We start from the raw sequence: 82,127 nt of genomic DNA, 5'->3' as shown, positions 1-82,127 counted from the left end.
GCGGCGTAGCCGCAGCGCTGCGCGGCTATGCCCGCGCAGCAGGCGCTGGCGCTGACGCGCCAAGCGCGGCGTTGACGCGGGCGCGGTACGTCGCCGCGTCGGACGCGCTATGGCGGCGCGTCGAGCGCCGGTTCGGCGCGCGCGCAGCGGCGCAGAGCGCGCGTGCCTATGGCGCGAGCTTGCCGCTCGCAAGCGAGGCGCGGGCGGCGCTGGAGCGCTGCCTGCGCTGGGACGAAGCGGCGCGCTATGGCGGCGCCGATGCGTTCGAGCCGCCGCCTGCTGAAGCGGTGGCGGAGGCGTTCCGAACGCTGGCGCGCGCGCGTCGCCCCGGCGGCTCGCCAGCTCGCGGCAACACATTAGCGCCGTAGAGCGGATATCGCATATGTTTCACCGAACCGCGCCACCGGCGCACAGGCACGAATAGGGAACAAAACCCTTCCCTATCGCCGCGCTACCGGCGCGCAAACACCAATAGGGAACAAAACCCTTCCCTATTCCCGCACCACCGGCGCGCAAGCCACAATAGGGAAGAAAACCCTTCCCTATCGCCGCGCAACAGGCGCGCAAGTACGAATAGGGAACAAAAACCTTCCCTATCCCAGCGGCACCGGCGCGCCTATTCCAACGCCATCGGCGCCCGACGGCGCAGCCGAAGCGCATCCGCCGTAGGCGGCTTTCTGCATAGCTATTGCACCGGCATCCAGCTCCAAAAAACAGGTCAACGGCTTAGCCGTTGGCCTGTTTCAATGCGAGATCCGCGAGTATTTTTTGGCGACGCTCTTCCCGATCCTTCGGCTTTAGCCGAGGGCAAGTGTAGCAGTAATAGCCTTCTTCTGTGCGATAGAACATGCAGCAGGTTGGCTTCATTTTGTAAGGTTCATCCGGGTTGTAAGGATTGTCGAGCAGCGTGTACTTATGTTTATATGGGTTGCGCTTCATGCCGAAGGCATCAGCAGGCATCTCCTCTTTGATGTAGCTATAGTCGTCTTCAAGACGTTTGCGCGATACCTCATCCTGCTCTTGAGCGATCAAATGCTCATACGTGTACGTAATGCGGGGGAACGAACCCCACATTTGAACGAGCGGCGTGCCCGTGACGCGGTGAAGCGACTCGATCATCGGACGAATCGTTTTGGCATAAAGGCTGGCGAGCAATTCGTTGCGCTGTTCGATCCGATGCTCCTCTTGCTGGTGAATATCGACCGAAACGGCTTCGTCCACTCGGAACCGAACGGTGTAGTACGAATACTGGCCGTCAATGAATACGACCTCTGCACTGAAGCGCTCCGGCGCAAAATCAATCGCCTGCGGATGCTTCGCCACCATATAATGCAGCGCTGCACTGAACATAATAATGGAAGAGGTGAAGTACATGGCGCCTACGGAAGGCTCCAGCCCTTTGATCAGCGGGTTGTAGACGTCGATCAGCTGCTGCATGGGCGCGTCCTCGAACAGGTCAGTCAGCTTGAACGTTGCGATGGGCGACGAGTGAGGCTCGAAGCTTAAGCCGAATTGATGGTTCATCAGCTGGCGTTCTTCGGGTGAGAACAAAGCGTTCAGCTCCTTTTATAAGAAGAGGCATTCGAAACGGAATCGATTAAAATCCAGCTTCATGAACACGCTCTATTGCGATTGATATGTATTGAGAAATATTATCATTATCGTTTATAAAGATGATAACGGTTCTCATTGATCATGTCAATACGAGAGAAGCGGCTGCTTTCCTTGACTGCTCCAAAGGCGGTTATATATAATGACTACAATTGTGCAATCTCTACGATCTCAACGGCTTAGGCGTTGATATATTTTTTTGGCTAACATAACTAGGAGGATCTCATGAACAAACCGAACGAAATTATCGTTGTCCTGGACTTCGGGGGACAGTACAACCAGCTGATTGCGCGCCGTATTCGCGACTTGGGCGTTTACAGCGAGCTGCTGCCTTACAACACGACTGCAGAGCGTCTTCGCGAAATCAATCCGAAGGGTATCGTCTTCTCTGGCGGTCCGGCAAGCGTATATGAAGAAAATTCGCCGTTGGTCGATCCAGCCGTGTATGATCTGAACGTTCCGATCTTCGGCATTTGCTACGGCATGCAGCTGATGTCGCATCAGCTCGAAGGTAAAGTACAACGTGCGGGCAAACGCGAGTACGGTAAAGCGGAAGTTGATTTCGTATCGGAATTCGCGTTGACGAGCGGTCTGGATGCGAAGCAAACGGTATGGATGAGCCACAGCGACCTCGTCGTTGAGCCGCCAGCCGGCTTCCAGGTAACGGGCAGCACGGAGCATGCGCCAATCGCTGCGATGAGCGACGCAACTCGCAACTTCCACGCGGTGCAATTCCACCCGGAGGTGCGCCACTCGGAGTACGGCAACGAAATGATTCGCAACTTCCTTTATAATGTGTGCGGCTGCGAAGGCAACTGGAGCATGACTACGTTCATCGAGGATACGATCAAGGACATCCGCGAGCAGGTCGGAGACAAAAATGTGCTCTGCGCGCTGTCCGGCGGCGTTGACTCCTCGGTAGTAGCTATGCTGATTCACAAAGCGATCGGCGATCAACTGACGTGTATGTTCATCGATCATGGCATGCTCCGCAAAGGCGAAGCTGAGAGCGTAATGGAGACGTTCGTGGGCAAATTCGATATGAAAGTAATCAAGATCGATGCTAGCGAGCGCTTCCTGGGCAAGCTGAAGGGCGTATCCGATCCGGAGCAAAAACGTAAAATCATCGGCAACGAGTTCATCTACGTGTTCGATGAAGAATCGGCTAAGCTGGGTGACTTCGCCTTCTTGGCGCAAGGCACGCTTTACACCGATATCGTTGAGAGCGGCACGGCTACGGCGCAAACGATCAAATCGCATCACAATGTTGGCGGCTTGCCTGAAGATATGAAATTCGAGCTCGTTGAACCGCTCAAAGCGTTGTTCAAGGACGAGGTTCGTAAAGTAGGCTCCGAGTGCGGTCTTCCGGACGCTATCGTGCAACGTCAACCGTTCCCAGGTCCGGGTCTTGCGATTCGCGTACTGGGCGAAGTAACGGAGGACAAGCTGCATATCGTACGCGAATCCGATGCGATTCTGCGCGACGAGATCGCGAAGGCTGGCCTGGATCGCGAGATCTGGCAGTACTTCACGGCTTTGCCGAACATGAAGAGCGTTGGCGTAATGGGCGACGCGCGTACGTATTCGTACACCGTCGGCATCCGCGCTGTAACGTCCATCGACGGCATGACGGCAGACTGGGCGCGCATCCCTTGGGACGTGCTGGAGAAGATCTCCGTTCGTATCGTTAACGAAGTCGAGAACGTGAACCGGATCGTCTACGACGTAACGTCGAAGCCGCCGGCAACGATCGAGTGGGAATAACAGCTCGCATATATTAAAGTAAAATCCTTCGCAGACCTTCAAGTCTGCGGGGGATTTTTTTTATTTTCAGCCTACTTTCAGTTGGGACTAATGTCCATTTCAGATAGCATGGCTATAGTGATAGCAGGAGGGGACGAGACCTTCCAATCGGACGAAAGCTCAAAGACAACATATTGAGAGGCGGAATGAATATGGGTAGCAAGAAGGCGAGATGGATGGCAGTAAGCGCGCTTGCGTTGGCATTAACCGTAAGCGCAGGCGCTTGGCTCACTGATGGCGTGGCAAACGCAGCAGAAACGAAGGCTGACTCCTCGAACGTAACATCCGACTCCACGAAGGATACGGCAACAGAGGATCGGGGCGGAAGAAGAGGCGGCGACCATAAAGATTTCCGTGCAGCATTCGCTGATGAGTCGGTAGCGAAGGCGCTTGGGCTGACGGCGGACGAGCTGAAGGCAGAACTGCAGGGCGGCAAGTCGCTCGCGGATATCGCGAAGGCGAAAAGTGTAGACGTTTCGCTCGTTACGAAGGCGGTAGAAGCGATGATGAAAGAGAAGCTTGACGCACGGCTGGCGGATGGCAAGCTGACGAAGGCGCAGTATGATGAGCAGTCCGCGAAGCTGGCGGAGCATGCAACAGCGATCGTCAACGGCGAGAAGGGCGCAGGCTTTGGCGGCGACCGCGGCGGGAAGGGCGGACATGGCGGCTTCCGTGCAGCATTTGCTAATGAAACGGTAGCGAAGGCGCTTGGCTTGACAACTGACGAGCTGAAAACGGAGCTGAAGGACGGCAAGTCGCTCGCTGATATTGCGAAGGCGAAGAATGTCGACGTCTCGGCCGTTACGAAGGCGGTTGAAGCAGCGCTGAAGGAGAAGCTCGATGCACGGCTGGCGGACGGCAAGCTGACGCAAGCGCAGTATGATGAGCAGTCCGCGAAGCTGGCGGAGCATGCAACGGCGATCGTTAATGGCGAGAAGGGAGCCGGCTTTGGCGGTGACCACGGTGACCGTGGCGACCACGCCGGCGGTATGGGCGGCCTAGGACGCGGCAAGAACAAGGCGGACTCCACAACGGCGACGAGCGAGAGCTAACCGGCTAATAATAGAGTCACAAGAAAAGGCAGGGCGGATAACATCCCTCTGCCTATTTTTGTTGCGAGGGAATTGACGGAAATAAATAGCCGTTGACAACCCGCAGGGTCACTCCTTAGAATGAAAAAGGACAATTTTCGACAAACAAATAACCAATTTCGTATAATCTCAAGAATTGGCTTGAGAGTCTCTACAAGATCACCGTAATGATCTGGCTACGAAAAGACAGGGATAATTTGCGCGCACCGGTCCTGCGTGTATGTTTTTCCTGTTTTTGCGGAACCTAGGAGAGATGCGTGGCGTAAAGCCGCATTTTTCGTAGGTTTTTTGTTTGTTCCAACACATTTTTTGGGGAGGCTTATTACAAAAATGGATCGTTTCTTTCGATTAAAGGAACAGGGAACAAATGTGCGGACAGAGATCATGGCGGGCTTGACGACTTTCATGACCATGGCGTATATTCTGGCGCTTAACCCGAATATCCTGTCTGCGACGGGATTGGACTGGACCGCTGTATTTCTAGCAACGGCGCTAGCAGGAGGCATTTTCACGATCGCAATGGGCTTGTTCGTTAATTTCCCGGTCGCGCTTGCGCCAGGCATGGGGCTTAACGCATATTTTGCAACAACGGTATTGACCTCGAATGGTAAAATATCGCCGGAAATCGCGCTGACTGCGGTATTTATTTCCGGTTTGATCTTCATTGTACTGACCGTTACAAAGGTTCGCCAAATGCTGATTACGGCTGTGCCGGACAGCTTGAAGCATGCGATTACAGCGGGCATCGGTTTGTTTATTACGATTATCGGTTTGAAAAACAGCGGCCTGCTGACGGTTGCTGTTGAGAATACGGTAACGGAAGTGCCGAAGGGCATTTTCACAGATGTATTCGGCTTTGAGACGGTATTCCACATGGGCAGTCTGGAGAACAACGGCGTTGTCCTGACGATCATCGGAATCTTCTTAATTGCCATCCTGATGGTGCTGCGCGTACCGGGCGCGATCCTGTGGGGGATTATCGGCACGACGATTATTGCCATCCTGATGGGCGAAGTAAACGTGTCGGACACGCTTTCGGGTAAAACATGGGCGCCGGACTTCGGCACGATGAACTTCTGGCATTTTGATTTTGAAGGCGTACTGGAAGCGGGTCTCATCTCGGTTGTACTGACGTTCACGTTCGTTGAATTGTTCGATACGTTCGGTACGCTTGTTGGTACGGCTAACCGTGCTGGTTTTATGAAAAACCCTGAAGAAGGCAAAAAACGCGTCGGCAAAGCGATGCTCGTAGATGCAGTCGCAGTTGGCGGCGGCGCGGTGCTCGGCACGAGTACGGTAACGGCATTCGTCGAGAGCTCGGCGGGTATCGCGCAGGGCGGACGTACGGGTCTCACGTCGGTTACGACTGGCGTTTGCTTCCTCCTCGCGCTGTTCCTCTCGCCGCTCGTAGCGCTTGTTCCGGGGTCGGCAACGGCAGCAGCTCTCGTTATCGTCGGCGTGCTGATGATGTCGTCGGTCAAGGAAATTGACTTCTCCGACATGGTGTACGCGATTCCGTCGTTCCTGACGCTGGCGCTTATGCCGTTCACGTACAACATCGCTAACGGCATTTCGTTCGGTATCGTATCGTACGTACTGCTGGCGACAATCGCGAATGTAGCGAAAAAAGGCGACAAAAACGGCGGCTACAAAGTCCACGCGCTCATGTGGATTCTCGCCATTTTGGTCATAGTCCGCTACGTCTATATTGGCAGCCAAGGCTAATTGACGCTGGCCTGCTTGATCGGCTCAACCTAAGGAACACCCCTGCGCGGACCGGCGCAGGGGTGTTTTTCTGTATGTCCGCTCTAACGGACTCAGGAGCCCTTATTGAGGCGTTTTTGGGGCAATCTGATTTCTAACGGACTCAGAAGCCCTTATTGGAGCGAAATGTGCCCAAAACACTTGTGAATTCGCGAAATAACGTCTCGGGAGTCCGTTAGGTTTCCAAAAGGGCTGTCTCGACTCGAATAACGTCTCTGGAGTCCGTCCCTCGTATTTAAGGGTTTATCTTACGAATGCTCTGCCATTCACAGGATTTCAACAACTTAGATGGCAGATACAGTGCAGAGTTGTAGGGGCGAGACTAGTCGATGGCACTTTCGGGTATGCGGGAACAGAAGTTACGCGTTTACGCACTTTCCATTGACGTTCTGCTGCACAACTCCACTAGTCCCTTGGAGGTTCACCCTCCCATGTCTCGACGGGTCATTGCCCTTACATTCCTTCGTTGTACCTGGCCAAGGCGTGGAGGCCGATCGCGTTTAGATGACGGGTCATATGCCCTAACGGACCACCATACTCGGTTTCTCTGCGCGTTCTTTGTCATTGAGTCCCGTGAACGGGACAGCATTCGTAAAGATATTCGATGTGTCAGATGCTGTTCGTTACTAAGCTGCTACGGCCTGAGGCATTTGGCTCTGGTACGTTTCTCCTCGCTGAATCATGCCAATTATGATGCGTGCTAACTTCCCCATAAGCTTGAAGATGGAGTACATCCTCGACATCCCCTTCGCTTGGTTTCTCGTATGCCAATACTTGAAATCCGGATGCTGTCGCACGAGGCCCAGCACCCCCAAATATAAATACTTGCGTAGCATACTGCTTCCTCGCTTAGAGAGTTTTATCTGCCCCTTGTGTTTCCCCGATGTTCGTTCCGCCAAATTCAGACCGGCTCGTCGCAGCAGCTGCCTGCCGTGGGCGTAATGGCGCAGATCGCCTGCGCAGCCGAGCAATGAGGCAATCGTGATGGTACCCAAACCACGCAAACTATAGAGTTGCTGAACAAAAGGAACCTGTTCCAAGAGCGTTTCAAGTTCTTGCTTCATCTTCGTGAGTATAAGCTGCGTTTCTTCATAGACGTGCAGAAGACGCAAGATATCTTGTCGTGCTGCATCGTTTGTATTGGATTTTCCAATACTGCGTGCGGCAGCGGCTAGCAGCTCGACAGCCTTTGCCTTGCCGCTGACTCCGGCTACGCGTCGCATTCCTTGGCTGCGCCATCCTTCCACTACTTCCTCCGCATTCAACTTTCGCAGTTCGGCAGGCAAGGCAAAAGCCTTCAGCGTAGCTAATGCGCGGACACCATCCCATTCCGGGAACACATGCCGGAACTCGGGAAAGTACAAGTCGATCCAGCGTACGATACGATTGCCCAGACTAGTAGATTGTCCCGACCAATATTCGCGTGCGCTCATCACGGCTTTGATTTGGTCAAACACAGGCTCTTGGGGTGAATAATCGGTGTAGTACCCTCGGCTGACCACATCGGCGATAACAAGTGCATCCTTGGGATCGTTTTTGGAGGGGCTGTTGTCGCGGTTTTCCTTATTACGATGGGTCGTAACGGGATTGACGAGTACGACTTCTAGACCCTGCTCCAGCAGCCAGTCGGCGAGATTGTGCCAGTAGTGACCCGTGGGTTCCATGCCAACAAGGAAAGAGGTTTTGCCGTGTTTGTCACCAACCGCCTGGATCCAAGTGAGTAGCTTTTCAAATCCTGTCTTTGTATTGGTAAAGGAGACGTGACGTGGTGTGAGCGTCCGCCCACGGAAATCTGTGATTTGTGCGGCATGTATATCTTTGGCGATGTCGATTCCTACAATGGCATGGTGATTGGTAATTCGTTCAATGCGTTGATTTGCAGCATCGTTTCGAGTAAACTTCATGTTAAGCGCCTCCTGATGGGTTTTTGGGTATCCGACCCCGTAACACCCCCATCATACGAGGCGCTCCTTTGTTTTGTCCAAGCTCAAATCATAGACTCTACAGGAATGTTTACAGAGCAGTGGCGGTGTTGCTGTTGGCGTTCGAGCATAGGTGCGAGTGCTGGCATCAGTACTTGCACGTATGCTCGAACGCACGAAAGTAAAGCATAGGCACTAGACTGTTCGCGCACCAACCTGGCAGCAACCCCGCATCAGAATCGGCATCATCCGCACAAGTGCCAGCCCCAGCAGTACAAATGCCCACATCAGAGTTAGTAAGCATCATCCGCACAAGCACCAGCCCCTGCCTGTGCCCGCCAGCGTGTTACACGCCCCACTTTAATGTCATAGTCAAATTGCAGCAGGAGGACGCCGGGTCAGATGGCTCGATTGTCAGCACGAGGCCGCTCGGCGTGTATTTGGTTTGAATGCGCGAATTGGTAGCTACCGACCGGATCATTCGATCGACTTCCTGTTGGTGCCCAGCTTGGGCGGCAGCCATCAGCGGCGTTGCAAAAGAACGCTCGGATAGCCGGTTAATGAGCCTGGATGCATCTTGAACCATCGGCTGAAAGGTGCGCGCGGAGCGTTCCAGCATCGCGGGATCAACGGGCGGAAATTCGCGAGATAACATAGGACGGCGTGGGAATTTGCGTTGCGTCATGAATGGTCAAGCCTCCATTAAAGGGGAATCCTTGATCCTCTATCCTATGCGCATCAAGCTATGATGGTGCTTGCTATTTAGTTTATTATCTAACTAAATATAGGGGGTGTATAGCAATTAATCGCCAAAAAATCCCCGTATAATTTGGGATTGACGAGTCCTGTTTAGTTAGATATCATAATAACTAACTTGAAACATGGAGGGATTTGTCAATGAAGGATGCGCTATACAAACGTTCGAATCTTGCCCGCCTGCCTGAGCTGCAAAAGCTCGTGCCTGAAGCAGCCAAAACCTATTATCGGTTCATGGATCAGGCCTTCGAGCCCCGAGTGCTGTCGGCACGGGTGAAGGAGCTGATTGCCGTAGCAGTTGCGCATGTGACGGGATGTCCTTACTGCATTGAAGTGCATGTTGGCAAGTTGAAAGCGGAGCAAGGGACCTCGAAGGAAATTGCGGAAGCGATTGTTGCGGCGAGCGTTATTCAGGCAGAGGCGGTCATGCTGCATGGCACGAATGCGTTGGCAGCTTTTCAAGGCTCGGGAGAGGACGCGTTGTATCCGCCTTTAACTGCTAAGGCCGTTAACGAGCTGAGGGGATTATCGGAGGAAGCGTTCGAGTCTTTTGATCGGTTTGCCGAGCAGGCATTGGCGAGCGGGGCGGTCGATGCAAGGACGAAAGCGTTAATCGCCGTTATCATTGCACATGTGGCAGGCTGTGCTTACAGCATCGGACAGCACACGCGCAGATTTGTATCGCTTGGAGGGACACGCGAAGAGCTTGCAGAAGGAGTTGCAGTCGGCGGAGCTGTTAATGCGGGCTATGTGTTAGTTCATGGTGTTCATGCCCTGCAGGCGTTCGATGATGCGGCAGGCCCGGTGGCGTCGACGCCATCTGCTTAGCAGCAAGCGATCCCTTTGCTTGTTCCCCTCACAGCGCTCCTTGGCACTGCCCTTTTCGTTGATCGGTTTCTGATGTACGATAAAGGAAACGATTTTGGCGAAAAGAGTGAGGCGGATGGACCAGCTGTTAGTATCCAAGCTCGGTTATTGGTTGAAACGCAACTATCGAAACGTCTGCAATTTCCTCGATCAGCGGCTGGATAAGCTCGGCATTACGAATTCGCAGCTCGGCGTGCTGATGATGTTATGGGAAGAGCAGGGCGTTACGCAGAAGCAGATCGTCCGCGTGCTCGGCATTCAGCCGGCCTCCACTACGTTTCTTCTGAAAGGGTTGGAGGAGAAGGGCTTAGTCCGGCGAGTGACGGATACGGTCGACACGCGCGTGAATCGAATCTATTTGACCGAGAGCGGAGAAGCGCTGCAAACGGAGGCGCTTGCCATAGTCGAAGAGGGCGAGCAGCGAATTCGGCAGCAGTTCTCGGAAGAAGAGGTTGCGCTCATGCTGCTATGGATGAAGCGGATCGACCATAATTTCGAGTCCTAATACGGGGAGGAACGAGTCATGTTATTAGAAGAAGCAATCCGAACGCGCCGGAGCATCGGCAAAGTGAAGCCTGATCCGGTTGACCGGGCGCTAATTGAGCAACTGATTGAGGCGGCGACTTGGGCGCCGAACCACCATGGAACAGAGCCTTGGAAGTTTATTGTCATGACTGGCGAAGGCAGGCGGACGCTTGGCGAAGGCTATGCCCGCGTGACGGCGGAGTCCCTGCATGATTTGGACGGAAAGGCGCTGGAGGAGCGGCTGGAGAAGGAGCGCGCCAAAGCACTGCGGGCACCGGTCGTTATCGCGGTTGTCTGTACGCCTTCCGATAGCCCGCGCGTTACGCCGATTGAGGAACTGGCAGCGGCGCATACCGCGGTTCAAAATCTGCTGCTAACTGCGCATGCTTTAGGGCTTGGGGCTGTATGGCGCAGCGGGGATCCGATGTATCATCCGCTCATGCATGAAGCATTCGGGCTAGGCGAGAATGAAAAACTCGTAGCACTCGTATACCTTGGTTACCCTGATCTAACGGCGCCGATCGGCAAACGCCAGCCGGCCGCTTCGAAGACGGTATGGCTGGAAGGGTAACATAGACTTTGTCCATCTAATAAAAAAGCTGCTGGAGCATAACGCTCCAGCAGCTTTTTTGCGTGAGCAGGCCTTGGACGAATTATATCTGGAGTCATGGAGGCTCAGGAGAATGTTCCTGCACAATGTGTCGATATTTCGCTATTTGCCTCCGAATAACGTCGCTTCTGGACCCTCTTGCCTAAGCACATAGGTAAGTTCCGAAATATTGAGACCTTTTACGAAATTCGAAGCCTGTTTCTGAGGGGGCCCGACCTATACAATCAGGTAAGAAGTTATTAAGCGCTTACAATAATGATAAAGCGAAAGCGGAGGTTAGCATGGTGAAAACCCCAATCAACAATGTGAGTCCGGCAAGCTCCGCTGTCGTCCAGGTTGGACGAGGGCGCAAGCTGATGCGCAAGCTAATGGCACAGCGGACACTGCAAATTATGGTGCTGCTCGGCGTCGCATGGATGATTATCTTTAATTACATTCCGATGTACGGGATTATCATCGCATTTAAGGACTATGTCATCACACAATCCATTACGGAAGCGCCATGGGCGGGACTGGAGCATTTTAAAGCATTCTTTGAGGATGATGAGCTAGGCAATGTCATTCGCAACACGCTCGGCATCAGCTTGATCAAGCTGTTCATCGGATTTCCGCTCCCTGTCCTATTCGCGCTATTCCTTAATGAGATACGGTCAATTCGATTCAAGAAAGCGGTTCAGACGATTTCTTACCTGCCGCACTTCTTGTCATGGGTTATCCTCGGCGGCATTATGGCGACTTGGCTGGCGGATGTCGGCATCGTCAACGATGTGTTAAAGGGGCTTCACCTCATTGATCAGCCAATTACCTATTTGGCAGAGCCGAAGTACTTCTGGTCCATCGTCATTGCATCGGATATTTGGAAAGAGCTTGGTTGGTCGGCCATCATTTACTTAGCTGCTATTGCCAGCGTATCCCCTGACCTCTATGAGGCGGCGACGATTGACGGCGCGGGCCGGCTGCAAAAAATGTGGTATGTAACGCTTCCTTCTATTAAAGGTACGATTGCGATTCTGTTTGTTCTCGCAGTAAGCGGCGTGCTCAATTCCAACTTCGACCAAATTCTCGTTCTGCGCAACCAGTTAAACGATAGCGCGAGTAACGTAATTGACATTTATGTGTACCAAATGGGTATCCAGCAAGGCCGTTATTCGTACTCGACGGCAATCGGATTGATCAAATCGATTATTGCGCTGATCCTGCTTCTGCTTGCTAACGGCGTATCGAAAAAGCTGACAAAAACTTCGTTGTTCTAGTACGACAAGAGACAATAGAGAAGGTGGATGGTTAACCGTGTGGAGACGAAACCGTATGACGGCCGGGGAGACGACGTTCGATGTGTTGAACGGATTGGGCATGCTGCTCATCTGCTTCGTAACGCTGTATCCCATCTGGTACGTCCTCGTAAATGCATTTAACGAAGGCCAAGACGCGATGCGCGGCGGCATCTACTGGTGGCCGCGGGTGTTCAGCATCGAAAGCTTCGAGGCGGTGTTCAAAAACTCGGGCATTATGACCGCGATGGGCGTGACGGTTGCGAAGACGCTGATCGGTACGGTCGTGCACGTGCTGTTCACGGCGATGGTTGCTTATGCGCTATCTCGCAGGGAATTGATAGGACGGAAGTTCTATATGTACGTGGGAACGATCACGATGTTTTTCTCAGGCGGACTTATCCCGACCTTCTTGCTTATTCGGGATCTTCATATGCTGGATAGCTTCCTTGTCTATATCATTCCAGCAATGTTTAGTTTCTTCGATCTTATCATCTTCTTGGCGTTCTTCCGGGACATTCCGGATGCGCTCGATGAAGCGGCGCGCATTGACGGCGCTGGCGATTTATCGATTTTCGTTAAAATTGTGCTGCCGGTATCGCTGCCTGTGCTTGCAACAATCGCATTATTCCACGGGGTTTATCAATGGAATGACTTCTTTACCGGCATCATCTACATCAATAATGTGGATCTGCAGCCGATTCAGACGTACTTATTCCGGGTTGTAGCCCAATCCAGTTCAAGCCAGATGATTGCATCGATGCCGGGCGGCATTGGCAAGAGCGTAACATCGCAATCCGTAAAGCTTGCAACGATGGTCGTTACGACGCTGCCAATCGTAGTGGCGTATCCTTTCCTCCAGAAATATTTTGTGAAGGGACTTATGATTGGCGCAGTTAAAGGCTAAGCCAGAGCAGTCTTGATCAGGCCTTTAGCGTTAGGTTTGAAACTCGTCATGCTCAGACAGGGGAATCGAGGACTTGTATCTGGCGCGACTTGTTCATACAATACAAAGAAGAAGCGGGGTAGATGGAATGGTCAAAGTACGTAAGTGGACTAGCATCGCAATCGTTGGCGCACTCGTTGCACTGACCCTCTCGGGATGTTCGGGCGGCGATAAAAAAGACGATCCAGCGAAAAGCACGAAAGAACCAACAACAGCATCGACGACAGACAACACGGCAAAAGTAAACCCGGATGAGCCGGGCTGGAAATTAGATACGTCCCCAATCACGTTTGATTGGTACTTGAACTTCTCATGGTTCCCGAACAAATGGGGCGTCGATAAAACGTCGCAATATATTACGAAGAAAACAGGCGTTAACGTCAACTTCATCGTTCCGGCGGGTAACGAGAACGAGAAGCTGAACACGATGATTGCATCCGGCCAAATGCCAGATTTCATCACGCTCGGCTGGTCTGAGGACGGCGTAAAGCAAATGATCGAGGGCGGACTCGTAGAGCCGCTGAACAAACTTGCTGAAGAGTATGATCCGTACTTCATGAAAGTAGCTGACCCAGCTAAACTTTCATGGTATACGCAGCCTGACGGCAACGTGTACGGCTATCCGAATGCATCCTCATCACCTAAAGACTTTGAGAAATACCAGCGCGAATATACGTCGAACCAAACGTTCGTCGTTCGCAAAGATATGTATGAAGCAATCGGCAGCCCAGACATGCGTACGCCAGAAGGCTTCCTGAACGCATTGAAGATGGCGAAAGAGAAGTTCCCTGACGTGAACGGCCAGCCGTTGATTCCGTTCGGCTTGCATGAATTCACGGATACGGGCAATATGTCCCTCGAGGGTTACATTCAAAACTTCTTAGCTGTACCAATGGAGAAAGACGGCAAGCTGTATGACCGTACGACGGACCCAGAATACGTTTCTTGGCTCAAAACGCTTCGTCAGGCATCGCAAGATGGATTGCTGGCGAAAGACATTTTCGTAGACAAACGTCCGCAAATGGAAGAGAAAATCGCGCAAGGCCGTTACTTCGCAATGCTGTACCAACGTACAGACTTTGCTGCTCAGCAAAACGCACTGTTCGCGAAAGATCCTAACTCGATCTATATCGCTGTAGACGGCCCGGCTAACAGCAAGCTGGAAGCTCCGACGCTCGCAGGCCCTGCTATCTCGGGTTGGACGGTAACGCTCATCTCCAAAAAAGTAAAAGACAAAGCAAGAGCGATTCGCTTCCTGAGCTACCTGCTTAGCGAAGAAGGCAACAAAGACCTGTACCTCGGCGAGAAAGGCGTGTCGTACGATACGATTGACGGCAAAGATCAATTCAAGCCGGAAGTGAAAAAGCTGCTCGATACGGACCGTTCTGCATTCGATAAGGAGTATGGCTCCTCGTTCACCTTCTGGATGCTCATGGACAACAACATGGCGCTGAAATGGACGCCGCCTACGGTAGAGCCTTTCAAATCGCTGGAAGATTGGACAAAAGGCAAAACGAAGAGCTTCTCGCAATATGACCAAATCAATCCGACGGGCAACTCCGAAGAAGGCATCATCCAGAACAAGGTTACTCACCTGTTCGGTAAAGCGCTGCCGAAGATGCTGCTTGCTGGATCGGATGAGGAGTTCGACAAAATCTTCAACGACTTCCTGAAAAAACGTGAAGATGCTGGCTTCGCTAAAGTAGAGGCATATCGTCAATCGGCATTCGAATCGAACGTGAAGAAGCTTGCAGAATTCCTCAAGTAAGATCGTATAATTAAAAGCTTTTATCCCTCTCTCATATCAAAAATTCGAAAAACCCGATTCTGTCGGGTTTTTCGAGTTATAATAAAACAAAAAATGACATTGTGCTGTGGCAGGAGGAGCAGGTGAAATGCGGATGCGGGCAAGATTAAATCATTTGCTGCAGCGGGTAAGGTTCCGGATGGAGCAAATGTCATTGCAGCTGCGGCTGTTCTCCGCCTACCTGCTCATTTTGTTCATTCCGGGCATTATCGTATCGGTCTACATGTTTAATCAGCTGGCAGACAACGACTTGCAGGATGAGGAAATAAAGCTTAGAGGCGCACTAAATATCGAGACGATCAATGTACAAAACAACGTCGAAACGATGGAGCGCGCAGCGCAGCTGTCCATCTCCGACAAAGATGTGCTCTATTACCTCCAGCGCACGGGAGAGGCGAATACGAGCGAGCTTATCGATCTGAAGGATAATGCGATCTCGAACATTATCCGGCTGCAGTTCAACAACCCGAATTTGGCGCATATTCGGATTTATACCGATAATCAAAACGTGACGGAGCTGTGGCCGGTCATTTTGAAGGAAAATCGGATATGGAAGGAAAAATGGTACGAGCAGGTCAACCAGCTCAACGGCAAGGAACTCTGGGCGTTCGAACGCATCGATAAGGAGCCGCTTCAATCGACGGAATCGACAGGCGTCGAAAGCGTACCGAAAATTGCACTGCTTCGCGAAATTGAGTACCCGGCCGGCAAGCATGTAGGCATAATGGAGATTGATATGCTGCTGGAAAACTTTTTTCCGAATGTTTACAATAGCCAAGATCCCGGGCAATCACGCATGGTTGTGCTAGATAATGAAGGCCGATTGTTCTATGAGAAAAATGCCTTCCCACAGCAGTTCTCGGTCGGAAAGCTGCAATCTCAGCTTGCCGAGCGGCTGCCGGCTGGCGGTCTGATGCCGGAGTTGGATGCTAAGGGGGCGGAAGCTTTCAGCTTCCAATTTACACTGGACGGCCGCGACTATCTGGCTGCCTATGAATATGTAGAGAAAATTGATGCGTATCTCGTCAATTTGTCACCGCTTGAGGCGATTTTTAAGGATGTTAAGCATACGCGGAACCAAATTATCGCGGCTTTTATTATTTTGTTCGCAGCCGTATCGGTGGCGACTTATTTTTTGAATGGCATTATTTTGAAAAAGCTTCATCAATTAACGGAATCGATGAAACGCGTGCGGCAAGGCGACTTCCACATTGACCTGACGATCAGAGGGGGCGGGGAGGTTGGCGAGCTGGCGCATCACTTCCGCAAAATGGTTAAAAAAATCAATGAGCTCATAGCTGATGCGGTGATGAAGCAGGCGGCTACGCAAGAAGCGGAGCTTCGCACGCTTAAAAATCAGATTGATTCTCATTTTTTATACAATACGCTTGAAAATATAAAGATGATGGCTGAGATCGAGGATCAACGGGATATTTCGGATGCGCTCACGTCGTTAGGCGGCCTCATGCGATACAGCCTGCGATGGACGAGCGATTATGTGAGCCTGCGGGAAGAGATTAATCATATTCACAACTACATTGCGATTATGAATATTCGGTACGAGGAGCGCATGGCACTGACGACCGATATCGATGCCGTCTGGTTCAGCCATGAAGTGCTCAAGATGTCGCTGCAGCCGATTATTGAAAACGCGATCAAGCATGGCTCCCAATTTCCACGAGAGGTTACGCGCCAGCTCGTCATTGATATTACATTAGTGGAGCTTGACGATAAGCTTGAAATTGTTATTACGGATAATGGCATCGGCATGCATGCGGAGCGGCTGGAGAAGCTGAACTGGAAGCTGCGGGGGATGGACGGCATGAGCGCAATACCTAGCAATGATGCTGCGGAGGCAGGCAAGAGCGGGGGGAAGCAGCCGGTCGGGCCAATCGTAACGGCTGCGGGCAGCTTAGCCGCTGGCGTGGCGATGGGCGATACGGGAGGAATTGGCTTGCTGAACGTCCAGCAACGAATCTCACTCCATTATGGCAAAGGCTATGGATTACGGGTAGAAAGCGCAGAGGGTGCTTTCACGCGCGTCACGATGACAATTCCGCTCTCTCAGCGCAATTCGTAGCTTCTAAGAAGAGATCGAACATGCTGTTTACAAGATGGTAAAGTTGACATGGAGGCGAAGCGTGGATGCGAAAATTGTTAATTGTCGATGACGAGCGAAATATTCGTCTTGGTTTGAAGGCGATGCTGGAGCGGCAATTCCCGGACCGCTTTGAGCTATTGTTTGCTACGGACGGAACGGAGGCTTTAGAGGCGATTGAAGCAGCAGTGATTGATATTATGATTACGGACATCCGGATGCCCGGCATCGATGGTTTGGAGCTGATACGCAGGGCTGATAAGCTGGACAGCAAGCCCGAGACGATTATTTTGAGCGGATTCGATGACTTTCACTATGCGAAGGAAGCGATTCGATATGGCGTTAATGAATATTTGCTGAAGCCGATCGTGCGGGATGAGCTGTTTCAAGCGGTAGAGCGCGCGGAGCAAGGAAGAATGCGGAAGGAACAGATCGATGGTCAACTGCATGCCGTAGAGCGATTAAGTGCGGAGCTTCGCTCGGCCCAGCTGGGTTATCTCCTTATGTCTGGCGACTTGGAAGAGGAAGAGATCGATCGTCGATGCCGGGAGAACGGGCTGGCCGTCTTCGAGAATGGGTTTACGGTTGCTGTTTTTCGTGTGGCGGATGATGGGTTTACATGGAATGGGCTGGAACAGGCTTTATCGGAGCATGTCCATGAGGGGGGCGCTTGCGGCGTCGTAGATAAAGACGGACATTTCGCGCTCTTGCTGAAGCAGGAGGAACAGATCTCACGCATTATGCAGGAGTGGTCAGGCAAGCCTGGCGGAAAAGCGTTGTCGGTGGGCATTAGCGCACAAGCAACGCGATTGGGCCAACTGCCGTCTGCCTATGCGGAAGCGAAGCATGCCCTCAAGCATCGGCTGCTTCAAGCTCAGCCGGGGGTTATCAAATATGAGGAGGCCAAGCGGCTGGAGCATACGTTCGAGGCTCCTACGGAGACTGTGCGCAAGCTAGCAAATATGCTGGGAACGGGCCGGGAAGCGGAAATGAAGCAGCTGCTCGAGGAGCTGTTCGACCGCAAGCGGGTCTCGCGGTTCGATATTGGATACATCGAGAACGTAAGCCGATTGCTGAATGAACGGGTGTTTGACGAGGCTTTCCGTCAGTACGGCGAAGAATCGGTCGAAATCATTCGCATGTATCGGCGCGCGGGCGATCCGTTCCGATTCGAGACGGTAGCGGATTATGCGCGGGCGGTTGATGCTTTCGTCTTTAAGCTGGACGATTATATCCGCAATGTGAAATCGGCTCATTTGGCGCATAAGGAGATGCGTAAGGCTGTCGAGTATATGGATGCCAATTATGCAGCTGATTTGAACATGGCGATGGTATCGAACTATGTCTCGCTGAACTATTCGTATTTTAGCGAAACGTTCAAGGCATATACAGGCGAAAGCTTCGTTGTTTATTTGAAAAAGCTGCGGATCGCCAAAGCGAAAGAGCTGCTGCAAGCGACAGGCGCCAAAGTTTATGAGATCGGCGAACAGGTAGGCTTCGAGAATGTGAAGCAATTCAATCGCGTATTTCGCGAGCTCGAAGGCATTAGCGCGACGGAATATCGGCGCAAGTTCGGGCTGGAGGATTAGGGCCAGGCGGGCCAAATGCGTGAATAGGGCAGGGAAATCTGCCCTATTCGCAGCGAAGCTGGTCAAGCGACCGAATAGGGTAGAAAAACCTGCCCTATTCGCAGCGAAGCTTGCCAAGCGGCCGAATAGAGTAGAAAAATCTACCCTATCCGCCGCGAAGCTGGCTAAGCGATCGAATAGGGCAGGGAAATCTGCCCTATTCGCAGCAAAGCTGGTCAAGCGACCGAATAGGGTAGAAAAACCTACCCAATCCGCCTACATCAGCTTCGCAACGTTAAAATTGGCTGCGAGCAGTTCCCAGTTTTAGCGGAACGGGGTGCCGAGCGCCCAGTAGCTTGCTCCGCGGAGCTGAAGCGCCTTAACGAGATTAAACTTGGTGTGGACGCTCCGGGCATCCTCGAACCATACCTCATGCTGAACGCTTTTATCGTCGTAATAGCGGCATTAAGGCGATTGGCTCGGACCGTCGAATTTGATTTCAGCGCCGTAACGCGCAGCTCTGCGGACGGCCTCCGGGTCCCCCCCTTGTCTACATGATCCATCACCTCTTCAGAAGGCGACGCCCGGAATAGATTTTGCTACTGCTGCTCTATTCCGGGACGGCCTATTCTATAAGGCTTTTCTTATTCCTCATCCTCATCCAGCAAAACAATATCGAGTATCGTCGTTTGGCCGTTCACGATTATTGGCGTTCGCAAAGCCGTCTGCTTTCCTGGGAAGGAGAAGGAGGCGTTAGGCGTTCCTGCGGCAATGTTGGTCAGCGCATATTGGCCAGCCGGGTTGCTTATGATTTGACGAATCAATAGATTGTCTGGCGTTACGATTTCCGCTAGCGCCATGTTGAGCGGCCGGCCGCTTGCATCGCGGATCGATCCGCGCAGCGTGCCAAACTCTACATGCAACGCAAGGTCGACTCGCGTGCTGCCAATTGCATTGGTACTGACCCCTTTGGCTGCTGAGCCGAATAAAGGCGCGCTTGCTGTGACCGTGTAATTGCCTGGCGGAACAGGATCGGTTGCGTAATTCCCATTTAAATCGGTTACGGCTGTTTGCACAACGATATTGGTGCTGGAATCGAGTACTTGCAAAATCGCGCCGGGAATAGGAGCGTCGTTCGCATTATCGCTGGTTCTGCCGACAATCGGCGCTGCAGGCCCTGCAATATTCAGATTGGCCGTTTGCGATTGTCCCGGCTTATTCGGAATAAATGTCGTAGTCGCGCCAACTCCCGGAACGGTAACGACAATCGTTTGATCGCCGATAGGCGTGCTTGGCACGACATAATCCCCATTTTTGTCGGTTACGCCGCCGCCCCCAACCACGCCGTTGCCATCTACAATGACGACGGAGCCGCCTGGCAGCGGCTGAGCGCCAGGGCCGCCTGTTACTTTGCCACCGACCTCGGTCTGTGCCTGCTGGAGGGCGAACGTTACGGCGGTCGTCTCGTTGCGGAGCGCGAGCGCGGATGTTTGCTGGGTCACGAATCCCCTTAACGAAGCCGTAACGGCGTAATTGGATGCTGCAACTTCGCCCAGGTCAAACCGTCCGGAACTGTCCGTTAAGACGGTAGCAAGCGCAGGTCCGAAATTGTTGAATTGCAGCAACTGAATCGTAACGCTAGCTAGCGGAGCGCCGGAAGCGGCATTCGTCACGGTGCCGATCAATCGGCCCGGGAGCGGCTGGAGGGCGAAGCTGTACCGTTTTGTCTCGCCTGCTGCAACCGTAAATCCGCCATATTCAGCAGCGTAGCCGCCCGCATTGGCAATCGCTTTGTAGCTGCCCGGCGCAAGCGACGGGAACGAATATTCTCCGCCATTATTGCTTAGAATGGTGCCGATGACCGCGCCTGTTGAGGCGTTGAGAATTTGGATCTCTGCGCCGGAAATATTTGTGCCGGTAACAAGATCGCTCACAAAGCCCACTATGGCTCCTGGCGTAGGCGTCAGCAACAGATCCGTAGTGGCGGTTTGGCCCGAACGCGTTACAACAGCGGAAACCGCTGTTCCAAATCCAGATGCGAGCGCGGTTATGATAAAGTTGCCTGCCGGTACGCCCGTTATGAGAAAAGCGCCGTTATTATCGGTAAATGTTGATTCTACAGGCAGGCCATCGACATCCGCCAGGTTGACCAATACGCCGCTAATTGGAGAGCCGGTCGTTACATTGCGTACGGTACCGCTTACCGATGCAGCCTGAGGCGTCAACGTGACCGTAATCGGCGTTGAAAGGCCGGCTCGGACAGTAACGCCGATCGTCTCTGTCTCGAATCCAGGCGCGGCTGCAGTCAAAATATATTCGTTCGGAAGCACGCCGGTGATGCGGAACGTGCCGTCAGCGCTAACGAAAGAGGTCTCGATAAGCGTGCCGTCCTTGGTGAACAGCTTGATTTTGACATCATTATTGCTGATCGCTTGGCCTGCAGAGTTAACCACTATGCCGTCAATAATGCCAAATAGCGGATTAAGCGATAGGTTGGCAATGGTTGAGCTGTTGCTGATGACGAATGCTCCCGCTGTGCCGGTCGCATAATCATTTGCTTTTGCGATGACCGTGTAGGAGCCCGGCTGTAACCCGTTAACCTGATAGTTGCCGAATGGCGTTGAGGTGCCGTTGGCTATCGCCAGCCCCGACGATACGTCAGCGCGTATCTCGATATTGGCGCCTGAAATCGTCTGTCCGGTTACGCTGTCCGTAATTTGGCCGTTAATCATGCCTGGATCAGGCGTAAGAATGAAGCTGAAGTTTGTGATCGATTGGCCAGGCCCGATCGTCGTGCCCTTCACTTTATTGCTAAAATCCGGTGCGGAGGCAATTACCGTTTTCGGGCCTATTGGAATGCCTTCGACGACGTAGCTGCCATCGCCTTGGGTAGGGCTGATTCCGCGTATCGACTCATTGCTGTTCAGTATTTTGACGACAGCCGTTGGTATCGGATTGCCTGACGGATCAAGGACGAAGCCAGATATCGTTCCAGGGTTTGGAGCCAGGTTAATCGTGACGTGTGTCGTCGTATCAGCGATAACCGACGCGCCAGCGATTTGAGAGGTAAAGCCCTGTGCGGTAGCGGTCAGGTAGTAGGAGCCGACAGCCTCGCCGAGGAAGCCGAAGGTGCCGTCGGGATTAGAGATTGCTGACGAGATCAAAATGTTATTGCTATTGAACAGCTGGATATTCGCTCCGCCGATTGCAGGAGAAACTTCGCCGAGAATGATGCCAGGATTCGGCGATAATGCGATTGGAAGCGGCGTTATCGCGTTAGAGCTGACGATTGCGCCCATTGTACCGCTCTGATAATGCAGCGCACGAACGGCTACCGTGTAGCTGCCCGGCGGCAAGCCTTCGAACAGAAACTCGCTCTTGTCGTCCGCGATTAAGGTAGCGACCAGGAAGTTGTTGCTGTCCGTTACGCTGGCAAGGACACCGAAGATCGGCTGGCCGGTAACGGCGTCGGTTACCTGTCCGCTGATGCTTCCCGGTTCTGGCAATAGAATGAGCGAGATCGTCGATACGCTATCGGATTTTACGGCAACCGTTGCAGACGCAGTCTGGAAATCAGCAGCGGAAGCGAGAACCGTATAGATGCCCGGGGCAAGCGAACTCGTTTCAAAATGGCCATTGCTATCGGAGAAGATAGTCGAAATCGTAACGCCGCTGCCTGTTGAGTTTTTGATCAGCACGCTGGCGCCTGCGACTGGATTGCCAAACTGATCGACAACGGTTCCGCTGAGCGTTCCCGGGTCTGGCAGGAGCGAGAAGTCGGCGACGCCGCGCCCTCCTGAAGAGACCGTCACGCTCTGGAAGGCGCTTTGGTAAGGGACGGCGGCCACAGTGATCAGATAGGGAGCGGGGAACAGGTTTTCAATCAGGTAGCTGCCGTCGGTTTGGCTGACATAGCGCGTTACGATCAGCCCGCCGCCAACGACGTTCAAGCTGAGCGTTATAACGGCGCCGGCAATGGGATTGCCGTCATTATCTTTGATGACGCCTGAGATCGAACCGGGATTCGGCGTCAAGACAAAATCCTCATTTGTTATTTGTCCGGGGTTAACCGTCCCGCTAAAGGATAGCCCGCCGAACCCTTCTGCCCGTACAGAAACGTAATAGACGCCCGGCGTCAGGTTGCCGATCGTATAGGAGCCGTCTTCAAGCGTGGCAACCCTGCCTACAATGATGTTATTGGAGAAAATTCGCACGATGGCATCGGCGATCGGGGCGCCGGATATGTCCTTGACCGTACCGCTGATGCCGCCTGCCAGTTGATTGAGCGGGACATTCAACGCAGTCGTCGCGCCTGCATTGATCAATGCGCCGATCGTACGTCCGGCATAGCCTTGGTCGGCGATAACAATGGAGTAGGAGCCGGGAGCAAGCGATGAGATGGTATAGCTGCCAGCGGCATCCGTCATGGCGGTTTGCAGCGTGATGCCTTCGGAAGTAAAGACGCGAATGCTCGCTCCCGCTAGACCGGCTCCTGTAACGCTATCGGTAATCGTACCGGTGAGCGCGCCTGCAACCGGCGATAACGATGCGTTCACAACAGAGGTTTGGCCTGCTTTGATAGCAAAGCCGATCACATCCGTAACGAACGTGTCGGCAGATATTCGCAGCCGATCATTCGTTGCAGGCGCTAAAGACGCAATGGTATAGGCGCCGAGCGCGTTCGTGATTGCGGTGTCGAGAATGCTGTTTCGGTTGTCGAGCACTTCAACCAGCGCCCCTGCGATCGGCGCTAGTGTCTGTGCGTTCGTAATTGTACCCGTGACAATGCCGGGATTCGGCCTAAGCTCCGCATTCACTGTACGAGTCTCGCCTGCCAGCAGTGTTAAGGGAGAATCGGTTGTTTGGAAGCTGTCCGCAGCAAAGCTGATGCGATAATAGCTAGGCACGATATTCGGCAGCGTGTAAGCGCCGTTGGCGTCTGTTACGGTTTGGGCGGTGCGAACGCCAATCCAGTTCGTTAACGTAACGGTGGTTCCGGCGATGCCTAGTCCGCTGCCGATTGCTCTCACGGTGCCATTAATGACAGCCGGAACAGGAGTCAGCGTCAAATTAACGGTAGCAATGCTCCCGGCAGCGATAGTAACAGGCGCATTGGCAGACTGATAAGAGGGGAAACTAAAGGTTAGATTGTAGTTGCCGGGAGGCAGGTTAGGGAAGCTGTAAACGCCTGCCGAATCCGTGACGGTCTGGCCTGCCGACGTATTGCCCGGCAAAGCATTGATTTGGACGGTAGCTCCGACCAGCGGCAAGCCGGTAACTTTGTCGATGATCGTGCCGGTTACGCCGCCGAGCGTCGTGACGGTGACGGACGAGGAACTCGCCGGCGCAGCAATCGCGCCGCCCGTGAAGCTGTCAACGCCAGTGGCTGTTTTCGTATCGACCGTACGAGAGCCCGATGTGTTAAATTGCGCAACGGCTTCATAGGTGAGCGTGGCGCTTCCGCCTGCCGCGAGATTGCCAACATTCCAGGTAAGTGTCTTCGTTGTGCTGTTAAAGGCGGTCGTTCCAAGCGATCTCTGCGAGACGGTGAACGAAATGAGCTTGTCGAATAGAAACGGAGCTTGAACGAACAAGGTGGACGCCGCGCTTCTGCCGGTATTCGTTGCCGTGATCGAGCCTCTGAATGTCGTTTGCTGCGCAGCGATAACTGTGGTTGGCGATACGGTTTGAGAGAGCGCGAGCTGGGCTCTGACGTCCCCGCCGTTAATCGTTACCGGATCACAGAAGAGGGTGCTGAGCGTCGTTCCGCTTCCAATGAAATCCTTGTTGAAATTGTTGGCGTTCGTGGCTGTGAAGAATAAGAATCGAAGGCTGGATTGGCCGTTAATGCCGAGCAAGGGGAAGAGGATGGCTGATGGAATAAAGAAGTCAATGAAATAGTTCGTTGCGCTGCCAAGCGCCGATCCGTCGTCTGTCGGTTGAGCTCGAGCTATGTCGAAATTACAGATCGTTTCTTCGTAATTCGGGGTGCCTTTGCCGTCCGTGCCCTCTGCCTGATCAGTGAAGACGTTCGGAATTTTCACGGTATTGGCGATAAGCTGCACTTTGTTCTCCAACCCGTTAACGAGCAGCTCCCATTCGTAGGTGGCAGGGTTATTGTCGGTATCGAACAGGACGCCCCAAGCGAAGTTGCGGAAATCGCTTTTGAACCGGGGATCGGTATTCAACCGCATGCGAAAATAGACGTTGGTCCCGTCATAGGCATAATAAGCAGCTGGGTATTGCGCGTCGCCTACAATGTCGGTCTCATCTGGCGATACGTCACGTACGGGGTCGATGACAGTGACGTTGTTTTGCTTGAGCGGGACGTATTGCTCGTTGCTCGGAAAAGGCATGGACAACCTCCATAGTTGGAATAGGAAACGGAATGTTGCGTGTCATTTCGCCGCTGTAGGCGTTATTTCTTACTATATGAACGAAGTTGGAATACGCGGCCTGTCTATCTGTGAAAATGTTGAAAATCGAAAACGGATGATTGCTGCAGCGAATCATTTAAATCAATGCAAAAGGCGAACTATTTCATGATAAAACTTATTGAATGTTCGTGTTTCTCCGTTGACAACCTTAGGCTGGATTGTTACACTAGAAAGGGCTCGCGAAATGTCGATTTCGCGCAGCATTTTGACTCGTATATACTCGGGAATAAGGCTCGAGCGTATCTACCCGGGAACCTTAAATTACCGGACTACGAGCGGATGACGAAGAGATCATCAGGCTGCTTCTTATGGAGGCGGCTTTCGACTGTCGACGGAGCGATGTTGTCCTCCGTTGGCCGACAGGGCATATGCGCTGTTCTCGGTAATTGCATCCGTGCTCGTGTCCCGAAGCCTTCCTAATAATGGAGTCGCGCTTTTGGGATTTTTTTTTGCGTTTAGGACGATATTTTCATATAAAAGGTGGTTGGAATCATGTCGGCAGTAGTAGGCGTCATTATGGGCAGCAAGTCGGACTGGGATACGATGAAATTGGCTTGCGATGTTCTGGAAGAGCTCAACATTCCGTATGAGAAGAAAGTGGTCTCTGCGCATCGCACGCCGGACTTGATGTTCGAATATGCGGAAAGCGCGGTGGAACGCGGGCTGAAGGTCATTATTGCAGGCGCGGGCGGCGCTGCTCATTTGCCGGGTATGGTCGCTGCCAAGACGATTCTTCCTGTCATCGGTGTGCCCGTCAAGTCGTCGAACTTGAACGGGCTTGATTCGCTTCTCTCGATTGTTCAGATGCCAGGCGGCATTCCTGTCGCTACGGTTGCAATCGGCAATGCAGGCGGCACGAATGCTGGACTGCTGGCAGCTCAAATGCTCGGCGCATTCGATCCTGAGCTGCGCGTGCGCGTAGAGGCGCGTCGTGAACGTATTAAGCAAGAGGTACTGGCTAGCAGCGAGACGCTGTAAGCGCGAGTGCGGGCAGAGGAAGCAATAGGATTCAAGGGGGAGCGAGCGGAGTGAAACAACGGAATGGGAAGCCGCTGCTGGCAGGCAGCACGATAGGCATTCTTGGCGGCGGTCAGCTCGGCCGCATGATGGCGCTCTCCGGCAGCGCGATGGGCTATCGATTCGTGGCGTTGGACCCGACGGAGGATGCGCCCTGCGGGCAAGTAGCCGAGCAGATCGTTGCCGCTTATAACGATCGCGAGGCGGCAAGAGAGCTTGCTCAGCGCTCGGATGTCATTACTTACGAGTTTGAAAACGTCGATGCAGGCGTTGCTGCAATGCTGATGGAGGAGTCGTACGTGCCGCAAGGCAGCGAGCTGCTCTACACGACGCAGCACCGCTTGCGCGAGAAGCGCGCGATCGAGGCGTCGGGCGTACGCGTTGCGCCTTATCGGGAAATCGCCAGCGCGGATGAGCTTCGCGCAGGCGTCGAAGCGTTCGGCACGCCTTGCGTGCTGAAGACGGCGACAGGCGGTTATGACGGCAAGGGGCAATGGGTGATTCGCTCGGCAGCCGAGATCGACGAAGCATACGAGACGCTTGCAAAAGCGGGCACGGAGCTCGTGCTGGAACAATTCATTCGCTTCGATAAAGAGCTGTCGGTCATCGCCGCGCGCAGCACAACAGGCGAAGTGAAGACGTTCCCGGCGGCGGAAAACATCCACGTCGATAATATTTTGCATCTTTCGATCGTCCCGGCTCGTATACCGGATGGGGTACAGCGGGAGGCGGAGCATTTGGCCGCACGCATCGCTGAAGGGCTTGGCGTTGCAGGGCTGATTGCCGTAGAGCTGTTTTGGTCCGAGAAGGACGGGCTGTACGTGAATGAACTCGCGCCGCGGCCGCACAACAGCGGGCACTACACGATGGAAGCGTGCAGGACCTCGCAGTTCGAGCAGCATGTACGGGCGATTTGCGGCTTGCCGCTTGGCGATACGTCGCTGTTGACGCCGGTCGTCATGGTCAACGTGCTCGGTCAGCATGTTGAGCCGCTGCTGGAGCGCATGGCGCAGCCGGATGAAGCGGCGAAAGCGCATGGCGTTGCGCCGAAGGTGCATTTGTATGGCAAGCAGGACGCTGTACACAAACGGAAGATGGGGCATGTCAACGTTTTGGCCGAGAGTACGGACAAAGCGCTGCAGTATATAGAAGACACAAACATTTGGAAGGTGTGAAGGTACGATGTTGGAGCGTTACAGCAGACCTGAGATGAGAGCGATCTGGACGGAAGAGAATAAGTTCAAAGCATGGCTGGAGGTTGAGCTTTGCGCATGCGAAGCGTGGGTAGAGCTGGGTGTTATCCCTCGCGAGGACGTAGAAGCGCTGCGCGCAAACGCAAGCTTCGATATCGACCGTATTAACGAAATCGAATTGGAAACGCGCCATGACGTAATCGCGTTCACGCGCGCTGTATCCGAAACGGTCGGCCCGGAGCGCAAATGGGTGCATTACGGCCTGACGTCGACGGACGTCGTTGACACGGCTAACGGCTACCTGCTTCGCCAAGCGAACGAAATTCTTCGCGCTGACATCGAGCGTTTTATCGGCATCCTGCGCGAGAAAGCAGTTCAGTACAAAGATACGCCAATGATGGGCCGCACGCATGGCGTTCATGCCGAGCCGACGACATTTGGCTTGAAGATGGCGCTATGGTATGAGGAAATGAAACGGAATCTGGAGCGCTTCGACCATTCGGCTGACGGCGTTCAATACGGCAAAATTTCCGGCGCAGTAGGCACGTATGCCAACATCGATCCGTTCGTTGAAGAATTCGTATGCCGCAAGCTGGGCACGAAGCCGGCGCCAATCTCGACGCAGACGCTTCAACGCGACCGCCACGCAGAGTACATGGCGACGCTGGCGCTCGTAGCAACATCGCTGGATAAATTCGCAACGGAAATTCGTGCATTGCAAAAATCCGAGTTCCGCGAAGTGGAAGAGCCATTCGCGAAAGGCCAGAAGGGCTCGTCGGCAATGCCGCACAAGCGCAACCCGATCGGCTGCGAGAACATGTCCGGCCTGGCTCGCGTTATCCGCGGCCACATGCTTTCCGCTTACGAGAACGTGCCGCTCTGGCATGAGCGCGATATCAGCCACTCGTCGGTTGAGCGCATCATCCTGCCAGACGCAACGATGCTCCTGAACTACATGCTGAACCGTCTGGGCAACATCATCGCGAACCTAACGGTATTCCCGGAAAACATGAAGCGCAACATGATGTCGACATACGGCGTGCCGTTCTCCGGCCGCGTAATGACGAAACTGATCGACAAGGGCTTCAGCCGCGAGCAAGCGTACGATACGGTTCAACCGCGCGCAATGCAAGCGTGGGAAACACAACGTCAATTCCGCGATATCATCGCAGAAACCGAAGAAATTACGAGCGTTCTGTCGGCAGAAGAACTCGACGACGCATTCAACCCAACGTGGCACCTGAAGCACGTTGATACAATCTTCACGCGCTTGGGACTTAACTAATAGTTAAAGCGCGAAGCGCACGCACTTAAGCTCTTGCACTTAGCTCTACGCCGCGAAGCGCGCGCGTCCCACCAAGGGACGACTCGCAGCGCGAAACTGGCTCTTGCACTTAAGCTCCACGCCGCGAAGCGCGCGCGTCCCATCAAGGGACGACTCGCAGCGCGAAGCTGGCTCTTGCACTTAAGCTTTACCCGCGAAGCGCGCGCGTCCCACCAAGGGACGACTCGCAGCGCGAAGCTGGCTCTTGCACTTAAGCTCTACGCCGCGAAGCGCGCGCGTCCCACCAAGGGACGACTCGCAGCGCGAAGCCATCTAGACACGCACGACATAAAGCGTGTCCCGACAGGGACGACAAGCGGCTCACAGCACAACTGAACTCAAGCGCACCGAACGCAATCGAGCGGACGTGTAAACATATTTATTTACGCAACAAGGAAAGCGGGTCCCGCCAGGGACGAAAAGCGAGGACACGTTCCAACAGCATCAAAGCAGCGCCCTTCCGGAGTCCAGAGGATGGAATCCTCTGGGGCCCTCCCTTTCAGGGAGGGTTTGGGAGGGTAGCAGGGGAAAGGGGAAAAAACCATGCAAGCATTGTCAACGGCAGTTGACTACATCAAAGCGCCGCTTGTTTACAAAGGAAAAGTACGCGAGCTGTACGACCTTGGCGAGCACTTCCTGATCGTCGTAACGGACCGAATCAGCGCATTCGACTACGTGCTGGACCCGGCTGTTCCTGAGAAGGGCAACGTGCTTAATCGGTTATCGACCTATTGGTTCGAGCAGACGGAGTCGATTCAACCGAACCATGTCGTTCACACCGATGTGGCGAAACTGGGCGACATCATTACGGAGCCGGAATTGCTTCGCAACCGGATCATGGTGACGAAGAAGGCGGAGCGCATCGATATCGAATGCGTCGTGCGCGGCTACATTACTGGCGGCGGCTGGAGACAATACCAGCAGACGTCGGCGATCAACGGCATTCCATTGCCGGCAGGCCTTCGCAAAAACCAACGCTTCGAGCAGCCGATCTTCACGCCTGCTGCGAAGAACGATGTAGGCCACGATGAGGATATTCCATTTGAGAAAATGGAAGAGCTTGTAGGCGCGGAGCTTGCAGCCGAGTTGCGCGACCGCAGCGTGAAGCTGTATGAGTTCGCTCATGGCTATTGTGCAGAGCGCGGCATCGTGCTCGCCGACTGTAAGTTTGAATTCGGAATTATCGACGGCAAAGTCATTCTTATCGATGAAATTTTCACGCCGGACGCTTCCCGTTTCTGGGCAGTGGACAAGTTCGAGCTCGACACCGAGATCGACAGCATGGACAAAGAGCCGGTTCGTACGTATCTGCTCGGCTCCGATTGGGACAAAAACAGCAAGCCGGATCCGCTGCCGACAGCGGTCGTAGAGGAAACGACGCGTCGTTACCTGGACATTTACCGTCGCCTGACGGGTTCCGACTTGAGCTAAATAGATAGCAATACATTAGATTTGCGGATATCAGAATGACCTTATTATCCTTTAGGAGGAATCACGACAATGAAAGCAACGGTTTACGTGACGATCAAGGAAAACGTATTGGACCCGCAAGGAACGGCCGTTCAAGGCGCGCTTCACACAATGGGCTTCGCAGAAGTAGGCAGCGTACGCATCGGCAAATACCTCGAGCTTGAACTGGACACGAACGATAAAGCAGAAGCGGAAGTGCAATTGAAAGCAATGTGCGAGAAGCTGCTGGCAAACACAGTCGTTGAAGACTATCGTTTTGAACTGGAGGGCTAACACGTGAAATTTGCGGTAATCGTATTTCCAGGCTCCAACTGCGATATCGACTGCTACAAAGCGGTAGAAGATACGATTGGACAAAAGGTCGACTACGTATGGCACACAGCAACGGATCTGTCGGGCTATGACGCGATTCTCGTACCGGGCGGTTTCTCCTATGGCGACTACCTGCGCTGCGGCGCAATTGCACGCTTCGCACCGGTTATGAGCGAAGTTGTTAAAGCTGCTGAGCAAGGCAAATTCATTCTCGGCATCTGCAACGGGTTCCAAATCCTGACGGAAGCAGGCCTGCTGCCAGGCGCGCTGCTCCGCAACGAGAATCTCAAATTCCGCTGCCACAGCACGCTGCTTGAAGTCGTGAACAACAATACGGCATTCACAAACCAATATTCGCAAGGCGAGATCATCGACATTCCGATCGCGCACGGCGAAGGCAACTACTACTGCGATGATGCGACGCTGGCACAGCTGAAAGCGAACAACCAGATCGTATTCCGCTACAAAGCGGGCGCGAACCCGAACGGTTCGGTAGAAGACATCGCAGGCATTAGCAACGAGCGCGGCAACGTGGTCGGCATGATGCCGCATCCAGAGCGCGCGATTGATCAAATTCTTGGCTCGGAAGACGGCAAACGGATGTTTACGTCGATTTTGAACGCATGGAGGGAACAGCATGGCGCAGCAGTTAACGGCTAAGGAGCCAACAGCAGAGCAAATCGCGGACCAAAAGATCTATCAGCAATTCGGTGTCAGCGACTACGAGTACGAGCTGATCTGCGGATTCCTCGATCGTAAACCGAACTATACGGAGATTGGCGTATTCAGCGTTATGTGGTCGGAGCATTGCGCGTACAAAAACTCCAAGCCGATCCTGAAGAAATTCCCGATCACGGGACCGAAGGTGCTCATGGGTCCGGGCGAAGGCGCCGGCATCGTGGACATCGGCGACAACCAAGCGGTTGTTTTCAAAATCGAATCGCATAACCATCCATCCGCAGTCGAGCCTTACCAAGGCGCTGCAACGGGTGTAGGCGGCATTATCCGCGACATTTTCTCGATGGGCGCACGTCCGGTAGCGCTGCTGAACAGCCTCCGTTTCGGCCGTCTTGAGAATGACCGCGTTAAATATCTGTTCGAAAACGTCGTTAGCGGCATTGCCGGCTACGGCAACTGTATCGGCATCCCGACGGTAGCGGGCGAAGTGATGTTCGACGAGAGCTACGAGGGCAACCCGCTCGTTAACGCAATGTGCGTCGGCTTGATCGATCATGACAAGATCCAACGCGGCGTCGCGAAGGGTGTAGGCAACCCGGTATTCTACGTAGGTCCTGCAACGGGCCGCGACGGCATTCACGGTGCGACGTTCGCATCCGTGGAGCTGTCCGAAGAATCCGAAGAAAAGAAAACGGCCGTGCAAGTAGGCGACCCGTTCATGGAGAAGCTCGTTATGGAATCGACGCTGGAGCTCATCAACTCCGGTATCGTGGTCGGTATTCAGGACATGGGCGCAGCTGGCCTGACTTGCTCCAGCGCAGAGATGGCTTCCAAAGCAGGCAACGGCCTTGAGTTGTACCTCGACGAAGTGCCACAGCGGGAGAAAGACATGACGCCTTACGAAATGATGCTTTCCGAGTCGCAGGAACGGATGCTGTTCGTCGTTACGCCGGAGAACGAAGCGCAAGCGAAAGAAATTTTCGAGCGTTGGGGCGTTATCTGCACGAAAGTCGGCAAAGTAACGGACGACGGCCGCCTTCGCTTGTTCCACAAAGGCGAGCAAGTAGCGGACATGCCGGTTAAAGCGCTCGTTGACGAGTGCCCGGTATACGAGAAGCCATCGCAAGAGCCTGCTTACTACAGCGAGTTCGCAAAAATCGATACGGCTGCTTATCCGGAAGTAACGGATCTGACAGGCGCGCTGAAGCAAGTACTCGGTTCCCCGACGGTATCGAGCAAAGAGTGGGTTTACAACCAATACGACTACATGGTTCGCACGAGCACGGCTGTTCAGCCAGGTTCGGACGCGGCTGTCGTAACGATTCGCGGCACGCGCAAAGCGCTCGCGATGACGACGGACTGCAACGGCCGTTACGTATACCTCGATCCAGAAGTAGGCGGACGTATCGCAGTAGCGGAAGCAGCGCGCAACATTGTATGCTCCGGCGCTGAGCCGCTTGCTGTAACGGACAACCTGAACTTCGGCAGCCCGGAGAAGCCGGAAGTATTCTGGCAGATCGAGAAAGCGGCTGACGGCATGAGCGAAGCTTGCGTAACGCTCGAAACGCCGGTAATCGGCGGCAACGTTTCCTTGTACAACGAGAATTCAAAAGGCGCGATCTACCCAACGCCGGTAATCGGCATGGTTGGCCTCGTGCACGACATTGATCATATTACGACGCAATCGTTCAAATCCGAAGGCGACGTTATCGTTCTCCTCGGCGAGACGAAAGCGGAGCTGGGCGGCAGCGAGCTGCAGTACGTATTGCAAGGCAAGTCCGAAGGACGTCCGCCGCAAATCGACCTCGCAGTCGAGAAGCGTACGCAAAATGCTGTGCTCGCAGCAATTCGCGCAGGCCTCGTCGCTTCGGCGCATGACCTGTCCGAAGGCGGCATCGCAGTAGCTGTAGCGGAATCTTGCTTCGGTACGAAGATGGGCGCTGACGTAAACATCGCAACGGAGCTGCGTCCTGACCTCGCGCTGTTCAGCGAATCGCAATCGCGCATTCTGCTGTCGGCGAAGCCGGACAAAGCAGCTGAGCTGCAAGCTTTGCTCGCGGAGCAAGGCGTAACACATGCAGTTATTGGTACGGTTACGGGCGCTGGTTCGCTCAAGCTTGACGTGAACGGCAAACCAGGCGTTGCGGCGCCGGTTGCAGAATTGGAGAAGGTCTGGAAGGATGCGATCCCATGTCTCATGAAGTGAAGCAGCCTTTAACGCTGTGGACTGGAGACCATTACAACGAAGGCATTGGACGAGACGACATTTTTGACAAATTGCGCGAGGAGTGCGGCGTGTTCGGCGTGTTTGGTTGCGCGAACGCGTCCTCCCTTTCCTACTACGGCCTGCATGCGCTGCAGCACCGCGGCGAGGAAAGCTCGGGAATTTGCACGGTAGAGAGCGACAACCCGCGCAACTTCAACTATCACCGCGGAATGGGCCTTGTGAAGGAAGTTTTCACGCAGGACGTGCTGAGCACGCTGACGGGCGACCGTTCGATCGGCCACGTTCGTTATTCGACCTCGGGCGAGAGCCGCTTGGCAAACGCACAGCCGCTGATCTTCAAGTATCGCGACGGCGACCTTGCGATTGCAACGAACGGCAACATCGTGAATGCGCCTGAGATTCGTCAGGAGCTTGAGCGCAAAGGATCGATTTTCCAAACGTCGAGCGATACGGAAGTTATCGCCCACTTGATCGCGCGTTCGGAGAAAGATTTCGTCGAGGCAGCCCGCGATGCGCTCGCGCGCATCGTCGGCGGCTTCGCTTTCCTGATCATGACCAACGACAAGCTGATCGTCGCATCGGACACGAACGGGCTGCGCCCGCTCGCAATGGCGAAGCTTGGCGACGGTTATGTGTTCTCGTCGGAGACATGCGCATTCGAGGTCATCGGCGCGGAATTCGTGCGTGACATCATGCCGGGCGAGATGCTTATTCTCGATCGTGAAGGCATGCGCGAGGAACGGTTCGCAAACAGCGGACGCCCAGCGGTATGCGCGATGGAGTACATTTACTTCGCGCGTCCGGACAGCGACATTCATGGCGCTAATCTGCACATGACGCGCAAACGGATGGGACAGCGCCTCGCGCTCGAATCTTTCGTCGATGCGGACATTGTTACAGGCGTACCGGATTCCTCGATCTCTGCTGCGATCGGTTACGCCGAGCAGACGGGCATCCCTTATGAGCTTGGGCTGATCAAGAACAAGTACACGGGCCGGACGTTCATCCAGCCTTCGCAGGAGCTTCGCGAGAAGGGCGTTAAGATGAAGCTGTCGGCGGTTCGCAAAATCGTCGAAGGCAAGCGAGTCGTCATGATCGACGACTCGATCGTACGCGGTACGACGAGCTTGCGCATCGTAAACCTGCTCCGCGAAGCTGGCGCGACGGAAGTCCATGTACGCATTACTTCGCCGCCATTCGCGAATCCTTGTTATTATGGCATCGATACGCCAGACCGCAAGGAGCTGATAGCGTCGTCGAAGACGGTTGAAGAGATCCGCCGAGCGATTAATGCCGACTCGCTCTACTTCTTAAGCGACGAGGGATTGGTCGACACGGTTGGCATCGGCAGCAACATGGAAGACAGCGGACTTTGCATGGCGTGCTTCAACAACCATTATCCGACGCCAGTTAATGAAGAGTCGGATAAGAGCTGCAGCTGCTAGCACCGCGCAAGCTGGATTCATTATAAATCGCGCTCGCTATTACGCGAGCTTATGATTCAAGAACAAGGAGTGACGTGAAGGTGTCATCAGAAGCTTACAAAGAAGCCGGCGTCGATATCGCGGCAGGCAACGAAGCAGTCGAACGGATGAAAAAGCATGTGAAACGGACGTTCCGTCCAGAAGTGCTCACCGACCTGGGCGGCTTTGGCGGCTTGTTCGGCCTCAACAAGGACAAGTACGAGGAGCCGGTTCTCGTTTCCGGTACCGACGGCGTCGGCACCAAGCTGAAAATCGCCTTCGCGATGGACAAGCATGACACGATCGGCGTTGATGCGGTAGCTATGTGCGTGAACGATATTATCGTACAAGGCGCAGAGCCGCTGTTCTTCCTCGACTATCTCGCTTGCGGCAAGGTTGAGCCGGAGAAGATCGAAGCTATCGTTAAAGGGATCGCAGACGGCTGCCAGCAAGCAGGCTGTGCATTGATCGGCGGCGAGACTGCTGAAATGCCAGGCATGTACCAAGGCGAAGAGTACGATATCGCAGGCTTCACGGTCGGTATCGTCGACAAGAAGAAAATCATCGACGGCACGACGATCGCTCCTGGCGATGCGGTTATCGGCGTAGCATCGAGCGGCATTCACAGCAACGGCTACTCGCTCGTTCGCCGCTTGCTGCTTGAGCAAAGCGGCTATGGCTTGCAGGATGCATTGCCAGAGCTTGGCGGCGCGAAGCTGGGCGACGTACTGATCGAGCCAACGAAAATTTACGTGAAATCTGCACTGGCGCTTGCTGAGAAGGTTCAAGTGAAAGGCATGGCGCACATTACGGGCGGCGGCTTTATCGAGAACATCCCGCGCGTGCTGCCAGAAGGCGTTAACGTGAACGTAGAATACGGCACATGGCCGATTCAACCGATCTTCACGCTCATGCAGAACAAAGGCGAGATCACGAACCGCGACATGTTCACGACGTTCAACATGGGCGTCGGCCTCGTTGTAATCGTGCCTGCTGACCAAGCGGACGAAGCGCTTCGCGTTCTGGCTGAGCAAGGCGAGAAAGCTTACCGGATCGGTGACGTTACAGCGGGCAGCCGCATCGTGACGTTCACGGGAGCAGAAGTCTAATGAACGGATTGCGTATTGCTGTATTCGCATCAGGCCAAGGCACGAATTTTCAAGCCTTGGTCGATGCGGTGCGGGATCAGAAGCTCGATGTTATCATCGAGCTTTTGGTTTGCGATAAGCCATCCGCACCGGTTGTTGAGCGCGCGCAGCGCGCAGGCGTAGATACGTTCATCTTCAAGCCTAAGGATTACCCTTCCCGTGAAGCGTACGAATCGGAAATTGCGGCAGAGCTGGAGCGCCGCGGCGTTGGATTAATCGTGCTTGCCGGATACATGCGCATTTTGACGCCGGTGCTGGTGGAGCCTTACTACGGTCGCATGATTAATGTGCACCCTTCCTTGCTGCCTGCATTCCCTGGCGTGAATGGCATCGGACAGGCATTCGAATATGGCGTTAAGCTGACGGGCGTTACGGTCCACTACGTGGACGGTGGATTGGACAGCGGGCCGATCATCGCGCAGCGGGCCGTCGAGGTAGCAGACGAGGATACCGAATCGTCGCTGGCTGAGCGGATCCATGAGACCGAACAGGCTTTGCTGCCATGGGTTGTGCAGCAGATTGCCAATGGTCGCGTGAGGCTCGACGGCCGCCGCGTGACGATCGACTTTAGCTAGAGCGATTAGAGCTGATTAAAGCGTTTGAAGCTTTTACTATAGATGGCAGTAATGAAACGATTGAAGTGATATGAGGAGGATGACGAAGTTGGCAATTCGCAGAGCGTTAATTAGTGTTTCGGACAAAACGGGTATCGTGGATTTCTCCCGCGAGCTCGCAGCTTTGGGCGTGCAATTGATTTCGACGGGCGGTACGAAAAGTCTGTTGGAGAAAGAAGGAGTACCGGTAATCGGCATCTCCGACGTAACGGGCTTCCCTGAAATTCTCGATGGCCGCGTTAAAACGCTGCATCCGGCTGTGCACAGCGGCCTGCTGGCTGTTCGCGACAGCGAAGAGCATCAGCAAGCGATGAAGGATCTCGGCCTTGATTACATCGACATCGTCATCGTAAACCTGTATCCGTTCGCGGAGACGATTGCTAAACCGGACGTTACGTATGACGATGCAATCGAAAACATCGACATCGGCGGACCGACGATGCTTCGCTCGGCTGCGAAAAACCATGCGTTCGTAACGGTTGTTGTGGACTCGAGCGACTACGCAACGGTGCTGGAAGAAGTGAAAGCGGGCCAAGACACGACGCTCGAAACGCGTAAACGCCTTGCAGCCAAAGTATTCCGCCACACGGCAGCTTACGACTCGCTCATCGGCGACTACCTCTCGAAGCAGACGGGCAACCCGCTGCCAGAGCGTTACACGGTAACGTACGAGAAGATTCAAGATCTTCGTTATGGCGAGAACCCGCACCAAACGGCGGCATTCTACCGCAAGCCGCTTGCGCAAGCAGGCAACATCACGACGGCTGAGCAGCTGCATGGCAAAGAGCTGTCGTACAACAACATCAATGACGCGAACGCTGCGCTCGCTATCGTGAAAGAGTTCAACGAGCCGGCAGTTGTTGCGGTTAAGCACATGAATCCTTGCGGCGTCGGCATCGGAACCGATATCCATGAGGCATACCAAAAAGCATACGCAGCAGATCCAACGTCGATCTTCGGCGGCATCGTTGCGGCGAACCGCACGGTTGGGGCGGACACGGCTCAATTGCTGAGCGAGATCTTCCTTGAGATCATCATCGCGCCAGACTTCACGCCAGAAGCGCTTGAGATTCTGACGAAGAAGAAAAACATCCGCCTGCTCAAGCTGGGCGAGCTGCAAGCAGCTGGCGAACGTAAGCCAGAGCTGCTCGTCACGTCGGTAGACGGCGGCATGCTCATTCAAGAGAGCGATGTGCACTCGCTGACGGAAGCGGACCTGCAATTCGTGACGAACCGCAAGCCGACGGAAGAAGAGCTGAAACAGCTGCTGTTCGGATGGAAAGTTGTGAAGCACGTGAAATCGAATGCGATTTTGCTGGCGAAGGACAACATGACGATCGGCGTTGGCGCCGGCCAAATGAACCGCGTTGGCGCAGCAAAAATCGCAATCGAGCAAGCTGGCGAGAAGGCGCAAGGCTCCGCGCTTGCATCGGATGCTTTCTTCCCAATGGGCGATACGGTTGAAGCGGCGGCGAAAGCTGGCATCACGGCAATCATCCAGCCTGGCGGCTCGGTGAAGGACCAAGAATCGATCGATGCGGCGAACGCAAACAACATCGCGATGGTCTTCACCGGCGTGCGCCACTTCAAACACTAAGCGATACAGCAGCAAGCGGAAAACCAGGCAAGCTGGCGGTTAAGCGCCTTAACTAGCGATAGAATCGGGGACGTTCGGCGAATGGGGGTTCGCGCGGATGATTCTCGAACGCGAGCATGACGCGCGAACACCGGAGCCAAGCATGGCATGCTGCCCTGCGTATTCTTGTTTGAAAGTCAGTAAACAATCAGATGGAGGGACGCCATGCGAGTCATGGCGTCCGTTCGTTCATTATAATGGTCGCAGCAGTGTTGGCCGTTTACATGATAACAGCTATTGTGGGAGGTTTATTCATGCGGATTCTAGTCATCGGCGGCGGCGGACGCGAGCACGCCATTGCATGGGCGCTCAAGAAGAGCGATAAAGTTAAAGAAATTTATTGTGCACCGGGCAACGCAGGCATTGCGCAGGTTGCCGAGTGCGTGCCGATTCAAGTGAATCAATTCGATGAGCTCATTCAGTTCGCTTGCGATAATTCCATCGATCTCGTTGTAGTCGGTCCGGATGACCCGCTAGCAGACGGCATCGTAGATGCATTCGAAGCGAAAAACATCCCGGTTTTCGGACCGCGCAAGAACGCTGCCGAGATCGAAGGCAGCAAGATTTTCATGAAAAACTTGCTCAAAAAATACAACATCCCGACAGCAAAATACGAGACGTTCACGGATTTTGAAACCGCGCTGGCGTATCTCCGCCAACAAGAGGCGCCAATCGTCATTAAGGCGGACGGCCTTGCAGCAGGCAAGGGCGTAACGGTAGCCGCTACGCTTGAAGAGGCGGAGCAAGCGCTTCGCTCGATGATGGTGGACAAGGTGTTCGGCGAGTCCGGCAACCAAGTCGTGATCGAAGAGTTCCTCTCCGGCCAAGAAATGTCCATTCTCGCGTTCGTGGACGGCGAGACGGTACGCGCTATGGTGCCGGCACAGGACCATAAGCAAGTGTTCGATAATGACCAAGGCCCGAATACGGGCGGCATGGGCACATACACGCCGCTGCCGCATGTCGAGCAATCGATTATCGACGAGGCGATCGAGAACATCATTAAGCCAACGGCGAAAGCGATGGTAAGCGAAGGCCGTCCGTTCCGCGGCGTTCTATTCGCAGGCCTCATTATGACGAAGGACGGCACCAAAACGATTGAATTTAACGCGCGCATGGGCGATCCGGAGACGCAGGTCGTTCTGCCGCGCTTGAAGACCGATCTGGTTGATATTATCCTTGCAGCGATCAATGGCCGTCTCGATCAGCTGGACATCCAGTGGGATGACCAAGCATCGGTATGCGTTGTGCTGGCATCCGAAGGGTATCCGGCTTCGTATCCGAAGGGCCGCGTTATTGAAGGCATCGCGGCTGCAGAAGCGCAGGGAGCGCTTGTTTTCCATGCGGGCACAGCATTCAAGGATGGCGAAGTTGTAACCAGCGGTGGACGCGTGCTCGGCGTCGTTGGCCGCGGCAGCGACATTGCGGAAGCGCGCGCTCGCGCGTACGAAGCGATCAGCGTGATCAAGTTCGAAGGCATGCACTGCCGTTCGGACATCGCGATGAAGGCGCTGCGTTAATAGATAGGAGAGGCTCGTCTGGCTGCGTGGCAGTTGGACGGGCTTTTTTTGTTATTGCAGAGGTGTAACCGATTTGTAACGCTATCGATTTCGTAATCGTTTAGGATAAAGCAAAGAAGGGCAATGGTAAGGTGTCATCTTGTTGGCGAGGCGACGGCAGCGTCGACAAGTGTTAGGAGGAGGAAGTATGAACGTAAGCAGAGTGCGAATGCCAGCATTAGCGGCTGTTGCGCTTCTAATAGCCATCGTAACGTCTGCATGCAGCATGCGGTCAGCGCCGGCTGACCTGCTATTGCCGGTTCACGGCGCGGATGAGGAGTTGACGAAAGCGGTAAGCCAGATGCTGCCGGACAATGCGTCGCTGACCTTGGTTGATCGTGAACAGAAGCCTCAGACGATTCGGCAAGCGGACCTCGATGGCGACGGGCGAGCGGAAGCGATCGTAACCTATAAGGATGAGAGCGAACAGTCGAAGGTGATGCTGCTTCGCCAAGATAAGACTCGCGGCCGCTGGAGCAAGTGGGCGACGATTGAAGAGAATTCGTCGTTCGGCATCGACTGGCTGAAGCTGGTTGACCTTAATTTCGATGGAACGCCTGAGCTGCTGGTCGGCTTTAATTCCTACGAGCCTAACCAACGGACGCTCTATGTGTATAACGGGCGTCAAGCCGGACTGCAAACAGGAATGACGCTTAAGCCAGCGGCTGAGCTGCCCTATGCGATCGTCGATGACGGCGATCTGGACGATGACGGGCGCAAGGAGCTTGTGCTTGTCCAACAGGATAATGAGAAGCTGGAGGCAAGCCTGTCGGTTTACCGAATGGAAGCGACCGGCTTGAAGCGCAATGCGACGATTGCGGCTGATGGCGGCGTGAATGGCTATTATGATATCCGAGTCGGCAAGATTGCGAATGACCGGAAGGGCATTATGCTGCAAGCCTCTCTGGGCGCGCATACCGAAGCCGTATACATGTATGCATGGGAGAAGCGCAGCGCGGCGCATACAGGTGCAGGGGCTGGACAGCTCCGGGAGGTGTTCCCTAGCGATGTGATCAGCCGGGATTCGGAACTCGTCGAAACGTATTTCCCTATGGGCGGCACAAGCGACAGCAATAGCGACGGGATTCTTGATTTTGCAGCGGAGAGGACAGCGCCCGGACAGCCTGAGGATACCCCATATAGTAATTTGCTCACGTTTCAGGAGTATTTGCAGTGGGACGGCAAGAAGGATTTTTCGGTCGTCGGGCGCATGTACGAGGATTTCGCAATGGGCATCCGGGTTCACATTCCCGAGCAGTGGGGCGATCATTTTACGTTTGCTCTGCTGACCGACCCATCGAGCTATGAAGGCATTCAATTTCAAATGTACGAGCCTTCATCGGGCGCTAGAGCCCGCCTGTTCGATCTGCTGGCGATCCCTGCGGCCAAATGGGAGGAAGCGAAGGAAGGGCTGGAGAAGGGGAGCGAAGCTTATTCCAAGCTGCTCGTCGCCTCCGGTATGGTGTATATGGCGGTGTACGGAACACCGCCGGAAAACTGGAGCCAACAAGCGAAGGACGCGTATCAAGCCATGCTATTAAACGAGAATCAGCTGAGCCAGCGACTTCAAGTCATGGAACGGCCGTAGTGTAGTGGAGGGGGGACGGCGCATGAACATCTTGCTGCTGGAGGACGAGGAAGCGATACGCGGGTTCATCCGGATTAATTTGAGGCGCAACGATATGACCGTCATGGAAGCAGGAACGGGCGAGGAAGCGATAGCGCTTGCTGCGGAAGAGGGGCCATTTGATATCGCATTGTTAGACGTCATGCTCCCGACGATCAGCGGATTCGAGGTGCTAAGCGTGCTGCGGGAGCGATACCCGCGAATGGGCATCATTATGCTGACGGCGAAGTCGCAAGAGGCGGACAAAATCCACGGACTGGAGCTCGGCGCAGACGATTATGTGCAAAAGCCGTTCAGTCCAGGCGAGCTGATCGCGCGCATGCAATCGCTATACCGCCGGATGCAGCCGCTGAAGGAGGCGGAAGCGCCCGCTCGTGTACCAGCACCAGCGGCGGTACGCGAGGACAGCGCCAATGAGGCGCATGTCTTGGCCGAGAAGCCAGCGCCGCCGATGGCTGGGCAGCCCTTCCGCCTCGCTGCAAGCGAGCGCAAGCTTTATAAGCATGGCGTCGAGGTTATATTGACGCCGACGGAATGGGCGCTGCTGAAGCTTCTCATGGAGCGGCCGAACGAGAGCGTGAGCCGTGATGATATTTTAAGCGAGGTTTGGGGACGGTACTATGTGGGCGATTTGAAGGTCGTGGATGTCAACATTCGGCGCATTCGCCAAAAAATCGAGGACGACCCTTCCGCACCAGCCTATCTGGAGACGGTGTGGGGCTTCGGCTATCGCTGGAAACGGGAAGTGCCTGCGCGATGAAAAGCTTGAAGGTTCGCATGGCTTGGAGCTACTTCATTCTCATTGTGCTCGTATCCGGCTTGCTCGGCTCGATCTTCATTGCGCTGATCTGGAATTATTATTACGGCAGCGCGACAAGTGCTGTTTCCCGCCGAGCAGAGAGCGATATGGCGGTTCACGGCCGCATGATGGGGATGCAGATGACCCGTGAGCGCGCGGCCTATATGATCAGCAATTTAAAGGGAGATTCCTATCGCATTCAGCTGCTTGATCGCAGCGGAAAACCAGTGATGGACACGGAAGGTGAAGCAGGCGGGAAGCCGATCCATACGCTCGATGTCGAAGCAGCTATGAGCGGCCAGTCCGGCACATGGCGCGGCAGCGAAGGGGGAAAGCACATCGTAGCGGCGACGGTTCCGGTGCAATCGGGGCAGCTGGTCGTCGGCCTTGTGCGTTATTCCGCCTCCTTGGAACGAATTGACGATGTCGTGGCACGCATTATCGGACTGACGCTGCTGACCGCTGCTGCAGTTGTGCTGCTGTTTCTCGGCGTAAGCTTGTGGATGTCGAAGCGCATTGTTAAGCCGATCCGCGAGCTCACCTTCGTGGCGAGGCAGATGGCGGACGGCGATTGGCAGCGGCGCGCGGTTCCGCGAAGCGCGGACGAGATCGGGCAGCTGGCGGAGATGCTGAATACGCTTGCTGCGCAGCTGACGAAGCGCGAGCAGCTGAAAAATGATTTTATATCGTCGATTTCGCATGAGCTGCGGACGCCGCTTACGTCGATCAAAGGCTGGAGCGAAACGTTAGCCGAAGATGAGACAGATCGCGAGGAGCTGGAGCTGGGGCTCGCTGTCATTAGCCAAGAGACAGAACGGCTGCACGGGCTAGTGGAGGATTTGCTCGATTTCTCCAAGCTGTACGATCGGAGCATCGAGCTGCATCCTGATTATCTTGATCTGAATCGCCCGGTGAAGGAGACGCTTAAGCAGCTGGGCGTTCGCCAGGAAGCGACGGGTGTCCAGCTTATCGCTTCTCTATCGGAGCACCCGCTAATGGTGCACGGCGACGTCAACCGGCTGAAGCAAGTGCTGATTAACCTCATCGATAATGCCTATAAATTTACGCCGCAGGGCGGTTCCATTCGGGTGACGACGAGGGCGTTGGATCGCGAAGCTGTCCTTACGATTGCGGATACGGGAGCCGGCATTGCGCCCGAGCATTTGCCGCATGTAACGGACAAATTCTATAAAGGCGACTCGGCCAAGCAAGGCAGCGGGCTCGGGCTTGCGATCTGCCGCGAAATCATTGCGCTGCATAGCGGAAGCATGGCGCTCGTCAGCGAATGGGGAGCCGGAACGGCTGTAACAATCCGCATCCCGCTGCAGCGAGGCGATTCAGCCGGACAAGCGGATGAGAGCATAAGCATTGACATAAAATAAGAGTAAACGGATGGCCCGTTTACTCTTATTATTCTTTGTAAAACAAGGAGCTGCGGTTGCTGAACACATAAACGATTGCCAGTACAACCCCGAGCACCAGCAAGCTGGACACCCAATGATGCATAAGCCATTCCATCCATGCAGGCATCCGCCGTCACCTCCTCTGCGCCTGTGATGTAACGTTAGTATGGACTGGCGATGAAAAGCTATCCGTCCGCGCGCAAGCGATGAAATCTGCCCGTTGACAATGGGAGGAAGGGAATGGTATGATCTAAACAATTAATTCATACTAAACGGGTAGGAATAATAAACTATATGACAATCAAAGAACTTCTTGATATAGAAAAGGTTCGGAGGGATGGCAAGATGGAGAAGCAGCTGACGTTGAAGCACGAAGGATTACATTTGACGGGAACGCTCCACTATCCAACAGGAGGAACGAACAGCGGGAAGCATCCGGCCATTATTATTTGCCACGGCTTCGTAGGCAGCCGAATTGGCGTTGATCGGTTATTCGTCAAGACAGCTCGCGCGCTCGCGGCTAACGGGGCTTATGTGCTTCGCTTCGATTACGGCGGCTGCGGAGAAAGCGACGGCGATTATGGCGAGCTGGGCTTGGAATCGATGATCGCGCAGACGCGAACGGCGATCGATTACGTGACATCGATGGATACGGTCGACCTGCAGCGTGTCGTTCTGCTGGGGCATTCGCTTGGCGGCGCGACGGCGTTGCTCACCTCGGTACGCGATCGCCGCGTGAAGCGGCTCGTGCTGTGGTCGCCGGTTGCGTATCCTTTCAATGATATCGTTCGTATCGTTGGCCGCTCGGGATATGATGAGGCTATTCAGGCCGGAAGCACCGACTACACGGGCTTCACGCTTAAGCCAGTCTTTTTCGAATCCCTGCAAGAGCATCAGCCCTTCCAGGAGGCTCCGCGCTTCGGCGGCGACGTCCTCCTCGTGCATGGTACGAGCGATGATGTCATCCCGGCGGACTACAGCTTCTTGTATCAGAAAGTGTTTTGGACGCGCGGAGACGGCATCTGCGATAAAGAGATCATCTTCCAAGCGGATCATACGTACTCGACGCGGAAGCATCAGGAGGAAGCGATTGGCGTCACGACGAGCTGGCTGGCCGGCCTGGATCGCCGTCATGAGGAATGGCATCATTGGAGCATTTAATGCAAATGGGATAGCAATGCGCAGGAAGCCTTCGATCGATTCGCGATCGGAGGCTTTTTGGCGTGTCTGGGCATCGCCGTGAAAGCACTAGTCGGCTGGTTGCAAGACAAGCCCCCCTTGAATGTGGTTAAATGGAAAAGACGACGATTCGATTCCTACAAAAGGTGGAATGCCACAATGACGAAAACGAAGCAAGCTTTCATAGCGATACTATTGGCTGCGGCTTTAGCCGTAACCGCTTGCAGCAACGATAAGAAACCGGCGGATACGCCAACGACGGCGCCAATCGATGAAGGGAATCAAACGCAGGAGCAGACGCAAGAAACGGCGGAGCCGCCTGCAGCGCAATCCTCGATCACTGCGCCGTTTACCGGATTGCCGCTGGATAAGGAAGCGGTGCAGCGTCCGATGGCTGTCATGGTGAACAATTACAAAGCGGCGCGTCCGCAATCGGGCCTGACGCAGGCCGATGTCATATGGGAGGTGCTCGCCGAGGGCGGCATTACGCGTCTTGTGGCGATTTTCCAAAGCTCGGAGTCCAAGGAACCGATCGGTCCGATTCGCAGCATCCGTCCGTATTTAATCGAGCTGGGTGAATTTTATCACGGCGTTCTCGTGCATGCGGGAGCCAGCAATGACGCGTTCGCGATTTTGCAGCGGCAGCATAAGCAGGATTTGGACGAAATTACGAACGCCGGCGCGTACTTCTGGCGGGAAAAGACGCGGAAAGCGCCGCATAACCTTTACTCCAATCTGGAGAAAATGCATGCGGGAGCAGAGAAGCGAAAATATGAGAGCAGCGTAACGATCCCTTCGTTCACGTTCGCAGAAGGCGGAGCGGGCGCTTATGACGGCCCGGCAACGAAGCTGGACATTCATTTTCTGATGAAGGACTACAAGGTCAGCTACGCTTACGACGAGGCGCGCAAGGTGTATCTGAGGTCCATTAATGATCAGCCGCATATCGACATGAACAACAAGGAGCAGTTATCCGCATCGAATGTTGTCGTATTAGGGGCGAATCATCAAGTATATGACGACTACGGGCGGCTCAAGGTGGATCTCTCCTCGGGCGGTCCCGCGATCCTGTTCCAGAACGGGCAAGAGGTGGCCTGCCAATGGACGCGGACGGGCAAAGACGTCATTCGAATCGTGAAAGATGGCAAGGAGCTGCCGTTTTTGCCGGGCAAAGTGTACTACCATATCGTGCCGAACAAACCGACTTTCGCAGAGCATGTGAAAGTTGGGTGAAATTTGTCGAAACGGGGAAGGCTGTAAATGTGATGCTCCTGAATTGTTAATTTTGTTAACGGAGTGTTAAATCCTTTACGAAACCTTAACAATGTATATTCGCGCGTGGTAAGATAGGGAAGTTGAACTTGAATCGGCACGCTGAATCAGCATATTTCCGATCGACGAAGGGGATTGAGTATGTTCTTTAACAAGAAGGATATCTTTTTCAAAACGCTAGAAGAGATGGCGGACACGCTCGTTGTTGCAGTCGAATACTTCGGCCAGCACGTCACGAATCTACAAGATGTGACAGCATTCGCTAAACAGATGAAAAACTATGAGACGCAATGCGACAAGTACACGCATACGATTTTGACGGAGCTGAACAAAACGTTTATCACGCCAATCGAACGCGAGGACATCATGGCGCTCACGACATCGCTTGACGATGTGCTGGACGGCATTGAAGCATGCGCTTCCCGTTTTGAAATGTATCAAATCAAGGAGCATGACGAATATATCGCGCTGTTCGCCGATAATCTCGTTCGTTCCTCGCATCAGATCAAGAAAGCAATCTACCTGCTGACGGAGAAAAAGCTGCTGGCGATGCGCGAGCCGAATATCGCGATCAACGAGCTTGAGAACCAAGCGGACGATCTCCTGCGGGTAAGCATCACGAACCTGTTCAAGAACGTCAAAGATCCGATCGAACTGATTAAGCGCAAAGAGATTTACGAGCGCTTGGAACAAACGACAGACTATTGCGAGGACGTCGCCAACACCCTCGAAACGATCATCATGCGTAATAGCTAGAGGGGCAGGACGATAATATGGATGTACCATACATAGTTCTCGGCATTGTTATATTTCTGGCGCTAGCCTTCGACTTTATTAACGGTTTCCACGATACGGCGAATGCAATCGCAACGACGGTTTCCACACGTGCTTTAAAACCGCGCGTAGCCATTCTGATGGCTGCTCTCATGAATTTCCTTGGCGCTATTACGTTTACTGGTGTTGCGAAGAAGCTGGGTGGCAGTATCGCGAATCCGGCGGAACTGCAGCATGGCGTGTATATCGTCATCGCGGCTCTAATTTCGGCTATTCTTTGGAACTTGCTTACGTGGTGGTTCGGCATTCCGTCCTCCTCGTCCCATACGCTGATTGGCTCGCTGGCGGGCGCCGTTATTTCGGCCGAGGGTTGGGACGGCATTAATGCGGGAGGATTCACGTCCATTATCAAATGGCTTATTCTGTCTCCGCTTATTGCGTTCTCGATCGGTTTCTGCGTCATGTGGATTTTGAAGCTGATCTTCGCCAAGTCGAGCCCGCATAAGGTGAACAAAGGATTCCGCTATAGCCAAGTGGCTACAGCTGCTATCCAATCGTTCTCGCACGGCACGAATGATGCACAGAAGGCGATGGGCATTATCGTATTCGCGCTCATGGCCGCTAATGTGCAAGAGACGGACAACGTGCCGCTGTGGGTTAAGGTATCAGCTGCGCTGGCGATGGCGCTTGGTACTTCCATCGGCGGATACAAGATCATCAAGACGATGGGCACGAAGATTTTCAAAATCGAGCCGATCAACGGCTTCGCGGCTGATATTACGTCCGCGACGGTTATCTTGACCGCTACCGCTGCGCACTTCCCGGTTAGTACGACGCATGTTATTACGTCGTCCATTCTCGGCGTAGGCAGCGCGAAGCGCTTCTCGAGCGTCAAGTGGGGAATGGCCGGCAAGATCGTCGTATCGTGGATCATTACGATTCCGATCTCGATGGTGCTTGCAGGGGTTATTTTCCAAATCATTAAGCTGTTCCTGTAACATCAAAAAGTGCTTCGTCGACATCGACGAAGCACTTTTTTTATGCCAGTTGGGCCCGTCTCGTCCTAACGGACCTCAGAGCCGCTATAACCCTCTCGGAGCACCAGTTACAAATGTAACGGACCTCACGGCCGTTATTAGCCAGTTTACTGCCGTTTGAGGACGATATTGGCCAAATAGGCGGCTGTACGGTCCGTTAGCACAGAAATGTGACTGATTTTGACCAAATAAGGGCTGCTCGGTCCGTTAACGTTTCCAACAAACGGTTTCTGTTGGTTTACAAATGCAAGGAGGGTGCCCCCAAGTTCACGCTTCTGGGACACCCTCTTCGCTCTCCGGCTCTTACAATATCGGCGACAACAGCTTCGAGATCGACTCGTTGAACTTGCTCCAAGCCGAGCGATTGTTATAGTCCTCCAGCGTGAACGGAATGCTTTCCTCCACGTCCTGCTGGTAAATCGCTTCAAGCCGCTGCGCGGTTTCCCAGTCGTAAATAATGCCATTCACCTCAAAGTTGAGCTTTAAGCTGCGAATGTCGAAGTTAGCAGTGCCTACGGTGGCGATTCGTCCGTCGACGACCATCATTTTGGCATGCAGGAAGCCGTTCGTGTACAGGTAGCACTTCACCCCCGCTTGAAGCAGCTCGCCTACGTAATATCGCGATGCCCAATGGACGAACATGTGGTCAGCCATATGCGGGATCATCACGCGCACATCGATGCCGGATAACGAAGCGATCCGCAGGGCGTTCAAGAGGCTCTCGTCCGGGATCAGATAAGGCGTCTGCAGCCAAATCGTTTGCTTCGCAGAATGGATCATATGCAGCAGCGCATTCTCAACATGTCGCCATTGATCGCTCGGTCCGCCTGCAACGAATTGGATCGCAAGCTGGCCATCGCCGGACACGACAGGATCGGGGAAAAACTCCGGCAAATGCTGCGCGGATTGATGGGTGGCAAGCCCCCAGTCCATCAGGAACATACGCTGCAGCGAATGGACCGCTTCGCCCCGCAGCCGCATATGCGTATCGCGCCAGTGGCCGAATCGCCGATCGAGGCCGACGTACTCATTGCCGACATTGAAGCCGCCCGTATAGCTGATGAGCCCGTCGATAACGACGATTTTGCGATGATTGCGATAATTGATGCGGAAGTTGAAGAACGGGATGCGCGAAGGGAAGAAAATCGCCCGTTGTCCGCCCGCGGCATCGAATTCGGTGAAGAAACGATCGTTGAGCTTTCGGGAGCCGATATCGTCGTACAGCAGCCGCACCTGCACGCCTTCGCGGGCTTTGACCGTCAGGGCATCGCGCACCTTGCGTCCCCAGTCGTCATTATTAAAGATGTAATATTGCATGTGGATATGCTGGGTCGCTGCCGCGATATCGGCTAGCAGCTGCTCGAATTTCTTGAGGCCCTCCGTATAGAAATCAACCTCGTTGCGCAGGGTGAGAAGGGAACGGGACGTGTTCAGGTTCATGTCGATCAGCTTGCGATAAGGCGTGATCATCCCCTCCTTGTCCTCCGGCCAGCCTTCCTCCAGCTTCTGGCATTGCTCGGCGATCATTGATTTCAGATAAGCATGATCGCGTTTATCCCACTTGTATAGCTTTCTCCGGCGCATATTTTGCCCCAATATCATATACAACACGAAGCCGACTACCGGAACGAATAGCAGCACCATGAGCCACGACCAAGTGGCCGCGACGTTGCGCCGTTCCATAAATACGAGTACGCCCGCTAATAAGATATTGACCGGAAGCAGCAGCAACGTGAGTTCCGTGTTCCATGTCATCGGTCTACACTCCCTAGATGATTGGTATGAATGTGTAGTTGCATCTTACCTATTTTCGGTAATTCGGTCAAGAAAGATACGCCCGCGGTTTCGCCCATTTGCACAAACGCACGGGTGCGGTATACTAACCCTCATGGAAGGGGGGAGGACAACATGTCTATCCGATTACGCCTGCTTCTGTCCTTTACGGCCGTGCTGGCGGTAGCCATCATTCTATTCATGACGACATCTTACCTGATCTCGGTGGCCATTACGGGCGATATGCGCAGCATTAGCAGCTTTTATAGCATTCATTATTCCCTGCATCCGCTTACGGATGAAGAAGAGACGATTTTTCTCGATCTCAAATATTTAGCGAAACAAGATCCTGACAGCCTGACGGACGATAAGCTGTTGGCAGAATACGACCGCAAGCTCAAAATGGTCAAAGCCGGCCTCGTCGTCCGGCATGACGGGGAAGTGTCCTATACGTCGCCGTCGCTCGGGGAATCGGCGATGGGCGATTATTTGCCCCCGTATGACGCAGCGAACAACGCCATTCGCAGTACGCTGAATGTGGGCAATCGCTTCTTCTCATACGCGAAGTTCGATTTTCCGTTTCAGAATGGGAAGGCGGGCAGCATCTACGTGCTGCGGGAGCGGAGCCCGTTCCCCGAGCTCGTCCGAACGCTGCTGCCGATTCTCGTGCTGGTGCTGCTCGCCATTATGCTGCTGACGGGATTGCTGCTGTACCGAAATGTAACGAAGACGATCATTCGGCCGCTCGATGTGCTGAGGCGATCAGCGGAGCAGATCAAGGAGGGCGACCTGCAGTTTAAGCTGGAGCCGCAATCGCGCGATGAGATCGGACAGCTGAGCTTGACGTTCGAGCAAATGCGCCAGAAGCTGAACGAATCGATCCAGCTGCAATTGCAATACGAGGACAACCGGAAGCAGCTCATTTCGAACATCTCGCATGATTTGAAGACACCGATCACGACGATCAAAGGGTATGTCGAGGGCATTCGCGACGGGCTCGCCGACTCGCCGGAGAAGCTGGACAAGTATGTCGGGACGATTTATGCGAAGGTGACGGACATGGGGCGGCTCGTCGACGAGCTGCTGCTTTATTCGAAGCTTGATCTGCGGCGGGAGCCCTATTCGTTCGAACGAGTTGACCTTGCCGCCTTCATCGAGGATGCGGTGGAGGAGAGCGGGTTTGAGCTGGAGGAGCAGGGCATTCGCGTCACGCTGGAGGGCGAGCGGCTGCAGGATACCGACGTCATGGCGGATCGCCAGAAGCTGCGCCGCGTGCTGGGCAACCTCATTCAGAATAGCGTGAAGTTCATGGACAAGCCGGATCGCAGCATTACGCTCCGCTTGCGGGAAGAGGGCCGGGCGACGCTCGTCGTTGAGGTGACGGATAACGGAGCGGGCATTGCGGATGAGGCGCTGCCGCATATTTTCGAGCGATTCTATCGGGCGGAAGCCTCGCGCAATTCCCGGACGGGCGGCAGCGGGCTGGGGCTGGCGATCGCGAAGCAAATCATAGAAGGACATGGCGGCACGATTGAAGCGGAGAGCCAGCTTGGCGCAGGGACCACGATGCGGATTCGGCTGCGCAAGGCGGATGTCGGAGCGGTTGCAAGCGGCGCTACACAACGAGAGACGGGAGACGAGGCATGAAGCGAATTCTGATCATCGAGGATGAGATACCGATTGCGGAGCTGGAGCGGGATTATTTTGAGCTGCATGGCTTTACGGCAGAGCTGGCGCATGATGGCGAGGAAGGAACGGCGAAGGCGCTGGCAGGCGGCTATGATTTGATCATTCTCGACCTGAATCTTCCGGGAGCGGATGGCTTGGAGGTGTGCCGCAGCATTCGGGCGCAGCTGGACGTGCCGATTCTGATCGTGTCTGCACGCGACGAGGAGATCGATAAAATACGCGGCTTCGGGCTGGGAGCGGATGATTTTGTCACAAAGCCGTTCAGTCCCAATGAGTTGATCGCAAGAGCGAAGGCGCATCTGTCGCGTTATGAGCGGTTTGCGAATCGGACGGCTGAGCCCGAGCAGATTCGAATTCGCGAGCTGACGATCGACAAAACAGCGCGGCGCGTCTACGTGCATGGCAATGAGGTTGTGCTGACGACCCGCGAGTTCGACGTGCTGGCCTTCATGGCTGCGCATCCGAACCGGGTGTTCAGCAAAACCGAGCTGTTCGAGCGGCTGTGGGGCTTCGACTCTGCAGGCGATATCGCCACCGTAGCCGTCCATATCCGCCGCGTGCGGGAGAAGATCGAGGCGGTGCCGTCGAATCCGCAGTTTATCGAGACGGTGTGGGGCGCGGGGTATCGGTTTACGGTGTGAATGAGATCAAAGGAAAACCGTCCTGCTGACAGGGCGGTTTTTTTAATATACAAAGCTTTTCTATAAAGTTTTAGGCCAGTTTATAAAATGTTAATCTCTTCGTTCCGTTTTGTTTAAACCTGGGCCCTATAGTAGAGACAAGCACCACACACTCTCGGAAACAGGGTCAGGAGGCCAACCATTATGATGAAACGTGAACCACGTAAAATAGCAGTATGGACGCTGGCGGCAGCGCTTGGCGCAGCGGCAATCGTTCCCGGATATGCATCGGCAGCTAGCACGACGGCAGCGGTATCGGCGGCGAAAGCGAATTTTGCAGCAGCGGATGTTCAGGTAGACGCGGCGGTAGAGCAAGCAATGAAGCAGCTCGCCCAGCAAGGCGTGATGCAGGGCTACGAGAACGGCGCGCTGCGCCCGAATCAGCCGCTGACGCAAGCAGAGGCGGCTAAGCTGCTGGTGCTTGCGCTGGACTTGGAGGCAGGCGGTCAAGACGCGCTCAGCGGCCAAGCGGAGCATCAAGGCAAATGGTACGTCTCGTATGTGAACACGGCGATTGCGCACGGCTTGTTCGATGCAACGGCAGCAGCGAAGTTCCAGCCGAATAAGCCGGTGACGGAGCCAGAGCTTGCCGCTATGGTAGCCAAAGGGCTCGAGCGGGACACGCTGTCGGTTCGCCATTGGTTGTCCGGCGCAGCGGATGGCAAAGGCAATGCAACGCGCGGCGAAACGGCAAGGCTGCTGGTTACGGCAGAGCAATCGGTTCGTTCGGCGGAAGCCAAGATCGTGTCGGTCAAAGCGTTGGACGGCATCGCGCTGGAAGTGACGATGTCCGGTCCGATGACGCTCGCGGATGAGACGATCGAGAAATCGGCAGAGACGTTCAAATTCGATGGCGGCGTCACGATCGTCAACCAGCCGCGGCTGAAGACGGGATCGGTGAATGCATACATCGTGCCCGTTACCAAGCTGGAGGAAGGCAAATCGTACACGCTGACGTACAAAGGCGAGCAGACGATCTCGTTCAAAGGGAACGGGGAGCTGATCCGGTTCAACTCGGCAAGCCAAGTAACGAATGACACGTTCGAGGTAGAAGCGCTGCTGAGCGAGGGCGTCGTCGACTATGGTTATGTGATCTCGGCTTATGCAGGCGGACGCGGCGCGGATGCGCTGGTGCTGGAGGAAGGCAACACGTATCAGGGCAAGCCGCTCCAAATCATTTCGTCGCTGCGCAACCGCACGGCGGTGCTGACGCCGGAGGGCGGCCAGCCGATTAACGTATCCTATGTCGGCTACACGCAATCGACGGACGGCAAGCAGGAGCCGAAGTTCCGCCTCCCAGCTGGCACGAAGCTGGAAGCTGGCGTGAAGTACACGGTATCTGCGAACTGGTTCCAAGTCGCGAACGCTTCGTTCGTTGCGAAGGACATTGCACCGCTCACCATTGTATCGGCGCAGCAAACGGATGCCAAGACGCTGACTGTCACGCTGGCGCAAGACCCGATGGACGAGCTGTTCGCATTCCGCTCCGTTACGCTCAAGGGCGCTGACGGTTCGACCTTGACGGCGCAATATCGCGTTCAGACGCGCAAAGGCGCAGTCGGCATCTTCGATGTCATGAACGGCGGCGAGCTCAAGTCCGGCGTCACGTACACGGTAACGCCAGTCGGCACGTGGGCGGTCAATGCGGGCGAAGTGACGCTGGCGGCGAAGTAAGCGGAGTAGGTGTGTCTGCTCAGACAGAGTTGATGAGTTGCTCTGTGGTAGAACGGGCCTTGCGAACGTAGATAGGTGCGTCTCTCGCTGCACCATTGCAGTCTGTACAATGGAAAGGCAGCTAATCAGCTCATTTGGAGGCTGTCGTTGCAAATCGTGCAACGACAAACGGCCTAGAAGCCTCGCACACGATTAAAGCGCAGCATCTTAGACGATCTCATTGCACAGATTGCAACGGGAGAGCGGAATGGCCATGTGCAGAGTGGGGCCGTTGCACAAAATGCAACGAGACCAAAGGCAGACGGTATGCGAAAGCGCATCAAAATGCAGAAACGCAGCCGTTTGCGGGATGTAGTTAGTTTCAACTAACTTTAAAAGAGTTGCCCAACGCCAGTTTGGCGTTGGGCAACTCTTTTGTTGTGAGAAGCGTGTTAGGGACGCGGTGCGGCGGTTAGCCAGACTGCCAGGTCGGCGTGTTAGCTGCGCTGCGTATCAGCGTCCGTGCAAGAACGCGGCTGCTATTTGCAAGGCCTGCGCGGGAGGCGCAGGAATGCAGGAGTTAGTGGGTTAGTGAGTGATGGATAAGTGTGTTCGTCGCGTCGTTGCAGTTTGTGCAATGGAAAGGTGGATAATCAGCTAATCAAGCGCCTGTCATTGCAATCTGTGCAGGCCTGTTGATTATCAAGAAACTGGGAATGGGAAAGTGAATGGAAAAGTAGTGAGTGCCACTCTCCATTCGGGAGCCAAATGATGATGTCGAAGTGCACGAACGAATAGGGTTAAGGATAATGAGGCAGATACGTGTACATGGGGAACGACATGATCAAAGAGCATTTTAAGCAAAACATAAACGGTCATGGCAATATATAACTGGCTGTAGACTGCATTAGAGCTCGTGCCAAAAAGGACGGGTACATTGACATGCTGCTTCACCCATCGAAAGAAAGTCTCAATTTGCCAACGAGCGCGGTAGAGCTCGGCGATTTGTTCGGCCGAACGTGTTAAATTGGTTGCCAAAATAACAGGGTTTCCTTTCGGATCCTGCAATTTGATAATTCGGTGGCGCTGCTTCGAACGTTTCGCATCCCTTCCAATTTGGCATGTGAAATCTTCCAAAATGGGAGAACCCACGGGTTTCTTCCCCTTACGGGGGCGAGGCTGATGGAATGTAGCGTTGTCTCTAATGCGAATAACAAACGATTGTCGCTCCTGGACATAGGTATCAAATCGAATGAATTTGGCATAAGCACGATCCGCAACGATGATGTAATCCGTATCCCGCAAGGCATCGCTACTAAGCAAATCCGGCCGATTGCCTGTGGTTTCTTCGATGCGGTGAGGTTGCCCTTGTGTTGGTTTGTACGCAACATGCAACTTGACCCCCGCACGTTCGCCTTTCAGCGGTGCCCAGGGCAGGCGGCCGGCTCCCACTGTAATTTTAGTTGAATCCAAGATCAATAGTTCCTTTGGCAAAGATAACTTGCGCTTAGCTTGCCGATTGCAATGACCAAGCAAGTAGTGCAGTAATTGCTTGAAAATCCCGAAGGGGACATCTCCAGCTTTTTTGGACACGGTAGAGTAACAGGTTTTCACCAAGTGACAGGCAGGGGCTCGCAAAGCCCCTTCGCGATAGCTTTTCCACTGGTCCGATGCCGCTTGAGCAAAAAACAAAAATAAGTCATAAACAGTGAATTTACGCCCTACTTCTCGATAACCAACCGAATTTGAAAAAGAATCCACAATTTCTTTCGGTAGTGCAGTTTGAACTAGCTGGCTGAACGTAGTAGACTTATTCATAAGATCGCCTCTTGGGGGGTGGAGTGGGTGGTACTACCCATTACCCGAGAGTGCGGTCTTTTTACCATTTCCAGGTTAATCAACAGGCCTGCAATCTGTGCAATGGGAAACGGTCCAGCAGTCTCTCATGCGGCGTATTTAAAGTAATACAGGTTATCTCATTGCACAGATTGCAATGGGAACGAGGAATGGTCATGTGCATGGCGGGGCCGTTGCACAAAATGCAACGAGACCAAGGCAGACGGTGGGCGGAAGCGCATCAGTACGCAGAAAACACAGACGTTGCGGTGCATAGTTAGTTTCAACTAACTTAAATAAGGTTGCCCATGGCCTATATGGCCGATGGGCAACCCCTTTAGGGAAAGCGGGCTAGTCGCAGCTGACAGCGGGCGGTGCGACGGCGATTGTCGCGTTCTTGCTGCGTCGTGCAGCGGCTTCCCGTGCAAGACGCTCGCTCCATACGGCGCGCTAACGCAATCTATCGCCGCACGCGCCTATCGCATCCGCTTGTGCGCCCGCCTGCGCGAAGCGCTCGCCCGCCCGCGTCTACCGCGCCCGCTTGCGCGGCGCGCTCGCCCCGCACGTGCCTAACGCGTCCGCTTGCGCGGACGTCTGCGCGGCGTCGTGCCTTTGGCGCCGGCGCCGGACTTCCGCCGCTTGCGGCGGCGCGGCCTGACCGGCAGATCGTCGTCATCGTCGTCGCCGCCGGTTTTGGACGCTTTCGCGTCCTTTTTGAACGAGCCCATCAGCACCTTAACGAGCGGAGCCATCGATTGGACGTTCGCAACGATTTTCTGCATCTTGGTCATCGAGTTCAAAATGCCGTCGATGCCGCCGAGCCGATCCACGACGCCCTTGAGCTCGCCGAGCTTCTCAAGCGAGAAGCCGCCAGCTTTGGATTTCGCTGAGTCCTCTACGATTTCGGCTATTGCATCTTCAACTTTGGCTGGCGCAGTCGCTTTGGCAACCGCGGGTAAACCGACGCTTTTATTACCCGTCGTGCCATTGGCAGGTGCTGGATTGGCTGGCGTGCCGCCGCCTATGCCTGGAAAGCCGCCCCCGAATGCAAAAGGGTCGCTTATGCCGGGGAAAGGCTGATTTTGCCTCATATGCGGATGCTGCGGATAGCCGCCAGGAGGGCCATTGCGCACATTCACAGCGATCACAACCTTTTTCTTGGACTATTGCTCCTATAGTGTATGGCATAGGCGAACATACGGATTGGACGGATGCCCGTTTTTTTTAACGGTTTTTGGTCCTCTGTCCCTCCTGACAGCCCCTTCCATTCACTAAAGCGTGAATGCGGCGATGCTTGATATTGCGGTACGAACGCTTTACAATTGGATAGATGAGTTCTCATACCTTATAGGGGTGACGCAGCATGCAGCTTAAGAAGCTGAACGATAAAGCGATAGACCAACTGTTCGAGGCGGTATTGACGCTGAAATCGGTTGAGGAATGTTATATATTTTTTGATGATCTGTGCACGGTGAACGAGATTCAGTCGCTCTCCCAGCGGCTCGAAGTGGCGCGGATGCTAGGCAAGGGCTCGACGTACAATCAGATCGAAGCGGAGACGGGCGCCAGCACGGCGACGATCTCGCGCGTGAAGCGATGCCTTAACTACGGGAACGACGGGTATAAAATGGCGCTGGAGCGCCTGGGTCGCTAACATGAAGAAGCTCGGTATTCTTGTGATTAGCCACGGCTCGCGCGAAGCGGGCTGGGTGCAGCTAGTCGATGCTTCGGTCGCGGAGGCGGCCGAGCTCGCAAGCCGCGAAGCGGCTGGCAGCTCTAAGGCGGGGACAGGCGCTAATGTCGCAGCCCCCGATATCGTGTTCGAATCGTCGTTTCTGGAGATCGTAGAAGGACGTCTAATACAAGACGGCATTGATCGGTTGGCCGCCGCAGGCGTTACCGACCTTTTCGTGCTTCCGCTGTTTATTTCCTCCGGCAGCACGCATGTCGACGATATCGCGCAGTCATTCGGCTTTCCGCCGGTGAATGAGCGCGAGGGTGAGATGGAGCCCTTCGACGTTCCGGCTGGCATTCGCGTCACGTTCGGCGATCCGATCGACGACGATGCGGAAATCGCGGAGCGGCTCTGGGACAATATTCGCGAGCTGTCGGCCGATCCGGCTCGTGAGGCGCTGCTGCTCATTACGCATGGCAGCAAGGAAGACGGCTTCTATGAGCGCTATCAATCCGGCATGCGCAAGCTGGCGGAACGCGTTCGCGCGCTCGGCGGTTTAGCAAGTGCGGAGACAGCGATGCTGCTGCCGGATGAGGCAGGCCAGACGCTGCAGCGCATGCGTACGGAAAAACCGGATCAGGCGGTGCTTGTTGCGCCGCTATTTTTGAGCAATGGATTTTTTACGAATCACGTAATCCCGTCAAGGTTAGCTGGGCAAGACTATCGGTATAACGGAAACGCGCTTCTGCCATCATCAGCGGTCGCGCGATGGATGGTCCGGCAGTCGCTGCAGTGGCTGCGCGGGTTGGAGGTGTAAGAAGTGTCGGTAACACCGGTTAAACGGGCACGGTTAATCTATAATCCGACTTCCGGTCGGGAGGAAATCAAACGGCGTCTGCCGGATCTGCTTCAGCGGCTCGAACGCGGTGGCATTGAGACGAGCTGCCATGCGACGTCTGGCGAAGGCGACGCAACCATCGCAGCAGCCGAAGCGGTCGAGCGCGGCTACGATCTCATCATTGCGGCGGGCGGAGACGGCACGCTGTACGAGGTTATTAATGGACTGGCGGAAAAGCCGAATCGGCCGCCGCTGGGCATTTTGCCGCTCGGAACGACGAACGACTTCGCACGGGCGCTCGGCATTCCGCGGAACTGGGAATATGCGTGCGACCTCATTATCGAAGGGTACACGCGCCCGATCGACGTCGGCGTCGCCAATAAGCGTTATTTTATTAATATCGCAGGCGGCGGCTCGATGACCGAGCTGACATACGAAGTGCCGAGCAAGCTCAAGACGATGATCGGCCAGCTCGCCTACTATATGAAGGGTCTGGAAAAAATGACCCGGCTTCGCCCGACCGAAATGCGCATTCAAGCGCGCGGGCATGAAGAAATTCATGAGGAGATCATGCTCTTCCTCATCTGCAACAGCAACTCCGTCGCAGGCTTCGAGAAGCTCGCGCCGGACGCGCAGCTCGATGACGGCATGTTCGATGTCGTGATTTTGCGCAAATGCAACCTGCCCGAATTCATTCGTGTCGCCACGATGGCGCTTCGCGGCGAGCATATGAACGACCCGCATATCGTGCAGCTGAGGACGGACCATCTGGTCGTCTCGACGCCAGATTATGTCCAATTGAACCTCGACGGCGAGTACGGCGGCACGCTGCCATGCCAATTCTCGCTGCTGCCGTCGCATTTGAACATTTTCGTCGATGAGTCGGGCGTTTCTTCGTATCGGTAGGAATGGAAAGCTAGAGCTTTGCCGCTGAGGCGGAATGAATAGAAGGATGAACAAGGATCGCTGTCCTGCTGCTGCGTACGTGTGAACACGACCGCGGAGGACGGCGGTTTTTGTATGAATGAACACAACTATTATGGATTGAGCGGAGCGTTGAATAAGCATGAACAATAAGGGCAAGCCGTCGCAGGCGACGGGCAAGAGAGGAACGGGCGGATCGGCAGGCGGCGGCAAAAGAAACAGCCGGTATCGGACGTCATCCGGCGGAGCGGGTACGGCGACTGCGGCGGCAGCGGTGAACGCGCCCGTGAACAAGAACGAGGAATATGTCATCGACATCGTCGGACTGACGCATGAAGGCGAAGGCGTCGGCCGCGCGAACGGCTTCACGCTGTTCGTCCACGGCGCGCTTCCCGGCGAGCAGGCGCTCGTGAAAGTGCTCAAAGTAAAGAAGCAGTACGGCTATGCCAAGCTGATGAAGCTGATGCAGACGAGCCCGGATCGCGTCAATGCGCCTTGCACCATCTACAAGCAATGCGGCGGCTGCCAGCTGCAGCATATGAGCTACGAAGCGCAGCTGCGCTGGAAACGCCAGCATGTCGTCGACAACCTGACGCGCATCGGCAAGCTCAACGTTGATGTCGATATCATCGTCCATCCGACCATCGGCATGGACGAGCCGTGGCGCTACCGCAACAAAGCGCAGGTGCCGATCGGCATGGCGCTGGCGGATATCGAGGACGGCGCTGCGGGCGGCTTGATCGGCGGATTTTATGCCCAAGGCAGCCATCGCATCATCGACATGGACGCCTGCCTCATCCAGCACGAGCGCAACGACGAGGTCGTGCGCCAGATCAAGCGCATCGGCACCGAGCTCGGCATCACCGCTTACGACGAGGAATCCGGCCGCGGCCTGCTGCGCCACGTCGTCGTCCGGACCGGCTTCGTCACCGGCGAGCTCATGGTCGTTCTTGTTACGAACGGCACTCACATCCCGAATAAAACGGAGTGGATCGCGGGTATTCGTGCCGCTCTGCCTGATGTGAATAGCATCGTGCAAAATGTGAACACGCGCGACACGAACGTTATTTTCGGCGATGAAACGCGGACTTTGTGGGGCAGTGATGTTATCTATGATGAGCTCGACGGCATTCGCTTCGCCATCTCCGCGCGCTCGTTCTATCAGGTTAATCCGTCGCAGACGGTTGCCTTGTATAGGAAAGCTGTGGATTATGCAGGTTTGACGGGAGCGGAGACGGTTATCGACGCCTACTGCGGCATTGGGACGATTTCGTTGTTCCTTGCTCGGAAGGCGGGGCGCGTGTACGGCGTAGAAGTAGTGCCCGAGGCGATTGAGGATGCGAAGCGGAATGCGGAGCTGAACGGGATTGCGAATGCGGAGTTTGAGGCGGGATTGTCGGAGGTCGTGATTCCTCGCTGGCGCGAGGAAGGGATTGCTGCGGACGTGATCGTCGTCGATCCGCCGCGGAAGGGCTGCGATGCAGCGCTGCTGGATACGATCATTCGGATGAAGCCGGAGCGTGTTGTGTATGTGTCGTGTAATCCTTCGACGCTGGCTAGGGATTTGCGGGTGTTGGAGGATGGCGGGTATCGGACGGTGGAAGTGACGCCGGTGGATATGTTTCCGTGGACGGTGCATGTTGAAAACGTCGCATTGCTTGTGAAGAGTGTTACAGATGCTTAGAACCCTTGATATATAAGGGTTTATAAATTGAACAGCGTTTCTGTAGTTAGTGCAACAGACGGTTTCTAAGAGAGCTGCCGTAAAGTTGCCGTAAATCTGCATGTAAAAGCAAAACAAAACCTCCATGGTTTTTGAACCGCTACCCCCACATGAAAAGTTGATCATGTCGAGGTTAGCGGCTCTTTTGCTTTTCCATACTGTTAAGGAACGTAATTGGAATAAACACGCAGCTTCTTATGGTGGTACGACCCTGTGCAGAGACGCTGCGCGAAAAGCAGCAGAATATTATTGAGAGGGCATTTGAATTAAAGGGTAAAGAGGCGGTTGAAAAGTTGACTGATTATCCGGTTTATTTTGTGAATTAGATAAATCTCCTCAAGGAGAGACGGGACTCAATTGGGTCCTTTTTCCTAGGTTAGCAGGGATAAAAGGATGTAAGGTCGAATGAATTTGGTAATAGTGTATTCTAGTAGTGGAGGTATCAAAATAGTCAAATTTGTACTTCTACTCAGGGGGAGAAAGTTGACTACCATTAACAGGAACATTTGTTCTTGAAAAGACTGCGCGATATTTAAATATGTAGTAAAATGATCTTTATATGATCAATTATGAAAGCAGGTTCAATATGAGTAAGCAAGCAACTAAGAAGAACGTTGAATACATTACAAGTCAGACTGTTGATACTACTGATTTTATGCTCTTTAAACCGACTATTAATGGAAATTATTTGGATATTTTTAATAAAATAACTGCAGCTTTATTAGTTATGTTTAACTACCGACGTATTCAATATCTTAATGAGCAAATTCAAAAATGGAAAAGTAATATTAATTTAGATGATCTGGAGGGAATGAAGCTTCTCTCAGTATTAAGTATTTTGAGAGATTTATTAACTCAGGAATGGAGAGTTCTTAAAAATAATGAGCATGAGTTGATGCTTGCTCCTCCCGTCTTACTTAGAGGAGATGACAAGGCTTACTTGCGCAAGCAACTTCAGCACGAGAGAAACGCACAGTTTAAGCTGGATAGCATTAAGTCCTTCATTAATAAGATGGAAAAGAAGCGTAAGTACCAAGGAAAAGAACTAAGCATACTGGATCTTATTGGGGACAGCGTTCTACTTTCTTCAACAATAACGAAAATAAAAGACAGTGTCAAACAAGATGAGCGCATTAGAATGGCTGCTTCAGGGATAAAGCCATATGTTCAGCTTGTAGATAATTCATCTTGTAAGCATACAGGCTATAAGCTAATGGACATTTGGAGATATTTTCGTTATACATGGTCAATCCCCTACAAATCGACACCAGGCAGAAATGTCTTTTATTTAATTAGGGATGCCGCACAGCCTTCTCATCCTGTCATGGGGATTGCAGCCTTGGGTAATTGCGTATTGCAACTAACAAATCGAGATAAATACATTGGTTGGACACTTGATTCTATCAAGAGTGTATTGAAGAAGAAAGTTAAAACAGAGGTGTTTGAGGAAATTCTTCCTGGAAAGCTAGGAATAACAAGACCTGTTATAAAAACAACTAGTTTAGAAAATGACCGTGAGTATCAAGAGCGTATTCGGTTAGAAAGTGACAAGACTATAAAACTCTTGTTAACATTTTTAGATGAAGCAATTAGTGACATAACACCTGTAGATTTATTGACGGCTGATGAAATTCAAAATCCTAACTCTGAATGCATAGAAAGATTGAAGGGAGTTGCTGAATCACTGAAGGATCTCCAGCTAAATAACAAAAGAACTACTGGAGAAATTAATTGGTATGAGGAGGCAAGTACACCTCTGTTTACAAAAAAGAGAGCGATTGAATTAGCAAAGCTTCTAGAAGCAAAGCTTAATATCAGAAAAGTGTTGGAATCCGAGCGGGATAATCTCAGGGCATTACAAAAGTTGCTGTCAAATGATAAAGGTAAATCCGTTAATATTGCGTTGCAAGCAAACCGAAAGAGCAAGATTGGCTCGAATTTGATGGAAATCATTGTATGTGGTGCGATCCCTCCATATAATGAGGTTCTCGCAGGCAAACTCGTAAGCATCCTAATGTGTAGTCCTTTAGTGGTAAAGGGATATAACGATAGATACTCAGAACAAGTCAGTGAGATCGCATCTAGAATGAAAGGTGAAAAGATTGTTAGGGATTCTCAGCTTGCCTTTTTGGGGACTACAAGTCTATATCATATGGGAAGCAGCCAATACAACAGGATCAAGATTCCTGTCGAAGATGGTGAGTATCTAGAATATAAAAAACTAGGTGAGACAGAGGGGTTTGGATCAGTTTTTTTTGCACAGGAAACCACACGATTCATAAGCACAATGGTACAACTGATTGATGGTGGTAGAAAAATAAATAATGTCTTTGGCGAAGGAACAAGTCCTCGTTTACGACTAATACGCTCAGGGCTTTCTGCACTGGGAATGTCCTCGGGAAATTACTTAAAGCATCATACAAGAAGAATTGTTTACGGTGTTTCATTAGCATCAAATACCCGCGAATTCCTAAAGGGAGAGGCTAAGGAGTTAAACTACTTACTTCCACTAAATGGTCATGAGGAGAAATACACGGAGCAATTAATTGACTTCTGGAGAGAGCGATGGTTTCTGAATAGAATTGAGACTGTTGATATTATCGACAGACTTAGTTCCTTTAGAAAAGCCTCAATGTTATTAAGTAAATACTTTTAGTTTGGGGGAGAAGTATGTACTTTGATTTAGATTTTATCGCAAAGCTTTATAATAATCGAAATAGCTATGCAGATGTATTTAGTGCGGAGGAACTCCGCACTCTCCATGTGGAATCCGGGATTGAGGCGTTGCTAAAAAAATACGTTGAACAAAAGAAGCTTATTTTTCTAACTGGAAATCCTGGGGATGGAAAGACGCATTTAATAAAATCGTTAAAACCGATTCTTGATGTACATGAAGCCTATGTGGAACCTGATGCAAACAGCATTAAGGACGAGGAGGCTTTTTTAACGGAGTTAACAAAGGCATTTTCTGAGGGGAAACCTTGTATTGTGGCGATAAATGAATTTCCGCTTATCTCTTTGTTGGAAAAGCTAGGCGATAGGCTTCCAGGCTTCCAGCAGATCATGACTCAAAGGGAACAAGGGATAATCTACAATAAGGGAAACGAAGAGACAGTTGAAGAAGTGGTTGTTGTTGATTTAAACAATCGGAATCTATTATCCAAGGATATGCTAGAAAAAACCTTGAATAAGCTGCTGGAGATTAGTAAACCTTGCAAAAATTGTACAGACAATAGCTGCACAGCTTCAACAAATTTAGTAAAGCTAAAGCACTCAGTTGTGCAACAGCGATTATTTTCTGTTATTGAAAAACTTGGGAGCATAGGGCTTCATGTTGTAATGAGAGATATCTTAGGCTTTTTTGCGTATGTCATCACATCAGGTAAAAAGTGCATAATTAGAAAAAATGAAGACTCTAATGAAAATGATTATTACAATCTAATATTTAATGGCTCTAACGAATTGTTTACTGCTTTAGCCATATTTGATCCGTATCATTATTCTCATCCAGAGATTGATGAACGTCTATGGAACGGAACCCTCACAGATGGATGGCTATTCCAGGATGAATATGATTCCCCTGAGTATTCAGAAGAACCTTTAGAAGCCTTTAAAGCCTTGAAGAGAAGGTTTTATTTTGAAAATGAGCGTGGACATGAATTATTAGATCTCCTTCCCACAGAATATAAGGCTTATTACGATGTATTGATCCAGGGTTACGATAGACAGGATGAAATGATAAGGGAGATTATATCCGGTATCAATAAGTTCTTCAATCCTGATGATCATGATGATGATAAGCTGAAAATCTGGACGACACATAAATATGAGCTTCGTACTTATCCAAGGGTAGCTGTTACAAGTAAATATGCATATTCGAATCAAATTGAACTACTGGTTCCAAGGCTTCCTGTGCATTTGACGGAAATGGAATACGTTCCCGATCATTTTCTTTTCCGCGTGTATAAGTCAAAAGAGATGGCTTTTGTTGAGCTAAGAATTGACCTGAACCTTTATCGAGTTTTAACGTTAGTTCAAATAGGCTACCCATCACAACTTGTGCCCGAGCAGCATCAATTTAAGCTACTTCGTTTCATGAACGAGCTTTCTTCGTTAGAATCGACAAGCAGAACGAATGAGTTTTTGATAAGGGATATGGATAATCGTTCATCATATCGGGTTAAGGTAAATAATGCACAATATGTATCCAAGCGGGGGTAAAAGAATGTCAAACCGATTGAAGGAATATGGGAGTCAGGTATTAAATGACTATATACAATATAGACCCACTTCTTCATCCATTAAACCGGTTCATGTTGCTAATGGCTTATTTAGACTTGTTTCTGGAGAAAGCTATACGGTGGATGCTTTAAATGAGTGGATAATTCGCTGGAAGCAAGGTAAGGAGGTTAATCCAGCAACGGAAATAAGGGATAAATACAATGATGCTTTCGATGATAATGGCTTTGACGATGATGAGATAAATATGCTTCGGTATTACTTAAATATCATTTTTAATGCTGATAATGCTGCATTCCCAAGTGCGAATAACACTGTTTTGACAATTAGCAGTAAAACCCAAGTTCGAGGGTCTGTTGCACTGGAAGCCGGATTACATAGCTTCTTGTACCGTATACTTACTACAGAGGTGAATGGACAAGCTTCGCCATGTCTAGAACTTATCAAAGAATTTTTAGAGAATGAGAACGATGATCTCAGCAGAATTGCAGCGCCTTTGACCAAGTTCGCTAAAAAGAAAGCTCACGATCAAACTGCTAAAACAGATTTGCCTATGCTGAGTGGTGTGGAACTTAGATTAAGGTCTTCATTTGACAAGTTGGCTGAAAATGAGATGTTTTCAGGTAACAAGTTGTTGACCTTAGAAAGGATTATTCTGTTTGGCTGTTTTGCTATCATAAATCATTTGTCTTCAAAGGTACTAGACTTATCCTCGGAATTTCCTGTTGATGATAGGGTTCCTATTCTTATTGATGCTGATGGTGGGCTTGATTCAGTGAAGTATGCTAGTGAGGAGACCTTGGTAGTAGCAAAGCTACTAATTGAAAGGTTCTTCGAAAAGGGCTTGGAAGAAATTCTATCTCTTGAGAATTATGATACATTTACACATGAGGAAATGCTTGTACGGATTAATGATTTGCGTTTAGAGGAAAGCTCAAGAAGAACCTCTAACCGTGAGGAAGAGGAAGAAAAGAGAAAAAGCTACCGTGCACTTTACCTAGGTTACTTCGAGCAACTCCAAGATCCCTTTGAAGCCTTTATAAAGGCATCACGCTTTAAGCTTTTTGCCGATGAATATGATACCGATCCTTCGACCTTTATTTCAACCTTCGGTGGAAGAATCGCTCTGCTCGCGCCGAGAGCTCAGGGTGGAAAGCGTAAGAGATACTCACCTGATCCACTTATCATGGAAATCTTGCTATTGACTATCCTAGAACCTGGACGTGGGTTGACTTTAAGCCAATTTGGTCAAGAGCTATGGAATAGATATGGAATAATTTTTGGTGCTAACCCCGAGGCAGATTATGAAAAGCTGACTAACTGGAAGGTGACTCAAAATACGCCAGGTGATCTAGCTGGTGATCTGGCAAAGAATGCAGAAAAAATTGCTGATACTTTAATTTCGATGGGATATGGGAAACGTTATGCTGATGGTGTAACGTTTATTTCCTTGAGGGGGTAAAAAATGTCTTCTGAAAAAGTGCTTTCAGATATACTTGCTGCTATCGTCTGTAAAAGAGTTTTAAATGAGAGCTACGGTATACTCCTAAAGGACTTACCCAAATATTCATACAGCAAATTTATTAGTATGCTCGAGCTTAGAGTTCAAGAACAAAGTCTGACAAAGCCAAATGTTTTTTTTGTCGGCTTCACGGAAGTCGAGCTTGATGAACTTCGTCTCGAACTGAGTAATCAGCTTACCTTTCTTTCTCTATACTATTCTGTAGAAGAAGCTGAGGATTTCAGAAATGACGGAGACATTAATAGCACTCGTATTGTAATTGTAAAAAGGGTAGTTCCAAAGCTCTCCTCTCTTCGTTGGTATGAGCAAATAACAGCAGAAGAGATTTATAAGGAACTATGTATCACTGCTGAAAGGCAGTTAGGCGGTATCAATGAATCGTTAAAGAATATGTGGAAAGCTCTAAATTCAAAAAAAATAATGGAACTAATCTCATTAGAACGACTAATTGACTATTATCAGTATTTAACACTAAATGATGAGGACATTCCAAGAGATTCTGTAGAGCACTTATTTAGACTAGGATTGTTAATCGATGATAGTGTATTTGTTAAGAATCACATAGATTCAATTAGACAGAGACTAACCGAAAACTCTAGAATAGTCTCACGAATAAGCAATCTAAATAAAGAGGATCGGAAAGCAATTCAATCTAACCCTGAATCGGATAAATTCCACTCCACTCGATCCAATATACTTCGATACTATAGTACAAGAGAGGTTACCGCTCTTGGACAAATGAAATACAGTGATGTCCAGGAACTCCTTTCAAAGGTAAAGGGCGGGCAGACGGGCAAGAAAAAGTCTGTTGATATCGAAGAGGATACACAAGATTCTGATGAAAATTCGGAAAAACCAAGAAAAAGGCCGGGCTCGCCAGAGTCGACGGCTGTTGATTTAATTATTGAGCACGACACAGAGAAGGTAAAAGGGCTGCTTGATGAGATCGAACAAAAGTATACTGAATGGGAAAAAGGGAAGGCAAGTAAAGTTAATGTTGAGAGTGAAAATGAGAGCACTCGGATTGAGTTTATTCCTGAGATCTATAACCTCATTCAAACCTTTGTTGGTGAAAACGCCTTCGGGGGCGTAATTAAAGCCAATGTTAAAAACCCGATAGATGCATTTCGTTCGTTGGAGCAATTTCGAGTTAGGGTGTTTGATAGAGAGTATATTGACGGAATTAAGGAAATTATCAGCTTATTCGAGGATGAATATGCTGAGGTCAAGGGGTTATCGGTAGCCTTTAACGAACTATTATTTATCAGAAGCAGGTTAGTAAGCGCGGCTCACCGTCTAGCAGATTGTCCTATACTTAAGATTGTTGAAACCGATGAAATTTTAAAAAGCTGCGCTTCATATGTAGAACTGTACGGAAGAGTTCTTATGCTTATTAAACAGCATTATGGTTTATTTAGTTCCTTCAGTCCCAAAGGCTCGAAGCAGTTAATAGCTAGTATTAATTCTCTAGATATGATCTATATTGTTGGCGAGGAAAGCTTACACGCAACCAGCACACCATTATTTCCATTATATCTTTGGAAATACGTCGAACTCACGGTTAGATTAAAAGAATCCTCGTCCAGTTTGAGTGAGATTGATAAAGATTTCCTTGTTCGAGCGTCAGAGGAAATTCCGAATCCGTTACCTACAGTTTTCGTCAGTAGCTACAATTCAAACAAAGGTGACAGAGTAATTCCAGAGGTAAGTTTACTTGGTAAGCTGCCGATTTATTCAAGCGAGCAGCAGGTCAATCAAATGCTTGACGGTCTTCAGGTAATTGAAAAATCACTGATGAAGTTCATTAAGGTGTATCCTCACAGTTCGTACGGAATAAGAGCTGCCTTTGTGAATCCTCCAAGTATTAAACATGTTTTTGACCTGGTTAAGGGAATGCTCCGAGCAAAGGATGTAAGCCTTCAGGGGGCTCATTTACATATATATAAAACTAAAGAGACCCCTGAAAATTGGTCAAGCTTTGATGATGTGGATGATACCATATACAGTAAGTTTGCTCTTTCAAATGATCCAAACTTTTCTATTAAGATCGACACTATTGTACTAGGGTTTGAAGCACTGGTTGAATCGGTAAAAAAGAATCACTTTCATACAGTTGTATTGTTTGATCCATGTGAGAAGTCCGTATCAAATACTAGAAGAAATCCACTACTTAAAATTCATCCGTTATGCATCCCGAAGGTGTTTGAATACGACCCTATCGCAGATAAAGTAGAGATTTTACCTGCTTCAGATGGAAATATATTCTCTGATCATCATGATCTAATTGGTCGTCTAAACGATAAGCCTCAGGGGTGGCATCACACAATAGTTTTAGAGTTAGAGACAAGTAAACAGGAATTTAATGAGTTGCTTAAAGCTGTGCCGTGGTTAATTATTGCTGATGCCAATTTAAAAAACCTTGAAATGAGCGTTATAGGCTCCGAGAAGTGTATCTATTATCAGTCTAAGTCATTTCGTGACGTAGGGGTTTATTCGAATGACTGGGCAAAGCTTACAAAGGGGATGGACTATACAATTCGTTCCATTGGGAATTATGGTCCAAAGGAAGAGTGTGTAGGTCAGGTGCTTAGAACAATTCAAGGCTTAAATGAAAGAGGAGTATTAAGCCTCGCTTCTTCAAAGGCGGATAGGACCTTTAATATTAATCATACCAAGGGAGCACTTGGTACTGCAATTTCCGCAATTTGGTCAAAGCAAAATTCAAAGAATTTTATCCTAGTAAGCTTGGATACAGAACTTGCACAGAGTTGGTTAGATGAACGTGAAGAAGGAGTTTTTTCTGATCTAATTGGAATCACCTTCGATGAGCATCAAGCAGTAATAGATATTGTTGAGGTTAAAACATACGATGGGGCTTATCAAATTGACAACAATGAGATCACGGGAAAGGCTGTAGAACAGGTGAATTCAGTAAGAAGTATTATTCACGAGATTTTTAATGAGAGGGACAAGATTACAAGCACATCTCGAAGAGAGTTACTTAGGTTTCAGGCATTTAGAGCTTTTTATCAGCTTCCCTTATCAAAGACGGATAAGAAGGAGTGGACATACCAATTAAATCGTCTATTTGCTGGGGAAATACCTGTCACTATTAATTCCTCAATTCATCATGTCAGGTTTAGTGAGCAAGGAGTTTCCACTAGCAGGCAGTTGGACTCAGATTATAAAATAAATCTGTTGGAAATACGTGACGACTTTATTAATAAGGTTCTAGTTAATTGCTGCGAGATCAGCTTTGAAAGTAAATTCGATTCAATAAGTTTTAAGGGAATAAAGAGCTCAACTCAGCCCTCAATAAATCCTTCCTCGGATGGCGCTTCTGCCATATCACGTGATGTGAGTATGATCCCACTCGATGTTGAGCAAGAAGCAGCTAATATATCTGATGAAAGAAAGCAGATAGCTGATGGGATTGGAGGCGATGATGATCATGGTGAGGCTACAGTTGCAGTAGTAATTGAAGAGCAAGATAGGGCGGCGGAGTTGAAGGCGCAAATCCTCAAAGACGCGGGTACGTTATATAGGGCATTGCGAGATTATTCAATTGATGTTTCCTCCGTAGATCCAGATTTGGCTTTAGTAGCATCAAGATTTATTAGATTCCGAGTAAGATTAAGAGCCGGCGAAACATTACAAAAGGTATTAAGGTATCGTACGGATATTACAAGGGAAATAGAAGCTGAATCTGAAATTCTTGTTGGAAATGAGCGTGGTACTCAATTTGTTTTTGTTGATGTTCCCCGCAAGAGCAGTGATTCAATTAAACTCTTAGATTATCTTAGTATGCTGCCGCGCGATACACCTGTTGGAAATCTGAATGTAGTGATTGGACAAGATCCAAGTGGAGAGTTTAAACTGCTAAACATTGCCCAGGCTCCACATATGCTTACTGCTGGCTCGACTGGATCAGGTAAGACAATTTTCCTTTACAGCTTGATTGTAAGCTTGATTTCACAATATAGCCATGAGCAACTTGAATTAGTAATTATTGATCCCAAGCAAACTGACTTTATATTTTTCGACGGTCTTCCTCATCTTCGTAATAAAGAGGTAATATTAGACGCTGAGAAAGCAGTTGAGGTACTTACAGATTTGACTGAAAATGAATTGGAAAGAAGAACAGAGATGCTGCGTCAATCACGTAGCAGAGATTTGTTTAGCTACAACCAGAAGAATCCTGAATCGCCATTAAAACCAATCGTTGTAATAATTGATGAGTATGCTGATCTTGTTCAGGTAGCAGACCTTGAAGGGCGAAAAAAGGACTTTGAGAGACAAATGATCCGATTGGCGCAGCGATCAAGGAATGTAGGGATACATTTAGTTGTCGCTACCCAGAGACCAAGTGCTGATATTGTTACCTCAAATTTGAAAACAAACATCCCTTGCAGGATCTCCTTCAGATTGCCAGCGCACCAGGATTCCATGACGATTCTGGATTCTCCGGGAGCTGAGGACTTGTTAGGACAAGGAGATATGTTGTTTTCACTAAATGGCGATATGACAAGGCTTCAGGGATTGTTTATCAGTGAAGAGGAATTAGAGAGGTTTTTAGAGAAATATATATAATTATTTTACACCGTTAGGAGCCAACCTAACGGTGTACTTCTTTGATGATGGAAAGAGAGTGTGTGGAGTGTTTGTACATGATATAACTAAAGGTACCTTTATTAAAGAAAGTAAAAATAGATTTCTATGTACAGTTATGATTGATGGTTTAGTTAACGAGTGCTATGTACCTAGTTCATCACGGATTGAGAATTATTTGAAATTGAAAAATCGTGAAGTGCTGTTAACTAAAAACAAAAGTAAAAATAGGCGAACTGAGTATTCACTGTTCGCGGTGAAGTATTACAATAAGTATATTTTAGTTAATTTGAATATGGTAAATTCTATCGTGCAATTTTTGATACAAGAAAATAAATTGAAATCATTAAGTAGTTTTAGCATCAAACGAGAACACATAATTAACGGATACAAGACTGATTTATTGATAGAAAATGATGAAGGAAATCGAAATATAATTGAAGTAAAGGGGGTAATATCTTCTAAACAAGAGGTCATGTTTCCGAGTGTTTATTCAGAAAGAGCAATATTTCAGTTGTCACGAATAAAACAATTGCTTCATGAAGGTGAAAAGGTTACTTACATTATTACTTCTTTAAGTCCTACAGTTAGAAGAATTAAACTTGATGATACCTACAGAGAGTATTATCATAGTTTTAAAGAATGTCTAGATCTAGGAATGCAGACCCAGGCTTTTTCAGTTAATTTCCATAATGGAGAAATTATATTTGGTAAACGTATAAGAATTATTCTTTGAATAGTCTAAAAAAGAAATAGGCAGGTATTACCTGCCTATTTCAAAGGGTCCACTCAGTTTCATCAATTTCGATATGAATCCATCCAGTAGGGATAATATGTAGTTTGTTATCAGCTGTTTTCAAACGATGAGTTCCAGAGTCACGGACAATGAGTTCAGTTACATTATAAAAGAACTACCTTCTCACCATTTGGAAAAAAGTATGTCCTAGAAGCTTCCTTAAGTTGCACGGGATTACCGATCTCAGACATAATAGTACCTCCTGAAACGTCTATAGATCATATTATACATCAAAATGACCTTGCCCTGAAAAAGTAGACACGCAGAAACCCTCAATGACACCAATTAGTCTAATAGTTACATCTCTGCTCCGACCAGGAATGGCGGGACATAATTGTTGGAGGAATGCGTTCTCCGACGGTTGTAGAAAAGCTCGATGTATTCAAATACTGCCTTCTTAGCCTCAGCTCGCGTCCTGAATGTGTAATCATTGAGCCATTCCATCTTCAGTTTTCTCCAAAAGGATTCCATTGGAGCATTGTCATAGCAATTGCCTTTGCGACTCATGCTGCATACAAACTCGTTCTTCTTAAGTAGTTTCTGGTAGCCTTTACTGGCATATTGAACGCCACGATCAGAATGCACGATAAGCCCTTTGGATGCGCCTGTGCGGCCAATTGCCTGCTTCAGAGCAGCACAGACAAGTTCTGTTTTCATACGGCTATCCATCGCCCAACCAACGAGTTTACGGCCGTGTAAATCCAACACGCCAGCAAGATAAAGCCAGCCCTCAGCAGTCGCGATATAAGTAATGTCGCTCAACCATTTCTCATTGGGTTTGCTTGTTGTAAAGTCTTGATTCACGATGTTGTCTGCAACAGGCAGATTGTGGCTTGAATTTGTGGTTGCTCTATATTTCTTTACCACTTTTGATCGAATCCCGTTAGCTCGCATTAACCGTGCCACGCGGCCACGGCTGGCTTTCTTCTCCGGTGGCAAATTCTTAGTGATCTGCGGAGATCCATAGATTCTGCGACTATTGGTGTGTATGTCTTTTATCGTATCAAGCAGCTCACGGTTCGCTTTGCTGCGGTTGCTTTCTGGCCGCTTCATATGAGCATAATAACCGCTTCTTGAGACATTCAAGGCTTGGCACATCTTCGCAATCCGAAACTCGAAGCGGTGTTCAAAGATAAACTTGAACCTCATGGTTTCTGATTTTTCGCGAAGTAGGCCGCCGCCTTTTTTAGAATATCATTTTCTTCTTTGAGGTCCGCCAGTTGCTTCCGCAGCTTACGAATCTCATCATCCTCTTCCTTAAGATGGCCGCTGCCTGGAAACGCACTTTCTCCATCAAGCTTATAATTTTTCACCCAGTCTCGAACTGTGGTGTAATGAACATTCAGATCCTTCGCCGTATCCGCCATCGTTGCTTCTCCGGCTAAAATTCGCGATACCACCTGTTCTTTAAATGCTTTATCAAATTGCTTCCGTTGCCCCATAGTAAATCCCTCCACTTTTATTATAGAGGTTTTCTATGTGTCTATCTATTCGGGGCAGGGTCAATTTGAATATTGTTACTGCAATTGAATGATTTGCTGTTTGAGGCATCCGACTATGGATGACCCTTGTTGGTAATAGTAATACCTTATTTATTATTAGTAGAAGTAGCATAAAATCAGGTTGAAAATTAGAGGGAAATTCCTTGAAAAATCCTCATGCTTTTAGTTAGGAAATCTCGCTCAGTTTTTAGAGGTTTCTGCTCCGCTTTTTAATTGGTAGAACCTTGCTAATATCATGTTTGAAGTGGTATATTTGAGCTAGGTAAAGGGAGGCAAAAGCTTCAACTAATTATTATATCCTAATTGGTTTAAATTCAAACATCAATTTAATAGTCTAATCATATACTACCACTAGATGATTCTAGGAGGTAGATATAATGGGCAAAAAAAGGAGGAAGAGAACAATGGCAACACAAATCGCTGCCACTCCTATTGTTACTGGAAAATATGCTAAAGAGATATTGAAATCTATCAAAAAACAGCCAAGTGCAGCTTCCAAAAAGAACGGTCAAGATTTAATCAATTTTTTTAAAAATTTCGAGTCGAAGGGGAAGTAGTTAGTTTTGTCACTCCCTGATGATTTTCGAATAAAAAAGCTATCGGTAGACGATAAGCAAGCCATAAAAGAGTTTGACTGTCATATTAAAATTCATGGGACACCTCCACGAACCGAGAAGCGTCTGAAAAGAATTCATCAAGAAATGAACCATTTTCTGCAAAGAGAGGCTTTGAAGGAACAAGAAAATGCATTAAATACGACTTTTCTTTTGTATAAAGGCAACGATCTTGCTGGATATATGTCTTTATGCGCAGATAGCATAAAACTACAAAGCAGGGAACAACGTTCAGAGAATGTTCCTTATGAAACAATTCCTGCATTAAAAGTGGCAAGATTAGCTATTCATAAGGGATTTCAAAAGATGGGACTAGGGAAATTCTTATTGCAATATGCTATCCACAAGGCTCTTATTATGCGCGAAGAGTTTTGCGGCATCAAATTTTTAACACTTGATTGCTTTCAGCATAGATTATCGTATTACACTGATGAAACTATTGGTTTCAAACAAAACGGTAATCAATCGCATAACGGAGATTCGCAAGTTCCGATTAGTCTACGCTTGCACATCGATAATTATCTTGAAACTAAAGCCATTTCCTAAAGAGATGGCTTTTTGAGTAGTCAAAAGAGTCCAGTCATATTTCTCATAATAACCTTCTAAATCTGTCGAGAGATGCTGCTTAGCTAAGCCTAGCTTTCTCGTTTCCTCTCTGGCATGTCTCAAAAGAATAGAACCTATTTTATTGCCTTGTAATTCTGGAATAACATATAAACAAGCAAGCCAAGGAAATAAATCCTGACGGCTTATTAGGTCATTTCTTAAGAGTGCGTACGAGCCGACGATAGCATTATTTTGGACAGCAATATAAAACCGTGGCAACTCACAATCTGAAGTGCACGAATATTACATACAATCATGGTAAAACTTATAGTTACTTTGGCTTCCCCACTGATTCCAATACACCGTAACAGCGTCATCAAAAAACTCCATCTTATCTCGTAATTCGAATACTTCAATCACCTCTTGTTATCCCCTTATTGAATGCATAGTCCCTTATTTTAAAGAAATTGAATATGACTTCCTAAATGCACTTTCGTATATGAACGATCTTTACACTAAGGGAAGCAACGAGAGGCATGCGTTGGTGTATACTGAAGAGAAATCGAGTTTCGTTAAAAGAGGTAGATGAAGTGGAACAGACCTCGCTAAAAGATAAACTATCTAATCTATCCATATGGAAAAAGAACGGACAACGGCTCCGCATAAGCCTCTACTAATTCTTCTAGCGCTTGTTCAACTGCAGCAGCAGCACACGATCTTACCGTACGAAGAAGTCCGTGACAAATTAAAAAAGCTGCTTATGGAGTTCGGCCCTCCAAGAAAGTCCTATCATCCTGAAGAGCCATTTACTACTGATGGGATTTGGAGATTAACCGGCTCCGTCGACAAAAGAAACTTTTCGGATAAGCAGCTCTTAACAGAGCAAGTATCCGCGGGGTTTACATACGACGTGCTCGTGCTGCTCCAAAACAATGACCTACTAATCCAAGAGTTGGCTGAATTGCTGTTGAATAAGCATTTTCCAGAGAGTATTCATCAGGATATTCTCGACGAGATCGGGCTTGATTTCTCAGTAAGAAGAAAGCGGAAGCGTGATCCGAACTTTAGAGATCGCATATTGAAAGCGTATGAGTTCAGCTGTGCAGTGTGCGGCTTTAATGTCCGGTTGGGGCATCAGTTAGTAGGCATTGACGCTGCCCATATCCAATGGCATCAAGCGGGTGGGCCGGACACGGAAGAGAACGGGATTGCTCTGTGTTCGTTACATCATAAATTGTTTGATCGCGGTGTATTTACGATAACGGGTGAGCAGGAGCTGCTAGTGGCTGAACAAGCTTATGGCACGCATGGTTTTGAGGAGTGGCTTATGCGTTATCACGGTAAAAAGGTGCGTTCTCCGATACACCCTGTGTATACGCCGATAGACAGCTTTGTAAATTGGCATATAAGGGAAGTATTTAAAGGACCAGCTAGGTATCTTAGCTAATAAAATAACAAACACAAGGTGACCCCCCCATGATTATATACGAATCAACCAAAGTAGAATTTCTAGCTGATGTTTTCACCGATAACCTGGTGGAGCATATCAGTACCCATTTTGCAGAGAAGATCGGTAAAGTGAATGAGCGTGAGGTGCGGGCGTGGGATAACTCGATGCAGTATATGTATCGGGTGTTGAGTGACCATGAGATTCCGAATAACGCGGGTGTGGCGATTGAGTTTAAGGTGCCGTACACCTCGAAGCGGATTGATTTTCTTATCTCGGGGCGTAACGATCAGTCGGATTCCGTCGTGGTCGTCGAGCTTAAGCAGTGGGATGCTGTTGAGAAGGTTGATGGCAAAGAAGCGATCGTGAAGACGTTTATCAATAAAGGTTTGATCGAAACGCCACATCCCTCGTATCAGGTATGGTCGTATGCGGCTTTAATAGAGGACTACAACGAGAATGTCCAAAATAATAAGATCCAGCTGCGCCCATGCGCGTATCTGCATAACTATCTGATGGCCAAAAAGGATGAGCCACTGACTGATCCTATCTATGAGTTTTACGTTGAACAGGCTCCGATTTTCGCTAAGGGCGACGCCCCTAAGCTTAGAGAGTTTATCAAGAAATATATCAAGTACGGCGATGATAAGGAAAACCTGTACCAGATCGAGAATGGGCGAATTCGTCCTTCGAAGTCTTTGCAGGATTCATTGAGCGGTATGCTAAAAGGGAATAAAGAGTTTACGATGATTGACGATCAGAAGGTCGTTTATGAATCGGCATTGGACATTGCCCGCGAATCCTACCGTTCTGGCCAGAAGAAAGTGCTAATCGTGGAAGGCGGGCCGGGAACCGGAAAGTCCGTTCTAGCCATCAATCTGCTCGTGCAGCTTACGCAATACGGACATGCCGTCCAGTATGTAACCCGCAATTCTGCGCCCCGTAATATTTATTCGGCCAAGCTAAAAGGCGATTTTCGTAAGACGAGAATCGATAATTTATTTAAGGGATCGGGTAGCTTTGTCGAAGCGACGGAGAATGAATTCGATACGCTAATTGTCGATGAGGCACATCGTTTGAACGAGAAGTCGGGGCTATTTCATAATCTCGGTGAGAATCAGGCGAAAGAGATTATCCGTGGTTCTAGATTCTCGATCTTTTTCATCGATGAGAGGCAGCGTGTTACATTAAAGGATATCGGCAGCGTGGGGCTAATCGAACAATATGCTGAAGAGCTAGGGGCAGAGCTCATGAAGACAAAGCTCTCCTCGCAATTTCGCTGCGACGGCTCAGATGGCTATATAGCGTGGCTAGACGATGTGCTGCAAATTCGCGAGACGGCGAATGAGCATTATTTGGGCGTGGATTATGATGTTCAAATTTTCTCAGATCCTCATGAGATGAGGGCGCGAATCGAGCAATTAAATGAGCAGAAGAACAAGTCGCGAATTGTCGCAGGCTACTGCTGGGATTGGAATAGCAAGATGAGGAGCGATCCGACTTACTCGGACATTACGATCCCATCATACGATTTTAATATGAGCTGGAATCTCGACAATACAGGCACGTGGGCTATCGATGAAAAGTCTGTTCATGAAGCGGGCTGTATCCACACTTGCCAAGGGCTAGAATTTGATTACGTTGGCGTTATCATCGGTGATGATCTCACGTATCGCGATGGACAAGTGGTCACAGACTATACGAAACGCGCGCGAACTGATCAATCGTTAAAAGGCATTGCCAGAATGATGAAGGAAGACGCCGACAAAGCCAGAAAGCTCGCTGACGATATTATACGGAATACGTATAGAACGTTGATGACGCGCGGACAGAAGGGCTGCTATATTTTCTGCACGGACAAGGCTTTAGAGGAGTACCTGCGGAGCCGCATTGATCGGGTGAGAGAGGTCTAGAACATGAGCGGATGCGTGACGGTTTGACTGTAAGCTTGCAATCTATACTTTAGCTTTGGGGGAAAGAAAGTGCTACAGGAGGTTCTGTGGAAGTCGTTGATGATTAACGGTTCTATTGTTATGTTTTGGAGGCCAAGCTTATTAGAAAAGTATATTGAAAACATAAGAGAAGAAGGATTCGACGTTTATATCTTTGATTGTGAATCGTGGGATAGGAACAGTTGTCTGTTGGAAATAGGAAATACACTCGAGTTCCCAGATTATTACGGAAGAAATCTTAATGCTTTCAATGACTGCCTCTCCGACATTGTCCCAAGTGGTGAAGGCTTTGTGCTTGTTTTCAAGAACTTCGACAAATTCAATCAACGAGATAAAGACACTGCGTACCACATATTAGACATTATCCAGAATAATTCTTGGCGCTTACTTGTCGAGAATCAAAAGAAGTTGATCGCTTTTTTGCATTCAAATGACCCTCAGTTGCACATTGAATCTTTGGGAGCATTACCTGTACGTTGGAACAACGAAGAATGGTTTGATAAGAATAGAGGCGTTTAGCCAAGCATGCCGATTATATAAGCAAACGCTGTATTCATATTGTCCCGGCCGGAACGAGCACGATAGCTACGGGATTTCAATTATGGACGGTGGCCTAACACAACGCCCGCCGATCATTAATAAACTACCCTTGAAGTGATTTTGACTCAAAGGGGATAACAAAGTCTGATGAAAAAAAGAGCAGCGAAAAAGCGGCAGCGGCATGTGCATGAGTTTGAAGGCAGCACGAAGCTGGCTGAGGAAGGCGCGGACCGTCATAATCACCGCTTTGCAGGCGTGACAGGTCAAGCGATTCGGCAGGGCAAAAGCCACATTCACGAAATCGACCTCTCCCATACAGACTTTTTAGACCATTTTCATAATCTCAAAAAAATCAAGACCGGGCCTGCCATTCCCGTAGGCAACGGCAAGCATGTGCATTTCGTCACCGGCACGACGACGCTGAATGACGAGCATAAACATCAATTCAATTTTGCCACGTTAATCGATCGGCCGCTTGTTTAATAAGGAAACGAAAGCGCAAAAAAGGTACAGCCTCTTCAATTTATTGAAGAACTGTACCTTTTCTATGAGTTGGACTTTTTACTGGCCCATGTCCATATAGACGATTTCCCACAGATGCCCGTCCAGGTCCTCGAAGCTTCTCACATACATAAAGCCATGATCCGCCGGTTCTTTGGACGGTTTGCCTCCCGCAGCCAGCGCCTTGTCCGCCAGCTCGTCCGCTTGCGCTCTGCTATTAGCGGAGAGTGCGATAATCCCAGCAGCGGCGCTTGCGGCATCAGCTATCGGCTTTTTGACGAATGTCTGGAAGTACGACTCCGTAAGAAGCTGAACGCACGTGTTGTCATTGATTACTAGACAAGCCGCGTTTTCATCGGAGTACTGGGGGTTGAACTCGAAGCCAATACTGCTAAAAAACGCCTTTGACCGGTTCAATTCTTTCACTGGCAGGTTTATGAACGTGTGAGTTGATTTGTACGCCATTCTCGGCACCATCCTATTGTATAAAATCCGCTTAGAGTCTTTTCCTAGCGGTAAAAACCTAAGATAAATTACTTGGTGCTCTTAAGCGCATCGCGCTTCAGGTACAAGAGGACGGCCACAACGATCAAGCTCGCGAATGGGACTATGGCATCCCCCACAAGGCCTGCGGTGAGGTTCGTCACGATCGCGCCTATCAAGATGGCGATCATGACGGCGATTGATGCCACTGCCGCCCTTCGGCTGCGATAGCCGGCGATAAGAAACAGCCCTGCCAACGCTTCGAATACGCCGACGGTATAGATCAACACGACTGGGGTACCCAGCTTGTCGGTGAATAATTCCCTGATTTGATCAGAACTCGAGAAGATCTTCGATGCACCGGCAAACAGAAAGTCTAACGCCACTAAACCCTGCAGAATGCGTGTTACCCATTTCATTAGTCAACACTCCTTTATTTCAAAACCTCATGGACTGGATTTTACAAGTTTAGAAATGACTACAACCCAAATTATTGAGCAAAATGAATCTTTTGAAAAGTACTCTCTTTTTTCATACTAAGTATGAAAAAACGTACCATTACGTGGCGAAGCACTATGGAGGAGTACGTTCAACCATGCTAGTACGTAAAAAATAGGACTTATGAAATACTGTATACTTTGGTAAAGTCGGGGTAAGAGATTCGGAATTTGGATAATAGGGAGTTGAACTCATGGATACAGATAGAAGTCAATCGTATCGAACACAGGGAATAGTGACCACTTTGCAAGTTATAGGTGGAAAGTGGAAGCCGTTGATCCTGTTTATTTTGATGAAAGAGGGAACTAGACGGTTCGGTGAATTGAGACGCAAGCTCCCTGAAGTTACGCAAGGCATGCTTACCAATCAGCTCCGCGAATTGGAGAAAGACGAGATCATCGTTAGGCAAGTGTTTCAGACGATCCCTCCGAAAGTCGAGTATTCGCTGTCCGACCATGGAAGAACGCTAAGTTCGCTTTTGACCGACATGTGCGGTTGGGGGTTTCATCATATCGAATTTACGAACGATACGAATGACGTCAATGGAGTTAAACGGCAAACTGAATAAGAGGTGCTTTGGCAGCATGTCGTGGTAATCAAAGGACGTGTATGGGGCTCCCTGGTCGCTGTGAACGATCAGTCCCGTCACGTCCTACTCTATAAGTACATCGTATTTTTTATTTTCTACTATCAGCACTCACCCCCTATCCCTATCTTTACTCATCCCCGTTCCGGTTAATTGACTATCACATACTATTCTATAATTAATAGGAAGATTTCGATGTTCACTAAATTTACTCAAGGAAAAGTATGAAAAAGGGGTAATCCAGAATCGGACAAAAGATGGTACTATATATTGGGCGGATGCATCCATTGTCCTGATTCCAAATGGCCAGGGAGAGCCATGCACAAGAGAGTGAAGCGGCCTTGTGGCAGGTTGAAGATGGCGAAGAAGTGATCCGCCAATCCACTAGCCGTATGATTCTTTTGTTATCGTAGTTGAACGAGCTCGTCATATGGCAGCTCTTTGCAGAAGTTTGTATAGGCGCTAAGTCAATTCATCAACAAGGAGATAGGATCATATGGAACATATGGAACATATTCATGGCTCTTATGATGCGCTGTTAGTTATTTTTTCTTATGTGGTTGCCGCTGTAGCTTGTTATACGGTTCTTGACCTGGTCGGAAGAATTACGACATCGACTGGGCGAACCCGATGGTTATGGCTATCTTATGGCGCTTTTGCAATGGGGATGGGAATATGGTCGATGCATTTTGTCGGTATGCTTGCATTTTCTTTGCCTGTGCCCGTTGCTTATAATCTTTTCACAGTGGTATTGTCCGTTATTGCGGCAATCATTGCTTCATTCATTGCCTTATATGTAGTTGGCCGGGATCAATTAACAATACGCCAACTGCTTGGCGGCGGGATGCTGCTTGCCACAGGCATCTGTACGATGCATTACACTGGAATGGCTGCGATGCTTATTGATATTTCGTATGACCCGTTGTACTTCACCCTCTCTATTGTTATTGCTTTAGTAGCCTCAGTCGCTGCGCTATGGCTCTCGTTCTACTTCCGCAGAGGCGGAAGCGGAGCTGCGTGGAAGAAGCTTGGCAGCGGGTTAATTATGGGGGCGGCAATTGTTGGCATGCATTACACAGGCATGACCGCGGCCCACTTTTACTTGGGAGATAAATCGGAATCCTCCTTGGGGATCATATTGGATCAGAATTGGCTCGGATATTTTATTTCGGGAGGCACGCTGTTTACGCTAGGGCTATCTTTGCTTGGCATTTATATTTCCAATAAGTTTTCCTTTAAAGATACCGAGATTCAAGAGAAAGCCAATGAAATCCATCAGATGAATCAGGAATTACGGCAGTTAAATGAAAATTTGGAGCAATTAGTGAAGGAGCGCACTGCGCAGCTTGAACAGGCCCATGATGAAGCGATCAAGGCGAATATGATTAAGAGCCAGTTTTTGGCCAACATGAGTCATGAGCTGCGAACACCTCTGAATGCAATCATCGGATATAGTGAGATGCTGGCGGAAGAGGCGGAGGAGCTTGGCGAGCAAATATTTGTAGAAGACCTTGGAAAAATCAGAAATGCGGGAAAGCACCTGCTTACACTGATTAATGACATTCTGGACATATCAAAAATTGAAGCTGGAAAAATGGAAATTCATATGGAGACGTTTGAGTTGTCGGGACTCATTCAAGATGTGATTACGACAGTCAAACCGCTTATAGACAAGAACGGAAATAAATTGGACA

Annotated in this window: 61 protein-coding genes, 1 pseudogene and 2 riboswitches; of the genes and pseudogenes, 51 read left to right on the top strand and 11 right to left on the bottom strand. The window is 50.9% G+C overall.

The features are described 5' to 3' along the window. Positions 1–368 (top strand): hypothetical protein (locus PAECUDRAFT_RS25930; protein WP_006038671.1); only part of this gene is annotated, 368 nt, incomplete at its 5' end. Between the two features lie 358 nt (positions 369–726). Here PAECUDRAFT_RS25930 and PAECUDRAFT_RS24725 read toward each other — a convergent pair. After that, the gene (locus PAECUDRAFT_RS24725) at positions 727–1,551 is read right to left on the bottom strand and encodes a (2Fe-2S)-binding protein (RefSeq protein WP_006038670.1); all 825 of its coding nucleotides are present in this window, start codon (positions 1,549–1,551) and stop codon (positions 727–729) included. A 285-nt stretch (positions 1,552–1,836) separates the two neighbouring features. On the opposite strand from PAECUDRAFT_RS24725, the gene guaA reads away from it, so the two are divergent. The 3 genes from guaA to PAECUDRAFT_RS13565 all read left to right on the top strand — a co-directional run bounded on the left by guaA (position 1,837) and on the right by PAECUDRAFT_RS13565 (position 6,230). Beyond that, positions 1,837–3,375: a glutamine-hydrolyzing GMP synthase gene (gene guaA, locus PAECUDRAFT_RS13575; protein WP_006038669.1), complete on the top strand. Its 1,539-nt coding sequence runs from the start codon at positions 1,837–1,839 to the stop codon at positions 3,373–3,375. A gap of 191 nt (positions 3,376–3,566) precedes the next feature. Next, complete coding sequence (locus tag PAECUDRAFT_RS24720; RefSeq protein WP_006038668.1) at positions 3,567–4,466, top strand: hypothetical protein; 900 nt, start codon at positions 3,567–3,569, stop codon at positions 4,464–4,466. 138 nt (positions 4,467–4,604) lie between these two features. After that, positions 4,605–4,704: riboswitch (purine riboswitch) on the top strand. Between the two features lie 131 nt (positions 4,705–4,835). Beyond that, entirely contained in the window at positions 4,836–6,230 is a 1,395-nt protein-coding gene (locus tag PAECUDRAFT_RS13565; protein ID WP_006038667.1) for an NCS2 family permease, read from the top strand. Positions 6,231–6,895: 665 nt separating this feature from the next. Here PAECUDRAFT_RS13565 and PAECUDRAFT_RS13560 read toward each other — a convergent pair. Further along, positions 6,896–8,173, bottom strand: a complete 1,278-nt coding sequence (locus tag PAECUDRAFT_RS13560) for an IS110 family RNA-guided transposase (protein WP_006038666.1) — start codon at positions 8,171–8,173, stop codon at positions 6,896–6,898. Between the two features lie 364 nt (positions 8,174–8,537). Next, on the bottom strand, positions 8,538–8,876 hold the full coding sequence (locus PAECUDRAFT_RS13555) for a hypothetical protein (RefSeq protein ID WP_006038665.1): 339 nt from the start codon (positions 8,874–8,876) through the stop codon (positions 8,538–8,540). Positions 8,877–9,088: 212 nt separating this feature from the next. Between PAECUDRAFT_RS13555 and PAECUDRAFT_RS13550 the strand changes: the two genes are divergently transcribed. The 8 genes from PAECUDRAFT_RS13550 to PAECUDRAFT_RS13515 all read left to right on the top strand — a co-directional run bounded on the left by PAECUDRAFT_RS13550 (position 9,089) and on the right by PAECUDRAFT_RS13515 (position 18,660). Further along, entirely contained in the window at positions 9,089–9,775 is a 687-nt protein-coding gene (locus PAECUDRAFT_RS13550; protein ID WP_006038664.1) for a carboxymuconolactone decarboxylase family protein, read from the top strand. Positions 9,776–9,890: 115 nt separating this feature from the next. Beyond that, on the top strand, positions 9,891–10,319 hold the full coding sequence (locus tag PAECUDRAFT_RS13545; protein ID WP_006038663.1) for a MarR family winged helix-turn-helix transcriptional regulator: 429 nt from the start codon (positions 9,891–9,893) through the stop codon (positions 10,317–10,319). An 18-nt stretch (positions 10,320–10,337) separates the two neighbouring features. Then, positions 10,338–10,910 (top strand): nitroreductase family protein, encoded by a 573-nt coding sequence (locus PAECUDRAFT_RS13540; protein ID WP_006038662.1) that lies wholly within the window; start codon positions 10,338–10,340, stop codon positions 10,908–10,910. 395 nt (positions 10,911–11,305) lie between these two features. Beyond that, on the top strand, positions 11,306–12,202 hold the full coding sequence (locus PAECUDRAFT_RS13535) for an ABC transporter permease (RefSeq protein WP_233516764.1): 897 nt from the start codon (positions 11,306–11,308) through the stop codon (positions 12,200–12,202). 55 nt (positions 12,203–12,257) lie between these two features. Beyond that, on the top strand, positions 12,258–13,127 hold the full coding sequence (locus PAECUDRAFT_RS13530; RefSeq protein ID WP_006038660.1) for a carbohydrate ABC transporter permease: 870 nt from the start codon (positions 12,258–12,260) through the stop codon (positions 13,125–13,127). 127 nt (positions 13,128–13,254) lie between these two features. Further along, on the top strand, positions 13,255–14,934 hold the full coding sequence (locus PAECUDRAFT_RS13525) for a type 2 periplasmic-binding domain-containing protein (protein WP_006038659.1): 1,680 nt from the start codon (positions 13,255–13,257) through the stop codon (positions 14,932–14,934). Positions 14,935–15,067: 133 nt separating this feature from the next. Then, entirely contained in the window at positions 15,068–17,053 is a 1,986-nt protein-coding gene (locus tag PAECUDRAFT_RS13520) for a cache domain-containing sensor histidine kinase (RefSeq protein WP_199558756.1), read from the top strand. A 65-nt stretch (positions 17,054–17,118) separates the two neighbouring features. Further along, positions 17,119–18,660, top strand: a complete 1,542-nt coding sequence (locus PAECUDRAFT_RS13515; protein WP_006038657.1) for a response regulator — start codon at positions 17,119–17,121, stop codon at positions 18,658–18,660. 623 nt (positions 18,661–19,283) lie between these two features. On the opposite strand, the gene PAECUDRAFT_RS13505 is transcribed toward PAECUDRAFT_RS13515, so the two are convergent. Further along, the gene (locus tag PAECUDRAFT_RS13505) at positions 19,284–24,995 is read right to left on the bottom strand and encodes a beta strand repeat-containing protein (protein ID WP_006038655.1); all 5,712 of its coding nucleotides are present in this window, start codon (positions 24,993–24,995) and stop codon (positions 19,284–19,286) included. Between the two features lie 271 nt (positions 24,996–25,266). Then, a riboswitch (purine riboswitch) is annotated at positions 25,267–25,368 on the top strand. A 200-nt stretch (positions 25,369–25,568) separates the two neighbouring features. Here PAECUDRAFT_RS13505 and purE point away from each other — a divergent pair. The 19 genes from purE to PAECUDRAFT_RS13410 all read left to right on the top strand — a co-directional run bounded on the left by purE (position 25,569) and on the right by PAECUDRAFT_RS13410 (position 47,769). Beyond that, a complete protein-coding gene (purE, locus tag PAECUDRAFT_RS13500) occupies positions 25,569–26,054 on the top strand; it encodes a 5-(carboxyamino)imidazole ribonucleotide mutase (RefSeq protein WP_006038654.1) in 486 nt (161 codons plus the stop codon). A 50-nt stretch (positions 26,055–26,104) separates the two neighbouring features. Further along, a complete protein-coding gene (gene purK, locus PAECUDRAFT_RS13495) occupies positions 26,105–27,268 on the top strand; it encodes a 5-(carboxyamino)imidazole ribonucleotide synthase (protein ID WP_006038653.1) in 1,164 nt (387 codons plus the stop codon). 7 nt (positions 27,269–27,275) lie between these two features. Further along, on the top strand, positions 27,276–28,571 hold the full coding sequence (purB, locus tag PAECUDRAFT_RS13490) for an adenylosuccinate lyase (RefSeq protein ID WP_006038652.1): 1,296 nt from the start codon (positions 27,276–27,278) through the stop codon (positions 28,569–28,571). Between the two features lie 582 nt (positions 28,572–29,153). Continuing rightward, complete coding sequence (locus tag PAECUDRAFT_RS13485; protein WP_006038651.1) at positions 29,154–30,041, top strand: phosphoribosylaminoimidazolesuccinocarboxamide synthase; 888 nt, start codon at positions 29,154–29,156, stop codon at positions 30,039–30,041. Between the two features lie 69 nt (positions 30,042–30,110). Then, positions 30,111–30,353, top strand: a complete 243-nt coding sequence (purS, locus tag PAECUDRAFT_RS13480) for a phosphoribosylformylglycinamidine synthase subunit PurS (protein WP_006038650.1) — start codon at positions 30,111–30,113, stop codon at positions 30,351–30,353. A gap of 3 nt (positions 30,354–30,356) precedes the next feature. Next, on the top strand, positions 30,357–31,052 hold the full coding sequence (purQ, locus tag PAECUDRAFT_RS13475) for a phosphoribosylformylglycinamidine synthase subunit PurQ (RefSeq protein WP_006038649.1): 696 nt from the start codon (positions 30,357–30,359) through the stop codon (positions 31,050–31,052). After that, positions 31,030–33,276, top strand: coding sequence for a phosphoribosylformylglycinamidine synthase subunit PurL (gene purL / locus PAECUDRAFT_RS13470; protein ID WP_006038648.1), 2,247 nt, complete (start codon positions 31,030–31,032; stop codon positions 33,274–33,276). The genes purQ and purL overlap by 23 nt, the downstream gene beginning before the upstream one ends. Next, a complete protein-coding gene (purF, locus tag PAECUDRAFT_RS13465) occupies positions 33,261–34,742 on the top strand; it encodes an amidophosphoribosyltransferase (RefSeq protein ID WP_006038647.1) in 1,482 nt (493 codons plus the stop codon). The genes purL and purF overlap by 16 nt, the downstream gene beginning before the upstream one ends. An 80-nt stretch (positions 34,743–34,822) precedes the next feature. Next, positions 34,823–35,869 carry a phosphoribosylformylglycinamidine cyclo-ligase gene (purM, locus tag PAECUDRAFT_RS13460; RefSeq protein ID WP_006038646.1) on the top strand — a complete coding sequence of 349 codons (1,047 nt, stop codon included), beginning with the start codon at positions 34,823–34,825 and terminating at the stop codon, positions 35,867–35,869. Next, entirely contained in the window at positions 35,869–36,483 is a 615-nt protein-coding gene (purN, locus tag PAECUDRAFT_RS13455; protein ID WP_006038645.1) for a phosphoribosylglycinamide formyltransferase, read from the top strand. Before purM ends, purN begins: the two co-directional genes overlap by 1 nt. 88 nt (positions 36,484–36,571) lie before the next feature. Continuing rightward, positions 36,572–38,119 carry a bifunctional phosphoribosylaminoimidazolecarboxamide formyltransferase/IMP cyclohydrolase gene (gene purH / locus PAECUDRAFT_RS13450; protein WP_006038644.1) on the top strand — a complete coding sequence of 516 codons (1,548 nt, stop codon included), beginning with the start codon at positions 36,572–36,574 and terminating at the stop codon, positions 38,117–38,119. A 293-nt stretch (positions 38,120–38,412) separates the two neighbouring features. Then, complete coding sequence (purD, locus tag PAECUDRAFT_RS13445; protein WP_006038643.1) at positions 38,413–39,678, top strand: phosphoribosylamine--glycine ligase; 1,266 nt, start codon at positions 38,413–38,415, stop codon at positions 39,676–39,678. A gap of 187 nt (positions 39,679–39,865) precedes the next feature. Continuing rightward, entirely contained in the window at positions 39,866–41,305 is a 1,440-nt protein-coding gene (locus PAECUDRAFT_RS13440) for an FG-GAP repeat domain-containing protein (protein ID WP_006038642.1), read from the top strand. Positions 41,306–41,327: 22 nt separating this feature from the next. After that, positions 41,328–42,104, top strand: coding sequence for a response regulator transcription factor (locus PAECUDRAFT_RS13435; protein ID WP_006038641.1), 777 nt, complete (start codon positions 41,328–41,330; stop codon positions 42,102–42,104). Continuing rightward, on the top strand, positions 42,101–43,525 hold the full coding sequence (locus PAECUDRAFT_RS13430) for a sensor histidine kinase (RefSeq protein WP_006038640.1): 1,425 nt from the start codon (positions 42,101–42,103) through the stop codon (positions 43,523–43,525). Before PAECUDRAFT_RS13435 ends, PAECUDRAFT_RS13430 begins: the two co-directional genes overlap by 4 nt. A gap of 366 nt (positions 43,526–43,891) precedes the next feature. Next, positions 43,892–44,707: an alpha/beta hydrolase gene (locus tag PAECUDRAFT_RS13425; RefSeq protein ID WP_006038638.1), complete on the top strand. Its 816-nt coding sequence runs from the start codon at positions 43,892–43,894 to the stop codon at positions 44,705–44,707. Positions 44,708–44,884: 177 nt separating this feature from the next. Continuing rightward, positions 44,885–45,958: a DUF3048 domain-containing protein gene (locus tag PAECUDRAFT_RS13420; RefSeq protein WP_006038637.1), complete on the top strand. Its 1,074-nt coding sequence runs from the start codon at positions 44,885–44,887 to the stop codon at positions 45,956–45,958. A 180-nt stretch (positions 45,959–46,138) separates the two neighbouring features. After that, positions 46,139–46,753, top strand: coding sequence for a DUF47 domain-containing protein (locus PAECUDRAFT_RS13415; protein WP_006038636.1), 615 nt, complete (start codon positions 46,139–46,141; stop codon positions 46,751–46,753). Between the two features lie 17 nt (positions 46,754–46,770). Continuing rightward, positions 46,771–47,769 carry an inorganic phosphate transporter gene (locus PAECUDRAFT_RS13410; RefSeq protein WP_006038635.1) on the top strand — a complete coding sequence of 333 codons (999 nt, stop codon included), beginning with the start codon at positions 46,771–46,773 and terminating at the stop codon, positions 47,767–47,769. Positions 47,770–48,111: 342 nt separating this feature from the next. Here the strand turns inward: PAECUDRAFT_RS13410 and cls are convergent, their stop codons facing one another. After that, on the bottom strand, positions 48,112–49,563 hold the full coding sequence (gene cls, locus PAECUDRAFT_RS13405; protein ID WP_006038633.1) for a cardiolipin synthase: 1,452 nt from the start codon (positions 49,561–49,563) through the stop codon (positions 48,112–48,114). 153 nt (positions 49,564–49,716) lie between these two features. Here cls and PAECUDRAFT_RS13400 point away from each other — a divergent pair, with 153 nt between their 5' ends. The 3 genes from PAECUDRAFT_RS13400 to PAECUDRAFT_RS13390 all read left to right on the top strand — a co-directional run bounded on the left by PAECUDRAFT_RS13400 (position 49,717) and on the right by PAECUDRAFT_RS13390 (position 53,624). After that, positions 49,717–51,228, top strand: coding sequence for a sensor histidine kinase (locus PAECUDRAFT_RS13400; protein WP_006038632.1), 1,512 nt, complete (start codon positions 49,717–49,719; stop codon positions 51,226–51,228). Next, the gene (locus PAECUDRAFT_RS13395) at positions 51,225–51,911 is read left to right on the top strand and encodes a response regulator transcription factor (RefSeq protein ID WP_006038631.1); all 687 of its coding nucleotides are present in this window, start codon (positions 51,225–51,227) and stop codon (positions 51,909–51,911) included. Before PAECUDRAFT_RS13400 ends, PAECUDRAFT_RS13395 begins: the two co-directional genes overlap by 4 nt. 183 nt (positions 51,912–52,094) lie before the next feature. Beyond that, the gene (locus PAECUDRAFT_RS13390; RefSeq protein WP_006038630.1) at positions 52,095–53,624 is read left to right on the top strand and encodes an S-layer homology domain-containing protein; all 1,530 of its coding nucleotides are present in this window, start codon (positions 52,095–52,097) and stop codon (positions 53,622–53,624) included. A 681-nt stretch (positions 53,625–54,305) separates the two neighbouring features. Here PAECUDRAFT_RS13390 and PAECUDRAFT_RS13385 read toward each other — a convergent pair. Then, a complete protein-coding gene (locus PAECUDRAFT_RS13385; RefSeq protein WP_006036135.1) occupies positions 54,306–55,421 on the bottom strand; it encodes an IS4 family transposase in 1,116 nt (371 codons plus the stop codon). 587 nt (positions 55,422–56,008) lie between these two features. Beyond that, the gene (locus tag PAECUDRAFT_RS24715; protein WP_006038629.1) at positions 56,009–56,578 is read right to left on the bottom strand and encodes a hypothetical protein; all 570 of its coding nucleotides are present in this window, start codon (positions 56,576–56,578) and stop codon (positions 56,009–56,011) included. A gap of 224 nt (positions 56,579–56,802) precedes the next feature. On the opposite strand from PAECUDRAFT_RS24715, the gene PAECUDRAFT_RS13375 reads away from it, so the two are divergent. The 9 genes from PAECUDRAFT_RS13375 to PAECUDRAFT_RS13335 all read left to right on the top strand — a co-directional run bounded on the left by PAECUDRAFT_RS13375 (position 56,803) and on the right by PAECUDRAFT_RS13335 (position 71,704). Further along, the gene (locus PAECUDRAFT_RS13375; RefSeq protein WP_006038628.1) at positions 56,803–57,093 is read left to right on the top strand and encodes a YerC/YecD family TrpR-related protein; all 291 of its coding nucleotides are present in this window, start codon (positions 56,803–56,805) and stop codon (positions 57,091–57,093) included. A gap of 1 nt (position 57,094) precedes the next feature. After that, positions 57,095–57,931 (top strand): sirohydrochlorin chelatase, encoded by an 837-nt coding sequence (locus PAECUDRAFT_RS13370; protein WP_006038627.1) that lies wholly within the window; start codon positions 57,095–57,097, stop codon positions 57,929–57,931. A gap of 3 nt (positions 57,932–57,934) precedes the next feature. Then, positions 57,935–58,858: a diacylglycerol kinase gene (locus PAECUDRAFT_RS13365; RefSeq protein ID WP_006038626.1), complete on the top strand. Its 924-nt coding sequence runs from the start codon at positions 57,935–57,937 to the stop codon at positions 58,856–58,858. 160 nt (positions 58,859–59,018) lie between these two features. Then, entirely contained in the window at positions 59,019–60,560 is a 1,542-nt protein-coding gene (gene rlmD, locus PAECUDRAFT_RS13360) for a 23S rRNA (uracil(1939)-C(5))-methyltransferase RlmD (protein WP_006038625.1), read from the top strand. A gap of 625 nt (positions 60,561–61,185) precedes the next feature. After that, complete coding sequence (locus PAECUDRAFT_RS13355; protein ID WP_006038624.1) at positions 61,186–63,255, top strand: Druantia anti-phage system protein DruA; 2,070 nt, start codon at positions 61,186–61,188, stop codon at positions 63,253–63,255. A gap of 14 nt (positions 63,256–63,269) precedes the next feature. Then, entirely contained in the window at positions 63,270–64,820 is a 1,551-nt protein-coding gene (locus PAECUDRAFT_RS13350) for a P-loop NTPase family protein (protein ID WP_006038623.1), read from the top strand. 4 nt (positions 64,821–64,824) lie between these two features. Next, on the top strand, positions 64,825–66,300 hold the full coding sequence (locus PAECUDRAFT_RS13345) for a hypothetical protein (RefSeq protein WP_006038622.1): 1,476 nt from the start codon (positions 64,825–64,827) through the stop codon (positions 66,298–66,300). Positions 66,301–66,303: 3 nt separating this feature from the next. Continuing rightward, the gene (locus tag PAECUDRAFT_RS24710) at positions 66,304–70,950 is read left to right on the top strand and encodes an FtsK/SpoIIIE domain-containing protein (protein ID WP_006038621.1); all 4,647 of its coding nucleotides are present in this window, start codon (positions 66,304–66,306) and stop codon (positions 70,948–70,950) included. 31 nt (positions 70,951–70,981) lie between these two features. Beyond that, complete coding sequence (locus PAECUDRAFT_RS13335) at positions 70,982–71,704, top strand: DNA/RNA nuclease SfsA (protein ID WP_006038620.1); 723 nt, start codon at positions 70,982–70,984, stop codon at positions 71,702–71,704. Positions 71,705–72,061: 357 nt separating this feature from the next. On the opposite strand, the gene PAECUDRAFT_RS13330 is transcribed toward PAECUDRAFT_RS13335, so the two are convergent. Next, a protein-coding gene (locus tag PAECUDRAFT_RS13330) for an IS3 family transposase (RefSeq protein WP_085979474.1) occupies positions 72,062–73,206 on the bottom strand; the annotation gives its coding sequence in 2 pieces (ribosomal slippage) (positions 72,062–72,942 and positions 72,942–73,206; 1,146 coding nt in all). Positions 73,207–73,670: 464 nt separating this feature from the next. Between PAECUDRAFT_RS13330 and PAECUDRAFT_RS25925 the strand changes: the two genes are divergently transcribed. Further along, a complete protein-coding gene (locus tag PAECUDRAFT_RS25925; RefSeq protein WP_006038617.1) occupies positions 73,671–73,823 on the top strand; it encodes a hypothetical protein in 153 nt (50 codons plus the stop codon). A 6-nt stretch (positions 73,824–73,829) separates the two neighbouring features. Next, entirely contained in the window at positions 73,830–74,426 is a 597-nt protein-coding gene (locus PAECUDRAFT_RS25675; protein WP_006038616.1) for a GNAT family N-acetyltransferase, read from the top strand. Here the strand turns inward: PAECUDRAFT_RS25675 and PAECUDRAFT_RS26725 are convergent. Further along, on the bottom strand, positions 74,379–74,705 hold the full coding sequence (locus PAECUDRAFT_RS26725) for a GNAT family N-acetyltransferase (protein WP_085979473.1): 327 nt from the start codon (positions 74,703–74,705) through the stop codon (positions 74,379–74,381). The genes PAECUDRAFT_RS25675 and PAECUDRAFT_RS26725 overlap by 48 nt on opposite strands. Positions 74,706–75,016: 311 nt before the next feature. Between PAECUDRAFT_RS26725 and PAECUDRAFT_RS13315 the strand changes: the two are divergent. From PAECUDRAFT_RS13315 to PAECUDRAFT_RS13300, 4 genes and pseudogenes are all read left to right on the top strand, one after another. Further along, positions 75,017–75,873, top strand: a pseudogene (locus PAECUDRAFT_RS13315) (phosphorothioated DNA-binding restriction endonuclease). Between the two features lie 29 nt (positions 75,874–75,902). After that, the gene (locus PAECUDRAFT_RS13310) at positions 75,903–77,786 is read left to right on the top strand and encodes a DUF2075 domain-containing protein (RefSeq protein WP_006038614.1); all 1,884 of its coding nucleotides are present in this window, start codon (positions 75,903–75,905) and stop codon (positions 77,784–77,786) included. Positions 77,787–77,885: 99 nt separating this feature from the next. Then, positions 77,886–78,344: a barstar family protein gene (locus tag PAECUDRAFT_RS13305; RefSeq protein ID WP_233516763.1), complete on the top strand. Its 459-nt coding sequence runs from the start codon at positions 77,886–77,888 to the stop codon at positions 78,342–78,344. A gap of 168 nt (positions 78,345–78,512) precedes the next feature. Then, positions 78,513–78,848 carry a YmaF family protein gene (locus PAECUDRAFT_RS13300; RefSeq protein WP_006038612.1) on the top strand — a complete coding sequence of 112 codons (336 nt, stop codon included), beginning with the start codon at positions 78,513–78,515 and terminating at the stop codon, positions 78,846–78,848. A gap of 78 nt (positions 78,849–78,926) precedes the next feature. Here PAECUDRAFT_RS13300 and PAECUDRAFT_RS13295 read toward each other — a convergent pair whose 3' ends face one another. Further along, entirely contained in the window at positions 78,927–79,331 is a 405-nt protein-coding gene (locus PAECUDRAFT_RS13295) for a VOC family protein (RefSeq protein WP_006038611.1), read from the bottom strand. Between the two features lie 68 nt (positions 79,332–79,399). After that, positions 79,400–79,768, bottom strand: a complete 369-nt coding sequence (locus tag PAECUDRAFT_RS13290) for a DoxX family protein (protein ID WP_006038610.1) — start codon at positions 79,766–79,768, stop codon at positions 79,400–79,402. 272 nt (positions 79,769–80,040) lie between these two features. Here PAECUDRAFT_RS13290 and PAECUDRAFT_RS13285 point away from each other — a divergent pair, with 272 nt between their 5' ends. Continuing rightward, complete coding sequence (locus PAECUDRAFT_RS13285; protein WP_006038609.1) at positions 80,041–80,415, top strand: winged helix-turn-helix transcriptional regulator; 375 nt, start codon at positions 80,041–80,043, stop codon at positions 80,413–80,415. A 514-nt stretch (positions 80,416–80,929) separates the two neighbouring features. Further along, positions 80,930–82,127: MHYT domain-containing protein (locus tag PAECUDRAFT_RS26130; RefSeq protein WP_324603673.1), on the top strand; the 1,198-nt coding region annotated here is incomplete at its 3' end.

The organism is Paenibacillus curdlanolyticus YK9 (assembly GCF_000179615.1).
GTDB lineage: Bacteria > Bacillota > Bacilli > Paenibacillales > Paenibacillaceae > Paenibacillus_T > Paenibacillus_T curdlanolyticus.
The sequence above is the reverse complement of the archived record's forward strand: the minus strand, read 5'-3'. Positions and strand labels throughout refer to the sequence as shown.

Excerpts from the sequence above, each read along its gene's own strand:
- PAECUDRAFT_RS13420 (WP_006038637.1), top strand. The coding sequence starts at position 44,885 with ATGACGAAAACGAAGCAAGCTTTCATAGCGATACTATTGGCTGCGGCT.
- PAECUDRAFT_RS13525 (WP_006038659.1), top strand. The coding sequence starts at position 13,255 with ATGGTCAAAGTACGTAAGTGGACTAGCATCGCAATCGTTGGCGCACTC.
- purD (WP_006038643.1), top strand. The coding sequence starts at position 38,413 with ATGCGGATTCTAGTCATCGGCGGCGGCGGACGCGAGCACGCCATTGCA.
- rlmD (WP_006038625.1), top strand. The coding sequence starts at position 59,019 with ATGAACAATAAGGGCAAGCCGTCGCAGGCGACGGGCAAGAGAGGAACG.
- PAECUDRAFT_RS13560 (WP_006038666.1), bottom strand. The coding sequence starts at position 8,173 with ATGAAGTTTACTCGAAACGATGCTGCAAATCAACGCATTGAACGAATT.
- PAECUDRAFT_RS13395 (WP_006038631.1), top strand. The coding sequence starts at position 51,225 with ATGAAGCGAATTCTGATCATCGAGGATGAGATACCGATTGCGGAGCTG.
- PAECUDRAFT_RS13545 (WP_006038663.1), top strand. The coding sequence starts at position 9,891 with ATGGACCAGCTGTTAGTATCCAAGCTCGGTTATTGGTTGAAACGCAAC.
- PAECUDRAFT_RS25925 (WP_006038617.1), top strand. The coding sequence starts at position 73,671 with ATGGCAACACAAATCGCTGCCACTCCTATTGTTACTGGAAAATATGCT.
- PAECUDRAFT_RS24720 (WP_006038668.1), top strand. The coding sequence starts at position 3,567 with ATGGGTAGCAAGAAGGCGAGATGGATGGCAGTAAGCGCGCTTGCGTTG.
- PAECUDRAFT_RS13370 (WP_006038627.1), top strand. The coding sequence starts at position 57,095 with ATGAAGAAGCTCGGTATTCTTGTGATTAGCCACGGCTCGCGCGAAGCG.
- PAECUDRAFT_RS13300 (WP_006038612.1), top strand. The coding sequence starts at position 78,513 with ATGAAAAAAAGAGCAGCGAAAAAGCGGCAGCGGCATGTGCATGAGTTT.
- PAECUDRAFT_RS13410 (WP_006038635.1), top strand. The coding sequence starts at position 46,771 with ATGGATGTACCATACATAGTTCTCGGCATTGTTATATTTCTGGCGCTA.
- PAECUDRAFT_RS13535 (WP_233516764.1), top strand. The coding sequence starts at position 11,306 with ATGCGCAAGCTAATGGCACAGCGGACACTGCAAATTATGGTGCTGCTC.
- PAECUDRAFT_RS13485 (WP_006038651.1), top strand. The coding sequence starts at position 29,154 with ATGCAAGCATTGTCAACGGCAGTTGACTACATCAAAGCGCCGCTTGTT.
- PAECUDRAFT_RS13505 (WP_006038655.1), bottom strand. The coding sequence starts at position 24,995 with ATGCCTTTTCCGAGCAACGAGCAATACGTCCCGCTCAAGCAAAACAAC.
- PAECUDRAFT_RS13435 (WP_006038641.1), top strand. The coding sequence starts at position 41,328 with ATGAACATCTTGCTGCTGGAGGACGAGGAAGCGATACGCGGGTTCATC.
- PAECUDRAFT_RS13555 (WP_006038665.1), bottom strand. The coding sequence starts at position 8,876 with ATGACGCAACGCAAATTCCCACGCCGTCCTATGTTATCTCGCGAATTT.
- cls (WP_006038633.1), bottom strand. The coding sequence starts at position 49,563 with ATGACATGGAACACGGAACTCACGTTGCTGCTGCTTCCGGTCAATATC.
- PAECUDRAFT_RS13415 (WP_006038636.1), top strand. The coding sequence starts at position 46,139 with ATGTTCTTTAACAAGAAGGATATCTTTTTCAAAACGCTAGAAGAGATG.
- PAECUDRAFT_RS13305 (WP_233516763.1), top strand. The coding sequence starts at position 77,886 with ATGATTAACGGTTCTATTGTTATGTTTTGGAGGCCAAGCTTATTAGAA.
- guaA (WP_006038669.1), top strand. The coding sequence starts at position 1,837 with ATGAACAAACCGAACGAAATTATCGTTGTCCTGGACTTCGGGGGACAG.
- PAECUDRAFT_RS13540 (WP_006038662.1), top strand. The coding sequence starts at position 10,338 with ATGTTATTAGAAGAAGCAATCCGAACGCGCCGGAGCATCGGCAAAGTG.
- purF (WP_006038647.1), top strand. The coding sequence starts at position 33,261 with ATGTCTCATGAAGTGAAGCAGCCTTTAACGCTGTGGACTGGAGACCAT.
- purS (WP_006038650.1), top strand. The coding sequence starts at position 30,111 with ATGAAAGCAACGGTTTACGTGACGATCAAGGAAAACGTATTGGACCCG.
- PAECUDRAFT_RS13310 (WP_006038614.1), top strand. The coding sequence starts at position 75,903 with ATGATTATATACGAATCAACCAAAGTAGAATTTCTAGCTGATGTTTTC.
- purL (WP_006038648.1), top strand. The coding sequence starts at position 31,030 with ATGGCGCAGCAGTTAACGGCTAAGGAGCCAACAGCAGAGCAAATCGCG.
- PAECUDRAFT_RS13565 (WP_006038667.1), top strand. The coding sequence starts at position 4,836 with ATGGATCGTTTCTTTCGATTAAAGGAACAGGGAACAAATGTGCGGACA.
- PAECUDRAFT_RS13530 (WP_006038660.1), top strand. The coding sequence starts at position 12,258 with ATGACGGCCGGGGAGACGACGTTCGATGTGTTGAACGGATTGGGCATG.
- PAECUDRAFT_RS13285 (WP_006038609.1), top strand. The coding sequence starts at position 80,041 with ATGGATACAGATAGAAGTCAATCGTATCGAACACAGGGAATAGTGACC.
- PAECUDRAFT_RS13290 (WP_006038610.1), bottom strand. The coding sequence starts at position 79,768 with ATGAAATGGGTAACACGCATTCTGCAGGGTTTAGTGGCGTTAGACTTT.
- PAECUDRAFT_RS13385 (WP_006036135.1), bottom strand. The coding sequence starts at position 55,421 with ATGAATAAGTCTACTACGTTCAGCCAGCTAGTTCAAACTGCACTACCG.
- PAECUDRAFT_RS13375 (WP_006038628.1), top strand. The coding sequence starts at position 56,803 with ATGCAGCTTAAGAAGCTGAACGATAAAGCGATAGACCAACTGTTCGAG.
- PAECUDRAFT_RS13425 (WP_006038638.1), top strand. The coding sequence starts at position 43,892 with ATGGAGAAGCAGCTGACGTTGAAGCACGAAGGATTACATTTGACGGGA.
- purB (WP_006038652.1), top strand. The coding sequence starts at position 27,276 with ATGTTGGAGCGTTACAGCAGACCTGAGATGAGAGCGATCTGGACGGAA.
- PAECUDRAFT_RS13430 (WP_006038640.1), top strand. The coding sequence starts at position 42,101 with ATGAAAAGCTTGAAGGTTCGCATGGCTTGGAGCTACTTCATTCTCATT.
- purN (WP_006038645.1), top strand. The coding sequence starts at position 35,869 with ATGAACGGATTGCGTATTGCTGTATTCGCATCAGGCCAAGGCACGAAT.
- PAECUDRAFT_RS24710 (WP_006038621.1), top strand. The coding sequence starts at position 66,304 with ATGTCTTCTGAAAAAGTGCTTTCAGATATACTTGCTGCTATCGTCTGT.
- PAECUDRAFT_RS13355 (WP_006038624.1), top strand. The coding sequence starts at position 61,186 with ATGAGTAAGCAAGCAACTAAGAAGAACGTTGAATACATTACAAGTCAG.
- PAECUDRAFT_RS13515 (WP_006038657.1), top strand. The coding sequence starts at position 17,119 with ATGCGAAAATTGTTAATTGTCGATGACGAGCGAAATATTCGTCTTGGT.
- PAECUDRAFT_RS13295 (WP_006038611.1), bottom strand. The coding sequence starts at position 79,331 with ATGGCGTACAAATCAACTCACACGTTCATAAACCTGCCAGTGAAAGAA.
- PAECUDRAFT_RS13350 (WP_006038623.1), top strand. The coding sequence starts at position 63,270 with ATGTACTTTGATTTAGATTTTATCGCAAAGCTTTATAATAATCGAAAT.
- PAECUDRAFT_RS13345 (WP_006038622.1), top strand. The coding sequence starts at position 64,825 with ATGTCAAACCGATTGAAGGAATATGGGAGTCAGGTATTAAATGACTAT.
- PAECUDRAFT_RS13400 (WP_006038632.1), top strand. The coding sequence starts at position 49,717 with ATGTCTATCCGATTACGCCTGCTTCTGTCCTTTACGGCCGTGCTGGCG.
- PAECUDRAFT_RS13390 (WP_006038630.1), top strand. The coding sequence starts at position 52,095 with ATGATGAAACGTGAACCACGTAAAATAGCAGTATGGACGCTGGCGGCA.
- PAECUDRAFT_RS13440 (WP_006038642.1), top strand. The coding sequence starts at position 39,866 with ATGAACGTAAGCAGAGTGCGAATGCCAGCATTAGCGGCTGTTGCGCTT.
- PAECUDRAFT_RS13550 (WP_006038664.1), top strand. The coding sequence starts at position 9,089 with ATGAAGGATGCGCTATACAAACGTTCGAATCTTGCCCGCCTGCCTGAG.
- purE (WP_006038654.1), top strand. The coding sequence starts at position 25,569 with ATGTCGGCAGTAGTAGGCGTCATTATGGGCAGCAAGTCGGACTGGGAT.
- PAECUDRAFT_RS13520 (WP_199558756.1), top strand. The coding sequence starts at position 15,068 with ATGCGGGCAAGATTAAATCATTTGCTGCAGCGGGTAAGGTTCCGGATG.